This is a genomic window from Pseudomonas sp. S2_A10, from assembly GCF_054668465.1.
The window spans coordinates 2,845,343-2,958,460 of record NZ_CP162773.1; the positions used below are offsets into that span (position 1 = coordinate 2,845,343).

Below are 113,118 nucleotides of genomic sequence, written 5' to 3' on the forward strand. Positions count from 1 at the left end.
CCGGCGCCGATCGTGAACCACCCCGGCCGTCTCATAATGCTGGCCACCATCCAGCTCAATCGCCAATCTCAACTCCACACAATAGAAATCCAGCACAAACGGCGGACATGGAAACTGTCGGCGAAATTTCAGGTTGGCTATCTGCCGGGAACGCAGGCGCTGCCAGAGCAGGTGTTCGCAATCTGTCTGGTTGGTGCGCAAGTGGCGGGCGAATTGGGCGAGGGTAGGGCGGCTTGGCATGGCTTCACGGTCCTTGTGAAGTTGAGTGGAGATTTAACAGTAGCCCATTTCCCTCATCGGAACGCCGCCCGCCCAGCCCTCTCCCAGAGGGAGAGGGAGCCGACCGAGGTGATTATGGCTATGGATTCAGTGAAGAACGCTCAGGTCGGCGTCGATCTCGAGCATCCCCCAATCGGTCCCCTCTCCCATTGGGAGAGGGCTAGGGTGAGGGGCTTTTCGCAGGCGTTAGTAAACATCCCGGCGATAGCGGCCCTGTTCGATCAGGCGTTCGACTTCGGCGCTGCCGAGGATATCGTTGAGCGCCTGGTCTACGCCTGAGGCCATCCCTTGAAGGCTGCCGCAGATATAAATGACGGCACCATCAGCCAACCACTTCTTCAGTTCATCCGCCGACTCACGCAAGCGATCCTGCACATAAACCTTCTCAGCCTGATCCCGCGAAAACGCCAGATCCAGCCGCGCCAGATCACCATTGACCAACCACTCCTCGAGCTCGGCGCGGCAGAGGAAGTCGTGCTCGCGGTTGCGCTCGCCGAACAGCAGCCACTGCCGTTGCTGACCATCGGCAATGCGTGCCTTGAGCAAACTGCGCAGGCCGGCGAGGCCTGTGCCGTTGCCCAGCAGGATCATCGGCACGGGCTCGTTCGGCAGGTGGAAACCGCTGTTGCGCCGCACGCGCAGGCTGATGCTGCCGCCCACAGGCGCATGCTCGGTGAGCCAGCCGGAGCCGATGCCGAGGCTGCCGTCGTTGTGCTGTTCCTGACGCACGATCAGCTCCAGCACGCCGTCAGCGGCAATCGAGGCGATGGAGTATTCGCGCATGGCCAGCGGCACCATCGCGTCGACCAGCGACTGCGCATGCAGGCCGACCAGATGCGCGCGGTGTTCGGGCAGTTGGCGTGAGGCGAGGGCCACTTCCAGCGGCTCGTCGATGCCGTTGACCTTCACCGGTGTTTCGCCACGGATGCCGAGGCCGTCGAGGAAATGTTCGATCGCCCACGGGCAATTGCGTGCCAGCACTTCGACCAGGTCACCGGCCAGCCAGCTGCGGGTGTCCGGGGCTTTGAGGCCGAGCAGATAGACCGGCGCGCCGCTGCTGTCGGGGTTCATCAGTTCGCGCCGCACCAGCGTCCAGTTGTCGTAGCTGGGTGCTTGCCAGGTTTCGCTCGGCGCCTGTCCGGTGAGCTGGCCGAGTTGCGTTTGCCAGTGACGCAGCGCGTAGGGATCGGCGCTATCGACCTCCACCGGGGCGAACAGCGTCTTGCCGCCGTGCTCGCCGAGCCATTGATGCAAGCGTTTGGCGAAGCCACAGAAGTGCGCGTACTGCCGATCGCCGAGGCCGAGCACGGCGTAGTTGAGGCTGTCGAGTGTCGAGGCTTTGGCCAGCACTTTGCGCTCGAAACCACGGGCGCTGTCCGGCGCTTCGCCGTCGCCGAAGGTGCTGACCACGAACAACGCGTTATTGGAATCCCGCAGATCCTGTTCGCTGAGATTGGCCAGCGGCTGCACGTTGACCGGCAGCCCGGCGGCCTGCAATTGCCCGGCGGTCTGCCACGCCAATTGTTCGGCGAAACCGCTCTGGCTGGCGAAACCGATCAGCCAGGCCGAAGCCTCGGCGGACGGTTGCGCGAGGCCTTGGCGGGCATCCTTGATCTGCTTTTTCTTGCGCCGACGGTCCAGATACAGCAGCCAGCCAGTGATGAAAAACAGCGGCATGCACACCGCCGCGATCGTGACGATGATGCGCCCGACAAGGCCGAAATAGCTGCCGACGTGCAGCGCATAAATGCTGGTCAGCAGTTGAGCCTTGAAGCTTTTGTCGGCATAGCGGTCGACGCGTTTGACTACGCCGGTGGCCGGATCGAGGGTGATCTGGTTCAGCGCGCGGTCATGGGGCGAGCTGTCGAGCAGGTAGAACACCGTCGCCGGCTGGCCGGCCACCGCCGGCATGCGAATGTTGTACGCGGCCAGACCCGGGCCGGCAGCGCTGTAGATGCTGCTCCACATCGCTGCGTAGTCGGCGGTCGGTGCCGGGCCTTCCGGCGCCGGGCCGCGACCGCCGCGCACGCGTTCGTTTTGCGGCGCGTCGGAAAGCAGGCGGGTCAGGCCTTTGTTGTACCACTCGTACGACCATGACAAGCCGGTCAACGCCAGCAGCAGATAGACCAAAAGGCACCAGGTGCCGGCCACCGAGTGCAGATCCCAATTGAACGCGCGGCCCTTCTTTTTCCAGTCCAGGGTCAACCACACGCGCCAGCTGTTCCACTGGCGTGGCCAGCGCAGATAAAGGCCGGAGAGGCAGAAGAACAGCAGCATCAAGGTACAGGCGCCGGTAATGTTGCGCCCGGTGTCGCCCATGGCGAGGAAGCGGTGCAGTTGCAGCATCAGGCCGAAGAAGTCCTGACCGGTGGCGTCGCCCTTGAACTCGGCGGTGTACGGGTCGAAGTAGCGCATTTCGCCACGTCGTTCGCCCTTGGGCGGGGTGAAGAACACCCGTGCGGCGTGACCGCTGTCGGTCTCGACCCAGAGCATCGCGACTTTCTTGCCGGACGCAGCTTCGATGCGCTCCACCAGTTCCACTGGCGGCAGCACGCCGGCGACCTGTTTTTCCACCTGCAGAACGGACGGATTCAGCGCGCGCAGGATCTCGTCCTGAAACGAATAGGCCGCGCCGGTGATGCCCATCAGGGCCAGCACCAGCCCTGCGGTGATGCCAAAAAACCAGTGCAACTGGAACAGGGTTTTCTTCAACACGTCACTCGCCGTCCGTTCGGAAATTGTCATCACGGCGCGCATTATGCCGTGGGTTATCAAGAAGCGTTTTGCGTAACACACGAAAGCCCCGTTCAACTGAATGAACGGGGCCGAGCCTCGCGGCGCATTCCCTGTGGGAGCGAGCCTGCTCGCGAAAGCGGTGTGTCAGTCAGCATCGATGTTGCTGAAAGATTGCCTTCGCGAGCAGGCTCGCTCCCACAGGTTTTCACATCGGTCAGAAGTGGAAATTGGTGCTCAACAGCGCCGTACGTCCCGCCGCCTGGTTGGCGAAGTGGGTCGAGAAGGCTTTGTCGTAATAGGTTTCGTCGGTCAGGTTCTGCACGTTGAGTTGCAGGTCGACGTTCTTGGTCAGCTTGTAGGCCGCCATCGCGTCGTAACGCACGTACGAATCGACCATCGTCGTGTTGGCGACACTGCCGTAGACGTCGTCGACGTAGAACGCGCCACCACCGATCGTCAGCTTTGGCGTGACCTGATACGTGGTCCACAGGCTGGCGCTGTTTTTCGGTGTGTTCGGCAGATCGTTGCCGTCGTTGGCCCGACCCAACGGACCACCGTCAACCTGTTCGCTGTCCATGAAGGCGTAACCGGCGAACACCTGCCACTTGTCGGTGATCTTGCCGCTGGCCGACAGTTCGAAGCCTTGCACGCGAGTCTTGCCGGCGTTTTCGTAGGAACTGGTATCGACTTGCACGCGAGCGTTTTCCTTCTCGGTGCGGAAGATGTCGGCGGTCAGCGACAGGCGATCATTGAGCAGATCCCACTTGGTGCCGATCTCGTAGTTCTTGGTGGTTTCCGGCTCCATGTCGCTGCTCAGCAGGTTGCCGCTGCGATCCGGTGTGCCGCCCAGCGGGTTGCCTTCCTGACCTTCGCCCAAGGTGTTGCCCGGCGGTGTCGCCGAGGTCGCATAAGATGCGTAGATGCTGCCGTTTTCCGCCGGCTTGTAGACCACGCCGAACTGACCGGTGACGAATTCGCTGGTGTCATCGCCCTTGGAGGTGGTGGTCCCTGCGGCGTTGTAGGTTTTGTAATCGGTGTCGAAGTGGTCGTAGCGCAGGCCCATGTTCACCAGCCATTGCTCGGACAATTCCAGCGTGTCGAACACGTAGAGCGCGTAGGTGTCGGCCTGGGTGTCGGTACCGGCGTAGTTACGCGAGATCGCGCCGTTCCACGGATCGTTCGGGTTCGGGTTCGACAGCGAGGTGCAGTTGTAACCGCTGGCGGCGCCGATCAGGCCCGGGTTGCAATTGGTGGTGACGGTGCTGGTGCGCGGCGTGGTGTCGGTGTTGACGTTGTACGAGGATTTCTCGCTCTGCTCACGGGTGTATTCGACACCGGTGGAGAAGCTGTTCTTGAAACCGCCCACGTAGAAGGTGCCGAACAGATCGGTCTGGTTGGTGGTGGTTTCGGTGTTGCTCACCCGCGTGTTGGCCCGACGCCAGACGCTGCCGTTGTTGACGTTGCCCTTGCTGTCGTCCGGCTGGGTGAGGATGTAATCCTGCATGCTGCTGCCGTGGCGCAGGGTGTTCTTGATGGTCAGCGCATCATTGAGGTCGTGCTCGATGGCGAAGGTCGCGGTGTCGGTGCGGCCCTTGCGGAAGTCACGATCCAGACCATAGAAGTTGTCGTGATCGCCACCGGCGTACGGCTTGTCCGGATTGGACTTGGTGCGTGCGGCCGAACCACCGGTGGGAATGGTGTACGGGATGCCCGAGTCCGGGGTGTCGTTGCTTTCCAGGTGATAGTAATCAAGGTTGACGCGGGTATCGGTGCCCAGGCCGAACGCCAGGGAGGGCGCGATGCCCCAACGATCGTAATCGACCTTGTCGCGACCGGCGACGTTGCTCTCGTGGCTCATCAGGTTGAGACGGCCGGCAGCGCTGTCGCTGAACTGGTAGTTGCCGTCGAGGGTGTAGCGCTGGGTCTGGTCGGAGCCGTAGGTGAAGCCACCGTCGAAGGAGTTGCCCAGATGGGCTTTCTTGCTCACCAGATTAATGCTGCCGCCGGCTGCGCCGCGACCGCCGATCGCCGAGTTCGGGCCTTTGCTGACTTCGATGTTTTCCACAGCGAAGATTTCACGGCTCTGCGAACCGGTGTCGCGCACGCCGTCCAGATAGGTGTCGCCTTGGGCGTCGAAGCCGCGAATGAACGGACGATCGCCCTGCGGGTTGCCGCCTTCACCGGCGCCGAAGGTGATGCCCGGCACGGTGCGCAGCGCGTCCTGCATGTTCAGCGCGCCGGTGTCCTTGAGCACTTGTTGCGGGATGACGGTGACCGAGCGCGGCGTGTCGACCAGTGGCGCGGTGTACTTGGGCGAGGAGGCTTTTTCGACCTGGTAGGACGTCGAGTCCTGGGCTTCGCCGGTGATGGCGGTGGCGTCCAGGGCGATGGCGTTGCCGGACGCTTTGCTGTCGGTTTTTTCCGCCGCGAAGACCATCTGCCCAGCGGAGCCGGCGGTGATTGCGACACCGATTGCCGAGGCGAGCAGACGTGGTGAACTGACCGGTAATTGTGCGTGTTGACGTGCCATTTTTATTCCCCTCCCCAAGGATTTGAGGCGGCGGAATATAGGGTAAACAGGTATTCGTATCAATTGCGAAACATTGTTATTCGCATTGAATTTACATTCTTTACAATTTGCCCTTACGGTTTCTGCCGGTTCATTCGTCTTGCGGGTTTTACACGGTCAATAAGAATCAATACCATTGCCGCCTTCTTGCCATCAGGTGACATCGCCATGCTGCTGCACATTCCCGGGCTGTTCGCAAAAGATGAAGTGCAGCGCATCCGCCTGGCCCTGGAGCAAGCGGATTGGGCCGACGGCAAGATCACCGCCGGCTTCCAGTCGGCCAAGGCCAAGCACAATCTGCAACTGCCCGAAGGCCACCCGCTGGCCAAGGAAATCGGCGCGGCGATGCTGGAGCGGCTGTGGAAGAATCCGCTGTTCATGTCTGCCGCACTGCCGCACAAGGTCTTCCCGCCGTTGGTGAATTGCTACACGGCCGGCGGCAGTTTTGATTTCCACATCGACAATGCCGTGCGCCAGCCCAAGGGCAGCATCGAGCGGGTGCGCACCGATTTGTCGGCGACGCTGTTTTTCAGCGAGCCGGAAGATTACGACGGCGGCGAACTGGAGATTCAGGACACCTACGGCACCCAGCGCGTGAAGCTGCCGGCCGGTGACATGGTGTTGTATCCGGGCACCAGTTTGCACAAGGTCAATGCGGTCACACGTGGTGCGCGCTATGCGTCGTTTTTCTGGACGCAGAGCCTGGTGCGCGAAGACAGCCAGCGCGCGTTGCTGTTCGAAATGGACGGGGCGATTCAGCAGCTGACCCAGGACGTTCCCGATCACCCTTCGCTGATCCGTCTCACTGGCACATATCACAACTTGCTGCGGCGCTGGGTCGAGGTATGAGTTTCCAGTTGCGCCGCGAGGAAGTTCTCGACGCCGCCGGGTTGACGGCAATGCTTGAAGAAAGCCCGGCCCGCGCTGCGCAGGCGATTTTGCTGGCGGCGGGCGAGGGCGAGGTTGAAGCGCAGGCGCTGCTTGGGCAGATCCTGCTGGACGGTCAGGGCATCGCGCAGGATCAACCGCTTGCATTGCGCTGGTTCGGCATCGCCGCCGGTCGCGGGCATCTGATGGCGCGCAACATGCTCGGGCGTTGTCATGAGCATGGTTGGGGTTGTGCGGCGGATGCCTCGGTCGCGGCGCAGCATTATCGAATCGCTGCCGAGGCGGGGCTGGACTGGGCGATGTACAACCTGGCCAATCTACTGGCCACCGGGCGCGGGGTGACGGTTGATCATCAGCATGCGCTGGCGTTGTATCGGCGCGCGGCTGAGTTGGGGCACGCGAAATCGATGAACCTGCTGGGGCGCTATCTGGAGGAAGGGCAGGTGTGTCCGGCGGATCCGCTGGCGGCGCGTGACTGGTATCGGCGTTCGGCTGAGGGAGGGGATTTTCGTGGGCAGTTCAGTTATGCGGCGGTGTTGGCGGCTGAGGGGCGGGTTGATGAAGCGGTTGTTTGGCTTGAGAAAGCCTTGGCCGGGGGCAATCTGAATTTCCTGCGGGTGGCGAGTGAAACGCTGTTAAGTGCTACAGATCCAAAAATCCAGGGGATGGCTGCTCGGTTCTCGCTTCGCTATGCAGAATTGCAGCGCGTCTGAATTCGCAAGCCCTCACCCTAACCCTCTCCCGGAGGGGAGAGGGGACTGATTGGGGGATGTTTAAGAGGTACGCCGACCTGAAAGTGCTTTGCCGAATCCATAATCGACTCGATCCTTCTGGTCGGTGCATGATGCGCTACACCTCGGTTGGCTCCCTCTCCCTTGGGAGAGGGCTGGGGTGAGGGGCCTCGGTTTCAAGTACCCCGCAAAACTTCAAGTCGAACGCACAGACACAAAAAAGCCCATGACACGTCATGGGCTTTTCACTTGCAGCTAGCAGCTAGAAACTTGCCGCTGCCTCTTAAACGTAAAACGACTTCAGCGGCGGGAAGCCATTGAACTCGACCGCGCTGTAGCTGGTGGTATACGCACCGGTCGACAACCAGTACAGACGATCACCAATCGCCAGGTTCAGCGGCAGGCCATACTTGTAGTTCTCGTACATGATGTCGGCGCTGTCGCAGGTCGGGCCGGCGATGACGACTTCTTCCATCTCGCCTTTCTTCTCGGTCCAGATCGGGAACTTGATCGCTTCGTCCATGGTTTCGATCAGGCCGGAGAACTTGCCCACATCCGTGTAAACCCAACGCTCGACAGCAGTGCGCGACTTGCGCGCAACCAACACCACTTCGCTGACCAGAATACCGGCGTTGGCAATCAGCGAACGGCCCGGCTCGAGGATGATTTCCGGCAGGTCGTCACCGAAATCTTCCTTGAGGAAGCGAATAATCTCTTCGGCGTAGGTTTCCAGGCTGTTGGTGCGGGTGATGTAGTTGGCCGGGAAGCCGCCGCCCATGTTGATCAGCTTCAGGTGAATGCCGTCTTCTTCTTTCAGACGCTCGAAAATTACTTTGACCTTGGCGATCGCCGCGTCCCAGACGCTGATGTCGCGCTGTTGCGAGCCGACGTGGAACGAGATGCCGTACGGCACCAGACCGAGGTCGCGAGCGAGGATCAGCAAGTCCATGGCCATGTCGGTCTGGCAGCCGAACTTGCGCGACAGCGGCCAGTCAGCAGTGGTCGAGCCTTCAGTGAGGATGCGCACATAGACTTTCGAACCCGGTGCAGCCTTGGCGATGTTGCGCAGGTCGGCTTCGGAGTCGGTGGAGAACAGACGCACGCCCTTCTCATAGAAGTAGCGGATGTCCTTGGATTTCTTGATGGTGTTGCCGTAGCTGATACGGTCCGGGCTGACGCCGCGATCCATGACTTTGTCCAGCTCGTAGATCGAGGCGATGTCGAAGCTCGAACCCTTGTCTTTGAGCAGGTCGATGATCTCGACGGCGGGGTTGGCCTTGACCGCGTAGTAGACCTTGGCGAATTCGAAACCGGCGCGCAGGTCATCGTAGGCCTGGGCGATCATCGCGGTGTCGATCACCACGAACGGGGTTTCCTGTTTGTCGGCGAACGCCTTCATTTTGTCGAATGTAGCGCGCGCGAAATAGTCTTCGACCTGGATCGACATGCTGGGTGCTCCTATGGGCAAACTCGTAAAAACAATGGGTGCATGAACGCCCTCCGTATCCCCACTTTGGTTCGCCTACTTCCCAAGGCATTGCCGCCGAAAGCAAAAAGGCCCAGAGATGTGCAGCTATCCCTTGGCCTTGCTGTCTCGTCGTCAGTACTTGAGCCGGATGGATCGTTTCCAGCATGGACGTTCGGCGCGAACTTTAGGGCGTGAGGGGCGCGAGATCAACTAAAAATGTCGCGTTTTTGCACGCTTCTGACGTGCGTCGCGTTCATCACTCCTTCTACCCGACCGAGATGACGGGCAGATGTTCCCGGCGAATTTTCGAGTGTTAAAAATACCTGCACGTTCGTGGCTTTTGTCGGCTAGATCGTTGGTAAGTGTGATGGCGGCAACATCGGCGACGTTGGCAGCGAGAGAGTCTTTTGAAGGGGGATTTGAACCTTGAAGAAGCTGAATTGACGACGCTCTTGCAGGAGAGGCTGTTGAGATTCTTTGTCACCCAGTGAAGATCAACAAAATTACGTAGATCCTGTGGGAGCGAGCCTGCTCGCGAAGGCATTTTCACAGCCGCCATCAGCGTCGACTGATATTGCGCTTTCGCGAGCAGGCTCGCTCCCACAGGGATCGGGTTTCAACCGCGTAGATGGTTTACGCGACCACGGTCTCAGCCGGCGAGACGATACTGGTCTTCATCCCCCGTGAACGTCCCGAACTCAGGTATGCCGCAATCGACTCCTGCGTCACTTCACCGAGGAATACCCGTTCGGCATCCATCACCGGCAGCCAGGCGCGGTTGAACTCGTACATGCGCGACAACAGGATGCGCAGGTGCTCGTCGTACGCTGCGGTGGCGTTGAACTCACGCAGGAACTGCGCGCAGGTGCCGGTCTGACGATGCAGGTCGCGACGGCGCACGTACCCCAGCGCCTTGTTCTCGGCGCAGGTGACCACCACGTAGCGACGGTCGTGCTCGTCCATCAATTCCAGCGCATCGGCCACTGGCGTTTCCGGGCTGACCGACGGCGCGTTGTCCGCCGCGTCTTCGGCTTTCACCAACAGCAGGCGTTTGAGCGTGCTGTCCTGACCGACGAAATTGCTGACGAAATCATCCGCCGGATGCGCGAGCAGGGTGTCCGGGTGGTCGATCTGCAGCAGTTTGCCGGCGCGGAAAATGGCGATCTTGTCGCCCAGCTTGATCGCTTCGTCGATGTCGTGGCTGACCATGATCACGGTCTTGTTCAGCGCGCGCTGCATTTCGAAGAATTCGTTCTGGATCATCTCGCGGTTGATCGGGTCGACCGCGCCGAACGGCTCGTCCATCAACAGCAGCGGCGCATCAGCGGCCAAGGCGCGGATCACGCCGATACGCTGTTGCTGACCACCGGACAATTCACGCGGGTAGCGATGCAGATACTGCTTGGGCTCAAGCTTGATCATGCTCATCAGTTCGCGGGCGCGGTCGTGGCATTTCTGTTTGTCCCAGCCGAGCAGTTTCGGCACCACGACGATGTTCTCTTCAATGGTCATGTTCGGGAACAGACCGATCTGCTGGATCACATAGCCGATGTTGCGGCGCAGGGTCACCTCGTCGAGATCGGTGGTGTCTTCACCGTTGATGAGGATCTTGCCCGAGGTCGGTTTGATCAGGCGGTTGATCATTTTCAGCGTGGTGCTTTTGCCGCAACCCGATGGCCCGAGGAACACGCAGATCTCGCCTTCATTGACGGTCAGGCTTACCGAGTCCACGGCTTTGACATCTTTGCCGTTGCTTTGGAAAGTTTTGCTGAGGTTTTGAAGTTCGATCATTTCAGGAGTCCTTTTGGAGTCAGCGAGCGTTGCAGCCACTGCAAAACGAGATCGGCGAAAATCGCCAGAAGACTGACCAGCAGCGCGCCGACGATAAGCATCGACATGTCACTGCGGCTGATGGAGGCGAGGATCAACACACCGAGGCCGCCGGCGCCGATGGTCGCGGCGATGGTCATCACGCCGATGTTCATCACCACGGCGGTGCGCACGCCAGCGAGGATCACTGGCACCGCAATCGGCAGTTCGACCATGCGCAGGCGCTGGCCGAAGGTCATGCCGATGCCGCGCGCGGCTTCGCGGATGCCCGGTTCAACGCCGGTCAGGGCGAGGTAGGTGTTGCGCATGATCGGCAGCAGCGAATAAAGGAACACGGCGGTGATCGCCGGCAGCGGCCCCAGGCCCTGGCCGAACTTGGAATAGAACGGCAGCAGCAGACCGAACAGGGCGATCGACGGCACGGTCAGCAGCACCGTGGCACTGGCTTGCAGCGGGCCGGCGAGGGTGGGAAAGCGTGTCATCAGGATGCCCAGCGGCACGCCGATGACGATCGCCAGGGTCACGGCGATGCCGACCAGAGTGATGTGCTGCCAGGTCAGGTGCATCACCTGCTGCCAGTCGAGATGGGAAAAGGCGTTCAGAAATTCCATGACTTCTCCTCTCTTAATTCAGTGGATGCTGGCGCAGGAAATCGGCGGCAATGGACGATGGGCTTTCATGATCGACATCGACCCGCGCGTTGAGTTGGCGCATGGTTTCGTCGTCGAACAGTTCGGCCAGCGGCTTGAGTTGTTCGGCCAGTTTCGGGTTGGCGTCCAGCGTGGCCTGACGCACCACGGGAGCGGCGGTGTAGTCGGGGAAGTAATGCTTGTCGTCCTCCAGCAATTTCAGGCCGAAGGCGTTGAGGCGGCCATCGGTGGTGTAGACCAGACCGGCAAACACCTGACCGTTACGCAGCGCGGTGTAGACCAGGCCGGCGTCCATCTGCCGGATGTTCTTGCGGGTCAGGTTCATGTCGTAGAGCTTGACCATGCCGTCGAGACCGTCGGAGCGGTTGGCGAACTCGGTGTCCAGCGCCACCAAGTGGTTGGTCTTGGCCTCGGCGCGCAGCACTTCGTTGAGCTGGCTGATGTTGCCGATCTGCGGATATTGCTCGGCGATTTTTTTCGGCAGAGCGAGGGCGTAGGTGTTGCTGAATTTCGACGGCGTCAGCCAGATCAGGCCTTTCTTCGCGTCGAGCTCTCTGACCCGGGCGTAGGACTGCGCGCTGTCGAGTTTTTCAGTGACGTGGTTATAGGCCACCAGCGACACGCCGGTGTATTCCCAGAGCAGGTCCAATTGGCCACTTTCGTGGGCGCTGCGCGCGAGGTTGCTGCCCAGACCGCCGGTGATTTGCGCGTCGTAGCCTTTGCTGCGCAGGTATTGCGCGGTGATTTCGGCGAGCAGGGTCTGCTCGGTGAAGACCCGGGCGCCGAGGCGGATGACCGGTTTTTCAGCGGCTTGCGCGATTCCTGCGAACAGCAGGACACAGCCTAAGATCAAGCTAAGTCGTTTCATAAATATTCCTTCGCAAAGCCTTAAGACGGGCGCAGACCGCGTTCCAGCCATAGGCGGCTGGCGAGGGTGACCACGCCATCGAGCAACAGCGCCAACAGCGCGGTGCACGCGGCGCCGAGCAGCAGTTGTGGCTGATTGTTCAGGGCGATGCCGGGGAAGATCAGGCTGCCGAGGCTGTTGGCGCCGATCAGGAACGCCAGCGGCGCGGTACCGACGTTGATCGCCAGTGCGACCCGCACGCCACCGACGATGATCGGCACGGCGTTGGGCAATTCGACTTTCCACAGCACTTGGCGCGGGGTCATGCCGATGCCGACAGCGGCTTCCTTCAGCGAGCCCTGAACATTTTTCAGGCCTTCATAGGTGTTGCGCACGATCGGCAACAGCGAGGCGAGGAACAGGGCGAAGATTGCCGGACCACTGCCGATGCCGAGGATGCCCAGCGCAATCGCGAGCACGGCCAGCGGTGGCACGGTATTGCCGATATTGAAGATTTGCATGAAGCGTTCGGCGCGGCCGACCATGCTCGGGCGGCTGAGGAAGATACCGGCGGGAATGCCCACAACAAGGGCGGCCAGCATGGAAGCGAGGACGAGAATCAGATGAGCTTGCAGGTAAAACAACAAATCGTCGCGGTAGTGTTCGATCGTGTTGATGCCGATCCAGTGGACCAGCAGGGCCAGGAGCGCGATCACCACCGCACCTCCCATCAGCCCTTTGCCATAGCGGATAGCCACAGGCGGACTCCTTTTTTGTAGTCGGCGAGCGCAGTCCCGTGTGGCATGCCAAGCCTTGGCTGCCGGGAGCGTCGTTCGCGAAAAGTAGCCGTTTTTCAGAGCCGGCAAAGCGGTCTGAAAGCGAGCCATGAGCGCAGCCTCGTCAGGCTAACTTGCTGATTTTTCAGCCCCTGACGAAAGTTCGTAACAGGGGATGGACGTCTCCGTGCTTTAAAAGGTTCCCACGTTAGACACTATTTGGCCACCCTGTTGGAGCTGCCGAAGGCTGCGATCTTTTGACTTTGCTGCTGAAAACAAGATCAAAAGATCGCAGCCTTCGGCAGCTCCTACGGGGTTTTGCGCGGCCGAGGGACGGTGGTTCGGCGATCACTTTTTAAGCTATACTCGCCGCCCTTTTTTGAATCACCGCCAGGCGATTTCCCATGACCCAACAGGCCGCCGAAGTCGCGAAACGCCGCACTTTCGCCATTATTTCCCACCCCGATGCCGGTAAAACCACGATCACCGAGAAGCTCCTGTTGATGGGCAAGGCGATTGCAGTGGCCGGTACGGTGAAATCCCGTAAATCCGATCGCCATGCGACATCCGACTGGATGGAGATGGAGAAGCAGCGGGGTATTTCCATTACCACGTCGGTCATGCAGTTCCCCTATCGCGAACACATGATCAACCTGCTCGACACCCCGGGCCACGAAGACTTCTCCGAAGACACCTACCGCACCCTGACAGCGGTGGACTCGGCCTTGATGGTGCTCGACGGCGGTAAGGGTGTAGAGCCACGGACCATTGCGCTGATGGACGTCTGCCGTCTGCGTGACACGCCGATCGTCAGCTTCATCAACAAACTCGACCGTGACATTCGCGACCCGATCGAACTGCTCGACGAGATCGAAGCCGTTCTGAAGATCAAGGCTGCGCCGATCACCTGGCCGATCGGTTGCTACCGCGATTTCAAGGGCGTGTATCACCTGGCCGACGACTACATCATCGTCTACACCGCCGGTCACGGTCACGAGCGCACCGAAACCAAGATCATCGAGAAGCTCGACTCCGACGAGGCGCGCGCGCACCTGGGCGATGAGTACGAGCGCTTCATCGAACAGCTGGAACTGGTGCAGGGCGCCTGCCACGAATTCAACCAGCAGGAATTCCTCGACGGCCAACTGACCCCGGTGTTCTTCGGTACCGCGCTGGGTAACTTCGGTGTCGACCACGTGCTCGATGCTGTCGTCGATTGGGCGCCGCGTCCGCTGGCCCGTGTGGCCAATGAGCGTACTGTCGAGCCGGTGGAAGAGAAGTTCTCGGGCTTCATCTTCAAGATCCAGGCGAACATGGACCCGAAACACCGCGACCGCATCGCCTTCATGCGTATCTGCTCCGGCAAGTACGAAAAAGGCATGAAGATGCGCCACGTGCGTACCGGCAAGGACGTGCGCATCGGCGACGCCCTGACGTTCTTCTCTTCCGAGCGTGAACAGCTCGAAGAAGCCTACGCTGGAGACATCATCGGTCTGCACAACCACGGTACGATCCAGATCGGCGACACCTTCAGCGAAGGCGAAGTCCTCGGTTTCACCGGTATTCCGCACTTCGCCCCGGAACTGTTCCGTCGCGTGCGTCTGCGTGATCCGCTGAAATCCAAGCAGTTACGTCAGGGCCTGCAGCAGTTGGCGGAAGAGGGCGCGACGCAGGTGTTCTTCCCCGAGCGCAGCAACGACATCATTCTCGGCGCCGTCGGTGTGCTGCAGTTCGATGTGGTCGCCAGCCGTTTGAAAGAGGAATACAAGGTCGAGTGCTCGTATGAGCCGATCACTGTGTATTCGGCGCGCTGGATCGAGTGCGACGACAAGAAGAAGCTTGAGGAGTTTTCCAACAAGGCGGTGGAGAACCTCGCGCTCGATGGCGGTGGTCACCTGACTTACCTGGCGCCGACGCGGGTGAATCTGGCGTTGATGGAAGAGCGCTGGCCGGATGTGAAATTCCGCGCGACGCGGGAGCATCATTAAGGTTTGAGGTGTTTTTCTGAAAGCCCCTGAGGTGTAGGCCTTGGGGGCTTTTTTATGGGCTGCCGGTTTTGGTCTTGGCTTTTGGGCCGAGCATGGTCTGTCTTCATAACGTGCGCTGGGTTGGAGAACAATACGTCGCTTGAAATCCATTTTGAAGACACGACATGCGCACATGTCGTCGTCAGCGACATGAGATCATGACGTGTCGTCAAAATCTCAAAAAAGCGACACGTAGAGCGCACATGTTTACACTGACGCCATAAGGGGGCGCATACAGGTGTCCTTACCTTAATGTTTATCCCAAGGATCAGGCCCTTCATCCATGACCATACACGCACTTCCTTGGACGGCGGACAAGCCGTATAACCAGCTTCCGACCTTACCACCCAAAGCAGAGCTGGAGACTCGAGCAGTGCTCAAGCGCTGCATCGAGGCCCGCACAGCGCTTGCGGAGTTGAAGCAGGCAGCCGAGCTCATTCCGAACCAAACGGTGTTAATCAACACCATCCCATTGCTGGAAGCGAAGGACAGCTCCGAAATCGAAAGCATAGTCACCACCACGGATTTGCTCTTTCAGCACGCCCATGATGGCGAAAATCACGCCGACCCCGCTACTAAAGAAGCTCTGCGCTATCGCAAGGCTCTCCATCATGGCTTCCAGTCTTTGGCCGAACGCCCACTTTCCACTGGTACGGCAGTCGAGATTTGTCGCACTCTCAAAGGTGTGGATATGGACATACGCCGTGTGCCCGGTACTCAGTTAGCCAACGACCGTACAGGTGAGATCATCTACACACCTCCCGAAGGTGAGGATCACCTGCGTGATCTGCTCGCTAATTGGGAACGCTTTCTGCACAACGAGACGGATCTGGATCCACTGGTGCGTATGGCCGTTGGGCATTACCAGTTCGAGGCGATTCACCCGTTTACCGATGGCAACGGCCGTACCGGACGAGTGCTCAATACTCTGTACCTCATTCAAGAAGGTTTGCTGAACCTGCCGATCCTTTACCTCAGCCGTTACATCATCGCGCACCGCGCCGAGTACTATCGATTGCTGCTCGATGTCACTCGCGAGCAAGCATGGGAACCCTGGCTGCTTTACATGCTCAGCGCTGTGGAGGAAACCGCCCGCTGGACCAGCGCCAAAATCGCCGCCATCCGCAGCCTGTCCGAGCACACCACCCAGTTTGTTCGAGAGCAACTACCAAAAACATATTCCCGCGAGCTGGTGGACGTCATTTTCGAGCAACCCTACTGCCGCATCAGCAACGTCGTTGATAAACAGATTGCCCAGCGTCAAGCCGCCTCCCGCTACCTCAAAGAGCTGGTCGCCATTGGCGTTCTGCAAGAAGTGCAGGTCGGTAAGGAAAAGCTGTTCATCCATCCCAGGCTGATGCAATTACTGATTCGCGACAGCAACGACTTCAGGGCCTATGCCTTATAACATCGTTGCGTCTCCAGGCAGTTGCGTCAGGGTCTGCAGCAGTTGGCGGAAGACGGCGCGACGCAGGGGTTCTTCCCGGAGCGCAGCAACGACATCATGCTCAGCGTCGCGTCTGTGCTGCAGTTCAATGTGGTCGCCAGCCGTTTGAAAGAGGAATACAAGGTCGAGTGCTCATATGAGCCGATCACTTTATTCCGCGCGACGCGTGAGCATCATTGAAAGCCCCTGAGGTGTAGGCCTTGGGGGCTTTTTTATGGGCTGCCGGTTTTGGTCTTGGCGGCCTTTGGGCCGACCAGGCTGTTGGGGTTTTGGGTGAATATCCGTTGCTGCGGGGGCTGCGGCTGGCGGTTTCGCCCTTACGGCGAGTCACCTTTTCCAAACGCCGAAAAGGTAACCGAAAAGGCTTGCTCCTGCGTTCGGCCCTCGCAGGCTCGGGTTCCTTCGCTCCGGGACTGATCCGGGCGCAGCGGCTACGGTTTGCTTCGCTGCACCTCCTTCCGCTGTGTTCGACTTCGTCGAACGGTCGCTGCGCTCCCTCGCCCGGATCAATCCCTCCACTCAGCCTTCCGACGTCGCCCGTGGATCAAAAGCAAGATCAAAGGCACTCGAGCTTGCGCTCATTGTTTTGAGTGGGGCGGCTTTGCCGCGTGCAGCTGCGCTGCTTTGCTTTTTTGTGGGAGCGAGCGTGCTTGCGAAAGCGGCCTGACAGCCGGCCTGTTTCTTGAGGTCGTCCCCAATCCAATTGTGGGAGCGAGCCTGCTCGCGAAAGCGGCCTGACAGCCGGCCTGTTTCTGAGGAGGTACGCGGTCAAATTGTAGGAGTGAGCCTGCTCGCGATGGCGGCCTGACAGCCGGCCTGTTTCTTGAGGTCGTCCCCACTCCAATTGTGGGAGTGAGCCTGCTCGCGAAGGCGATCTGCGAGCCGACGATTTTCTGTTTGATGCAATCAATCCAGCTCGGCTGTTGGAGAGTGCGAGCTTGAAAAGCAAGGTCAAAAGTTCTCAGCCTGCGGCATGTCCTACAGCAGGTTGTAGGGCGAATCCTTTTTTTCCTGGTTTTGGTGTGCAGGTGTGCGACAACCGCCGTGTTGATCGTTAGTGTTTCAATCCCTGCAAGTCGTTCGAAGAGGTCAATGGAGTGACAAGTCGGCTGAATCCCCTGTTGCTTCTTAAAGGCTATTTCACCCCCATGGCCTGGGTCCTCGCGGCTCTGTTGTTCATCAACCGCCTCAGCGCCATGGTCAAGTTGTTCATGGCGCTGTACCTGCGTCAGGAACTGGGGCTGGCGATTGAAACCGTCGGCTGGTTGCTGTCGGCCTATGGCGCTGGGTTGTTGGTCGGTTCGATGCTCGGTGGCTGGCTCAGTGATCACGTGCGCACGGCGCGGCTGACGGCGGCGCTGTTTTTCGTTTCGGTGTGGGTGCTGATGCTGTTGGGGCTGGTGACGCAGGTGCCTTGGCTCGCCGGTTTGCTATTGCTTAGCGGTGTCATCGACGGCGCGATTCGGACGTTGCATCAGCGGCTGATCATGGAGTATTGCGAAGTCGCGCAACGCTCGCGTGCGCAGGCCCTGAGTCGGGTCGCGCGTAATCTCGGCATGGCCGCTGCCGGGGTGGCGGGTGGGGTGTTGGCGCAAGCGGATTTTCGTTGGGTGTTTTTTGCCAGTGCGGCGATGACGATGCTGGCGTTGCTGTGGTTCGCGCGCACAACGTGGCGGCGGCCGGTGCTGGTGGTTGGAGACGAATCCGCCGATGGCTCGAGCGTGCCGCTTCGCGACAAGCCGTTCCTCTGGTTGCTGGCGGCGACGGCCGTGCTCGGCATCGCGTTCGACACGGTCTACAGCACGCTGGGCAATTATCTGCGTGATTACTACCACCTGAGCACAGAGGCGATCGGCTGGCAGTTCGGGCTCAATGCGCTGTTGGTGATCGCTTTACAAATCCCGCTATCGCACGCGGTCGAGCGTTGGGGCTCGCGTTGGCAGATGCTCGTTGGCAGTGTCCTGTTGGCCTGTGGGCTGGGCATGTTGCCGTTCGGTTCCGGCTTGGCTTTTGTCTGTCTGTCGACGCTGATCTGGACGCTGGGCGAGGCGCTGTTCATGCCTCCACTGAATGTGCTGGCGATGCACTTTGCGCAGAGCGGCAAGAGCGGTCAGTACTTCGGGCTGTTCTTCATGAGCTGGAGTGCCAGCGCGTTGTTGTCGCCGGTGCTCAGCGGTCAGCTGTATGGCCAGTTTGGCGGGCACAGCGTCTGGCTGATGAGTGCGCTGCTGGTGCTGATGTCCATTCCACTGACCTGGCAGGCCACACGCGGCGCTTAGCAGTATCGGTTATCGGGGTTATTCGAAAGCAATCTGTGCATCGAGGGCATTTCTCCCCGCACCGCCGCGTCCTAAGTGGTGAGCCGGTCGGATCGCGACTAGATTTCACACGGAGCCAGTCCGGCAAGCATGTCTTAGCGCAACAGGATGGAGTCGGCCATGAAAAGCAGATTGCTACGGGTTTTGATGTTGTTGAAAGTGATGGTGATGCTGTCCCTCGGCACGGCAACGGCCTGGGCCGAGTGCGAGGATCACGAATCTCAGGCGTTCAATGGGCAGGTCGGGCATAGCGGGCTGATGCTGGCCAAATCCGAGTCGGAGCCGGGGGATATGAATCAGGGTGGCAGCGCCGAAGATGATGACTCGACGACCGACGAGCCGGACACCGATGATCCGGGTGACGAAGGCGATAGCCAGACATAGATCGCCGGCCAAAGAAAAACCCCTTCTGCCTCGACTGATGCGCAATCGAGGTGGAGGGGGTTTTGTTATCGCGTGAACTCTTGAATCAACACGAATTCCCTGTGGGAGCGAGCCTGCTCGCGAAAGCGGTTAATCAGTCACCGATGATGTTGACCGAAATGACGCCTTCGCGAGCAGGCTCGCTCCCACATGAGATATTTCGTGGGCCTACGCCGCGCCGTCGAGAAACTGCTCGGCGTAGTGGCAAGCCACCTGCCGATTATCCAGCTCACGCAACAGTGGTTCTTCCGTGCTGCAGCGCTCGGTCGCATACGGGCAGCGCTTGTGGAAAGCACAGCCCGGTGGCGGGTTCAGCGGGTTGGGCAGTTCGCCGACGATCTTGATTTTCGGCTTGTTCGGGTCCGGGTGGATGGTCGGGGTCGCCGACAGCAGCGCCTGGGTGTAAGGGTGCAGCGGGCGTTCGTAGATGTCGTTCTTCGGACCCAATTCCACCGGGCGGCCGAGGTACATCACCATCACGTCATCGGCCACGTGCTGGACCACCGCGAGGTTGTGCGAGATGAACACGTAGGCGGTGTTGAACTCCTGCTGCAAATCCATGAACAGGTTCAGCACTTGGGCCTGAATCGATACGTCCAGTGCCGAAGTCGGTTCGTCCGCGACCAGCACTTTCGGTTGCAGCATCATTGCCCGCGCCAGAGCGATACGCTGGCGCTGACCGCCGGAGAACATGTGCGGATAGCGCTGGTAATGCTCGGGCCGCAAGCCGACCTGCTTCATCATCGCCTGGACTTTCTCGCGACGTTCGCTGGCCGACAGCTTGGTGTTGATCAGCAACGGCTCGGCCAATTGATCACCGATTTTCTGCCGTGGGTTCAACGACGCATACGGGCTCTGAAACACCATCTGCACGTCTTTGCGCAGTTGCTTGCGCTCGGCCTTGTCGGCGCCGGCGACTTCCTGGCCGGCGATCTGCAGCGAACCCGACGACGGCTCTTCGATCAGCGTCAGGGCGCGGGCGAGGGTGGATTTGCCGCAGCCCGACTCACCCACTACGGCGAGGGTCTTGCCGGCTTCCAGTTCGAACGACACGCCGTTGAGCGCGCGCACGGTGGCGTGGCCCTTGAACAGGCCACGGGAGACTTCGTAGTGACGGGTCAGGTCGCGGGCGGTAAGTACGACGGCCATTACGCCACCTCCTGGTTCAGCGGGTAGAAGCAGCGGGCGAGGCTGTTGGCTTTCGGATCAAGGCCCGGACGCTGGGTGCGGCAGTTGTCCTGCACATACGGGCAGCGCGGCGACAGCAGGCAACCCTGCGGTCGGTCGTAACGGCCCGGAACGATGCCCGGCAGGGTCGACAGGCGTGAGGCGCCGAGGCTGTGCTCGGGAATCGCCTTGAGCAGCGCTTCGCTGTACGGGTGCGCCGGGATGTCGAACAGTTGCGGCACCTGACCGACTTCCACGGCTTGACCGGCGTACATCACGCAGACGCGCTGGGCAGTTTCCGCCACGACCGCGAGGTCGTGAGTGATCAGCACCAGGCCCATGTTCTGTTCTTTCTGCAACGCCAGCAGCAGATCCATGATCTGCGCCTGAATCGTTACGTCCAGCGCGGTGGTCGGTTCGTCGGCGATCAACAGTTTCGGCTCGCCGGCAATCGCCATGGCGATCGCGACACGCTGGCTCATACCGCCAGACAGTTGATGCGGGTAGGCGTCCATACGGCTGGCGGCGCCCGGGATCTCGACCTTTTCCAGCAGTTCGATGGCACGCTTGCGCGCTTGCTTGCCGGACATTTTCAGGTGCAGGCGCAGCACTTCTTCGATCTGAAAACCGACGGTGTAGCTCGGGTTCAGCGCGGTCATCGGGTCCTGGAAGACCATCGACAGGTCTTTGCCGACGATCTGCCGACGCTGACGGTTGCTCAGTTTGAGCATGTCCTTGCCGTCGAAGCTGAGCGAGTCAGCGGTGACGATGCCGGGGTGCTCGATCAGGCCCATCAGCGCCATCATGGTCACGGATTTACCCGAACCCGACTCGCCAACGATGGCCAGCACTTCGCCTTTGTCGACTTTCAGGTCGAGGCCGTCGACCACCGGGGTCGCGGTCTTGTCGCCGAAGCGGACGTTGAGATTCTTGATTTCTAGCAGTGACATTTGAATCTCCTCAGGCGGCGTTCTTGAGTTTCGGGTCCAGCGCATCGCGCAGGCCGTCGCCCATCAAGTTGATTGCCAGCACGCTGAGCAAAATGGTCAGACCAGGCAGGCTCACCACCCACCAGGCGCGTTCGATGTAGTCGCGGGCCGAGGCCAGCATGGTGCCCCACTCAGGGGTTGGCGGTTGTACGCCGAGGCCGAGGAAGCCCAGTGCGGCGGCATCGAGAATCGCCGAGGAGAAGCTCAGGGTTGCCTGCACGATCAGCGGCGCCATGCAGTTGGGCAGCACGGTGATGAACATCAGACGCGGCAGACCGGCACCGGCCAGACGCGCGGCGGTGACGTAGTCGCGGTTCAGTTCGCCCATGACGGCGGCACGGGTCAGACGCACGTAGGACGGCAGGGAAACCACGGCAATCGCGATCACGGTGTTGATCAGGCCAGGGCCGAGGATGGCGACGATTGCCACGGCCAGCAGCAGCGACGGCAGGGCCAGCATGATGTCCATCAGACGCATGATGGTCGGGCCGACCACTTTCGGGAAGAAACCGGCAAACAGACCCAGCAGGATCCCCGGAATCAGCGACATCACCACCGACGACAAGCCGATCAGCAGCGACAGGCGCGAGCCCTGGATCAGACGCGACAGCAGGTCACGGCCGAGTTCGTCGGTGCCGAGCAGGAACTGCATCTGCCCGCCTTCGAGCCACGCCGGCGGCGTCAGCAGGAAGTCACGGTATTGCTCGCTCGGGTTATGCGGCGCGACCCACGGCGCGAAGATCGCGCAGAAGATGATCAGCAGCATGAACAGCAGGCCGGCAACGGCGCCCTTGTTCTTCGAGAACGCTTGCCAGAATTCTTTGTACGGCGACGGGTACAGCAGGCTTTGATCCACGGCGGACGTGGCGGTGGCTACTGAGGATGTTGGAGTGCTCATGGGTATTGACCTCAGCGCTGATGACGGATGCGTGGGTTGGCAAAGCCGTAGAGGATGTCCACCACGAAGTTGACCAGAATCACCAGGCAGGCGATTAACAGGATGCCGTTTTGCACCACCGGGTAGTCTCGGGCGCCGATGGCTTCGATCAGCCATTTACCGATGCCGGGCCAGGAGAAGATGGTTTCGGTCAGGACCGCACCGGCCAGCAGCGTGCCGACCTGCAGGCCGACCACGGTCAGCACCGGAATCAGCGCATTGCGCAGACCGTGCACGAACACCACGCGCGACGGCGACAGGCCTTTGGCCTTGGCGGTGCGGATGTAGTCTTCGCGCAGCACTTCGAGCATCGACGAACGGGTCATCCGCGCGATTACCGCCAGCGGAATGGTACCGAGCACGATGGCCGGCAGGATCAGGTGGTGCAGGGCGTCGAAGAACGCGCCGACGTCATCGGCCAGCAGCGTGTCGATCAGCATGAAGCCGGTTTTCGGCTCGATGTCATACAGCAGGTCGATGCGCCCGGACACCGGGGTCCAGCCCAGGCTCACCGAGAAGAACATGATCAGGATCAGGCCCCACCAGAAGATCGGCATCGAATAGCCCGCGAGGGAGATGCCCATCACCCCGTGGTCGAACAGCGATCCTCGTTTGAGTGCCGCGATCACCCCGGCCAGAAGCCCGAGGATGCCAGCGAACAGCAGGGCGGCCATGGACAGTTCCAGGGTCGCCGGGAAAAGAGAGGTGAACTCGGTCCACACGCTTTCACGGGTACGCAACGACTCACCGAGATCGCCCTGGGCCAGTTTGCCGATGTAGTCCAGATACTGGGCATACAGCGGCTTGTTCAGCCCCAGGCGTTCCATTGCCTGAGCGTGCATTTCGGGGTCGACCCGACGTTCGCCCATCATCACTTCCACGGGGTCGCCCGGAATCATGCGAATCAACGCGAAAGTCAGCAAGGTGATGCCGAAAAACGTGGGGATCAACAACCCCAGTCGGCGGGCAATAAAACTAAACATCTTGTGTGGTACCTCATCAGCCGGTTAGGCGTGTCCGGCGTCCCTCAGGTAAGGGACGCCGGGCGTTTCTTATCTACTTCACCTGGGTGGTGGCGAAGTTATTAGTGGTGAGAGGGCTGATGTGGTAGCCCTCTACATTGTTGCGCATTGCAGTGAACATCCGAGTATGGGCCATGCTGATCCATGGCTGGTCCTGATTAAACAGCACTTGAGCCTGTTCGTAGAGCGCGGCGCGTTCGGCCGGATCTACTTTAGCCCGCGCTTCATCCAGCAGTGCCTGGAATTTCTCGTTGCACCAGCGTGCGTAGTTTTCGCCGTTCTTGGCGGCCTCGCAACTGAGCATAGGCGTCAGGAAGTTATCCGGGTCGCCGTTGTCGCCCGCCCATCCGGCCGAGACCATGTCGTGCTCGCCGGCCTTGGCGCGCTTGAGCATTTCGCCCCATTCCATCACGCGGATGTCGATCTTGATCCCGACTTTCGCCAGGTCAGCCTGCATCATCTGCGCACCGAGCATCGGGTTGGGGTTGGTCGGACCGCCGCCGTTGCGGGTGAACAGGGTGAAGGTGGTGCCTTCCGGAACCCCGGCTTCCTTGAGCAGCGCGCGCGCCTTGTCGAGGTCGCGTGGCGGGTTTTTCAGATCATGGTTGTAGCCGAGCAGGGTCGGCGGGTAAGGGTTGACCGCCACCGACGCGTTACCCTTGCCGAACAGCGCGTTGACGTAGGCTTCCTTGTCGAACGCGATGTCGATGGCTTTGCGCACGCGTACGTCGCTCATGTACTTGTGCTGGGTGTTCATGGCGATGTACGAAACGGTCATCGCGTCCAGCTCGTCGACTTTCAGGTTGCTGTCTTTCTTGATGCTCGGGATGTCATCCGGTTTCGGATACAGCGCGACCTGGCACTCGTTGGCCTTGAGCTTTTGCAGGCGCACGTTGTTGTCGGTGGCGATCGCCAGGATCAACGCGTCGGCCGGTGGCTTGCCACGGAAATAATCCGGGTTGGCCTTGAAGCGCACCTGCGCATCCTTGGCGTAGCGCTGGAAGATGAACGGGCCGGTGCCGATCGGCTTGTTGTTCAGATCGCCGGTCTTGTTGGCCTTGAGCAACTGGTCGGCGTATTCGGCCGGGTAGATCGACGAGAACGCCATGGCGATGTCGGCCAGGAACGGCGCTTCGCGACGGGTCAGGGTGAACTTGACCGTATTGTCGTCGATTTTTTCTACGCTTTTCAGCAGTTCCTTGAAGCCCATGCTTTCAAAGTACGGGAAGCCTACGCTCGACAGTTTGTGCCACGGGTGATTCGGGTCCAGCTGACGCTGGAAGCTCCAGACCACGTCGTCGGCATTCATGTCGCGGGTCGGCTTGAAATATTCGGTGGTGTGAAACTTGACGCCTTTGCGCAGGTGGAACGTGTAGGTCAGGCCGTCTTCGCTGATGTCCCAAGACTCGGCGAGCGCCGGGATCACCTCGGTGGTGCCGGGTTTGAAATCGGCCAGGCGGTTGAAGATGGTTTCGGCCACAGCGTCCGCCGTGACTGCAGTTGTGTACTGGACCATATCGAAGCCTTCCGGGCTGGCTTCGGTGCAGACCACCAAGGGTTTGGCCGAGGCGCCGACAGCGACACTCAGCAACGCAGCCGCGATGGCCGCACGTAGGGGAAGCATTTTCATCGATAACCCTCTGCAATCGGTTGAAGACAGAAAACCGAACGGCCGACTCATCATGAGTCAGCCGTCGGTTGGCGTTTTTACAGAATGTTGAACGGGATGGTGGTTACGAGACGGAACTCGTTGATGCTGCCGTCCGATTGGAACTCGCTCGCACGGTGGGCTGTGTAGGTGCCGCGAATCGTGGTGGCTTTCAGAGGACCGCTTTGTACCGCATAGGTCGCACCGATGCCGTATTCATAGTGGTGCTCGCCATCCTGTTCCTGGATGCCGTCGTAGCCTTTGCCTTCAACGCCTTTGTTGCCGTTGTAGTGCGTGCCATCGATTCCCCAGCCGCGAGCTTGATAGATGTTGAATTTCAGGCCCGGCACACCGTACTCGGCCATATTGATGGCGTATGAAACCTGGAAGGATTTCTCGTTCGGGCCGTTGAAGTCCGACAGCAGGGAGTTGGCTAGGTAGATACCGTTAGTCTCGTGCAGGTAATCGAAGTACTCGTTACCGTTTACTTGCTGGTAGGAGAAGGTCAGGTTATGCGCTTGGTGGGTCAGTCCGAACGACAGCGAGTAGGTGTCGTTGTCGATGTCGCCCAGCAGCTTCTTACCTTCGTCGACGGTTTTGTAGTAGTTGAAACCGGTAGTCAGGGCGAGGACGCTGCTGTCACCCAGTTCATGGGTGGCGCCGAAGTAGTACTGGTTCCACAGATCTTCAACTTGCGTGCCCCATAGACTGGTTTTCAGACTTTCGAGCGGCTGATAGCTGATACCGGCGGTGTTGACCTTGTCGGATTCGACACGGCCGTTGGCATACTCGGCGCGGAATTTCTGCAGGCTTTGTTCCGATCGTGGCGAGACGCGATCAAAAGTGGCCAAGTCGAAGGACAGATTGTTCAACTCTTCACTGTGCAGGGAGACACCCTCGAAGCTCGAAGGCAGTGCACGGTTGCCGATCACGTCGACCTGCGGGCTGCTGAAGCTCATACGACCGGCAGTCAGAGTGGTGTTGGAAACGCGCGCCTTGATGTTGGCAAGGCCTACCTTGCTCCACTGATCTACGGCTTCACCGTTATTCTTGTGCGTCAGGGTGCGGTTGTTACCCGATCCCACGCCCGTCTTTGGGGCGCCGCCATTTCCGGAAGCCAGATTTTCACGATCACGTTCAAGCGCAATTGCATTATATGCCGCAACTTCGGTGCTGATACCTACAGTGCCCTCGGTGAAACCCGAGTTGTACTTGACGATGGTCCCTTGCACCCAGTTGATCCGACGGTCAGTTTCGGCCGGAGAACCATTTTTTTTATAGGAGAATTTGCCGCCGCGCTTCAGTTGCTCGTTGGCGTACCAGTTACGTGTCGTACCGGTGATCGACTGTCCTTCGACGAACCCAGTGGCCTCAGCCTGGGCGCTTTTGGTGTTGACGGTCACCGGGGTGAACGCCTGGCTCTGGGTTTCCGCATAAGCCGTGGCGGTGATGCTGCTGATGGCCAGAGCCAGTATCGCGGTGCTGCTCAGTTTCATGGGTGAAGCTCCTTTACTTTCTTTTTATCCCGGCTTTTTTTGGTATGCCGGTTATTGGTTTAGAACTCGTTCACACATCGCAAACGTTTGCAAAAAGCCGGATTGGCGAATTTAGGCAAAGCGCTTGCGTGAGGGGAGTAGACGGCTCCCCTCAGCATTGCGGCTAATCGGTTGGGTTAATCGATACTGACACCCGAGAACACGTTGCGGCCGAACGGGCTGACTTTGAATCCTTCGACCCGGGTGCTTAACGGCTGGTTGACCGTCGAGTGGGCGACAGGCGTGATCGGCACTTGCTGTTTAAGCAATTGCTGGGCCTGTTTATAAAGCACGGTGCGCTGGTCGCGGTCGGTGACGACCTTGGCCTGTTTGATCAGCTTGTCGTAAGCCGGATCGCACCACATGGAGTAGTTGTTGCCGCCGATGGCGTCACAGCTGTACAGCGTGCCCAGCCAGTTGTCCGGATCCCCGTTGTCACCGGTCCAGCCAATCAGGCTGACGTCGTGCTCGCCGTTCTTGGTGCGCTTGATGTACTCGCCCCATTCGTAACTGACGATCTTCACTTTCAGACCGATCTTGGCCCAGTCGGACTGGAGCATTTCGGCCATCAGTTTGGCGTTCGGGTTGTACGGACGCTGCACCGGCATTGCCCACAGGGTGATCTCGGTGCCTTCTTTCACGCCGGCAGCCTTGAGCAGTTCCTTGGCTTTTTCCGGGTTGTAGGCGGCGTCCTTGATCGTGTCATCGTAGGACCACTGGGTCGGCGGCATGGCGTTGACGGCCAGTTGGCCGGCGCCTTGATAAACAGCGTTGAGAATTCCCTGTTTATTCACCGCCATGTCCAGTGCCTGACGCACTTCGAGTTGATCGAACGGCTTGTGGCGCACGTTGTAGGCGATGTAGCCGAGGTTGAAGCCCGGCTTGGAAATCAGTTGCAATTTCGGGTCGGCCTTCAGCGCTTCAACATCGGCGGGGCGCGGGTGCAGGGTGATCTGGCACTCGTTGGCCTTGAGCTTCTGCACACGTACCGAGGCGTCGGTGTTGATCGCGAAAATCAGGTTCTTCAGCTTGACCCGGCTCGGATCCCAGTACTGCGGGTTACCGGTGTAACGGATGTTCGAGTCTTTCTGGTAGCTCTTGAACACGAACGGCCCGGTGCCGATCGGCTTCTGGTTGATGTCGCTCGGCTTGCCGTCGGCCAGCAGTTTGTCGGCGTATTCGGCAGACAGAATGGCGGCGAAGCTCATGGCGATGTTCTGGATGAACGCGGCGTCAACACTGTTGAGCGTGAACTCCACGGTCAGCGGCCCGGTCTTCTCGACCTTGGCGATGTTCTTGTTCAGGCTCATCCCGTTGAAGTACGGAAACTCGGTGGGATAGGCCTTGCGGAACGGCTGTTGCGCATCGAGCATGCGATTGAACGTGAACAGCACGTCGTCGGCGTTGAAATCGCGGCTCGGCTTGAAGTAAGGGGTTGTGTGAAATTTCACGCCTTCACGCAGGTGAAAGGTGTATTTCAGGCCATCTTCGGAAATGTCCCACTTGGTTGCCAGACCGGGTACGACATTGGTCGCGCCTTTTTCGAACTCCACCAGGCGGTTGTACAGCGGCTCGGCGGCGTCGTTGTCGGTGGCCGTCGTGTATTGCGCGGTATCGAAACCCGCCGGGCTGCCTTCCGAGCAAAACACCAGGCTGTCGCTGGCGGCGTAGCTTGCAGACGTGGCGGCCAACAGGCCGGCGCCCAACAGTGCGGAAAAAATCAAGGTATGGCGCATGACGCTCCCTCTTTTTAGTGTTGTGCAATGCGTCAGGGTCCCTATCCCGGGACTTTCTGGTCGCATTGAGCTCAATCCAATACGTACGGCAAAACCGGTGGCCCACGCAGACACTGGTCAGTACGCGACGGTAGGCACCGTGCCTCTGGCAGTAAATACGTAATTGCCTTAATGCTCGTAGGAAAAGTCGACGCGCCTATACCGAAGCAATCATCTGCGGCGGATTTGGGTGTAGGCCTTTTCCTTTTTTCCCGGTAGATAAAGCAACGGCGACGTCAGAAACGCCGCCGTTGCAATGTCTTACTTGCTGACGCTGACGCCGTAGAAGGAATTCAGGCCAAATGGGCTGATCTTGAAATCCTGCACGTTGGCGCGCATGGGTTGATACACCGTCGAGTGAGCGATAGGTGTCATTGGAACTGCATCTTTGAGGACGTGTTGCGCCTGTTTGTACAGCTCGGTGCGCTTGCCCTGGTCGGTAGTGCGTTTGGCTTCTTTCACCAGGCCGTCGAACTTCTTGTCGCACCACTTGGAGAAGTTGTTGCCGCTCAGCGAGTCGCAGCCGAACAGAACGTTGAGCCAGTTGTCCGGATCACCATTGTCACCGCTCCAGCCAATGATCATGGCCTGGTTCTCGCCACCTTTGGAACGCTTGATGTACTCGCCCCACTCGTAGCTGGTGATCTTCACTTTCAAGCCGATCTTGGCCCAGTCGGACTGGAGCATTTCAGCCATCAGTTTGGCGTTCGGGTTGTACGGACGCTGCACCGGCATCGCCCACAGGACGATCTCGGTACCTTCCTTGACGCCGGCTTCCTTGAGCAGCTGTTTGGCTTTCTCAGGGTCGTACTTGGCATCCTTGATCGTGGTGTCGTAGGACCACTGGGTCGGTGGCATGGCGTTGACCGCCAGTTGGCCGGCGCCCTGGTAAACCGAATCGATGATCTGCGGCTTGTTCACGGCCATGTCCAGCGCCTGGCGCACACGCAGGTCAGCCAGTGGGTTGGCCTCGTTGCTGCCCTTGACCTTGTCCATCACGTTGTAAGCGATGTAGCCCAGGTTGAAGCCAGCCTGATCCGGCATCTTCAGGGACTTGTCTTCTTTCAGCGCTTTCAGATCGGCCGGACGCGGGAACAGGGTGACCTGGCACTCGTTCTTTTTCAGCTTCTGGATACGCACCGACGGGTCGGTGGTGATGGCGAAGATCAGGTTGTCGATCTTCACGTCTTCAGGTTTCCAGTAATCCTTGTTGCCGGTGTAACGGATGTTCGAGTCTTTCTGGTAGCTCTTGAACACGAACGGGCCGGTGCCGATCGGCTTCTGGTTGATGTCGGCGGCTTTGCCATCCTTGAGCAGTTGGGCCGCGTATTCGGCGGACTGCACGGACGCGAAGCTCATGGCCATGTTCTGGATGAACGCGGCGTCGACTTCTTTCAGGGTGAACTTGACGGTGTGGTCGTCGACTTTATCGATCTTGGTGATGTTGGTATCCATCCCCATGTCGGTGAAGTACGGGAATTCGGTCGGGTACGCCTTACGGAACGGGTCATCCTTGTTAATCATGCGATTGAAGGTGAACAGCACGTCGTCGGCGTTGAACTCACGAGTCGGCTTGAAATACGGGGTGGTGTGGAACTTGACGCCTTCACGCAGGTGGAAGGTGTAGGTCAGGCCATCGTCGGAAATGTCCCACTTGGTCGCCAGGCCAGGAATCACGGCGGTGCCGCCGCGCTCGAACTGGGTCAGGCGGTTGAACATGGTTTCGGCTGAGGCGTCGAAGTCGGTTCCGGTGGTGTACTGGCCTGGATCAAAACCGGCCGGGCTCCCTTCGGAGCAGAACACCAGGTTAGTCGCAGCGGTGGCGAAAGGTGCGGAGGCTAACAAGCCTGCGCCGACTAGAAACGGAATGACCGCGTGTTTAAGCATGTTGGCCTCATGATTTGTTGTCATTTTTTAGTTGTGAGGTACGACCTCGTGAGTCGTGCCTGCGGATACTTATGCAGGCCCCATACCCAATGCAAGATCCAGAGCAGTCGGCGGCGTTAAACGGTGGCACGAACGTACCTTAATGTCGCATCCGTATAACTTTTGACGCATTTGACCGTTTGCGGGTGGTTTTTGCGGTGCATTCGGGGCACTGAAATGGTGCGCTGAAGGTGTCGGGTGCGCTTGGGTGGGGCTTGGTGTTACTTATTTATACCCTTTGGGATGGGCGGGGTTGAGGGATTTTCGCGGTGGGCTTTGGTGGGGTGGATTGGGGCAGGGATTGGGGAGTTTTACTTGGTGCAACTGGGTGTTTCGATTGGTGGCACCTTGGCGGCCTTTGGGCCGACCAGGCTCTTGGGTTTTGGGTGTATATCCGTTTCTGCGGGTGTTGCGGATTGCGGTTCCGCCCTTACGGCGGGTCACCTTTTTCAAACGCCAAAAAGGTAACCGAAAAGGCTTGCTCCTGCGTTCGGCCCTCGCAGGCTCGGGTTCCTTCGCTGCGGGACTGATCCGGGCGCAGCGGCTCCGGTTTGCTTCGCTGCACCTCCTTCCGCTGTGTTCGACTTCGTCGAACGGTCGCTGCGCTCCCACACCCGGATCAATCCCTCCACTCAGCCTTCCGACGTCGCCGGTGGATCAAGATCAAGAGCAGGCGAGCTGACACTCGGCCTATTGAGTGGTGAAGAGCGGGTGTTCGGCGTTATTTTTGTTGTGGATTTGCCCCTCACCTCAGCCCTCTCCCCGAGGAGAAGGGGCTGATTTGTGTGCTTTTCAAATCCTGAGTTCAACTCGGAGTTTCACGTTGGCGTACCTCCCCCAAACACCTCGGTCAGTCCCCTCTCCCTCTGGGAGAGGGTTAGGGTGAGGGTTTGCTTTTTTGCTGTTTAAATCCGCTGCGAAACAGCCAGAACCTTCCCACAAGGTTTTCAGGTTGTCCGTCGGACGTGCGCTCTCTAGGCTTGGGTCGTCGCTGGTTGTTCAGCGATCGGGTGTGAGAACCCGACATTCATAGTCATTCAGTGCCCAGATCCGCATAATTGCCGCCAGCAAGTTTGCTGCCTGCAAGTGCGTTATGGCGGCTCTGTGCGGGCGGGCTTATGTCCGGCCGGGTGCCTATGACCGGTTTTCTCACCCCGCACAAAGCTGCCACCTCTTCGTCGTGTGAGAAACGGCATCGAGATGGCTCAACCTCATAGGTGAAGCGCATGAGCAAACCAGTCCCCGACCCACCCGAAGAAACCTCAACCCCCCTCGAAGCCGCGCTGCGTGCCGACGATCTCGCGAAGAACCGCGAAGCCATCAAGCGTGCCCTCGATTTCTATCTCTGCCCGCCACCCGGCAAACCCCATCAGGCCAGCACGATGTTTCTGGTCCGGCCCGACATCGACACCGAAAGCCTGCTGGCTCACGCCTGTGAGTCCCTTGCTTCAGCCAATACGCTGGCCAGCGATTTTGCCGATCAGCTTGGTAGGCCGCAGCGCAATACGGCGCTGGCGATTCAGCAGATCATCATGCTGGCGGAGCTGGCGGTGAATCGGGCGCTGGATCGGGTTGATCCGCACGCTTGAGATCGCGTCATCGTTCTTCGCGAGCAGGCTCGCTCCCACATGGAAATGCGTTCAACCTGTGGGAGCGAGCCTGCTCGCGATAGCGGTGGATCCTTCACTACAAAACCCGGACACAAAAAAACCGGCAACCATTTGCTGATTGCCGGTCCTTCATTCAGCCAAGCTCAAATCACTGCATCAACACTTCAATCGAGCCATCAGCGGTCATGCTGACCTGACTGGTGCCGGCTTCAACTTCCGGGGTCACCGGGGCGGAATCCATGGCCGCGGCTTTCATCATCATCGGCGCGCGCAGGTACGGTTGTGGGTAACCGTTGCTGTTGAGGTTCAGGTTGACGATTTTGTAGCCCTTGCCGCCCAGGGCGTCGGTGGCCAGTTGGGCGCGGGTCTTGAAGGCGGTGACGGCTTCTTTGAGCAACTGGTCTTCGCTGGCCTTGCGGGTCGGGTCGGCGATGGCGAAGTCCATGCCGCCCATTTTCAGGTCGGTCAGCAGCTCGCCGGTGAGTTTTGACAGGGCGGCGAAGTCGGTGCTTTCCAGGCGCAGTTCGGCGCGTTCGCGCCAGCCGGTGATCTTCTGGCCTTTGGTGTCGTAGATCGGATAGCTGTTGCGGCTGCCCGTGCGCAGGGTGATGTCTTTGACTTGTTTGGCCTGGGCGGTGGCCTTGTTCATGGTGGTGCTGATGGCGGCGGCGAGTTTGGCCGGGTCGGTGTTCTGCTCTTCGGTGTAGAGCGTCACGATCATCTGGTCGCGGGCCACTTCCTGGCTGACTTCGGCGCGCAGGGAAATCTGGTTGTAGTGCAGCTCATCGGCGGCCAGCGCCGGAAGGCTGGCGACGCTGCCGACGGTCAGGGCGAGGAGGGCGGCGCTGCGGCGAAATGTGTGCATGAAGGCTCCTTGAATGAGGCGCAGGTGATGGGTCGCGGCCTGCGTGAACCATCAGACTCTAACTTCTATGATCCGGTTCGCCCAGTTACAACTTCTATACAGATACCTGCGCGCAGTGGGGAGTGCTTCTGTGGCGAGGGGATTTATCCCCGATCGGCTGCGCAGCAGGCGCAAATCCGGCTGATACGGTATTTCTGGTTAAATGAGGTCGCATGATTTGGGGGCGGCTCCGCCACCCAGCGGGGATAAATCCCCTCGCCACAATTGATCTCCAATAGCCCTCGGAATCTTCTTCAACTCAGATGAATTCTCCATCGTCGCCATGTGGTCGTTTGCCGCACTTTCGCCTCTGAACCCCGCGCCTTGGTTATACTCCGTGCGATCCGCCTGGAGCGCTCATCAGGAGAGCTCATGCTCGCCCCCGTACAACTGACTTCCGCCACTCGCCAGAACCTCTGGCGGCTGACTTTCATCCGCACACTTGTGCTCGCCGCGCAGGCCGGGTCCGTGGGTCTGGCCTACTGGCTGCAATTGCTGCCGTTGCCGTGGGTGCAATTGGCGATGACCCTGGGCTGTTCGATTCTGCTCTGCGTGTTCACTGCCGTGCGCCTGCGCACATCGTGGCCGGTGACCGAGCTCGAATACGCGCTGCAACTGGCCTGCGATCTGGTGATTCACAGTGCGCTGCTGTATTTCTCCGGCGGTTCGACCAACCCCTTCGTTTCCTATTATCTGGTGCCGCTGACCATCGCGGCGGTGACCTTGCCGTGGCGTTATTCGGTGATTCTGTCCGGTATCGCGCTGGCGCTGTACACGCTGATGCTGACGCGTTTCTATCCGCTGGAAACCCTGCCGGTCGCCCGTGAGAATCTGCAGATCTACGGCATGTGGCTGAGCTTTGCCCTGGCTGCTGCGGTCATCACGTTCTTCGCCGCGCGTATGGCTGAAGAGCTGCGCCGGCAGGAAGAATTGCGCGCGATCCGCCGGGAGGAAGGGCTGCGTGATCAGCAGCTGCTCGCCGTTGCGACCCAGGCCGCCGGTGCGGCGCATGAATTGGGCACACCGCTGGCGACCATGAGCGTGTTGCTCAAGGAAATGCAGCAGGATCACCCCGATGCACTGCTGCAGGACGATCTGAAAGTGCTGCAGGATCAGGTCAAGCTGTGCAAGGAAACCTTGCAGCAACTGGTCCGTGCCGCCGAGGCCAATCGGCGTCTGGCGGTGGAGATGCAGGACGTTACCGACTGGCTCGACGAAGCGCTGAACCGCTGGCACCTGATGCGCCCGGAAGCCAGTTATCGCTTCCAGCGTCTCGGTCAGGGGGCGGTGCCGCGCATGGCGCCGCCGCCGGATCTGACCCAGGCATTGCTGAATCTGCTCAACAATGCAGCCGACGCCTGCCCGGAAAATCTCCAGGTGACCCTCGACTGGGACGCAGAGACTTTGACGATCAGCATTCGCGACCACGGCGCCGGTGTGCCGCTGGCCATCGCCGAGCAGATCGGCAAGCCGTTTTTTACCACCAAGGGCAAAGGTTTCGGCCTGGGCCTGTTTTTGAGCAAGGCCAGCGTGACACGCGCCGGCGGCTCAGTGAAACTCTATAGTCATGAGGAAGGCGGCACGCTCACCGAGCTGCGCCTGCCCCACGGCGCCCGAGGAGACCAACATGAGTGACGAAATCCAAGTCGAAGGCGAAGAACTGCCGCATCTGCTGCTGGTCGACGACGACGCGACCTTCACCCGCGTCATGGCCCGCGCCATGGCCCGTCGTGGCTTTCGCGTCAGCACTGCCGGTTCCGCTGAAGAAGGCCTGACCATCGCCCAGGCCGATCTGCCTGATTACGCTGCGCTGGACCTGAAAATGGACGGCGACTCCGGTCTGGTCCTGCTGCCCAAGCTGCTGGAACTCGATCCGGAAATGCGCGTGGTGATCCTCACCGGTTATTCGAGCATTGCCACGGCAGTCGAGGCGATCAAGCGTGGCGCCTGCAACTACCTGTGCAAACCCGCCGATGCCGACGACGTGCTGGCCGCGCTGCTGTCTGAGCACGCCGATCTCGACAGTCTGGTGCCGGAAAACCCGATGTCGGTCGATCGTCTGCAATGGGAGCACATCCAGCGCGTGCTCACCGAGCACGAAGGCAATATTTCCGCCACGGCCCGCGCGCTGGGCATGCACCGCCGCACCTTGCAGCGCAAACTGCAGAAGCGCCCGGTGCGTCGCTGAACCTGCGCTGAACGACTATCGCCAGCCCTCGCGATGAATCGCGCCGATCATCTATGATCGGCGCGTGTCCGTTCTTTTTACTATCGAGCCTTATCCATGAATCAGAACGCTGAATATTCCGCGGTCAACGATGCTGTGCGCGGGCAGTTTTTTCGCAAAGTCTGGGCGATGACCACGCCTTACTGGCGCAGCGAAGAGAAGGGCAAGGCCTGGACGTTGCTGATTGCCGTAATTGCGCTGACGCTGTTCAGCGTGGCGATTTCGGTGTGGATCAACAGTTGGTACAAGGATTTCTACAACGCTTTGCAGAGAAAGGATGAAGCCGCGTTCTGGCAGTTGATCCTGTATTTCTGCGGGATCGCGACCGTGGCGATTCTCGGCGCGGTGTATCGGTTGTATCTGACGCAGATGCTGACGATCCGCTGGCGGGCGTGGCTGACCGAAAAGCACTTCAAGCGCTGGCTGGACCACAAGAATTACTACCAGCTGGAGCAGGGCGGTTATACCGATAACCCCGACCAGCGGATTTCCGAAGACCTCAACACTTACACCGCCAACACCCTGAGCCTGGGCCTCGGGCTGCTGCGCACGATTGTCAGTCTGGTGTCGTTCTCGATCATTTTGTGGGGCGTGTCGGGCAGTATTGAAGTGTTCGGCATCGAGATTCCCGGCTACATGTTCTGGTGCGCGCTGCTGTACGCAGCGGTCGGCAGTTGGTTGACGCATTTGATCGGTCGCCGTCTGATCGGTCTGAACAACAAGCAACAACGCTTCGAAGCAGACCTGCGTTTTTCCATGGTGCGCGTGCGTGAGAATGCGGAAAGCATCGCCTTGTACAACGGCGAACCCAATGAAAACCGCCGCTTGAGTAATCGCTTCGGACTGGTCTGGCACAATTTCTGGGACATCATGCGCGTGTCCAAGCGCCTGACGTTCTTCACCTCCGGCTACGGGCAGATCGCAATCATTTTCCCGTTTGTCGTCGCCGCACCGCGCTATCTGTCCGGCAAGATCGAACTGGGCGAGCTGATGCAAATCAACTCGGCGTTCGGCAACGTGCAGGAGAATTTCAGCTGGTTCATCACCGCCTACTCGGATCTCGCCGCGTGGCGCGCCACCTGTGATCGTTTGCTGAGTTTCCGTCAGGCCATGAGCGACAACGAACAACGCACCCCGGCCATCGACGTGCAGAACCAGGGCAGTGAGTTGCAGGTGCACAACCTCGGCCTCGATCTGGCCGATGGTCGTCACCTGCTGACCGACGCCGACATGACCGTTGAACCGGGTGAGCGCGTGATGCTCAGCGGGCGGTCCGGCAGCGGCAAGTCGACACTGCTGCGAGCGATGGGGCATTTGTGGCCGGCGGGGCACGGCAATATTCGTTTGCCGGCGGCGCGTTATCTGTTCCTGCCGCAGAAGCCTTATCTGCCGATCGGCACATTGCGTGAAGCGTTGAGTTATCCACAACCGGGCGACACCTACGCGCCGGAACGTTATGCACAGGTGCTGGAAACTTGCCGTCTGCCACACCTGGTCGGGCGGCTGGATGAAGCCAATCACTGGCAACGCATGCTCTCGCCGGGTGAGCAGCAACGCCTGGCCTTCGCCCGCGCGCTTCTCTACGCACCGCAATGGCTGTACATGGACGAGGCTACATCGGCGATGGATGAAGAGGACGAGGCGACCTTGTATCAGGCGTTGATCGATGAGATTCCGGGGCTGAGCATTGTCAGCGTCGGTCACCGAAGCAGTTTGAAACGATTCCATCCACGGCACGTCCGGATCGACAGCGGTCGTCTGGTCGAACAGGCCATAACTGTCTGAACACCCACCTGTGGGAGCGAGCCTGCTCGCGAAGGGGTCATATCGGTCGACGAATCTGTCGTCTGAACCACCGCTTTCGCGAGCAGGCTCGCTCCCACAGTGGGGCAATGTGATCTGCCCGGTGATCGTACAACCCGCTTGAGCTATGATGGCGCCAAGCCGAACTTTCGAGACAAGATGCAGACCATGGAAAAGCTGATCGACACCCCGCGCCTCCCCCGCAAGCGCCGCAGCCTCGCCCAGGAATTGGTGACGGTGTTGAGCGAGCAGATCCGCGATGGCCTGCTCAAGCGTGGCGACAAGTTGCCCACCGAGTCGGCGATCATGGAAGCCCATGGCGTCAGCCGCACCGTGGTCCGCGAGGCAATTTCCCGTCTGCAGGCCGCCGGCCAGGTAGAAACCCGCCATGGCATCGGCACCTTTGTTCTCGATACGCCGAGCCCGAGCGGTTTCCGCATTGATCCGGCCACCGTTGTCACCCTGCGTGACGTGCTGGCGATTCTCGAATTGCGCATCAGCCTCGAAGTCGAGTCCGCCGGCCTAGCCGCGCAACGCCGCAGTCCCGAGCAACTGGCAACCATGCGCGCCGCCCTCGACGCCTTGAACGAAAGCGCCTCCCATGCCAGCGATGCGGTGTCGTCGGACTTCGCTTTCCACCTGGAAATTGCCCTGTCCACCGGCAACCGCTACTTCACCGACATCATGACGCACCTGGGCACCAGCATCATTCCACGTACGCGGCTGAACTCGGCGCGGCTGGCCCACGATGATCAACAGCACTACATGAGCCGCCTGAGCCGCGAGCACGAGGAAATCTACGACGCGATTGCCCGTCAGGACTCCGATGCCGCGCGTGCGGCGATGCGTCTGCACCTGACCAATAGCCGTGAAAGACTGCGCCAGGCCCATGAAGAGGCGCAGGCGCAGCGAAGCTGAGTCTTACGCCTCTATGCGCAATCGCAGCGGCAGCGAATACGGCTCCATGCTCGACTCATCGCGAAACTTGTAACGCAGCTCCACCTCGCGGTTCAGGTACGGTTGCAATGCCTCTTTCGGCAGCTGCACCTCGATGTCGAGCAACTTTTCCATTTCATCCTCGGCGTCGTCCCAGGCGCCAGTGTCCACCTCATCACCTTCCCATTCAGGTTCCTCGGCATCGCTGCCGAGGACCGCGTAGACGCTCCAGTTTGCTGCGAAATCGCTGGAATCCGGGACCTGCACGGTGAGGATGTCCGGCAATTGCGAGAGCTGAAGCGTCACGCAATCGTCTTGCGCAGGGGCGACGTGGGTGAGGGTGGGGGCGGCAAAATGCATCGACATAGCGGCTTCCTTTGTGTGGTCCGCCACGATCCTTCGTGGCAGTCGACGTACTTTACGAGCCGCAGGTCGCCTCAGAATTAAACGAATCCAGACCAGATATTTCAGCCCTCGAACGCGTCAAGCGCGAGCCTTGTAGCCATTTCATAAAGCGCAAAAGCCAATCTTGTCCGACAAAAAAGCCCTGCCAACGATGAAATGCAGTTGACGGTTATTTTTTAAGTTGTACGATGACCTACAACTTCGGCGAAGGCTGAACGGTCCACTCACAATAAAACGTTGCTACCAGGGTGTTCGAATAATGAATCCACAAGAACTGAAGTCCATCCTCTCTGCCGGCCTGCTGTCTTTCCCGGTGACCGATTTCAACGCGCAGGGCGATTTCAACCGCGCGGGCTACATCAAACGCCTGGAATGGCTGGCTCCGTATGGCGCTTCGGCTCTGTTCGCCGCCGGTGGCACCGGTGAGTTCTTCTCCCTGGCCGCCAGCGAATACTCGGAAATCATCAAGACTGCCGTCGATACCTGCGCGACCAGCGTGCCAATCCTCGCCGGCGTCGGTGGTTCGACCCGCCAGGCCATCGAATACGCTCAGGAGGCCGAGCGTCTGGGCGCCAAAGGTCTGCTGCTGCTGCCGCACTACCTGACCGAAGCGAGCCAGGACGGTGTTGCCGCCCACGTTGAAGCCGTGTGCAAATCGGTGAAGATCGGCGTGGTCGTCTACAACCGCAACGTTTGCCGTCTCACCGCGCCGCTGCTGGAACGTCTGGCCGAGCGCTGCCCGAACCTGATCGGCTACAAGGATGGCCTGGGCGATATCGAGTTGATGGTGTCGATCCGTCGCCGCCTCGGTGATCGCTTCAGCTACCTGGGTGGTCTGCCGACCGCCGAAGTCTACGCCGCTGCCTACAAGGCGTTGGGCGTGCCGGTGTACTCCTCGGCGGTGTTCAACTTCATCCCGAAAACCGCGATGGACTTCTACCACGCGATCGCTCGCGAAGATCACGCCACCGTCGGCAAGATCATCGACGACTTCTTCCTGCCGTACCTGGACATCCGCAACCGCAAGGCCGGTTACGCGGTGAGTATCGTCAAGGCAGGTGCAAAAATCGCCGGCTATGACGCAGGTCCGGTGCGTGCGCCGCTGACCGACCTGACCGGCGAAGAGTACGAAATGCTCGCCGCGCTGATCGACAAGCAAGGCGCGCAATAAGCGAGAGAAGCGAGGCCGCTGAGCAATCAGCGGCTTTTTGCGTGAAGGCTTTTAGAGTTGAGGGCTGCCCTGTGACAACTGCAAAACGCTACGACAACTACATCAATGGCGAATGGGTCGCCGGTGCCGATTACTCGGCCAACATCAACCCGTCCGAACTCAGCGACACCATCGGCGACTACGCCAAGGCTGACCTGACCCAGGTCAACGCCGCAATCGACGCTGCCCGCGCTGCGTTCCCGGCGTACTCCACGTCGGGCATCCAGGCTCGTCACGATTCGCTGGATAAAGTCGGCACGGAAATTCTCGCCCGTCGCGAAGAGCTTGGCACCCTGCTGGCCCGTGAAGAAGGCAAGACCCTGCCGGAGGCGATCGGTGAAGTGACCCGCGCCGGCAACATTTTCAAGTTCTTCGCCGGTGAATGCCTGCGTCTGTCCGGTGACTACGTGCCGTCGGTACGCCCGGGCGTCAACGTCGAAGTCACTCGCGAAGCCCTGGGCGTGGTCGGTCTGATCACGCCGTGGAACTTCCCGATCGCCATCCCGGCGTGGAAAATTGCTCCGGCCCTGGCCTACGGCAACTGCGTCGTGCTCAAGCCTGCCGATCTGGTGCCGGGCTGCGCCTGGGCGCTGGCCGAAATCATCTCCCGCGCGGGCTTCCCGGCCGGTGTGTTCAACCTGGTAATGGGCAGCGGTCGCGTGGTTGGCGAGGCGTTGGTCAACAGCCCGAAAGTCGACGGCATCAGCTTCACCGGTTCGGTGGGCGTTGGCCGCCAGATCGCCGTCAACTGCGTTTCGCGCCAGGCCAAGGTGCAGCTGGAAATGGGCGGCAAGAACCCGCAGATCATTCTCGACGACGCCGACCTCAAGCAAGCGGTCGAGCTGTCGGTGCAGAGCGCGTTCTACTCCACCGGCCAGCGCTGCACAGCATCGAGCCGTCTGATCGTCACCGCCGGCATTCACGACAAGTTCGTTGAAGCGATGGCCGAGCGCATGAAGTCGATCAAGGTCGGCCACGCGCTGAAGGCCGGCACCGACATCGGTCCGGTGGTCTCCCAGGCGCAGCTGGAACAGGACATGAAGTACATCGACATCGGCCAGTCCGAAGGTGCACGTCTGGTCAGCGGCGGCGGTGTGGTGACTTGCGACACCGAGGGCTACTTCCTCGCGCCAACGCTGTTCGCCGACAGCGAAGCGTCGATGCGCATCAGCCGCGAAGAGATCTTCGGCCCGGTGGCCAATATTGTTCGTGTGGCCGATTACGAAGCTGCGCTGGCAATGGCCAACGACACCGAATTCGGCTTGTCGGCCGGCATCGCCACCACCTCGCTGAAGTACGCCAACCACTTCAAGCGCCACTCCCAGGCCGGGATGGTGATGGTCAACCTGCCGACCGCCGGTGTGGATTACCACGTACCGTTCGGCGGGCGTAAAGGTTCGTCCTACGGCTCCCGTGAGCAGGGCCGCTATGCACAAGAGTTCTACACCGTGGTGAAAACCGCCTATGTAGGCTCCTGATACACGCAATACCCCTGTAGGAGCTGCCGAAGGCTGCGATCTTTTGATCTTTTTTTTCAAGATCAAGATCAAAAGATCGCAGCCTTCGGCAGCTCCTACAGGCAATAAATGCAAGACCAAAGAAGCTTCACCCCGCATAAAAATAATCAGTGGGAGTACATCTGCATGCAATCCTCCAAGCCGACTCACGTCCGCTATTTGATCCTGCTCATGCTGTTTCTGGTGACCACGATCAACTACGCCGACCGTGCCACGATCGCCATTGCCGGCTCCAGCCTGCAAAAGGACCTTGGCATTGACGCCGTCACCCTCGGCTACATCTTCTCCGCATTCGGTTGGGCTTACGTGGCCGGGCAAATTCCCGGTGGCTGGCTGCTCGATCGCTTCGGCTCGAAAAAAGTCTATGCCCTGAGCATTTTCACCTGGTCGCTGTTCACCGTGCTGCAAGGCTTCGTCGGTGAATTCGGCATGTCCACGGCAGTGGTTGCGCTGTTCATGCTGCGTTTCCTCGTGGGCCTGGCCGAAGCGCCATCGTTCCCTGGCAACGCGCGCATCGTGGCGGCGTGGTTCCCGACCGCTGAACGCGGCACCGCTTCGGCGATCTTCAACTCGGCGCAATACTTTGCCACCGTGCTGTTCGCGCCGTTGATGGGCTGGATCGTCTACAGCTTCGGCTGGGAGCACGTGTTCATCGTCATGGGTATCCTCGGTATCGTGTTCTCGCTGGTGTGGCTGAAAGTCATCTACAGCCCGCGCGAACACCCACGCGTCAACGAGGCCGAGTTCAAGCACATCGCTGACAACGGCGGCATGGTCGACATGGATCAGAAGGGCAAGAAGTCCGACGGTCCGAAGTGGGATTACATCCGTCAGCTGCTGACCAACCGCATGATGCTGGGAGTGTATCTGGGCCAGTACTGCATCAACGGCATCACCTATTTCTTCCTGACCTGGTTCCCGGTGTATCTGGTGCAAGAGCGTGGCATGACCATTCTCAAGGCCGGTTTCATCGCTTCGTTGCCGGCCATTTGCGGCTTTATCGGCGGCGTGCTCGGCGGGGTGATTTCCGACTACCTGCTGCGCAAGGGCCATTCGCTGACCTTCGCCCGCAAGGCGCCGATCATCGCCGGCCTGCTGGTGTCGAGCAGCATCGTCGCGTGCAACTATGTTGACGTGGAATGGATGGTGGTGGGCTTCATGGCTCTGGCATTCTTCGGCAAAGGCGTTGGCGCACTGGGCTGGGCGGTGGTTTCCGACACTTCGCCGAAACAGATCGCCGGTCTGAGCGGGGGCCTGTTCAACACCTTCGGCAACATCGCTTCGATCACCACGCCGATCGTCATCGGCTACATCATCAGCTCCACCGGCTCGTTCAAGTGGGCGCTGGTGTTTGTCGGTGCCAACGCACTGGTCGCGGTGTTCAGCTATCTGGTAATCGTCGGCCCGATCAAGCGTGTGGTCTTGAAAGAGCCGCCAGCCAAGGGCGGCAATGAAGCCACCGGCAATTTGTCTCAAGCGCATTCCTGAGGAGCGGCGTCATGCAGTTGATTGAACATTCCGACTCGCCGCGCTACATCCGCCTGCACGAGCGGGACAACGTTGTAGTGGTGGTCAACGATCAGGGCGTACCGGCCGGTACCGAGTTTGCCGATGGCCTGGTCACGCTGGATTTCGTACCGCAGAGCCACAAGGTCACTCTGGAGGATATTCCTGAGGGCGGGCCGGTGATTCGTTACGGGCAGATTATCGGCTATGCCTTGCAGCCGATCCGTCGCGGCAGTTGGGTCAAGGAAGATCAACTGCGCATGCCGACCGCGCCGCCGCTGGACAGCTTGCCGCTGTCCACCGATGTGCCGGACGCGCAGGCACCGCTGGAAGGCTTCACGTTCGAGGGTTATCGCAACGCCGACGGCACCGTCGGCACGCGCAACATTCTCGGCATCACCACCACCGTGCAGTGCGTCACCGGCGTGCTCGATCATGCGGTCAAGCGCATCAAGGAAGAGCTGCTGCCGAAGTACCCGCACGTCGATGACGTGGTGGCACTGACCCACAGTTATGGCTGCGGTGTGGCGATTACCGCGACCGACGCCTACATCCCGATTCGTACCGTGCGCAATCTGGCGCGCAACCCGAACCTGGGCGGCGAGGCGCTGGTGATCGGTCTGGGCTGCGAGAAATTGCAGGCCGGGCAGGTGATGCACGAGGACGATGCCTCGGTGGATCTCAGCGATCCGTGGTTGTACCGCTTGCAGGATTCGAGTCACGGCTTCACCGAAATGATTGAGCAGATCATGGAACTGGCTGAAGTGCGCTTGAAGAAACTCGACCAGCGCCGCCGCGAAACCGTGCCGGCCTCCGAGCTGATTCTCGGTATGCAGTGCGGCGGCAGCGATGCGTTTTCCGGCATCACCGCCAACCCGGCGCTGGGTTATGCCTCGGACTTGCTATTGCGTGCGGGGGCGACGGTGATGTTTTCCGAAGTCACCGAAGTGCGCGATGCGATCTACCTGCTGACCTCACGGGCGCAGACGCAGACCGTCGCCGAAGAGCTGGTACGCGAGATGGACTGGTACGACCGTTACCTGGCCAAGGGCGAGGCCGATCGCAGCGCCAACACCACGCCGGGCAACAAGAAGGGCGGGTTGTCGAACATTGTCGAGAAGTCGCTGGGCTCGATCGTCAAGTCCGGCAGCAGCGCGATCAATGGCGTGCTCGGCCCGGGCGAGCGTTTCAAGCACAAGGGCCTGATTTTCTGCGCGACGCCGGCCAGCGATTTTGTCTGCGGTACGTTGCAACTGGCAGCAGGGATGAACCTGCACGTGTTCACCACCGGTCGCGGCACGCCTTACGGGCTGGCCATGGCGCCGGTGGTCAAGGTATCGACGCGTACTGAACTGGCGCAGCGCTGGCCGGACCTGATCGACATTGATGCCGGACGCATTGCCACCGGGCGCGCGACCATCGAAGAACTCGGCTGGGAGTTGTTTCACTATTACCTGGACGTTGCCAGTGGCAAGCAACAGACCTGGGCGGAGAAGCACAAGCTGCACAACGACATCACTTTGTTCAACCCGGCGCCGATTACCTGATCGTTTCATGGAAGATCAAAAGCCCCTCACCCCAGCCCTCTCCCGGAGGGGAGAGGGGGCCGACCGAGTTGTTTGGCGCTATACATCGACCTGACAAATCGGGTCGATTATGGATTCGACGATGTCATTTCAGGTCGGTGGATTGTTTAAATATCCCCCGATCGGTTCCCTCTCCCTTTGGGAGAGGGCTAGGGTGAGGGGCTTTTGCTTTATCATTGCCCCCCTGACTAAGCTCACCCAAGGCTCCCCGGCATGCTGGCAATCTTTCTTGAAACCCTGAACATCACCGCGCCGGTGTTTGCCATGCTGTTTCTCGGTGTGCTGCTCAAGCGCATCGACTGGATCAACGACAACTTCATCCACACCACCTCGTCGCTGGTGTTCAACGTGACCATGCCGGCGCTGCTGTTTCTCGGCATTCTCCACGCTGACCTGCACGCCGCACTGCAACCTTCGCTACTCATCTACTTTTCCCTCGCCACCCTGGTGAGTTTCGCTGTGGCTTGGGGCTGGGCGATTTTCAGGTGTCCGCGCGAAGATCGCGGCATCTACACCCAGGGTGCGTTTCGCGGCAACAACGGCGTGATCGGTCTTGCACTCGCCGCGAGCATGTACGGCGATTACGGCATTTCCCTCGGGGCGATTCTGGCGGCGCTGGTGATCCTGTTCTACAACACCCTGTCGACCATTGTGCTGGCGGTGTACAGCCCGGTGATCAAGTCCGATCCGTGGAGCATCTGCAAAAGCGTGTTCAGCAACCCGCTGATCATCAGCGTGATTTCGGCAGCGCCGTTTGCCTATTTCAAGATCGGACTGCCGGGCTGGCTGGAGACCTCCGGCCAGTATCTGGCGCAGACTACGTTGCCACTGGCGCTGATCTGTATCGGTGGCACGCTGTCTCTGGCGGCGCTGCGCAAGAGCGGCAAGATGGCACTCAGTTCCAGTCTGGTGAAGATGATCGGTCTGCCGGTGCTGGCGACACTGGGGGCATGGCTGTGGGGCTTTCGCGGGGCTGAATTGGGGATTCTGTTTCTCTACTTCGGTAGCCCGACGGCGGCGGCGAGTTTCGTCATGGCCCGGGCGGCGCAGGGCAATCATGAGCTGGCAGCGGCGATCATCGTGATGACCACGTTGATGGCGGCGATTACCACCAATGTCGGGATCTTTGTGTTGCAGTGGGGTGGGTGGATCTGACCAAGGATTTGCAGTGTCTGTCAGGGCCTCTTCGCGAGCAGGCTCGCTCCCACAGGGAAGCGCATTCCAACTGTGGGAGCGAGCCTGCTCGCGAAGGCGGTCACTGCGGTTTCTGATAGCTGTCGATCACTTCCTGCGCCGCGCGAAACGCATCGATCGCCGCCGGTACGCCGGCATACACCGCGCAATGCAGCAGCGCTTCGCGAATCTCTTCCACCGTGCAGCCGTTGTTCAGCGCACCGCGCACGTGGCCCTTCAACTCTTGCGGACACTTCAACGCGGTCAGCGCGGCGAGGGTAATCAGGCTGCGGGTTTTCAGCGGCAGCCCCTCACGATTCCACACGCCGCCCCACGCATGTTCATTGACGAAATCCTGCAAAGGCTGGGTGAATTCGGTGGCATTGCCCAGCGCGCGATCAACGAACGCATCGCCCATGACCTGACGACGGATTTCAACCCCGGACTGCTTCGACTCGCTCATGGCACATCTCTCTTGTGGTGTTGGCGACGCCAGGCGCGGATCGATGTGAACAACAGAAACGTCAGCAGCGCCGGCAGGACATAAAACAGCATCAAGCGCTCGAGTTTGCCGGCCAGCGGCATGCCGGTGGTGAACGACACCACATGCAGCCCGTAGACCAGATACAAACCGAGCAGCAGCAAGCCTTCGGCTCGAGTCACGCGGTAGCCCGAGTAAAACACTGGCAGACACAGCGCAGCGACGCCGAGCATCACTGGCAAGTCAAAATCCAGCGCGTTGGGGGAGACGGAAAGCGGCGTCGGTGCGAGCAGCGCGGTCAGCCCGAGTACCCCGAGCAGGTTGAACAGATTGGCGCCGATCACGTTGCCCACGGCAATGTCACGCTGCCCGCGCAACGCAGCGATCAGCGACGTCGCCAGTTCCGGCAACGAAGTTCCGACCGCAACCACGGTCAGGCCGATGACCCGTTCCGACAGGCCCAGGTCGGTGGCCACGACCACGGCGGCGCCGAGCAGCAAACGCCCGGCGAACACCAGCATGGCCAGGCCAGCGAGAATCATCAGCACACTGATCAACCAGGATTGCTGCGTCTCGGTTGGTCGCTCTGTATGAGGGCGCGTCGAATGTCGCGACTGACGCAACAGCAAGCCGAGGTACAGCGCCAGAGCGCCGAGCAGCAGGACGCCGTCGAAACGCCCGAGGTCTTTATTCCAGGCGAGGATGAATACCAGCAGGCTGGCGCCGATCATCAACGGGATATCCAGACGCACCAGTTGCCGCGACACGCGCAGCGGGATGATCAGTGCCGACAGGCCAAGGGTTACGAGGATATTGAATATGCCGCTGCCGACCACGCTGCCGACGGCGATGTCCGGGTTGTCGGTCAACGCCGCTTGCAGGCTCACGGTCATCTGCGGCGCGCTGCTGCCGAGGGCGACGATGGTCAGGCCGATGATCAACGGACGCACATGCAGGCGCTCGGCCAGACGCACGGCGGCGCGCACCATCAGCTCGGCGCCGATGAGCAAAAGACACAGGCCGCTGAGCAGTTCGATGACGTTGATCAGCGGCAGATCGGCTAGTCCGAAAATGGTCGGCGCTCCATCAGTCCAGGGCCTGCACGCGAACCCGTGCGGTGCCGCTGCGCAGCATGCCGATTTCATCGGCGGCCTCGCGTGACAGATCGATCAGTCGGCCACGGGTGTGCGGGCCACGGTCATTGATGCGGACCACGACTGATTCATCGTTTCTCAGATTGGTGACCTTCACCCGCGTGCCGAACGGCAACTGGCGGTGGGCGGCGGTCAGGGAATGCTGGTTGAACGCTTCGCCGCTGGCGGTGCGTTTACCGTGATGTTTGGCTCCGTAATAGGAGGCGACGCCGGTCTGGTCATAACCGTGCGGGTCGATGGTGTCGGTACTGGCGCAACCGGCCAGCAGAGAGAGCAGGGCGCTGCTCAGCAACAGACGCTTCATTCAAAGGTATCCCGGATCAAATGTAGGAGTGACCTGTGGCGAGGGGATTTATCCCCGTTGGACTGCGCAGCAGTCCCAAAACTGAGAACTCGGTTTATCTGGTGCAAATCAAGCTCAGCAATTGGGGCCGCTTCGCGGCCCAACGGGGATAAATCCCCTCGCCACAGGTCCCTTCCACAGGGGATGGAGCCAGGCTTTGGATCTGGCTCCATTGGTGGTCAGCCTTCGAGCTTGCTTTTCAGCAGTTCGTTCACCTGCTGCGGGTTGGCCTTGCCTTTCGAGGCTTTCATGGCCTGGCCGACGAAGAAGCCGAACATCTTGCCGCGTTTGGCTTCGTCTGCCGCGCGGTACTGTTCGACCTGTTCGGCGTTGGCCGCGAGCATTTCGTCGAGCACGGCCGAGATCGCGCCGGTGTCGGTGACTTGCTTGAGGCCGCGCTTCTCGATGATCTCGTCAGCACTGCCTTCACCATTGGCCATCGCTTCGAACACTACCTTGGCGATCTTGCCGGAGATGGTGTTGTCCTTGATGCGCTGCAGCATGCCGCCCAGTTGCTCGGCGGAGACTGGCGAGTCTTCGATGTCCAGGCCCTGCTTGTTGAGCAGGCTGCCCAACTCGACCATCACCCAGTTCGCCGCCAGTTTCGCGTCGCCACCGATGGCTGCGACTTTCTCGAAGTAATCCGCCTGTTCACGGCTGGTGGCCAGCACGTTGGCGTCGTAGGCCGACAGACCGAACTGGCTCTGGAAGCGTTCGCGCTTTTGCGGTGGCAGTTCCGGCAGGGTCGCACGCACTTCACCGAGGAACGACTCTTCGATGACCACCGGCAGCAGGTCCGGATCGGGGAAGTAACGGTAGTCGTTGGCTTCCTCTTTCGAACGCATCGGACGGGTCTCGTCCTTGTTCGGATCGTACAGGCGGGTCTGCTGGATCACTTTGCCGCCGTCTTCGATCAGCTCGATCTGGCGCTGGATCTCGGAGTTGATCGCCTTCTCGATGAAACGGAACGAGTTGACGTTCTTGATCTCGCAGCGAGTGCCGAACTCGACCTGGCCTTTCGGCCGTACCGAGACGTTGCAGTCGCAACGCAGCGAGCCTTCGGCCATGTTGCCGTCGCAGATGCCCAGGTAACGCACCAGCGCGTGGATCGCCTTGACGTAAGCCACGGCTTCCTTGGCGCTGCGCATGTCCGGTTCGGAAACGATTTCCAGCAGCGGCGTGCCGGCACGGTTCAGGTCGATGCCGGTGGCACCGTTGAATTCTTCGTGCAGGCTCTTGCCGGCGTCTTCTTCCAGGTGCGCACGGGTGATGCCGACGCGTTTGACCGTGCCGTCTTCCAGGGCGATGTCCAGGTGGCCTTTGCCAACGATCGGCAATTCCATCTGGCTGATCTGGTAGCCCTTCGGCAGATCCGGGTAGAAATAGTTTTTCCGGGCGAACACGTTGTGCTGGCCGATCTCGGCGTCAATTGCCAGACCGAACATCACCGCCATGCGCACCGCTTCCTGGTTGAGCACCGGCAGCACGCCGGGCATGCCCAGGTCGATCAGGCTGGCCTGGGTGTTCGGCTCGGAACCGAATGTGGTGGAACTACCGGAAAAGATTTTCGACCGGGTGGTGAGCTGAGTGTGAATCTCCAGCCCGATCACGACTTCCCATTGCATGTGTGTCTCCTCAGAAGCCGGTTGGGGTGCGGGTGTGCCAGTCAGTGTTGAGCTGATACTGGTGCGCAACGTTCAACAGGCGGCCTTCCTGGAAGTACGGCGCGAGCAACTGCACGCCCACCGGCAGACCGTCGACAAAACCGGCCGGCATCGACAGGCCCGGCAGGCCGGCGAGGTTGGCGGTGATGGTGTAGACGTCTTCCAGATAGGCAGCGACCGGGTCGCTGTTCTTGGCGCCAAGCTTCCAGGCCGGGTTCGGCGTGGTCGGGCCGAGGATGATGTCGACTTCATTGAACGCAGCCATGAAATCGTTCTTCACCAGACGGCGGATCTTCTGCGCTTTCAGGTAGTAGGCGTCGTAGTAACCGGCGGACAGCGCGTAGGCACCGACCATGATCCGGCGCTGTACTTCCGCGCCGAAGCCTTCGCCACGGGAGCGCTTGTACAGGTCGATGAGGTTTTCCGGGTTTTCGCAGCGGTGGCCGAAACGCACGCCGTCGAAACGCGACAGGTTCGAGGAGGCCTCTGCCGGGGCGATCACGTAGTACGCAGGAATGGCGTGCTGCATGTTCGGCAGGCTAATTTCCTTGATCACCGCACCGAGCTTCTGCAACTGCTGGATGCTGTTCTGGATCAGCTCGGCAATGCGCGGGTCGAGACCGGCGCTGAAGTATTCCTTCGGCACGCCGATGCGCAGGCCTTGCAGCGAATCGCCCAGGCCGGCGGAGTAATCCGGCACCGGCTCATCTATGCTGGTGGAGTCGTTCGGGTCGAAGCCGGCCATGCCTTGCAGCAGGATCGCGCAGTCTTCGGCCGTGCGCGCCAACGGGCCGCCCTGATCGAGGCTGGAAGCGTAGGCAATCATGCCCCAGCGCGAAACGCGACCGTAGGTCGGCTTCAGGCCGGTGAGGTTGGTGAACGCCGCCGGCTGACGGATCGAGCCGCCGGTGTCGGTTGCGGTGGCGGCAGGCAGCAGGCGAGCGGCCACGGCGGCGGCGGAACCACCGGACGAACCGCCCGGCACGTGTTCCAGGTTCCACGGGTTTTTCACTGCGCCGTACCAGCTCGACTCGTTGGCCGAACCCATGGCGAATTCGTCCATGTTGGTCTTGCCCAGGGTCACGGCGCCGGCAGCGGCCAGTTTCGCGACGACAGTGGCGTCATACGGGGCTTTGAAGTTGTCGAGCATCTTCGAGCCGCAGCTGGTGCGGATACCCAGGGTGCAGAACAGATCCTTGTGGGCGATCGGCGCGCCGAGCAGGGCGCCGCTCTCACCATTGGCCCGGCGTGCATCGGCGGCTTTCGCCTGCTCGATGGCCAGATCCTCGGTGAGGCTGATGAAACTGTTGAGCTGCGGATCGAGCTGGGTAATACGCGCCAGCAGGACTTTGGTCAGCTCTTCGGAGGAAAACTTTTTATCGGCGAGACCGCGGGCGATCTCGGCCAGAGTCATTTGATGCATTGCAGGCTCTTTCCCTTTAGTCGATGACTTTCGGAACCAGATACAGGCCGTTTTCGACCGCTGGTGCGATGGACTGGTAGGCCTCGCGATTATTCGTCTCGGTCACCACGTCGGCGCGCAGGCGCTGACTGGCTTCCAGGGGGTGGGCCAGCGGCTCGATACCGTCGGTATCAACGGCCTGCATTTCGTCGACCAGCCCGAGAATGCTGTTGAGGGCGGAAGTAATGTGCGGAAGATCGGCATCGTTGAGGCCAAGGCAGGCCAGATGCGCGATTTTTTCCACGTCGGAGCGTTCTAGCGCCATCGGGATTCTCCAGTGGAAAACAGAACGGACGGCGTCCGTGTGTTAGATTGTCGGAACACTACCGCACTTCTACGGTCATAAGGCCGCGATTGTGGGGCTTGGTGCACAGAAAAGCGGCCAATTTAACATATTGGCGCCTTGCCCAAAATCCCTGTCGTTGTTAGAGTTTGCCGCACTTTTTTACCCACGCGTTGCCTAGGGTCCCTTTCCCATGTTCAAGAAACTGCGTGGCATGTTTTCCAGCGATCTTTCCATTGACCTGGGCACTGCCAACACCCTTATTTACGTGCGCGAGCGCGGTATCGTCCTGAATGAGCCATCGGTTGTGGCCATTCGGACACACGGTAACCAGAAAAGTGTCGTTGCTGTCGGCACCGAGGCCAAGCGCATGCTCGGCCGTACGCCGGGCAACATTGCTGCCATTCGTCCGATGAAGGACGGCGTGATCGCCGACTTCAGCGTCTGCGAAAAGATGCTGCAGTACTTTATCAACAAGGTTCACGAAAACAGTTTCCTGCAGCCCAGCCCTCGTGTGCTGATCTGCGTTCCATGCAAGTCCACCCAGGTTGAGCGTCGCGCCATCCGTGAATCGGCCCTTGGCGCCGGTGCCCGTGAAGTGTTCCTGATCGAAGAGCCGATGGCTGCTGCGATCGGTGCCGGTCTGCCGGTTGAAGAAGCGCGCGGTTCGATGGTCGTGGATATCGGTGGTGGTACCACCGAGATCGCCCTGATCTCCCTGAACGGTGTGGTTTACGCCGAATCCGTACGTGTCGGCGGCGACCGTTTCGACGAAGCGATCATCACCTACGTGCGCCGCAACTACGGCAGCCTGATCGGTGAATCCACCGCCGAGCGCATCAAGCAGGAAATCGGTACGGCCTACCCGGGCGGCGAAGTGCGCGAAGTCGATGTTCGCGGTCGCAACCTGGCCGAAGGCGTTCCACGCGCATTCACCCTGAACTCGAACGAAGTGCTCGAGGCTCTGCAAGAGTCGCTGGCCACCATCGTTCAGGCGGTGAAAAGCGCGCTGGAGCAATCGCCGCCGGAACTGGCTTCCGACATCGCCGAGCGTGGCCTGGTGCTGACCGGTGGTGGCGCGCTGCTGCGTGACCTCGACAAGTTGCTGGCCCAGGAAACCGGTCTGCCGGTGATCGTTGCCGAAGATCCGCTGACTTGCGTTGCTCGCGGCGGTGGCCGTGCGCTGGAAATGATGGATAAGCACACCATGGATCTGCTTTCGAGCGAATAAGCTTCGAATGCAATACGTGGGTGAGCGCACAGGCAGCACTTTGCAGTGCTGCCTGTTGGCGTTTATCTTCTGTCAGTCTTCATCCAGGCCGGTTTGATGCCGTATGAATAAACAGAACATTTGCCTGGGAGGAGCGGCTTATTAAACCGCTTTTCACCAAAGGCCCTTCGTTGGGCGTGCGCCTGTTGGTGCTGGCCGTGCTCGCGGTCGCACTGATGGTGGTCGATGCACGTTTCGACCTGCTCAAGCCCGCGCGCAAGCAAGCGTCGCTGGTGCTCATGGATGCCTACTGGATCACTGATCTGCCCGGCCGCTTGTGGGAAGGGGTCGCCAGTCAGTTCGGCAGCCGCACCGAGCTCGTCGCCGAAAACGAAAAACTCAAGACCGAAAACCTGCTGTTGCAGGGGCGCATGCAAAAGCTCGCGGCCCTGACCGAGCAGAACGTTCGGCTGCGCGAGTTGCTCAACTCCTCCGCGCTGGTCAATGAAAAGGTCGAAGTGGCCGAGCTGATCGGCATGGATCCCAACCCCTTCACCCATCGCATCATCATCAACAAAGGTGAGCGCGACGGCGTGGTGCTCGGCCAACCGGTGCTCGATGCACGCGGGCTGATGGGCCAGGTGGTCGAATTGATGCCGTACACCTCGCGCGTTCTGCTGCTGACCGACACCACTCATAGCATTCCGGTGCAGGTGAATCGTAACGGTCTGCGCGCGATTGCCAGTGGCACCGGCAACCCTGAGCGCCTGGAATTGCGTCATGTCGCCGACACGGCGGACATCAAGGAAGGCGATCTGCTGGTCAGCTCCGGCCTCGGCCAGCGATTCCCCGCTGGTTATCCGGTGGCCACGGTCAAGGAAGTCATCCACGATTCCGGCCAACCGTTTGCCATTGTCCGCGCCGTGCCGACTGCCGCCCTGAACCGCAGCCGCTACCTGCTGCTGGTGTTCAGCGACAGCCGCACTGCCGAAGAACGCGCCAATGACGCGGCCCAGGCGCAGGAACAGCTCGATGCCCACGGCGGCGGCCCGATGTTGCCGGCCAGCGTGCCGAAACCGTTGATCATGCCTGCCACGCCGTCGACCGCTACCGCAGCGCCGGCCGCTGAAGCAGCGGCGCCTGCCACCACGCCTGCCAAGCCTGCCGCGAGCAAACCGCCCGCTGCCGCTCCGGCCGCTGCCAAACCACCGGCAAAACCGCCAGCGACTACCGGGGGACGAGAATAATGGTCGGCGCGAAAAAATCCGGAAACAGCTGGATGATCTGGCTGACGTTCTTCGTCGGCATCCTGCTCAGCGTTTCACCGTTGCCGATCTTCATGGAAATCCTTCGCCCGCTGTGGCTGGCCTTGCTCGTGACCTTCTGGGCGCTGTATATGCCGCACACGGTCGGCATGGTCACCGCCTTCTGTCTTGGACTGGCCGAAGATGTCCTGCAGGGCGACCTGCTCGGGCAGAACGCGCTGATCCTGACCCTGATTACTTTCCTCGTGTTGTCGTTGCAGCAGCGTCTGCGCATGTTCCCGATGTGGCAGCAGTGCCTGGTGATCCTGGTGATCTTCGGCCTCGCACAATTGGCGCAACTGTGGCTCAGCGCTCTGACCGGCAACCGTCAGCCAACCCTGGCGCTGGTCTTGCCGGCGCTGGTCAGTGCCTTGCTCTGGCCGTGGGTCAGCTTCGCCCTTCGCGGGATGTGCCGACGCTACAGAATCTATTGAGCCGGTGAAGCAGGGCACTGAACAGGGAGATGTTTTGATGAAACTGCTTTACCTCGCCTCCGGCTCACCGCGTCGCCGTGAATTGCTCACGCAGATCGGCGTGCACTTCTCCGCCATCAGCGCGGACATTGACGAAACCCCGCTTCCTGAAGAATCCCCTTCGGCCTATGTCGAACGCCTTGCGCGTGGCAAGGCCGAGGCCGGTCGCCGTTCGGTCGTCTCTGATCAGCCGTTCTGCGTGCTTGGCGCCGACACCGCAGTGGTGCTCGACGGCAAAATACTTGGCAAACCGGTGGACGAAGCCGACGCATGCGCCATGCTGATGATGTTGTCCGGCAACGAACACGAAGTGCTGACCGCCATCGCCGTGCTTGAAGGCGAGCGCTGCGAGTCGCGGGTGGTGCGCAGTCGGGTGCGTTTCCGCAGCATCAGCCGCGATGAGGCCGGCGCCTACTGGGCCAGTGGCGAACCGCGCGACAAGGCCGGCGGCTATGGCATTCAGGGCTTGGGTGCGGTGTTTGTCGCCGGGCTCGAAGGCAGCTATTCGGCGGTGGTCGGCTTGCCGTTGTGCGAAACCTGCGAGGTGTTGGGCCATTTCGGCATACCCTGTTGGCAAAACCTGAACACGCCCTGAGCGTCGTACGAATCCAGATGCGGCCACTATCGTGAACATGCCTGAACGAGATCCTGCCATGAGTGAAGAGATTCTGATCAACATCACGCCGATGGAGTCGCGCGTGGCGGTGGTCGAAAACGGTGTGCTGCAAGAAGTCCACGTCGAGCGCACGCAGAAACGCGGGATCGTCGGCAACATCTATAAAGGCAAGATCGTCCGTGTACTGCCGGGCATGCAGGCGGCATTTGTTGACATCGGCCTCGATCGTGCGGCTTTCATTCACGCCGCCGAAATCTCCCTGCGCGAAGGCCCGGCGGTGGAAAGCATCAGTTCGCTGGTGCACGAAGGCCAGAGCCTGGTGGTGCAAGTCACCAAAGACCCGATCGGCTCCAAAGGCGCACGCCTGACCACACAACTGTCGATTCCTTCGCGTTATCTGGTGTACATGCCGCGTACCGCTCATGTCGGCATTTCCCTGAAGATCGAAGACGAAGCCGAGCGCGAGCGCCTCAAGCAGGTGGTCAGTGATTGCGTGGCCAAAGAAGGCATCAAGGAGGCCGGCGGTTTCATTCTGCGCACGGCTGCTGAAGGCGCGGGCGCTGATGAAATCCTCATGGACATCCGCTACCTGCGGCGCCTCTGGGACCAGATCAACGAGCAGATCAAGACCATCGCCGCGCCGAGCGTGATTTACGAAGACCTCGGCCTGGCCCTGCGCACCCTGCGTGACCTGGTCAATCCGAAAATCGAGAAGATCCGCATCGATTCCCGGGAAACCTTCCAGAAAACCACGCAGTTTGTCGCCGAACTGATGCCGGAAATCGCTGATCGTCTGGAACACTATCCGGGTGAACGACCGATCTTCGATCTGTACGGTGTCGAAGACGAAATCCAGCGCGCGCTGGAGCGCAAGGTGCCGTTGAAGTCTGGCGGCTATCTGGTGATCGATCCGGCGGAAGCCATGACCACCATCGACGTCAACACCGGGGCGTTCGTCGGTCATCGCAACCTCGAAGAAACCATTTTCAAGACCAATCTCGAAGCGGCCACGGCGATTGCCCGGCAGATGCGCCTGCGCAACCTCGGCGGGATCATCATCATCGACTTCATCGACATGGAAGATGAAGAGCACCAGCGTCAGGTCCTGCGCACTCTGGAGAAACAGCTGGAGCGCGACCACGCCAAGACCAACATCATCGGCATCACCGAGTTGGGCCTGGTGCAGATGACCCGCAAGCGCACCCGCGAAAGCCTTGAGCAGGTGCTGTGCGAACCGTGCAGCAGTTGTCAGGGACGCGGCAAGCTGAAGACCGCCGAAACCATCTGTTACGAGATCTTCCGCGAGATTCTGCGCGAGGCGCGGGCCTATCAGGCCGAGGGTTATCGGGTGCTGGCCAACCAGAAAGTGGTCGATCGTCTGCTTGATGAAGAGTCCGGTAACGTCGCCGAGCTTGAAGGCTTCATCGGTCGCACCATACGCTTCCAGGTGGAAACCATGTATTCCCAGGAACAATATGACGTGGTGCTGCTCTGAAACCCTGCATCACCCTTCATTCAACGCGGCTGGCCTCAGCTTTTCGCAGTTTTTTTGCCATGGGAGCCAACTGACATGGAGCGTCTGACACGCATTCTGGCCGCACTCACCCGCTGGGGGCTGGGCCTGTGCGCGTTGGTTCTGGTGTTGATGGCGTTGTACGTCAGCCTCGGCCGCGAGCTGACGCCACTGGTGGCCGAATACCGCGCCGACATCGAAGACAAGGCCAGCGCCGCCCTCGGCATGCCCTTGCAGATCGGTGAGCTGGAAGGCAACTGGAGCGGTTTCGCGCCGATCCTGCTGGCCCATGACGTGATGGTCGGCGACGGCGCCAACGCGCTGCGCCTCGACCGCGTACGGGTAGTGCCGGATATGTGGGGCAGCTTGCTCGCCCGCGAAGTCCGTCTCGCGCATATCGAACTCAACGGTTTGAAGATCAGCCTCAAGGAAGCCGAAGACGGTACCTGGGCGCTGGAAGGGCTGCCGGTGCAGAAGGATCAGCCGTTCGATGCGGCGCAACTGTTCCAGCGCTCGCAGATGATCAGACAATTGTCGGTGCTCGACAGCCAGGTGACCCTGCAACCGCTCGATCACCCGCCCATGACGCTCACCTATGTCGGCCTCAATCTGCGTACCGGCGCCAGCCGCCAGCGTCTCGACGCGCGTCTGACCTTGCCCGATGGCCAGCCTGTCGCGCTGAGCCTGCACAGCCAGCTGCGTCCCGATCAATGGCAGAACAGCGCCATCGAGGGTTATGCCAGCCTGCCGCAGAGCGACTGGGCGAAATGGCTTCCCGAACGCCTGACCCAGCAATGGAATTTTTCCGAGATCAAGGCCGGCGGTGAACTCTGGGTCGATTGGGCCGAAGGCGCGTTGCAAAGCGCCGCGTTGCGCTTGAATGCGCCGCAAGTGACCGGTGCCTACGCCGAGCGCAAGCCGATCCAGATCAACAATCTGGCGCTCAACGCCTATTACCGCAACACAGCCGAAGGGGTGAAAGTCACCCTCGATTCACTGGCGATGAGCTTCGGCGAAACCCGCTGGGAATCCCATGTGCAGGTGCAGCAGACTCGCGCCAGCGCCAAGGCTGAAGAGCTCTGGCATCTGCAGGCCGATCGCCTCGATCTGACCCCGATCACGCCGCTGCTCAATGCGCTGGGGCCGTTGCCACAAAGCTTCGCCACAGTGGTCGAGCGTTTGAAGGTAACCGGCGGCCTGCGTAATGTGCTGCTGGACTTCCGCCCGACCGCCACCGATGGCAGCAAATTCGGCTTTGCCGCCAACCTCGACAATGTCGGTTTCGATGCCTACCACGGCGCTCCGGCGGCGCGCAATGTCAGTGGCAGCCTGAGCGGCAACCTCGACGGCGGCGAGTTGCGCCTCGACAGCAAGGATTTCGTCCTGCACCTCGATCCGATTTTCGCCAAGCCATGGCAATACCTGCAGGCCAATGCGCGGCTGACCTGGAAGCTCGACAAGGATGGCTTCACCCTGATTGCGCCATACCTCAAGGTATTGGGCGAGGAGGGCAAGATTGCCGGCGATTTCCTCATTCGCCTGCACTTTGACCATAGCCAGGAAGACTACATGGACCTGCGCGTCGGCCTGGTTGATGGCGACGGTCGCTACACCGCGAAATACCTGCCGGCGGTGTTGAGCCCGGCGCTTGATGAGTGGCTGCGCACAGCGATCCTCAAAGGCGCAGTGGACCAGGGCTTCTTCCAGTATCAGGGCTCGCTGAGCAAGAACGCTGGCGAGGCTGATCGCAGCATCAGCCTGTTCTTCAAAGTGCACGACGCCGAGCTGGCCTTTCAGCCGGGCTGGCCGCATGTGAGCAAAGTCAGCGGCGATGTGTTCATCGAAGACAGCGGCGTGCGCATCTGGGCCAGCAAAGGCCAGTTGCTCGACACCCAAGTCAGCGATGTCTTCGTCAATATTCCTCATGTACCGGCCGGGCAGAACTCGCATTTGTTCCTGGATGGCGCATTTGCCGGTGGCCTGGGCGACGGCTTGAAGATTCTTCAGGATGCGCCGATCGGCACTGGTGAGACCTTTGCCGGTTGGGAGGGCGCGGGTGATCTGAATGGCAAGCTCAAGCTGGATATTCCGCTGGCCAAGGGCGAGCAGCCGAAAATCCTCGTCGATTTCAAAACGGCCAACGCGCGGCTGAAACTGGCCGAACCGAAGCTCGAACTGAGCCAGCTCAAGGGCGATTTCCGCTTCGACAGCAATAAAGGCCTCAGCGGCCAGAACATCTCTGCACGGGCCTTCGACAAACCGGTCACTGCGCAGATCTTCGCTGATGGCAGCCCCAACCAGATCAAGACCCGGGTTGCGGCGTCGGGGCAGGTTGAAGTGAAAAAGCTCACCGATTGGCTGGGCGTGACCCAGCCGTTGCCGGTGTCCGGGACGATTCCGTATCAGTTGCAGCTGAATCTTTCCGGGGCCGACAGCCAGTTGTTGGTCAGCTCCAGCCTCAAAGGCGTGGCGGTGGATCTGCCGGCGCCGTTCGGCATGACCGCCGATGTCGGACGCGACACGGTATTCCGCATGACCTTGCAAGGGCAGGAGCGGCGGTACTGGTTCAACTACGATCAACTGGCCAATTTCACTTTTGCCGCGCCGCCGAGCAATTTCGCCGACGGCCGTGGCGAACTGTTTCTCGGTGCTGGCGAAGCGGTGTTGCCGGGCGCCAAGGGCCTGCGCATACGCGGGGTGCTGTCGGAACTGGACGTCGCGCCGTGGCAGGATCTGGCCAGCAAGTACGCTGGCGGGGATCCGGGCGGCAGCGCCAAACAACTGCTCAGCAGTGCTGACATCAAGGTCGGCAAATTGACCGCGTTCGGCACCACGCTGGATCAGGCTTCGGTGCAGATCAATCGCAAGCCAGGCGCGTGGAACCTGGCGCTGGATAGCCAACAGGCCAAGGGCAGCGCCAGCCTGCCGGATGCCAAGGGCGTACCGATTGCGGTGAATCTGCAATACGTGAAACTGCCGGCGCCGGACCCGGCGGTGCAGGCTGACGAGAACGCGCCTGATCCATTGGCGTCGGTCGACCCGACGAAAATCCCGGCGCTGGATATCACCCTCAATCAGTTGTTCCTCGGCCCCGATCTGGTCGGTGGCTGGTCGCTGAAAGTGCGGCCGACCGCCAAGGGCATCGCGTTGAACAACCTCGACATGGGCCTCAAGGGTATCCTGCTGCAAGGCAACGGCGGCTGGGAAGGCGCGCCGGGGGCGACCAGCAGTTGGTACAAGGGCCGCATTGGCGGCAAGAATCTGGCCGACGTGCTCAAAGGCTGGGGCTTCGCGCCGAGCGTGACCAGCGAAGAATTCCATATGGATGTCGACGGCCGTTGGCCGGGCTCGCCGGCGTGGCTGGCGACCAAGCGCTTCTCCGGCACCCTCGATGCCTCGCTGAACAAAGGCCAGTTCGTTGAAGTGGAAGGCGGTGCTCAGGCGCTGCGGGTGTTCGGCCTGCTCAACTTCAACTCGATCGGCCGGCGCCTGCGTCTGGACTTCTCCGACCTGTTCGGCAAAGGCCTGAGCTACGACCGGGTCAAAGGTTTGCTGGTGGCGAACAATGGTGTCTACGTGACACGTGAGCCGATTCGCCTGACCGGGCCTTCGAGCAATCTGGAATTGGACGGCACGCTGGATCTGGTCGGTGACAAGGTCGATGCGAAATTGCTGGTGACACTGCCGGTGACCAACAACCTGCCGATCGCCGCGCTGCTCGTCGGCGCACCGGCGGTCGGCGGCGCGCTGTTCCTCATCGACAAGCTGATCGGCGACCGCGTCGCGCGCTTCGCCAGCGTCAAGTACACCGTCAAAGGCCCATGGAAAGAGCCGAAAATCACCTTCGACAAGCCTTTTTAACTAGCAGACATTACCCGTGTAGGAGCTGCCGAAGGCTCGGGCCGCGATCGGACGATCTTTTGATTTTGTTTTTCAATAGCCAGATCAAAAGATCGCAGCCTTCGGCAGCTCCTACACAGTCATATGCAAATCCCGGGGAGCGGCCATGTCTTTAGCGGTGATTCAAATGGTCAGCCAGAGCGACGTGCCGGCCAATCTGGCCCAGGCCCGGCGCCTGCTCGAACAGGCCGCCGCCGGCGGAGCGAAGCTCGCGGTGCTGCCGGAAAACTTCGCCGCCATGGGCCGTCGTGACGTCGCTGATATCGGCCGCGCCGAGGCCTTGGGCGAAGGGCCGATCCTGCCCTGGTTGAAACAGACCGCCCGCGACCTCACCTTATGGATAGTCGCCGGTACATTGCCGTTGCCACCGTTGGGTCAACCCACGGCCAAAGCCAATGCCTGCTCGTTGCTGATCAACGATAACGGTGAGATCGTCGCGCGCTATGACAAGCTGCATCTGTTCGATGTCGATGTCGCCGACAATCGCGGCCAATACCGTGAATCCGATGACTATGCTTATGGCGGTAATGTAGTGGTGGCGGATACGCCGGTGGGGCGAGTCGGTCTGAGTGTGTGTTACGACTTGCGTTTCCCGGAGCTGTACAGTGAATTGCGTGCCGCCGGTGCCGAATTGATTACCGCACCGTCGGCGTTTACGGCCGTAACCGGCGCCGCGCATTGGGATGTACTGATCCGTGCGCGGGCCATCGAAACACAGTGTTATATCCTCGCGGCCGCACAGGGCGGCAGCCATCCCGGACCGCGTGAAACCTTCGGGCATGCGGCGATTGTCGACCCGTGGGGGCGCGTACTGGCCCAACAGGATCAAGGCGAGGCGGTGTTGCTGGCCGCCCGCGACAGCGATGAACAAGCGTCCATCCGGGCGCGCATGCCGGTGACGCGTCATCGGCGGTTTTTCTCGCAGGGCGCCCAGCGGCCTGCTTCAGAACACGAATTTAAGGCGTAAACCTATGAGCGAGTTGTTGTCCTCAGTCAGTGATCACCTGTTGGCACCCGGCGGTGTCACGATCGAGAGCCTGCAAGGCGTGCTCGGCGATCTGGCCGGGCCGGGCATCGATGCCGCCGACCTGTATTTCCAGGGCCAGATTTCCGAGTCATGGGCGCTGGAAGACGGCATCGTCAAGGAAGGCAGCTTCAACCTCGATCAGGGTGTCGGCGTGCGTGCACAGTCCGGTGAGAAAACCGGTTTTGCCTACAGCAACGCGATCACCCTCGAGGCCCTCGGCGCAGCGGCCCGCGCCGCGCGTTCGATCTCCCGCGCCGGACAGAACGGCACCGTGCAGGCATTCACCAGCCAGGACGTCGCGCAACTGTACGCGCCGGATAACCCGCTGGAAGTGCTCAGCCGCGCGGAAAAAGTCGAGTTGCTCAAACGCATCGACGTCGCCACCCGCGCGCTCGACCCACGGATTCAGCAAGTCAGCGTGAGCATGGCCGGGGTTTGGGAGCGGATTCTGGTGGCCTCCACCGACGGTGGCCTGGCCGCCGACGTGCGACCGCTGGTGCGCTTCAATGTCAGCGTCATCGTTGAGCAGAACGGCCGGCGCGAACGCGGCGGGCATGGCGGCGGCGGGCGTACCGATTACCGCTACTTCCTCGCCGAAGACCGCGCCATGGGTTATGCCCGCGAAGCGCTGCGCCAGGCACTGGTCAACCTTGAAGCAATTCCAGCGCCGGCCGGTACCTTGCCGGTGGTGCTGGGTTCCGGCTGGTCCGGGGTGCTGTTGCACGAAGCGGTCGGTCACGGTCTGGAAGGCGATTTCAACCGCAAGGGCAGCTCGGCCTACAGCGGGCGCATGGGTGAAATGGTTGCCTCCAAGCTATGCACCATCGTCGATGACGGCACCTTGAGCGGCCGTCGCGGTTCGCTGAGCGTCGATGACGAAGGCACACCAACCGAGTGCACCACGCTGATCGAAAACGGCGTGCTCAAGGGCTACATGCAAGACAAGCTCAATGCGCGGCTGATGGGCGTGGCGCGCACCGGTAACGGTCGTCGCGAATCCTATGCGCATCTGCCGATGCCACGCATGACCAACACCTACATGCTCGGTGGCGAAAGTGATCCGGCGGAAATCATCGCTTCGGTGAAGAAGGGCATCTACTGCGCCAACCTCGGCGGCGGTCAGGTCGATATCACCAGCGGCAAGTTCGTGTTCTCGACGAGCGAGGCTTATCTGATCGAGGACGGCAAGATCACCGCACCGGTCAAAGGCGCGACATTGATCGGCAACGGCCCCGAGGCGATGAGCCGGGTGTCGATGGTTGGTAACGATCTGGCGCTGGATAGCGGTGTGGGTACGTGCGGTAAGGATGGGCAGTCGGTGCCGGTGGGTGTCGGCCAGCCAACGCTGAAAATCGATGCGATTACCGTGGGTGGCACGGGCGCATAAGAACGGTGGGGCTTTCGGGTGGCGCGCAGGACGGCCACCCGGTGGCGATTTTCAACGCAGGCCGCGTTGAGTCTCGTCCAGCTCCCGAATGTATTTGAAGATCTTGCGGCTCGAAGCAGGTGGTTTGTTTTGCGCAACCTCATGCTGGGCCTGACGGATCAGGGAACGCAATTGCTGGCGATCGGCGTCCGGGTACTCGATGACGAATTTCTCCAGCACGGCGTCATCGCCCGCGATCAGGCGGTCACGCCAGCGTTCCAGATTATGGAAACGCTCGTTGTACTGGCGAGTGGAGGCATCGAGTTGATCGAGCAGAGTCAGAATCGCGTCAGTGTCCTGGTCGCGCATCAGTTTGCCGATGAACTGCAAATGCCGTTTACGCGCGATGTTCGCGGTGTGCTTGGGCGCATCGGCCAATGCCCGGCGCAAAGCGTCGGTCAACGGCAGTTTGGCGACCAGATCAGGCTTGAGTGTGGTCAGGCGCTCGCCGAGGTCAACCAGCGCATGCAACTCGCGTTTGACCTGAGATTTGCTTTTTTCTCCCGTATCGAGGGAGTCGTCGTAAGAATCAACCATGGTGGCAGTCCGCAAAGAAACGCCGCCATGATAACCAGTCGGGGGCCGCTTGTCCGGCCCGGTCGCTCGATGACCCCAGCCGAAAGCAGAATTTGAGTGGAGATGAGCATGAGTGCAGTTCAAAGCGTCGGCCCGCAGGCATTGCCGGCACTGCAAGAACAGGTCGAGCAGATCATCGCCGAAGCCAAGCGCCAGGGCGCCAGCGCCTGTGAAGTCGCGGTGTCGCTGGAGCAGGGGCTGTCGACCTCGGTGCGTCAGCGCGAGGTCGAAACCGTTGAATTCAATCGTGATCAGGGTTTTGGCATCACCCTGTACGTCGGCCAGCGCAAAGGCTCGGCCAGCACCTCGGCCACCGGGCCGGAGGCGATTCGTGAAACCGTCGCTGCAGCACTCGCGATCGCCAAACACACCTCCGAGGACGAAGCCTCGGGTCTGGCCGACGCCGCACTGATGGCCAGGGATGTGCAGGACTTCGACCTGTTCCACGAATGGGACATCACCCCGGAACAGGCCATTGAGAAGGCTTTGCTCTGCGAGGCAGCGGCGTTCGATGCCGATGCGCGGATCAAGAACGCCGACGGCACCACCCTCAGCACCCATCAGGGCTGCCGGGTTTATGGCAACAGCCACGGTTTCATCGGCGGTTACGCGTCGACCCGGCACAGCCTGAGTTGCGTGATGATCGCCGAAGCTGACGGGCAGATGCAGCGCGATTACTGGTATGACGTCAATCGCCAGGGCAGTCTGCTCGCCGATCCGGTGAGCATCGGCCAGCGTGCAGCGCAACGGGCGGCGAGCCGTCTGGGCGCGCGTCCGGTGCCGACCTGTGAAGTGCCGGTGCTGTTTTCCGCTGAGCTGGCGGGCGGTCTGTTCGGCAGCTTCCTCTCGGCAGTATCCGGCGGCAGTCTGTATCGCAAATCGTCGTTTCTCGAAGGCACACTGGGGCAGAAGCTGTTCCCGGAATGGCTGACCATTGATGAGCGTCCGCATCTGATGCGTGCCATGGGCAGTGCTTCCTACGACGGTGATGGCCTGGCAACTTACGCGAAACCATTCGTCGAAAAGGGCGAGTTGGTCTCCTACATCCTCGGCACCTATTCCGGGCGCAAACTGGGCATGCCGAGCACCGCCAACGCGGGCGGGGTGCACAACCTGTTCGTCACCCACGGTGATGAGGATCAGGCAGCGCTGTTGAAGCGCATGGGCCGAGGACTGCTGGTCACCGAGTTGATGGGCCACGGCCTGAACATGGTCACCGGTGACTATTCGCGCGGTGCGGCGGGCTTCTGGGTCGAGAACGGCGAGATCCAGTTCGCCGTGCAGGAAGTGACCATCGCCGGCAACATGCGCGACATGTTCAAGCAGATTGTCGCAGTGGGTAATGATCTGGAACTGCGCAGCAACATTCGCACCGGGTCTGTGTTGATCGAGCGGATGACTGTCGCCGGCAGCTAAGCCGCGAATCCGCCAACAAAAAAAGGCGCGCCATCCGTTGTGGATGGCGCGCCTTTTTTATTCGCTTCGCACAAATCCCCTGTGGGAGCGAGCCTGCTCGCGAAAGCGGTGGATCAGTTGCAAATGTGCTGGCTGACACGGCGCATTCGCGAGCAGGCTCGCTCCCACAAATGAACAGCGCAAACTCGAACGCTTGTTTTGGTTCTCATTATCATCTAATAATAAATCTCATTACCGAACGAATCACGGATCATGAGTTCTGCCTTGTACGAGCAGCCCTATCTCGAAAGCCGGCGCTGGATGAGTCGCCAGATCCGTTGCGCGCTAAAGCCTGCAAGGAAGGCCGCGCGGTGATCGACGTCGCCCTGGAACACACCGACCTGTCGCGCAGCCAGCTGGAAGAGTTGCTCAACCCCGAGAAACTCACCGCCGGCGGCGTGTAAACCCCGCAACCGCTTTGGAGGCTCACCATGGAGCACTGGAAACGCACGATCGAACGGGCCAATCGCTGCTTCATGCTGGGCGAACTGATCGACGCCCGAGAGGCTTACCTGCAAGCCCTGGCCCTGGCGCAAGTGTTGTTCGAACGCTGGGCGGATGCCGACGAAGCGGTGGCGGCCTGCGTCGTCTCACATCACAACCTGGCTGACCTGCATCTGCGCCTGAACCAACCGGAGGAGAGCGCCGAATATCTCTGTGCCATCCATCAACGTTTGTTGCAGACCATGCAGGACGAGCGCTTGCGTCCGGCCCTGCGTGAGGCGGCGCTGCGCCAGAGCAGCAAGACCTATGTCGAACTGTTGAATTTCATCAGCGAGCACGGCGAATACCCACGCACCCAGCGCCTGCTGCATCCGGACACCGGCAATGCCCGCCGCGCCTCAACTTCTCATCAGTATGGAGTCCATTGAAATGGCTTTTACCTTGCCTGCCTTGCCTTACGCCTACGATGCCCTCGAGCCGCACATCGATGCGCAGACCATGGAAATCCATTACACCAAGCATCACCAGACCTACATCAACAACCTCAACGCCGCCGTGGAAGGCACCGAGTTCGCCGAGTGGCCGGTGGAAAAACTCGTCGCCAGCGTGCAGCAACTGCCGGAAAAACTTCGCGCGGCGGTGATCAATCAGGGCGGCGGCCACGCCAACCATTCGCTGTTCTGGGAAGTGATGGTGCCCAACGGTGGCGGCAAGCCCGACGGCGCGCTGGCCAAGGCTATCGACGAGCAACTGGGCGGACTCGACAGTTTCAAGGAAGCGTTCACCAAAGCCGCGCTGACCCGTTTTGGCAGCGGCTGGGCGTGGCTGAGCGTGACACCGGATAAAAAACTGGTCGTGGAAAGCAGCGGCAACCAGGACAGCCCGTTGATGAACGGCAACACCCCGATCCTTGGCCTCGATGTCTGGGAGCACGCTTACTACCTGCGTTACCAGAACCGTCGCCCGGAATACATCAACGCGTTCTACAACGTGATCAACTGGCCGGAAGTTGCTGCGCGCTATCAGGCCGCACTGGTTTAAGCCTTCAATAAAAACAATCAGGGCTGACTATGGGCACGGAAACACTGGCGATTGGCAGTGGGCGCATGTTTCGTTACGCGGTGGGTTCGCTGTTGCTGTTGGCGGGTATGACTTTACTGGTCGCCCACGCTTTGCAATGGCTGAATCTGGAACCGAGGCTGTTACGTGCCTTGCAGGGCGGTGCCATCTGCGCCTTGGGCACGGCGCTTGGCGCGGTGCCGGTGCTGGTGATCCGGCGCATGCCGCAGGCACTCAGCGACACCTTGCTGGGATTTGGTGCGGGAGTGATGCTGGCGGCGACGGCGTTTTCGCTGATCGTGCCGGGCATAGCTGCAGCTGAGAGCCTTGGCCTGACGCCGTGGGCCGCCAGTGGCCTGATCTGCTTCGGCATCCTGCTCGGTGCGTTCGGTCTGTATCTGGTGGATCGGCGCATTTGCGGTGCCTCGCCGGAGATGCTCGTCGGCACGTTGGAGCATCCGGTGATTCCACCGCGAATCTGGCTGTTCGTGTTCGCCATCATCGCGCACAACATTCCGGAAGGCATGGCGGTTGGCGTATCTGCCGGAGGCGGGATGGCGGACGCCGACAGTCTGGCGATGGGCATTGCGTTGCAGGATGTGCCGGAAGGACTGGTGATTGCTCTGGTGCTCGCCGGGGCGGGAATGTCGCGGGTCAGAGCGTTTCTGATCGGCGCGGCGTCGGGGCTGGTCGAACCGGTATTTGCGCTGCTGTGTGCGTGGCTCGTGAGTCTGGCTCAGGTGCTGCTGCCGCTGGGGCTGGCACTGGCGGCGGGGGCGATGTTGCTGGTGGTGACCCACGAAGTGATCCCGGAATCGCGCCGTCATGGGTATGACAAGCTGGCGAGTCTGGGCCTTCTGATCGGGTTTTGTCTGATGATGGTGATGGATACGGCGTTGGGGTGAATGGAGGCGAGGAACAGTGTCCCCGCCTCAAGGATTATTCACCTTCGTCGAAATACCTTTCGATCAGATCGACCAATGCGTCCATGGCTTCCTGAGCCTGTTCGCCTTCGGTGCTTAAATGGATCTTGGTGCCTTTACCCGCCGCGAGCATCATCATAGCCATGATGCTCTTGCCGTCGACAGTCGTTTCAGGTGTGCGTCCCACTCGGATCGTGCAGTCTGGATACTGACCCGCCACGCCGACAAATTTGGCCGATGCCCGGGCATGCAGGCCCAGCTTATTGATGATTTCGATTTCACGAGCAGGCATCGCGGTGTAAATCCTTTAGGTGAGGTCGCGGTGGCGAACCTGGACGTTCTTCAGGGTTTTCTGCAGGGCCTGACCCAGTCGTTCGGTCAGGTAGACGGAGCGGTGATGCCCGCCGGTGCAGCCAATGGCAATGGTGACGTAGGCGCGGTTGCTGGCGGCGAAGCGTGGTAGCCACTTGTTCAGGTAGGCGTAGATGTCCTGATACATTTCTTCGACATCCGGCTGCTGCGCCAGGTACTCGGCCACCGGTGCATCAAGGCCCGATTGCGCACGCAGTTCCGGTTTCCAGTACGGATTGGGCAGGCAGCGCACGTCGAACACCAGGTCGGCGTCGACCGGCATGCCGCGCTTGAAGCCGAACGACTCGACCAGAAACGCCGTACCGGGCTCCGGTTGATTCAACAGGCGCAACTTGATGGTGTCGCGCAGTTGATACAGATTCAGACTGGTGGTGTTGATCTTCAGGTCGGCCAGATCGGCGATCGGACCGAGCAGGGCGGTTTCGTCGTGAATCGCCTCGGCCAGTGAGCGATTGGCGTTGCTCAGCGGGTGACGACGACGGGTCTCGGAAAAACGCTTGAGCAGGGTTTCTTCATCGGCGTCCAGGTACAGCACATCGCACTTGATATGCTTGGCACGCACGTCTTCGAGCAACTCAGGGAAACGTGACAGATGGCTGGGCAGGTTGCGCGCATCGATCGACACGGCGACCAGCGGCTGCGCCAGTTCTGTGTGAATCAGCGCTCGCTCGGCCAGTTCCGGCAGCAAACCGGCCGGCAGATTGTCGATGCAGTAGTAGCCGTTGTCCTCAAGGACATTCAGGGCGGTACTTTTACCCGAGCCCGAACGGCCACTGACAATGATCAAACGCATGATTAGTGCCCGTTCTGCTCGTCCAGTACAACCTGGTACAAGGCTTCATTGCTCGGAGCGCTGCGCAATTTGTCGCGCACTTCCTTGCGGTCGAGCATGCTGGCGATCTGGCGCAACAACTCCAGATGCGCGTCGGTTGCGGCTTCCGGGACCAGCAGTACGAACAACAGGTCCACCGGAGCGCCGTCGATGGCGTCGAAATCGATCGGGGCTTCGAGGTGCAGCAGGGCGCTCACTGGCCCCGCGCAGCCCTTGAGGCGGCAGTGGGGAATGGCGATGCCGTTGCCAAAACCGGTGGAGCCGAGTTTTTCACGGGCGATCAGCGCCTCGAAGACATCCTGCATCGCCAGATCCGGCACTTCGCGGTGGATCAGGTTGGCAATCTGTTCGAGGGCTTTTTTCTTGCTGCCGCCCGGCGCGTTCACTTGGGAACGGCCGGGGGTCAGGATGGTTTCAAGTCGGATCATGGATAGGGGTGTTAACGACCGGTCGCGCCCTGGAGGAGGCTCTGGGTCTTTTCCTTATGCTTTTTGAGTTGGCGATCCAGCTTGTCGGTAAGTGAGTCGATCGCAGCGTACATGTCGGTATCTTCTGCGTTTGCGACCACTTCACTGCCGGGAATATGCAAGGTGGCTTCGATCTTCTGTTTCAGCTTTTCGACGCACATCGTGACCTGCACGTTGGTGATCTTGTCGAAATGTCGCTCCAGTCGCTGGAGTTTTTCCTCGATGTAGGAACGCAGAGGTTGGGTCACTTCCAGTTGGTGTCCACTGATGTTGACTTGCATACAGCTTCTCCTTCGTTGCCAGTGCATAAAGCGGCAGGCCGAAAAGCCTGCCACTGGAACGCTGTAACGTGGCTTACATCAACCGCTTGCGTTCGCTCGAAGGCGCGATTCCGAGGGATTCGCGGTACTTGGCGACGGTGCGGCGAGCCACCTGAATGCCTTGTGCCTCCAGTAAACCAGCGATCTTGCTGTCACTCAACGGCTTTTTCTGATTTTCCGCAGCGACCAGTTTCTTGATGATCGCGCGGATCGCCGTGGACGAGCATTCGCCGCCTTCGGAGGTGCTGACGTGGCTGGAGAAAAAGTATTTCAGCTCATAAATACCGCGCGGGGTATGCATGAATTTTTGTGTGGTCACCCGGGAAATCGTCGATTCGTGCATGCCGACCGCTTCGGCGATGTCATGCAATACCAACGGCTTCATTGCTTCGTCGCCGTATTCGAGGAAGCCGCGCTGATGTTCGACGATCTGCGTGGCCACTTTCATCAGGGTTTCGTTGCGGCTCTGCAGGCTCTTGATGAACCAGCGCGCTTCCTGCAACTGGTTGCGCATGAAAGTGTTGTCGGCGCTGGTGTCGGCGCGCTTCACAAAACCGGCGTACTGGGCGTTGACGCGCAGGCGAGGCACCGATTCCTGGTTCAGCTCGACCAGCCAGCGCTCGTTGTCCTTGCGCACGATCACGTCGGGAATCACGTATTCGGCTTCGGTCGACTCGATCTGTGAGCCGGGACGCGGATTGAGGCTCTGCACCAGTTCGATGACCTGGCGCAGCTCGTCTTCCTTGAGCTTCATGCGCCGCATCAACTGGCTGTAATCGCGGCTGCCGAGCAGGTCGATGTAATCGGCGACAAGCCGCTTGGCCTCGGTCAGCCACGGCGTCTTCGCGGGCAGCTGGCGCAATTGCAGCAGCAGGCATTCGCTGAGGTTGCGGGCGCCGATACCAGCGGGCTCGAATTGCTGGATGCGATGCAGGACGGCTTCGATTTCGTCGAGCTCGATGTCCAGTTCCGGATCGAACGCTTCAAGAATTTCTTCGAGTGTTTCGTCCAGATAGCCCTGATTGTTGATGCAGTCGATCAGGGTGACAGCGATCAGGCGATCGGTGTCGGACATCGGCGCCAGGTTCAGTTGCCAGAGCAGATGGCTTTGCAGGCTCTCGCCGGCGGACGTGCGGGTGGTGAAATCCCACTCATCGTCATCGCTGCTGGGCAGGCTGCTGGCGCTGGTCTGGTAAACGTCTTCCCAGACGGTATCCACTGGCAGTTCATTGGGGATGCGCTCGTTCCAATCGCCATCCTCGAGGTTATCCACCGTCGGGGCGGTTTCCTGGTAGGAGGGTTCCTGGATTTCGGCGGGCTTCTGTTCGGCGTTGTCGGCCAGCGGATCGGCGTTGTCGAAGTCGTCGCCTTCTTCCTGGCGCTCGAGCATCGGATTGGATTCCAGAGCCTCCTGGATCTCCTGTTGCAGGTCCAGGGTCGACAATTGGAGCAGGCGGATGGCCTGTTGCAGCTGCGGTGTCATCGTCAGCTGCTGGCCCATTCTCAAGACTAGCGATGGTTTCATGGCAGGGGCTTAACACCTTATTCGCCGGCGCTTTGCGCCATCCACTACAGGGCGCCGAAGCGCCAAACTTAAGCAAATTATATGCCTGAAACTGAAGTGTTTGCCTAGAGCGCTGTAACAATTAAAGCGGATAAATGCGCCTTGAATCGATACAGCGCTGTCGCGCTTACAGGCGGAACTCGTGACCCAGATACACTTCCTTGACCAGATCGTTGGCCAGGATGGTCTCGGCATCGCCTTCAGCGATCAGTTGACCGTCGTTGACGATGTAAGCGGTTTCGCAAATGTCCAGCGTCTCACGCACGTTGTGGTCGGTGATCAGCACACCGATGCCCTTGGCCTTGAGGTGATGGATGATCTGCTTGATGTCGCCGACCGAGATCGGGTCAACGCCGGCGAACGGTTCGTCGAGCAGTATGAATTTCGGTGCCGTCGCCAGGGCGCGAGCGATTTCCACCCGGCGGCGTTCACCACCGGACAGGCTCATGCCGAGGTTGTCGCGGATGTGGCTGATGTGGAATTCCTGCAGCAGGCTTTCCAGCTCCTTGCGACGACCGGCCTTGTCCAGCTCCGGGCGGGTCTCGAGGATCGCCATGATGTTGTCGGCGACCGACAGTTTACGGAAGATCGACGCTTCTTGCGGCAGATAGCCGATACCGGCCTTGGCGCGGCCGTGCATCGGCTGGTGGCTGACGTCCAGATCATCGATCAGCACACGGCCCTGATCAGCCTGCACCAAGCCGACGATCATGTAGAAGCACGTCGTCTTGCCGGCGCCGTTCGGGCCGAGCAAGCCGACGATCTGCCCGCTGTCGATCGACAGGCTGACGTCACGCACGACCTGGCGGCTTTTATAGGCCTTGGCCAGGTGCTGAGCTTTCAGAGTTGCCATTACTGGGATTTCTCTTCGGTTTTCTTCTTCGGCTGGATCACCATGTCGATGCGCGGACGCGATTCGGTGACCTTGCTGCCTGTGGCGCGACCGGCGCTGGCCAGCTTCTTCACGGTGTCGTAGACGATTTTTTCGCCCTGGGTGACGTTGTTATCCTTGTCGATAACCTTGGCCTTGTCGATCAGCACCACCCGGTTCTGCTGGGCGTGGTATTGAATCGTCACGCCGTAGCCCTTGACCGGGTTGGCGTCGCCCTGGGTCTGCAACTGCTCGAAGTAAGCCAGGTTGCCTACCGAGGTCACCACGTCGATGTCGCCATTGGGCGCGCGCGTCATGGTCACGGTGTTGCCTTTAACGATCATCGAGCCCTGGGTAATGATCACGTCACCTTTATAGGTGGCGATGCCATTCTTGTCGTCCAGTTGGGCGTCGTCGGCCTGAATGCGGATAGGCTGCTGCTGATCGTTCGGCAGGGACCAGGCGCTCGCGCTTCCCAGTGCTGCGCCCAGACTGAGCAAAATAGGGAGGGTTTTAACGAGCCTCATACTGTCCTCTTACGTTCGATTGCAGGTGTATCCTGCTGTCCTTCAGGTACGCTTTCATTCCGACGCCAGTCGATACGCCGCCAGCGCCCTCGATTCTAACGGGTTGCGCGGTCTGCGCATATTCTTGCTGCGGGAACACGGTCATGCGGGTGCTGGTGATCAGGGTGCCGCGCTGTTTCTCATCGGTGCGCTGTACGCGGACCGAATCGATCAATTCAACTTCGGTGCCGCCCGAATTCACTTCGCCGCGCTCGCTGGTCACGTGCCACGGGAAGTCGGTGCCGCGGTACATGTTCAAATCAGGCTTGGTTACCAGAGTGACATCGGTGGCCTTGACGTGCTCGGCCTTGTCGGAGGTCATCTCGTACTGCACCTTGCCGTCGGGCAGGTACTGAATGGTGTGCGTGTTGGTCGCGTACCAGTCGATCGGATTCTCGGCGGCCGAGACCGGCGGCTTGTCGAGGAAGCGCTCCGGGCTGATGTTCCAGTAGCCCACCGCAGCGAAAATCGCCGCGATGCAGCCGAACAGCAGGAAATTGCGAAACTTTTTGCTAAACATGGTCAGGCTCACAGGTACGCGGCGTTGGCCGCTTCGAGGCGGCCCTGGGCGCGCAGGATCAATTCGCAGAATTCGCGGGCGGCACCTTCGCCGCCACGGGCGCGGGTAACGCCGTGGGCGTGTTCGCGGACGAAATCGGCAGCGTTGGCCACCGCCATGCCCAGCCCTACACGGCGGATCACCGGCAAGTCTGGCAGATCGTCACCGAGATAGGCGACTTCTTCATAGCTTAGGCCCAGTTGCGCGAGCAGACCGTCGAGTACCACCAGTTTGTCCTCGCGCCCCTGAAACAGATGCGGGATGCCGAGGTTTTTCGCGCGGCGCTCGACCACCGGGGTCTTGCGACCACTGATGATCGCCGTCTGCACGCCGGCATTCATCAACATCTTGATGCCCTGGCCGTCGAGCGTGTTGAAGGTCTTGAACTCGCTGCCGTCTTCGAGGAAGTACAGGCGCCCGTCGGTGAGCACACCGTCGACGTCGAACACTGCCAGTTTGATCGCTTTGCCGCGTTGCAGCAGATCGTTGCTCATTACATGACTCCTGCGCGCAGCAGATCGGAGAGGTTGAAGGCGCCGATCGGGCGATCCTCCTCGTCGACGACTACCAGGGCGTTGATTCGATGGTCTTCCATGATTTTCAGGGCTTCGGCGGCGAGCATGTCGGGCCGGGCGGTCTTGCCGTGTGCAGTCATCACCTGGTCGATGGTGGCGCTGCGGATGTCGATGGCGCGATCCAGCGTGCGGCGCAAATCACCGTCGGTGAAGATCCCGGCGAGCTTGCCATCGGTCTCAATAATAGCGGTCATGCCCAGACCCTTGCGGGTCATTTCCATTAGCGCGTCCTTGAGCAGGGTACCGCGTTGTACCTGCGGCAGCTCCTGTCCTGCGTGCATGACGTTTTCGACTTTCAGCAGCAGGCGACGGCCAAGGGCACCGCCCGGATGCGAGAACGCGAAATCTTCAGCGGTGAAACCACGAGCTTCCAGCAGCGCCACGGCCAGGGCATCGCCCATGACCAGTGCGGCCGTGGTCGAAGAGGTCGGTGCCAGATTCAGCGGGCAGGCTTCGTGCTCGACATGCACATTGAGATTGACCTCGGCAGCCTTCGCCAATGACGACTGTGGATTGCCGGTGACGCTGATCAGCTGGATACCCAGGCGTTTGATCAATGGCAGCAGCGTTACGATTTCGTTGGTCGAGCCGGAGTTCGACAGGGCCAGAATCACATCGTCGCGGGTGATCATGCCCATGTCGCCGTGGCTGGCTTCGGCCGGATGCACAAAAAACGCCGGAGTGCCGGTGCTGGCCAGGGTGGCGGCGATCTTGTTGCCGATGTGCCCGGATTTGCCCATGCCGACTACGACCACACGGCCCTTGCTGGCCAGAATCATCTCGCAAGCGCGTACGAAATCGGCGTCGATATGGGCCATCAAGCCTTGGACGGCTTCCACTTCGAGGCGGATGGTGCGTTGTGCCGATTGAATCAGGTCGCAGGTTTTGCTCATGTCAGAATCGTATGGGCCGATGAAAAGGCGGCGATTATAGCGGGTATGTGGCAAAGCCTCACGCAAGTTCGACGTGCTTTGTCATTACTGGTTACCAAAACCCTCTGAAAGTCGCTCAGGCCCTCTTCAGTCGGCGATCTTGGCCGGGTTCTCGCTTGGGCGCTCAGCCTTTGCAGTGATATAGTTCGCCGCCAGTTCGGCCTGCCCGGGATGCAGGTGTTTCCGAGGAAAGTCTGGCATCCCAGTGAGAGGCTGCATCGCAAGGAGTTTAGATGAGTGCCGATAACGCCTACGCGGTCGAGCTGAAGGGAGTCTCCTTCAAGCGCGGTGCGCGGAGCATTTTCAATAACGTCGATATCCGCATTCCGCGCGGCAAGGTCACCGGCATCATGGGGCCTTCCGGCTGCGGCAAGACCACGCTGCTGCGCCTGATGGGCGCGCAGTTGCGGCCGTCCGGCGGCGAAGTCTGGGTCAACGGGCAGAACCTGCCGACGCTGTCGCGCAGTGATCTGTTCGATGCGCGCAAGCACATGGGCGTGCTGTTTCAGAGCGGTGCGCTGTTCACCGACCTCGATGTGTTCGAGAACGTGGCCTTTCCGCTGCGGGTGCACACGCAACTGCCGGAAGACATGATTCGCGACATCGTCCTGCTGAAATTGCAGGCCGTGGGGCTGCGTGGCGCCATCGAGCTGATGCCGGACGAACTGTCCGGCGGCATGAAGCGCCGCGTGGCGCTGGCCCGGGCGATTGCCCTCGATCCGCAGATTCTCATGTACGACGAGCCCTTCGTGGGCCAGGACCCGATCGCCATGGGCGTGCTGGTGCGCCTGATCCGCCTGCTCAACGATGCACTGGGAATCACCAGCATCGTCGTCTCGCACGACCTGGCGGAAACCGCGAGCATTGCCGACTACATCTATGTCGTGGGCGATGGTCAGGTGCTGGGGCAGGGCACGCCGGATGAGCTGATGAATTCGGATGATCCGCGTATCCGTCAGTTCATGACCGGTGATCCCGATGGCCCGGTGCCGTATCACTTTCCAGCGACGGATTACCGCGCAGATCTTCTGGGGAAGCGTTGATGCGCAGAATTTCATTGATGGAACGCGTGCGTCGGTTCGGCGAATCGGCGATCGACGCGGTCGCGGTGTTTGGTCGGGCGACCCTGTTCCTGTTTCACGCCCTGCTGGGCCGTGGCGGTATCAGCGGTGGTTTTGGCCTGTTGGTCAAGCAGCTGCATTCGGTCGGCGTCATGTCGCTGGTGATCATCGTGGTCTCCGGCATTTTCATCGGCATGGTCCTGGCGCTGCAGGGCTTCAGCATTCTTTCCAGCTATGGTTCAGAGCAGGCTGTAGGGCAGATGGTCGCCCTGACGCTGCTGCGTGAACTGGGGCCGGTGGTAACGGCGTTGCTGTTTGCCGGGCGGGCCGGTTCGGCGTTGACCGCCGAAATCGGCAACATGAAATCCACCGAGCAGCTGTCCAGCCTGGAAATGATCGGTGTCGATCCGCTCAAGTACATCATTGCCCCGCGCCTGTGGGCCGGCTTCATTTCCCTGCCGGTGCTGGCGATGATTTTCAGCGTCGTCGGCATCTGGGGCGGTTCGTGGGTGGCGGTCGACTGGCTGGGCGTCTACGAAGGCTCGTACTGGGCGAACATGCAGAACAGCGTGAACTTCACCAGTGATGTGCTAAATGGCGTGATCAAGAGTGTCGTTTTCGCCTTTGTCGTGACCTGGATCGCCGTATTCCAAGGCTATGACTGTGAACCCACTTCCGAGGGAATCAGTCGTGCCACCACCAAGACCGTGGTGTTTGCCTCGCTGGCAGTGCTCGGTCTGGACTTTATTCTGACCGCTTTGATGTTTGGAGATTTCTGATGCAAAACCGCACCCTGGAAATCGGTGTCGGCCTGTTCCTGCTGGCAGGGATCCTGGCTTTGCTGCTGCTCGCCTTGCGCGTCAGCGGCCTGTCTCCGACTTCGTCCACCGACACTTACAAGTTGTATGCGTATTTCGACAATATCGCCGGTCTGACGGTCAGAGCCAAAGTGACCATGGCCGGTGTGACCATCGGCAAGGTCACCGCAATCGATCTGGATCGCGACAGCTTCACCGGTCGGGTCACGCTGCAAGTGGATAAAAAGGTCGACAACCTGCCGGTCGATTCGACTGCATCTATCCTCACCGCGGGTCTGCTGGGCGAGAAATACATCGGTATCAGCGTCGGCGGTGAAGACACCCAGTTGAAAGACGGTGGAACCATCCACGACACGCAGTCGTCACTGGTACTGGAAGACCTGATCGGTAAATTCCTGCTCAATACCGTTAGCAAAGACGCCAAATGAGGAGCTTTTGAATGATCTCTATCTTGCGACGTGGCCTGTTGGTGTTGCTCGCGGCCCTGCCGTTGATGGCTAACGCTGCACCGGGGCAATCGGCTCATGACCTGATTCAGGACACCACGAACCGGATGCTTGCCGACTTGCAGGCAAACAAAGAGAAGTACAAGCAGGATCCGCAGGATTTTTATGCGGCGCTCAACAGCATTGTGGGGCCGGTGGTGGATGCCGAGGGCATCTCCAAAAGCATCATGACCGTGAAGTATTCGCGCAAGGCCACGCCTGAGCAGATGCAGCGCTTTCAGGAAAACTTCAAGCGCGGTCTGTTCCAGTTCTATGGCAACGCTCTGCTGGAATACAACAACCAGGGCATCACGGTTGACCCGGCCAAAGACGAATCGGGCGACCGCACCAGCGTCAACATGACCGTCAAGGGCAGCAATGGCGCGATCTATCCGGTGCAGTACACGCTTGAGAAGATCAGCGGCGAGTGGAAACTGCGCAACGTGATCATCAACGGCATCAACATCGGCAAGCTGTTCCGTGACCAGTTCGCCGACGCCATGCAACGCAATGGCAACGATCTGGACAAGACCATCGATGGCTGGGCCGGTGAAGTGGCCAAGGCCAAGCAGGAAACCGACAAAGCCGCCGCGAAGCCAGCGCAATGAGTGAGGCGGCAGTTCGTATGAGTGATGTCGACGAGCTGGTGCTCAGCGGCGTGCTGGATTACCGCACCGGGCCTGAGCTGCGCAAGGAAGGGCAGGCGCTGATCAAGTCGAGCAAGGCGTCCGCGCTGGTCATCGATTGTTCGGCGGTGCAGAAGTCCAGCAGCGTCGGCCTGTCGTTGCTGCTGTGCTTCATGCGCGATGCCCAGGCGGCCGGCAAGGCCGTCAGCATCCGTGCGATGCCTGAAGACATGCGCGAAATCGCTCAGGTCAGTGAACTGACCGAGCTGTTGGCGCAACCCTGAACCATCATCTATAAAGAAGCCCCCCGTCAGAGTCCTGCGTTGCGGGGTTCGCAGGCGCGGGGCTTTTTTGTATGATGTCCGACCCGTGCGCACAGGGCGCCGATTGAGGTTGAGCATGCAGGCCGTAGAAGTGAAGAGCTTCCTTGAAGGAAAGCTGCCAGGAACGCTGGTAGAAGTTGAGGGCGAAGGCTGCAACTTCCAGCTGAACGTGATTAGCGATGAACTGGCGGCGTTGAGCCCGGTGAAGCGTCAGCAGCAGGTCTATGCCCATTTGAACCCATGGATCACCGATGGCAGCATCCATGCGGTCACTATGAAATTTTTCAGCCGCGCGGCCTGGGCCGAGCGCACCTGAGCCCTAGGGCGTCGAGATACTAATGGATAAATTGATTATTACCGGTGGCGCTCGTCTTGATGGCGAGATCCGCATTTCCGGCGCGAAGAACTCCGCCCTGCCGATTCTGGCCGCGACCTTGCTGTGCGATGGCCCGGTCACCGTTGGCAACCTGCCGCACCTGCACGACATCACCACCATGATCGAGCTGTTCGGGCGCATGGGCATTGAGCCGGTAATCGACGAGAAGCTCAGCGTCGAAATCGACCCGCGCACCATCAAGACCCTGATCGCGCCGTACGAACTGGTGAAAACCATGCGTGCGTCGATCCTTGTGCTCGGCCCGATGGTCGCGCGTTTCGGTGAAGCCGAAGTCGCACTGCCTGGCGGTTGCGCCATCGGTTCGCGTCCGGTCGACCTGCACATCCGCGGTCTGGAAGCCATGGGCGCGGTCATCGACGTCGAAGGCGGCTACATCAAGGCCAAGGCACCTGAAGGTGGTTTGCGCGGCGCGCACTTCTTCTTCGACACCGTCAGCGTGACCGGTACCGAGAACATCATGATGGCCGCTGCACTGGCCAAAGGCCGCAGCGTGTTGCAGAACGCCGCGCGCGAGCCTGAAGTAGTCGACTTGGCGAACTTCCTCAATGCCATGGGCGCCAAGGTTTCCGGCGCTGGCACCGACACCATCACAATTGATGGCGTCGAGCGTCTGGGTTCGGCTTTCTACAAAGTCATGCCTGACCGTATCGAAACCGGCACCTATCTGGTCGCTGCTGCCGTGACCGGTGGCCGCGTCAAGGTCAAGGACACCGATCCGACCATTCTCGAAGCGGTGCTGGAAAAGCTGCGTGAAGCCGGTGCGGAAATCACCTGCGGTGAAGACTGGATCGAGCTGAACATGCACGGCAAACGCCCGAAGGCGGTCAACGTGCGCACCGCGCCGTACCCGGCGTTCCCGACCGACATGCAGGCCCAGTTCATCTCGCTCAACGCCATTGCCGAAGGTACTGGTGCGGTGATCGAGACAATCTTCGAAAACCGTTTCATGCACGTGTACGAGCTGCACCGCATGGGCGCGCATATCCAGGTTGAAGGCAACACTGCCATCGTCACCGGTATCGAGAAGCTCAAGGGCGCGCCAGTCATGGCCACCGACCTGCGCGCATCGGCCAGTCTGGTGATCTCGGCGCTGGTTGCCGAAGGCGACACGCTGATCGACCGCATCTACCACATAGACCGTGGTTACGAGTGCATCGAAGAAAAACTGCAAATGCTGGGTGCCAAGATCCGTCGCGTTCCGGGCTGATCGCCGCATCGGGACACAGGGACGTGTCCACTGAATTCGTTTCGAGTCGAGGGTGTACGCACCCTCGATGTGTGTCCGGCGCCGATTGCGACCGGGCATGAGTACCTTGATAAGGACTGACGTTTCCCATGTTGACCATCGCACTGTCCAAGGGCCGCATCCTTGACGACACTCTGCCGCTTCTCGCTGAAGCGGGCATCGTGCCGACCGAGAATCCGGACAAGAGCCGCAAGCTGATCATTCCCACGACCCAGGACGACGTGCGTCTGCTGATCGTGCGTGCCACCGACGTGCCGACCTATGTCGAGCATGGCGCGGCCGACCTCGGCGTCGCCGGTAAGGACGTGCTGATGGAATACAGCGGCCAGGGCCTCTACGAGCCGCTGGACCTGCAGATCGCCCAGTGCAAGTTGATGACCGCCGGCAAGATCGGCGCGGCCGAGCCCAAGGGCCGTCTGCGCGTGGCGACCAAGTTCGTCAACGTTGCCAAGCGTTATTACGCCGAGCAGGGCCGTCAGGTCGACATCATCAAGCTGTACGGCTCGATGGAACTGGCGCCGCTGATCGGGCTGGCCGACAAGATCATCGACGTGGTCGACACCGGTAACACCCTGCGCGCCAACGGCCTGGAGCCACAGGAACTGATCGCCACGATCAGCTCGCGTCTGGTGGTCAACAAGGCTTCAATGAAAATGCAGCACGCCCGAATCCAGGCGTTGATCGACACCCTGCGCAACGCAGTGGAATCGCGACACCGCGGCTGATCTACCAGCGCGGCCCGAGGCCGCGCCGTCTATCCGCCTCATAGCCAGAATTCTCAGGTGCCCAAGCGGATCGAATGCTAGTTTCGGGCGCCTGAGTTTTTTGCCAATTCCTATGAGGCTCTCGCTATGACCGCACCGACTGCAATTCGCCGACTCAACGCTGCTGACCCGGATTTCGCGCATCATCTGGATCATCTGCTGAGCTGGGAAAGTGTGTCTGATGACTCGGTCAATCAGCGCGTGCTGGACATCATCAAGGCTGTGCGCGAGCGCGGTGACGCGGCGCTGGTCGAGTTCACCCAGAAGTTCGACGGTCTTGAAGTCGCCTCGATGGCCGACCTGATCCTGCCGCGCGAGCGTCTCGAACTGGCCCTGACCCGCATCACTGTGCCGCAACGCGAGGCCTTGGAAAAAGCCGCCGCCCGGGTGCGCAGCTATCACGAAAAACAGAAGCAGGATTCCTGGAGCTACACCGAGGCTGACGGCACGGTGCTCGGCCAGAAAGTCACGCCACTGGATCGCGCAGGCCTTTACGTGCCGGGCGGCAAGGCCTCGTATCCGTCGTCGGTATTGATGAACGCGATTCCGGCCAAGGTCGCCGGCGTGACCGAAGTGGTCATGGTCGTGCCGACCCCGCGCGGTGAAATCAACGAGCTGGTGCTGGCCGCTGCCTGCATCGCCGGTGTCGACCGCGTGTTCACCATCGGCGGCGCGCAAGCAGTTGCCGCACTGGCGTACGGCACCGAAAGCGTGCCGCGTGTCGACAAGGTTGTCGGCCCGGGCAATATCTATGTCGCCACCGCCAAGCGCCATGTGTTCGGTCAGGTCGGCATCGACATGATTGCCGGCCCTTCGGAAATTCTTGTAGTGTGCGACGGCCAGACCGATCCGGACTGGATCGCCATGGACCTTTTCTCCCAGGCCGAGCACGACGAAGACGCGCAAGCGATTCTGGTCAGCCCCGATGCCGAGTTCCTCGACAAGGTAGCCGCGAGCATCGACAAACTGCTGCCGACCATGGACCGCGCGACCATCATCGAAACTTCGATCAATGGCCGTGGTGCGCTGATCCAGGTCACTGACATGGCCCAGGCCATCGAAGTCGCCAATCGTATCGCCCCGGAACACCTGGAGTTGTCGGTCGCCGATCCACAAGCCTGGTTGCCGCAGATTCGTCACGCCGGTGCGATCTTCATGGGCCGCCACACTTCCGAAGCGTTGGGCGATTACTGCGCCGGTCCGAACCACGTGTTGCCGACTTCCGGCACCGCGCGGTTCTCCTCGCCGCTTGGCGTCTACGACTTCCAGAAGCGCTCGTCGATCATCTTCTGCTCCGAGGCCGGCGCTTCCGAACTGGGCAAAACTGCATCGGTACTGGCCCGTGGTGAATCGCTGAGCGCCCACGCGCGCAGCGCCGAATACCGCATCAAAGACCAAGACTTTCTGAAAGGGCAGGGGAACTGAGCGATGAGTAAATTCTGGAGCCCGTTCGTCAAGGATCTGGTGCCCTACGTGCCGGGCGAACAGCCGAAGCTGACCAAACTGGTCAAGCTCAATACCAACGAAAATCCGTATGGCCCGTCGCCAAAAGCGCTGGCGGCGATGCAAGCCGAACTCAACGACAACTTGCGCCTGTATCCGGACCCGAACAGTGATCTGCTGAAAAACGCCGTGGCCGAATATTACGGCGTGCAAACCAGTCAGGTGTTCCTTGGCAACGGTTCGGACGAAGTGCTCGCGCACATCTTCCACGGTCTGCTGCAACACGATCAGCCGCTGCTGTTCCCGGACATCAGCTACAGCTTCTATCCGGTCTACTGCGGTCTGTACGGCATTGAATTCGATGCGGTGCCACTGGATGCGCAATTCCAGATCAACCCGGCCGACTACGCCAAACCGAATGGCGGGATCATTTTCCCCAACCCGAACGCCCCGACCGGCTGCCTGCTGGCGCTGGACGCCGTCGAGCAAATCCTCAAGGCCAGTCCAGATTCGGTTGTAGTCGTGGATGAGGCGTACATCGACTTCGGTGGCGAGACGGCGATCAGTCTGGTGGACCGCTATCCGAACCTGCTGGTGACGCAGACGCTGTCCAAGTCACGCTCGCTGGCCGGCCTGCGTGTCGGTCTGGCGGTAGGGCACCCGGATCTGATCGAGGCGTTGGAGCGGATCAAGAACAGCTTCAACTCCTATCCACTGGATCGTCTGGCGATTGTCGGCGCGGCGGCGGCTTTCGAAGATCGCGAGTATTTCGACAAGACCTGTCGTCAGGTGATCGAGAGCCGCGAATGGGTGGTGGCGCAGTTGCAGGCTAAAGGCTTTGAAGTGCTGCCGTCGGCGGCCAACTTCATCTTCGCTCGCCACCCGCAGCATGATGCGGCGGGCATGGCGGCCAAGCTGCGCGAGCAGGGCGTGATCGTGCGGCACTTCAAGCAGGAACGGATTGCGCAGTTCTTGCGGATATCGGTGGGTACGCCGGAGCAGAATCAGGCGTTGATCGACGGCCTTGGCGACCTCTAAAAGCAAAAGCCCCTCACCCTAGCCCTCTCCCAGAGGGGAGAGGGGACTGAATGGGGAATATTGCAGAGGTTCACCGACTTGAACGATTTGTATTGAATCCATAATCAACTCGGTCTTTCAGGTCGATGTATCCCGCAAGACAACTCGGTCGGCCCCCTCTCCCAGAGGGAGAGGGGGCTGAATGGGAATATTGCAGAGGTTCACCGACTTGAACGATTTGTATTGAATCCATAATCAACTCGGTCTTTCAGGTCGATGTATCCCGCAAGACAACTCGGTCGGCTCCCTCTCCCGCCGGGAGAGGGCTGGGGTGAGGGTGTGCTTTTATTCGTGATGCGGCTCGCCAACGAATGTCAGCGAACTGAACAACCCACGACTGTCCACATCCACACTGTCCTTCACCGGCACTTCAACCTGCGCCGCAATCACATTCAACCCTTCATTACGCACCAGCACCTGCGCACGCCCATCCTTGTCGGTCTCGGTGCTCAGGGTGTTGGGCGCGCTGCGATAGTCGCCAATCAACTTCACCCCTGCCGCCGGTTTGCCATCGAGCAGCACCCGCACCGGTAACGATTTGCCCGGCCCGACCGTCAGTGGATCGACCTCCGGCAGGATCAGCAGTTTGATCTGGTCCAGTTTCGGCAACCTCGCCCCCGGCTGATAGATCGCCAGGCTGTACTTGAAGGTCTGCGTGGCCTCGGTGGCGCCGGGCACTTTGCTGCGTCCTTCGTTGATCCACTTCTTGTCCGCCGTCTGCGACCACATGCCATTGTTCAGCGCCACGGCCATCAGCGCCGGCGGCTTCAATGGTTTCAAACGGGCATGATCGGCCAGGCGCTCGACGCTGACCGGGATCATTTTGCCGCTTGCGTCATAAGCCCAGGCACCGCTGACTTTTTGTGCCTTGAAGGCGTTGTCTTCGGCGCCGTGACCGTAGACCACCTCGATGTTGCCGCGTCGTTCCTCTGTCCACAGGCCGTGGGCCGACACTTGGCCGGTGAATAGCGCAGCGATGAGCAGAAGGGATTTGCCGTAGTGCATGGTGACGTCCTTTTACAGGTTGAGTGTCAGGCTTACGGTGAAATTGCGCGGCTCGCCGGGGTTGACCCAGTAGTTGCTGTAGGAGCGCTCGTAGTATTTCTCGTCGAAGATGTTGTTCAGGTTCAGGCCGACCGTGACGTTGTCGCTGGCCTTGTAATGTGCGAGCAAGTCGACGGTCTGGTAGGCCGGCAATTCGAAGTCGCTGCCGGATTCGCCCGAGCGATCGCCGACGTAGGTGAACGCTGCGCCGACGTCTGAACCGCGCAGACGGCCATCCTGAAATTCATAGACGCCCAGCAGACTGCCGCTGCGTTTGGCCACGCCGAGGATGCGGCTGCCGGTGGGAATGGTCGCGTCGCCCTTGGTCACCTCGGCGTCGATGTAGGCGAAGGCGCCGATGACCCGTATCGCGTCGGTCACCTGGCCGCTCACTTGCCAATCGAAACCCTGACTGCGCGCCTTGCCCATGGCGCGGCTGGTGTCGGTGCCCGGATCGAGGGCGAGGACGTTTTCCTTGTCGATGTGGAAGAAGGCGAGGGTGCTGCTCACGCGCTCATCGAAGAGTTCGTTCTTGATCCCCACTTCGTAACCGACACCTTCTTCCGGATCGAAGGATTTGCCGGAAGCATCCAGGTCGTTGTTCGGTTTGAACGAGGTCGAGGCGTTGGCGAACAGGCCGGTGTTCGGCGTGAGCTGATAGAGCAGGCCGGCGCGTTGAGTCAGCGCGTCGTGGCGTTGCTGACTTTTGGCGTTGCGGCTGTGATCGTCGATGCGCTGATCGAAGTGCTCGAAGCGCGCGCCGACCATGCCGCGCAGCTTGTCGGTGAAGATGATCTGGTCCTGCAGATTCAGCGCATGACTTTCGACGTGTTCGAAGAAGTCGGTGCCCGAGCGTGCGCCGTTGGGTTTCGGCTGGCCGTAGACCGGCTTATAGATGTCGATGGCGTAGGGGCCGCCAGCAATGGTGGTGACGCGTTCGTCCTTGCGGTAATTCTCGTACTCGGTGCCGATCAGCAATTCATGCTGCCACGGCCCGAGGTCGAACAGACCGCGCAGTTCCAGTTGGGTGATGCTGTCGTGCCAACTCGTGTCGCGTTCGCGCAAGCGGCGGTTGACCGTATGGCCGTCGGCGTTCAGCGCGCGTTGTTCCGTGGCGTCGCCCCAGAGCTTGCCTTCCTTGTAGTGGCTGGCCAGACGCAGTTTCCAGCTGTCGTTCAGATGGTGTTCAAGAGTGGCCTGGAGCAGGTTGTTATGGTTGTCGATGTTGCCGTCGTTGGGCTCGCCCAAGAACGTCGAGCGCGATACGCCGCTCCATTTGTTGTTCGGCGCCACAACGCCACGATCGAACGTCGAGTTGTGACGGACGATTTCGCTCTCCACCAGCAGCGATGTGTCCGGGCTCAACTGCCAACTGATCGAGGGCGCAACGAAGACCCGCTGGCTGTCGACGTGATCGCGAAAGCTGTTGTTGTCTTCTACGGCGAGGTTGATGCGCGAGAGCAAATCGCCCTGATCATCGAGGGGCGTGTTGACGTCCAGCGCGGTGCGGTAGCGGTCCCAACTGCCGGCGCTGGTTTGCACAGTGGTGAACGCTTCGGGCTGCGGTTTCTTGGTGACGATGTTCACCGTACCGCCGGGATCGCCCCGGCCGTACAGGCTGGCGGCCGGGCCTTTGAGCACTTCGATGCGCTCGATATTGGCCGCATCCGGCGTGCTCGGGTAACCGCGATTGGCGCTGAAACCGTCCTTGTAGAACTCGGACGTGGTGAAGCCGCGCACGCTGTATTCGTACAGGGTCAGGCCGCCGAAGTTGTTCTGCTTCGATACGCCGCCAGCAAAATCCAGCGCGCGTTCGACGCTGCTGCTGCCCAGATCCGAGAGCACACTGGCCGGGACCACGCTGATGGCTTGCGGGATATCGCGAATCGCCGTGTCGGTTTTGGTCGCACTGGCGGAGCGAGTCGCGCGATAACCGCTGACCGGGCCGGTGGGTGTTTCGTAGTCGGAGGTGACGCTGATGGCTTCCAGCTCAACGGGCTGCGGCTCATCGGCGAGGGCGGGATCGCAGAGCAAACCCAGAGTCAGGCCCAACAGTGAGGCCTTTTTGCGAGACGACATGTTATGTTGTTCCAATTGCGAGAATTGAAACAATATAACATGCCCGTTGAGAATGTCTGTTATTCGCGCCGTTGGCGCGAAAACATTTTTACTCTTCTTTTTCTTTCACCGGTGCCGGTGGTGGACGCAGGCCGATTTCAGCGGTCAGCTTCAGCTCCTTGCCGTTACGCATCACTTGAATCGTCACCTTGTCGGTCGGTTTGATCCGCGCCACCTGGTTCATCGAGCGGCGACCATCGCCGGCCGGCTCGCCATCGATGCTCAGAATCACATCGCCCAGTTGCAGGCCGGCTTTCTGCGCCGGGCCGTCACGGAAGATTCCGGCGACGACAATCCCCGGACGCCCGGACAGGCCAAACGACTCCGCCAGCTCCTGAGTCAGCGGTTGTACTTCGATGCCCAGCCAGCCACGAATCACTTGGCCGTGCTCGATGATCGACTTCATCACTTCCATCGCCAGTTTCACCGGGATGGCGAAACCGATGCCTTGCGAGCCGCCGGATTTGGAAAAGATCGCCGTGTTGATACCGGTGAGGTTGCCGTTGGCATCGACCAGCGCACCGCCGGAGTTGCCCGGGTTGATCGCCGCATCGGTCTGGATGAAGTCTTCGTAGTTATTCAGCCCCAGCTGATTGCGGCCGGTGGCGCTGATGATGCCCATGGTCACGGTCTGACCGACGCCGAACGGGTTGCCGATAGCCAGCGCGACGTCACCGATGCGAATGCTGTCGGAGCGGCCGACGGTGATTGCCGGGAGGTTTTTCAGGTCGATCTTCAGGACAGCCAGGTCAGTCTCAGGATCGCTGCCAATCACCCGTGCGAGTGTTTCGCGACCGTCCTTCAATGCCACGACAATCTGGTCGGCGCCGCTGGTGACGTGGTTGTTGGTGAGGATGTAGCCTTCCGGGCTCATGATTACCCCGGAACCGAGGCTCGATTCCATGCGCTTCTGTTTCGGCGAATTGTCACCGAAGAAGCGGCGGAACTGCGGATCCTCGAACAAGGGATGCGCCGGTTTGTTGATGACCTTGGTGGTGTACAGGTTGACCACCGACGGCGCGGCGATGCCCACCGCATCCGCATAGGACACCGGCCCCTGTTGCACGATCGTGGTCTGTGGCGCCTGTTGCAGATTGACGTCGAGGCTCGGCAGCCCGACCCACTCGGGGTAACGCTGAATAATCAACAGAGCGATAAGCACACCGGCCAACAGCGGCCAGCCAAAAAAACGCAGCGCCTTGAGCATTAAGCACGTTCCTGGAAAGGTTGCAGGCGAGGTCAGACCGCCCATAATGTCGCGCATTATACGAGGCCGCGCGCGCCTCTGAACGGGATATTTAGGAGTCTTTCATGGCCGTTGCCCTCAGCACCCTCGTCGAAGAAGCCGACCGTTACCTGGGCAGTGCGAAAATTGCCGATTATTGCCCCAACGGATTACAGGTCGAAGGCCGCCCGCAAGTGATGCGCATCGTCAGTGGCGTCACCGCCAGCCAGGCGTTGCTCGATGCCGCCGTCGAGGCCGAGGCCGACCTGATCCTGGTCCACCACGGGTATTTCTGGAAAGGCGAAAACCCCTGCGTCACGGGTATGAAACAGCGCCGCTTGAAAACCCTGCTCAAGCACGACATCAGTCTGCTCGCCTATCACCTGCCGCTGGATCTGCACCCGGACGTCGGCAACAACGTGCAACTGGCGCGTCAGCTCGACATCACTGTCGAAGGGCCGCTCGACCCGAGCAATCCGAAAGTCGTCGGGCTGGTCGGTTCGCTGAATGAGCCAATGACTGCGCGGGATTTCGCGCGCAAGGTGCAGGAAGTCATGGGCCGCGAGCCGCTGCTGATCGAAGGCAGCGGCATGATCCGCCGCGTCGGCTGGTGCACCGGCGGTGGCCAGGGTTATATCGATCAGGGCGTGGCGGCGGGGGTCGATCTGTTCATCAGTGGCGAGGCCTCCGAGCAGACTTTCCACAGTGCGCGGGAAAACGACATCAGCTTCATCGCCGCCGGCCATCACGCCACCGAACGCTATGGCGTGCAGGCGCTGGGCGAGTATCTGGCGAAGCGCTTTGCCCTTGAGCACATATTCATCGATTGCCCCAACCCGATCTGAACTCACCGCAAACCCCTGTGGGAGCGAGCCTGCTCGCGAAGGCGTCAGACCTTCAATACAAAGGTGCCTGACACTCCGCCTTCGCGAGCAGGCTCGCTCCCACGTTCGGCCCTGACGGCCGAACTGGTGGGCATATTCATATACCCTTTCGATCTAGTTGGCGTCCTGATTAGAAGAGGTCGCTGTGCTAGGATTCCTCGCTCGAACACGGCCCGCTGGCCGTTCATAAGAAAGCTTTCGTGAGTAGCCATGGTCGACAAACTGACGCATCTGAAACAGCTGGAGGCGGAAAGCATCCACATCATCCGCGAGGTGGCCGCCGAGTTCGATAACCCGGTGATGCTGTACTCCATCGGTAAAGACTCCGCCGTGATGCTGCACCTGGCACGCAAGGCGTTCTTCCCGGGCAAACTGCCGTTTCCGGTGATGCACGTCGACACCCGCTGGAAATTCCAGGAAATGTACAAGTTCCGCGACAAGATGGTCGAAGACTTGGGCCTGGACCTGATTACCCACATCAACCCCGATGGCGTAGCGCAGAACATCAACCCGTTCACCCACGGCAGCGCCAAGCACACCGACATCATGAAAACCGAAGGCCTGAAACAGGCACTCGACAAGCATGGTTTCGACGCAGCGTTCGGCGGCGCCCGTCGCGATGAAGAGAAATCCCGCGCCAAAGAGCGCGTGTACTCGTTCCGTGACAGCAAGCACCGCTGGGACCCGAAAAACCAGCGTCCGGAGCTGTGGAACGTCTACAACGGCAAGGTCAACAAGGGCGAATCCATTCGTGTGTTCCCGTTGTCGAACTGGACCGAGCTGGACATCTGGCAGTACATCTATCTCGAAGGCATTCCGATTGTGCCCCTGTACTTCGCCGCCGAACGCGAAGTGATCGAGAAGAACGGCACGCTGATCATGATCGACGACGAGCGCATCCTCGAGCACCTGTCCGATGAAGACAAAGCGCGCATCGTGAAAAAGAAAGTGCGGTTCCGCACCCTTGGCTGCTACCCGTTGACGGGCGCGGTGGAGTCCGAGGCCGAAAGCCTTACGGACATCATTCAGGAAATGCTCCTGACGCGAACTTCCGAGCGCCAGGGCCGGGTCATCGACCACGATGGCGCAGGCTCGATGGAAGACAAAAAACGTCAAGGCTATTTCTAAGGGGCTGTCATGTCGCATGTTTCTGATTTGATCAGCGAGGACATCCTCGCCTACCTGGGCCAGCACGAACGTAAAGAGCTGCTGCGCTTTTTGACCTGCGGTAACGTCGATGACGGCAAGAGCACCCTGATCGGGCGCCTGCTGCACGACTCGAAGATGATCTACGAAGATCACCTCGAAGCGATCACCCGCGATTCGAAGAAAGTCGGCACCACCGGTGACGACATCGACCTGGCATTGCTGGTCGACGGTCTGCAGGCCGAGCGTGAGCAGGGCATCACCATTGATGTCGCTTACCGCTATTTCTCCACCGCCAAGCGCAAATTCATCATTGCCGACACCCCCGGCCATGAGCAGTACACCCGCAACATGGCCACCGGTGCGTCCACCTGTGACCTGGCGATCATTCTGGTCGACGCCCGTTACGGCGTGCAGACCCAGACCCGTCGCCACAGCTTCATCGCTTCGTTGCTGGGCATCAAACACATCGTCGTTGCCATCAACAAGATGGACTTGAAGGACTTCGACGAAGGCGTGTTCGAGTCGATCAAGGCCGACTACCTGAAGTTCGCCGAAGGCTTGAAGATGAAGCCGACCAGCATGCACTTCGTGCCGATGTCTGCCCTTAAAGGCGACAACGTGGTGAACAAGTCCGAGCGCTCGCCGTGGTACACCGGCCAGTCGCTGATGGAAATTCTCGAGACAGTGGAAGTGGCGGGCGATCGCAACTTCACCGATCTGCGTTTCCCGGTGCAGTACGTCAACCGTCCGAACCTGAATTTCCGTGGTTTCGCCGGCACCCTGGCCAGCGGCATCGTGCACAAGGGCGACGAAGTCGTGGTGCTGCCGTCAGGCAAGAGCAGCCGGGTGAAATCCATCGTCACCTTCGAAGGTGAACTGGAGCACGCAGGTCCAGGTCAGGCGGTAACCCTGACCATGGAAGACGAAATCGATATCTCCCGTGGCGACCTGTTGGTGCATGCCGACAACGTGCCGCCGGTCACCGACAGCTTCGAAGCGATGCTGGTGTGGATGGCTGAAGAGCCGATGCTGCCGGGCAAGAAATACGACATCAAACGCGCCACCAGTTACGTGCCGGGCTCCATCGCCAGCATCGTCAACAAGGTCGACGTGAACACATTGGAAGAAGGCCCGGCGAGCGCGTTGCAGCTCAACGAAATCGGCAAGGTGAAGATCGCGCTCGACGCGCCGATCGCCCTCGACGGTTACGAAAGCAACCGCACTACCGGCGCGTTCATCGTCATCGATCGCCTGACCAACGGCACCGTTGGCGCCGGCATGATCGTCGCTCAGCCAGTGGCCCATGGCACCGCCACCCACCACGGCAAACTGGCCCACGTGGCGACAGAAGAACGTGCCCAGCGCTTCGGCCAGCAACCGGCCACCGTGCTGTTCAGCGGCCTGTCCGGCGCGGGTAAAAGCACCCTGGCGTATGCGGTCGAGCGCAAGCTGTTCGACATGGGCCGTGCGGTGTTTGTACTCGATGGCCAGAACCTGCGTCACGATCTGAACAAGGGTCTGCCGCAGGATCGCGCCGGGCGTACCGAGAACTGGCGTCGTGCCGCGCACGTGGCGCGTCAGTTCAACGAAGCGGGGCTGCTGACCCTGGCCGCGTTCGTCGCGCCAAGTGCCGAAGGTCGCGAGCAGGCCAAGGAACTGATCGGCAAGGATCGCTTGCTGACGGTCTACGTGCAGGCCTCGCCGACCGTGTGCGCCGAGCGTGATCCGCAAGGGCTGTACGCTGCTGGCGGCGACAATATCCCGGGCGAATCCTTCCCGTACGACGTGCCGCTCAATGCCGATTTGGTGATCGACACGCAGTCCCTGAGTCTGGAAGAAAGCGTCAAGCAAGTGCTGGAGCTGTTGCGGCAGCGTGGCGCGATTTAAGCATTGAAGCAGCGACAAGCTACTAGCTGCAAGCGGCAAGAAAAAGCCCGCCGGTGAGTGATCATCGGCGGGCTTTTTAGTGTTGGGTGATCGTTCCCACGCTCCGCGTGGGAATGCCTCATTGGACGCTCCGCGTCCGCTTCGGCAGGGACGCGGAGCGTCCCGGGCTGCATTCCCACGCGGAGCGTGGGAACGATCAACTGTGGGAGCGAGCCTGCTCGCGAAAGCTTTATCTCATTCAACATCTTTGTATGCTGATCCACCGCTTTCGCGAGCAGGCTCGCTCCCACAGGGGGTTATTGGTGACGTGGATATTCGCGGTGCATCTGCTCCAGCAACGCATCCTTGTCCAGCCACAGCTGATTGATCCAGCCCTGAAACTGCAATCGATACTCGCCGTCCTGGTCGTAGTTCTTGCCGATGAAGGCCGACGGGATTTTGATTTCTTCAAAATGCACCACCACATCGCGCACATTGCCGCAGAGCAAATCCCAGAACCCTGGACGCCCCGCTGGATAATGAATCGTCACGTTGACGATCGACTCCAGCTGTTCGCCCATCGCATCCAGCACAAAGGCGATCCCGCCGGCCTTGGGCTTGAGCAGGTATTTGAACGGTGACTGCTGCTGCGCATGCTTGCCTTCGGTGAAGCGTGTGCCTTCGACGAAGTTGAAAATCCCCACCGGGTTATGGCGGAATTTCGCGCAGGTCTTGCGCGTGGTTTCCAGGTCCTTACCTTTCTTTTCCGGGTGTTTTTCCAGATACGCCTTGGAGTAGCGCTTCATGAACGGAAAGCCCAGCGCCCACCAGGCCAGGCCAATCACCGGCACCCAGATCAGCTCCTGCTTGAGGAAAAACTTCAGCGGCTGAATCTTGCGGTTGAGCACGTATTGCAGCACCAGAATATCCACCCAGCTCTGGTGGTTGCTGGTGATCAGGTACGAGTGCTGATAGTCGAGACCTTGCAGGCCGCTGACGTGCCAGCGGGTGCGCCGAACCAGATTCATCCAGCCCTTGTTATTGCTGATCCACGCTTCGTGAGTGTGGCTCATCAGCCAACCGGCAATGCGCTGGGTAAAGGCAAACGACAGGGCCTTGACCAGCGCCACGCAGAACAGAAACGAGCACAGCAGAATCGTGTTGAGCGCCAACAGCAGCGAGGCGATCACGCCGCGCACGGGTGCGGGTAGAAAATCCAGCATTTATACATCCATAGGTCGGTTGGCGGCTTGAATCGCGGTGAGCGCGATGGTGTAGACGATGTCATCGACTTGCGCGCCGCGCGGCAGGTCGTTCACCGGTTTGCGCAGGCCTTGCAGCATCGGCCCGAGGCTGACGCAATCGGCGCTGCGCTGCACGGCTTTGTGCGTAGTGTTGCCGGTGTTCAGATCGGGGAACACAAACACCGTGGCGCGCCCGGCGACCTGACTGTTCGGCGCCAGTTGCCGCGCGACGTCGGCGTTGGCGGCGGCGTCGTATTGCAACGGGCCGTCGATCAGCAGCGAATTCTGTTGCTCATGAGCCAGCAGAGTCGCCTCGCGGACTTTCTCGACTTCTTCACCGCGAGCCGATTCGCCGCTGGAATAGCTGATCATCGCCACCCGTGGAGTGATACCGAATGCGGCCGCCGAGTCAGCGCTTTGCAGGGCGATCTCGGCCAGTTCCGCGGCGCTCGGGTGTGGATTCATCACGCAGTCGCCGTAGACCAGCACTTCTTCGGGGAACAGCATGAAGAATACCGACGACACCAGCGTGCAGCCCGGTGCGGTCTTGATCAGTTGCAGGGCGGGGCGGATGGTGTTGGCGGTGGTGTTGATCACACCCGAAACCAGGCCGTCGACCTCATCCAGCGCAAGCATCATGGTGCCGATCACCACGGTGTCTTCCAGTTGTTGCTCGGCCATCGGTGCGTTGAGGCTTTTGCTCTTGCGCAGAGCGACCATCGGCTCGACGTAACGCTCGCGGATGTGGTCCGGGTCAAGGATTTCCAGACCCGGCGGCAGCACGATACCTTGCGCGCGGGCGACCGCTTCGACGTCTTCGGGTTTGGCCAATAGCACGCAGCGGGCGATCCCGCGTTCCTGACAGATTGCCGCCGCTTGCACGGTGAACGGCTCGCTGCCTTCGGGCAAGACGATGCGCTTGTTCGCCGCTTGCGCGCGCTGGATCAATTGATAGCGGAACACTGCCGGCGACAGGCGCATCTCCCGAGGCGTACCGCAGCGCTGATGCAGCCAGTTGGCGTCGAGGTGGCTGGCGACGAAATCGGTGATGATCTCCGCGCGCTCGCGGTCATCGATCGGGATTTCCTTGTTCAGGCCATTGAGCAGATTGGCGGTGTCGTAGGAGCCGGTGCTCACCGACAACACCGGCAGACCGGCCTGCAACGCGCCCCGGCACAGATCCATGATGCGCGGGTCGGGCAGGGTGTCGCTGGTCAGCAGCAGGCCGGCCAGCGGCACGCCGTTGATCGCTGCGAGGCTGACGGCGAGGATGATGTCGTCGCGATCGCCCGGCGTCACCACCAGCACGCCGGGCTTGAGCAGCTCGACGGTGTTGCGCATGGTTCGTGCGCAAATGATGATTTTGCTCATGCGCCGGGTTTCGTAGTCGCCCGCGTTGAGCACTTGCGCGCCCATCAGGTCGGCGACGTCGCGGGTGCGTGGCGCATTGAGTTCCGGCTGAAACGGGATGCAGCCGAGCAAGCGGAAATCACCGCTGCGCAGCAACGGCGAATGCTCCTTCAGACGCGTGGCGAAGGCGTCCATGCTCTCGTCGGTCTTGACCTTGTTGAGGATCACGCCGAGGACTTTCGGATCTTTCGGGCCACCGAACAATTGAGCCTGAAGCTCGACACGGCCAGAAAGCTCGGCGAGCACTTCGTTTTCCGGCGCCGAGACCAGAATCACCTCGGCATCCAGACTCTTGGCCAGGTGCAGATTGACCCGCGCGGCGTAACTGGCGCTGCGGGTCGGCACCATGCCTTCGACCACCAGCACGTCTTTGCCGACCGCCGCTTGCTGATACAGGGCGATGATTTCTTCGAGCAGTTCGTCGAGCTGACCGTCGCCGAGCATGCGTTCAACGTGCGCCAGGCCTAACGGCTGCGGCGGTTTCAGACCGTGGGTGCGCGCCACCAGTTCGGTGGATCGCTCAGGGCCGGTGTCGCCGGGGTGCGGCTGGGCGATCGGTTTGAAGAAGCCGACTTTGAGCCCGGCGCGTTCAAGCGTGCGCACCAGCCCGAGGCTGATGGAGGTCAGACCCACGCCAAAATCGGTGGGGGCGATAAAAAAAGTTTGCATGGGAATTCTCTATGCAAGGGTGTCAGCCTATGTCTGGCCGACTACCGAAATTCAGTCGCCAAGGTTAGCGCTAACCGAGCCTTGTGCACACCAACCGCAGGCAAAGGGTTGACCTGTTTTTTCAATACGTTGCGCCGGATCCAGGACCCAGGCGCGGGTTTGCCACGGCGGCTGGTGGCGCAGGTGCTGGGTGTGGCCACAGGAAAGCTCGACCACCCAATGGCCTTCTTCGTCCTGATGGAAGCCGGTGATGGTCGAAACCCGTTTGTCCGGGTTGTGGTCGCTTTCACGCGATTGCTTCGCTAAACTTGGCCTTTCTATATTCTTATGCAAAAGGTCTCGCCCCATGCTGATCGCCGCCAATAAGGCTGTCTCCATCGACTATACCCTGACCAACGACGCTGGTGAGGTCATCGACAGCTCCGCCGGCGGCGCTCCGCTGGTTTACCTGCAAGGTGCAGGCAACATCATCCCGGGCCTGGAAAAAGCCCTGGAAGGCAAAGCTGTCGGCGACGAGCTGGAAGTGGCCGTTGAGCCGGAAGATGCTTACGGCGAATACGCCGCCGAGCTGGTCAGCACCCTGAGCCGCAGCATGTTCGAAGGCGTTGACGAGCTGGAAGTCGGCATGCAGTTCCACGCTTCGGCGCCGGACGGCCAGATGCAGATCGTCACCATTCGTGACCTGGACGGCGACGACGTCACCGTTGATGGCAACCACCCTCTGGCCGGTCAGCGCCTGAACTTCAAGGTGAAGATCGTTGATATCCGTGACGCCAGCCAGGAAGAAATCGCTCATGGTCACGTCCATGGCGAAGGTGGCCATCACCACTGATTTTCTGCGCTAAGCTTCGAGTACTGGAGAGGCGCCTGTGGGCGCCTTTTTAGTCCGCGGCTGTCCTTGGTGGCCTCGCCAAGTGGCTGTTTCGAGTAGAACACGAGAATCCTGGAGTTCGGCATGAGTGCTTTTCACGACCTTAAGTTGACCGGCCTGGATGGTCAGGAGCTACCGCTGGCGCCGTTCAAGGGCCAAGTCGTGCTGGTGGTCAACGTGGCCTCCAAATGCGGCTTGACCCCCCAGTACGCGGCACTGGAAAACCTCTACCAGCAATACAAGGCCAAAGGCTTCACTGTGCTGGGCCTGCCGTGCAACCAGTTTGCCGGTCAAGAGCCAGGCTCGGAAAAGGAAATCCAGGAATTCTGCAGCCTCAACTATGGCGTGACGTTCCCGTTGGCGAGCAAACTCGAAGTCAACGGCCACGAACGGCATCAGTTGTATCGCCTGCTGGCGGGCGAGGGCGCCGAGTTTCCCGGCGACATCACCTGGAATTTCGAGAAGTTTCTGCTCGGCAAGGACGGCCGGGTGCTGGCGCGGTTCTCGCCGCGCACGGCGCCGGATGATCCGACGATCGTGCATGCGATTGAAAAAGCGCTGGGCTGAAAAGCAGCATCAAAAGATCGCAGCCTTCGGCAGCTCCTACAGGGAGAACACCAATCTCGTGTAGGAGCTGCCGAAGGCTGCGATCTTTTGCTTTTCAATCTTTTGATCCTTAATCACCAAAATCAATAATGCTGTTCAGAGCTCTCGACTCTCAATATTATCGGCGTCATATCGATTCATGCCTGTCGCCAATGTTTTCGTGGAGCCTCTCGATGCCCGTTAAAGCCCTGTTCAAACCGTTCCATCTCGGTGCCCTCGAACTGCCGACCCGCGTCGTCATGGCGCCAATGACCCGCTCGTTCTCCCCGGGCGGCGTGCCGAATTCCAAAGTCATCGAGTACTACCGTCGTCGTGCGGCCGCTGGGGTTGGCTTGATCATCACCGAAGGCACCACGGTCGGCCACATCGCGTCCAATGGCTATCCAAACGTGCCGCAGTTTTTCGGTGACGCGCCGCTGGCCGGCTGGAAAAAAGTTGTCGACGCCGTGCACGCCGAGGGCGGCAAGATCGTCCCGCAACTGTGGCATGTCGGCAGCGTACGCCGCCTCGGCACCGAGCCGGACGCCAGCGTGCCGGGCTACGGTCCGTCGGAAAAACTCAAGGACGGTCAGGTCGTGGTTCACGGCATGACCAAGCAGGACATCCAGGACGTGATCGCTGCGTTTGCCCAGGCTGCCAAAGATGCGCAAAGCATCGGCATGGACGGTGTGGAAATCCATGGCGCTCACGGTTATCTGATCGACCAGTTCTTCTGGGAAGGCAGCAATCAGCGCAGCGATGAATACGGTGGCAGCCTGGCCAACCGTTCGCGTTTTGCCATCGAATTGATTCAAGCAGTACGCGCGGCTGTCGGTGAGGGTTTCCCGATCATCTTCCGCTTCTCGCAATGGAAGCAGCAGGATTACACCGCGCGTCTGGTACAAACTCCCGAAGCGCTGGGCGAGTTTCTCAAGCCGCTGTCTGACGCTGGCGTGGACATTTTCCACTGCTCGACCCGACGCTTCTGGGAGCCGGAGTTCGACGGCTCGGATCTGAACCTCGCTGGCTGGACCCGCAAGCTGACCGGCAAACCGACCATCACCGTGGGCAGCGTCGGCCTGGACGGCGAGTTCCTGCAGTTCATGGTCAACACCGACAAGGTCGCGCAACCGGCCAGCCTGGAAAATCTGCTGGAGCGTCTGAACAAAGAAGAGTTCGACCTGGTAGCAGTGGGCCGCGCGCTGCTGGTCGATCCGGACTGGGCGCAGAAAGTCCGTGAAGGACGTGAGCAGGATATTCTGCCGTTCAGTCGTGAGGCGTTGATGACCCTGGTTTAAGCAGCGCCAGTTCGACCTTTTCGCGAGCAGGCTCGCTCCCACCCTCTACTGCATTTCATATGAAGGAATGCGGTGCCCATGTGGGAGCGAGCCTGCTCGCGAACGCTGTTTCTATGTCGACGCAAATCTATGGTTGTGTCTGAGCCCCAGGCACCACCAACTCCCCCACACAAGCCCCCCGCAAATACCCCTCGAATTGCTCGATAATCGCCGCCCAGCCCTGGCGACTGCCATGCTGCCGCGCATTCAGCCGCACACAACGCAACCGTTCATCTTCCTCCAGCAACCACGCCGCCGCTTCGCAAAACGCCTGCTCATCGCCGGGCATTGCCGAAACGCCGTTGTAGCCATGGCGAATATGCTGCGCCGCCGCTGCCTGGTCATAAGCAATAACGCCAAGTCCCGAAGCCAGGGCTTCCAGCACCACATTGCCGAAAGTTTCGGTGAGGCTGGGAAATACAAACAGATCCCCTGAGGCATAGTGCGCCGCCAGTACTTCACCCCGCTGCGCGCCGCAGAAGATCGCTTCCGGCAATTCTTTTTCCAGCGCCGAACGCTGCGGGCCGTCACCGACCACGATCAGCTTCAGATGGCGCTGTGGATAAGTCTCACACAGGGTTTCAAAGCAGCGTTTGAGCAGGCCCAGATTTTTCTCCGGGGCGAGCCTTCCTACGTGGATGACCGCGATATCCGTGTCAGAGAGCCCCCATTGCTCACGCAACGCGCTCTGACGTTTGCTCGGATGAAACAACTGGCTGTCCACACCCCGCGACAACAACGCCAGCCGCTCGAAATGCCGCCGCTCCAACTCCAGGCGCTGACTGGCGCTCGGCACTAAAGTCATTGCCGAACGATTGTGAAACCAGCGCAGGTAGTGGGTAAGCATCCGCGTCAGCAGACCGAGGCCGTACTGGCTGGTGTATTGCTGGAAGTTGGTGTGAAAGCCGCTCACCACCGCAATCCCCAGGCGCCGTGCGGCGCGCAGTGCTGACAATCCCAGCGGGCCTTCCGTGGCGATGTACAGCACATCGGGGCGCTGGCGTTTCCAGCGGCGCAGCAGTTTATGCATCGACGACTGGCCCCATTGCAGCCCCGGATAGCCCGGCAGCGGCCATCCGCGACACAGCAACAGTGCATCGTCTTCGCTGCGTTGTGGATCACCGGCCTGGCGCGGGCGCACCAGCTCCACCTGATGCCCTCGTGCGCGCAAACCCTCGCACAAGCGGCCAAGGGTATTGGCCACGCCGTTGATTTCCGGTGGGAAGGTTTCGCTGATGAGGGTGATATGTAGAGCTGTCGTCATGACCTCAGTGTCGGCTGAGGCCATGTCGAGCTTGTTACGATCGGATGATGGATTTGTGACGCGGTCAGTGCTGTATCACCAGGTTTTCGGCGCCACGTTCGCGCACCCAGAACAATGTCGCTCCGGCCACCGCCGCTGGCATCATCAGGATGTTGACCACCGGAATCAGCAACACCAGATAGACGATCCCGCCAAAACTCATGCTCTGCCAGCGCTTCTGCCGCAGCCAGGCGAGCATCTCGTTCCAGCCCAGTTTGTGGTTGTCCGCCGGGTAGTCGATGTACTGGATGGCCATCATCCACACGCCGAACAGCAGCCATAACGGCGCGGCGACGATATTTACCACCGGGATGAACGAAAGGATGAACAGGCCAATGGCGCGCGGCAGGAAGTAGCCGAGCTTGCGCATTTCCCGGGAGAGGGTGCGCGGGATCATCGCGACCAGTTCGCCCCAGCTGAACGCCGGGAAATCATCGGTGCCGCGCACCACCACTTCAACTTTTTCCGCGAGGAAACCGTTGAACGGTGCGGCAATGATGTTGGCGAGCATGGTGAAGGTGAAAAACACCATCAAGGCCACGAGGACCACGAACAGCGGCCAGAGGATATAGCTGAGGAAACTCAGCCATTCAGGCAACGAGGGCATCAGCGTGTCGACCCACAGGCTGAACTGGTGGCCGGCCAGATAGATCAATCCGACGAACAGCACCAGGTTGATAGCCAGCGGCAACAACACGAACAGGCGCAGGCCAGGGCTCAGGACCAGTTTGAGGCCTTCGCGCAGGTATTGCGGGCCTGACAGAACAGGGGCGGGCATAAGGTGCTCCGAAGCAAGGGAAATCGCGCCGACGTTACCGACTTTGCCCCAGCGGCGAAAGCGCGGCAGAGCAATCGACATTCACTGTAACAAAGAGGTCTATCTCGTCACCGTCTCGGCATAGAGACCACCTATGAGCTGGATTGTTAAACCGTATTTCCTTAATCTTGCCCCCCTCGATACGCTGCACCCAACTTTTTACAGGACTGTCGAGTTCAAGCCTTCCCCAAGGTGTCCACGGTCCTTTTTTATTCCGCCGGCCGTCCGGCGTCCGCGCCAGATTTTTTCATGGCCGGCCAACAGGAGCAGATTCATGTCTGAAGTCCGTCATTCGCGAGTGATCATTCTCGGTTCCGGCCCCGCCGGTTACAGCGCTGCGGTCTACGCGGCCCGCGCCAACCTCAAGCCACTGCTGATTACCGGCATGCAGGCCGGCGGTCAACTGACCACCACCACCGAAGTCGACAACTGGCCGGGTGATGTTCATGGCTTGACCGGTCCGGTGTTGATGGAGCGCATGCGCGAGCACGCCGAGCGTTTCGAGACCGAGATCGTCTTCGATCACATCAACGCCGTGGACTTCGCTGCCAAGCCGTACACCCTGACCGGCGACAGCGCCGTCTATACCTGCGATGCGCTGATCATCGCCACTGGCGCCAGTGCGCGTTACCTGGGCCTGCCGTCGGAAGAAGCGTTCATGGGCAAAGGCGTGTCGGCCTGCGCAACCTGCGACGGTTTCTTCTACCGCAACAAGCCGGTCGCCGTGGTTGGCGGTGGCAACACCGCTGTCGAAGAAGCGCTGTACCTGGCCAACATCGCCAGCACCGTGACCCTGATCCACCGTCGCGAAACCTTCCGCGCCGAGAAGATCCTGATCGACAAGCTCAACGCTCGTGTGGCTGAAGGCAAGATCATTCTCAAGTTGAACGCCAACCTGGACGAAGTCCTCGGCGACAACATGGGCGTGACCGGTGCGCGCCTGCGCAACAATGATGGCAGCTTCGACGAGATCAAAGTCGACGGCGTGTTCATCGCCATCGGCCACACCCCGAACACTTCGCTGTTCGAAGGCCAGTTGACGCTGAAAGACGGTTACCTGGTTGTGCAGGGCGGCCGTGAAGGTAATGCGACTGCCACTAGCGTCGAAGGCATCTTCGCTGCCGGTGACGTGGCTGACCACGTTTACCGTCAGGCCATCACCTCGGCCGGCGCCGGTTGCATGGCGGCACTGGACACCGAGCGCTACCTGGACGGCTTGCAGAACGCCACGTTCTAAGACCGCAGGGCATAAAAAAAACCGGCCAGATTGGCCGGTTTTTTTGTGCCCGAGATTCGCAGTCGCCACGCATCCAGTGTGGGAGCGAGCCTGCTCGCGAAAGCGGTGTATCAGTCGACATCAACGTTGAATGTCAGTCCGTCTTCGCGAGCAGGCTCGCTCCCACAGGTGTTATGTGTGGCCGTTGGGGATCAGCGGCGGGTCAAGGGTTGGGCGCTGAATTCAACCCCGGCCAGGCCGTGCTTGATCAACGCGCGGATATTGCCGTGATCGCTGCCCTCGGGCGTCGCCAGGACCGAACGGTAATGCTCGCCGAAAGCCAGCAGCGCTTCTTCATCGCTCAAGCCTTCCAGCAGTGCCAGACCCAGGGTCTTGCACGAGCCTTCGTTCTGCCCGGCAGCGTTTTCCACGCCGCCGTTGTTGAATGCTTGCGGCTGGTAGTCATAACCGGCGGCGATGAACGCCAGGGTGTCGGCGAAAGCATGCTCGCCACTCTTGAGGCTGGCGCGCAGGGTGTTCAGATCAGTCATTGGGTTTTCCTTTGGCAAACGCTGCTTGCTGCTCGGCGCTGGCTTCTTGCTGGTATTGGGCTTTCCACTCGGCGTAGGGCATGCCGTACACCACTTCGCGGGCGTCATCGAGGCTGACCTCGATCTGACGTTGGTCGGCTTCGGCCTTGTACCATTTCGACAGGCAGTTGCGGCAGAACCCGGCGAGGTTCATCAGGTCGATGTTCTGCACGTCCTTGCGGCTGTCGAGGTGAGCGACCAGTCGGCGAAAGGCGGCGGCTTCGAGTTCCAGGCGTTGTTGCTCGGTCATAAGGGTCTCTTCGAGACAGCTTCAAGCGGCAAGCTACAAGCTGCAAGATTGAATTGTGGGGGGCGTTAGATTAACGCTTACGGCTTGAAGCTTGAAGCTAGCGGCTCGCTGCGAGCGTAATCGATACCGATTCGGCGAAGCGCAGCGCGTGGGGCTTGTCGACTTCGACTTCGGCATACAGCACCGATGCATTGGTCATCACCAGATCGAGCAATTCCTGGGTCAGGCGTTCGAGCAGCGCGAAGCGGTTGCCTTCGACGTGGGCGATGATTGCCTTGGTGATGGTGCGGTAATTCAGCGCGTGGTCGATGTCGTTGTCACGCACCGCTTCCTGAGCCGCGTACAGAATGGTCAGGTTGATCAGCACATCCTGCTTGTTGAGGATTTCGTCCTCGTTGATGCCGATAAAGGTGCGCAGGCGCAGATCCTTGACCCGGATGCGCGCCATCCCCGGTTGAAGTTGTGGCATTGATTTGCTCCGTCCAGTCTATTGCAGGCGTTCAGGTGGATCTTACTCGACTCGCGGCCGAAGCGGGACGGCCTATTTGACGTGCCGGCCGCCGTTGACGGTCAGGGTCGTGCCGGTGACATAGGGATTGTCGAGCAGATAGCGCAGGCTCTGATAGATCACCTCGCTGCCCGGCTCGATACCCAGCGCGGACTTGGCCAACGCCTTGGTGCGGTACGCCGTGTCATCTTCGGGGTTGAACAATAACAGCGCCGGGGCGATGCCGTTAACCTTGATGGCCGGCGCAAAGCGCGCGGCAAACGACAGGGTCAGACTGTCGAGCCCGGCCTTGCTGGCGCAATAACCGATGTGCTTGCTGCTGCCTTTGCGGGTGACATCGTCGCTGATGTGGATGATGTCGGCAGGCGTCGAGCGCTGCAGCAACTCGGCGCAGTGCAGGTTGATCAGGTAAGGCGCGAGCATGTGAATGTTGAACATGCGATTGAAGGCCTGTGCTTCGCTGCCCTGGGTTTCTGCCAGCCATTCGGAGGCGTTATGCACGACGGCGCGCAAGCTGTCGGTGTGGGCTTTCAGCGCATCGATGAAGGCAAGAATCCCGGCCTCGCTGGAAAAGTCCGCGAACAGCGCTGTCGCACCAAGATCGCGAAGGGCCTGTACGCCCGGTCGCTCGGTGCGGTAAGTGAAAATCAGCGGGTGGCCATCCTCGATCAAGCGCTGCGCGCAGTGCAAACCGACACGCTGGCCGGCGCCGGTGATGAGGATCGGGGCTGCGGAATCTGGCATGGGCGGCTCGCATCGCGGTTGAAGCGAAAACTATAACAGGCTCGCCGCCCGCTGCAGATCAGCGATTCTGCGCCGACGGTGCGCCAGCCAATGGCCTCGTCGGCGTGCTGTTCAACCAGTTCGCCAGCAGACGCGTCGACAACGGGATGAAGAAATATACCATCAGCGGCGTCAGGCACGCCGTGCCGATCAAGATGCGCGGCAACAGGCTCAGCTCAGCGAGCAGCGGGCCGAGGGCAAAGTTGAATATCAGCGACACCGGAAAAAACGCCAGCCAGATCGCCACGGCCTGTTTCCAGCGCGGCGGGCGTTGGCCGGCAGCACCAAACCAGCCTTCAATGCCGCTGACCCGGTGCTCTTTGGGATGTTCGAAAAGATCGCTGCCACGATTCAGCCAGGCGGTACGCGACGCCGAGTATTCCCACGCATGCAGGGTCTGCTCATCGACAAAGCGAAAGATAATCTGGAATTCGTTGTCACCGGGCGGTGGCGCAAGGACGCCGGAGCCCAGGTAGCCGGGGAAGTCGGTGGCCAGTTGCTCGCCTTCGCGCAACCAGGCGATAAGATCGTGATAACGGCCATCGGCGACGCGACGCGCTACCATTAGCGTGACGGGGGAAGTAGACATTTTGTATCTCCGTATTTCGAGTGCGTCGCTCCGGGTAAGAGCTTCGCCTGACGCAAGCCGGGGTAGAGGCTTGCGCTTTACAACAAGCAAGGATTATTCCTGATTTTGTCGATTAAACCAGCCACTTTCGTCGCAGATCACTACTTGAAGGTTTCCAGTCCATCATGTTTAAAATGGGATCCAATGAACCGACATGGAAGTTGACCGCCAGATGCCTGTAAACACGGACACTCGCCCGGCTTCAACAGTACTCGGCACGATCGAGCGCGAAGAGCTGTTTCCCATCCGCGAAGTGGCGCGCCTGACCGGCGTCAACCCGGTGACCCTGCGTGCCTGGGAGCGCCGTTATGGACTCATCCAGCCGACGCGCACCGAAAGCGGGCATCGTTTGTATTCAATGAACGATATCGAGCGCGTGCGCAGCATTGTCGACTGGATCGATCGCGGCGTGGCCGTGAGCAAAGTCGGCAAGATCCTGGCGAAGACAGAGCCTCTGAAGGTGCTGGCAAACTTTATCCCCGATGACCATGTGCAGGCTGATTACAAGCAATGGCAGGAGCAGGTTCAGCAGGCGGTCAGTGCGTTCGACGATCAGCAGCTGGATCGCGTCTACGGGCAGATTTTCTCGTCGTACGCGCTGCCGGTGGTGTTCGAAGCCATTCTGATGCCGTTGTGGCGTCAACTGCTGCAGCGCCAGGACGCTTTCGGGCAAACCAGCGAATGGTTGTTTCTCGACGGATTTCTCAGGGTGCGTGTACTGCAGCGCATTGTCATGTTGCGGGGTGCGCAACCGCGCCGGGTGATTGTCAGCGCGCTCGCGGGGCAGTGCAGAGAGCTTGAGTTGCTGGTCGCGGCGCTGTTTCTCAGCGGCAACGATTCTGGCGTGCGGGTGCTGACCACGGGCCAGCCGTTCGATGAATTGACGCTGGTCTGCGAAAAGGTCAAGCCTGACGCACTTGTACTGTTTTCCAATCATGCCCCCGGTCCAGAGCTGCCCCGGCGCCTGAATCGTCTGGCACTGAGCCTCGATTGCCAATTGATGTTGGCCGGCGATGCCTCGGAACTGGCCGAAGACAGTCTGGCCGGTTCATCCGTTGCATGTCTAGGGAATGAGGGCGCAACAATGCGTCAACGCATGAAGCAATTCATGGCAGGCAAACTGGATACCTGAAACTCAGGCGTGCAGGGCGGGGTGGGTGAGGCGATGCTGCTGCAGGATGAACTGGCGCAGGCGCTCGGTTTCGTCGGCATCGGTCTGGCTCAGTTCGTAGGCGAAGAAACCTTGCTCGGTTTCACGCTCGAAATGGCCGCGCAACGAGATGCGCTCATAACCGGAAGGGCTGAACCACAGGGCGAAATGTTTCGGTGGTTTGGTCTTGTTGCGCACTTCCAGCAACACACCTTTGTGCGACACCTCGTGCACCCACAGCGTGCCGGGCTGCCCTTTGGCGTTTTCCAATGCCACCGGCTCTTCCAATACCAGGCGCCACGGCCGCACCATCGGGCCGTCTTCATAGATGCTCGGCACGCCGAGACGCAGATGCAGCGCGTGGAACTCGTCTTCCACCAGATGCAGCGGGAAGGTCATCTGCTGATTTTCGAAGTTGGCCTGGATCGTCACTTGCTCGTGAGCAGCCAGACGTGTCAGCAGGTCACGGATCTGCGAACCACCATTAACCAGCAGACTCGACGTCGCATCCCGCACGTTCAGTTGCGGGTTGTGCTGCATTGTCTGGATGAAATCCAGCTCGTCCTGGGTGAGGAGGGCGTCGCGCTGCATGGCTAACTCGAAGTGAATAGTTACAAAGTCATTGGTGATTGTAGTTAATGACCGTCAGTTCGCGGTTTTGTTTGCGCCGTTCGTCGCTTTGAGTGCCGCCAGCTCGCTTTGCAGCGCCGCCACTTGAGCTTCCAGCTGTGCAACGCGCTGCTGCGCCTTGACCTGAAGCGTTACATCCTTCTGCACGCCGATGAAATAAGTCTGCCCGTCCTCGGCATTCTTTACCGTCGACAATGACAATTCGTTCCAGAACGGCGTGCCATCCTTGCGATAGTTGCGCAGGATTTCCCGGCAGGAACCGCCTTCACGCAATGTCTCGCGAATCAGTTGCAGACTTGGTTGATCACGGTCTCCAGCCTGCAAAAAACGACAGTCCTGGTAGAGGATTTCCTCACTGCTATAACCGGTCATGCGCTCGAAGGCAGGGTTGACGTAAATAAGGATGTTGTCCTGCTCGCCTTCCTTTTCAGCGACCACGATTCCGTCATTCGACGCATTGATCACCATTTGCAGCAGGCTGGCGTTGATCATCCGAGAATCCCTTCCGTTATGTCAGTGGCAGGCATTCTAGAAGAAAGCCGCGGACTGTCTATAGGCCATCCGCTTGCATTGAGAGCCAATCGCAACTTCGCGGCATGGGCTGTTACTATCGCGGCTCTTTTTTTCAGTTCCAGGATCAGATTGATGAAAGTCGCCATCCTCTCAGGTTCAGTCTACGGCACCGCCGAAGAAGTCGCCCGCCACGCCCAGAACCTGCTGAAAGCCGCCGGCTTTGAAACCTTCTACAACTCGCGGGCCGCGCTGGCCGATATTCAGGCGTTCGCTCCTGAGGCTCTTTTGGCCGTCACTTCGACCACTGGCATGGGCGAGCTGCCGGACAACCTGCAACCGTTGTATTCGATGCTGCGCGATCAGTTGCCTGCTTCGTTGCGGGGCCTGCCCGGCGCGGTGATCGCCCTCGGTGATGCCAGCTATGGCGACACCTTCTGCGGCGGTGGCGAGCAGATGCGCGAACTGTTTGCCGAACTGGGCGTAAACGAGGTTCAGGAAATGCTGCGCATCGACGCCAGCGAAAGCGTCACGCCGGAAACCGATGCCGAGCCGTGGCTGGCGCAGTTGATTGAAGCGCTCAAAGGCTGATTGCGGGCAATAATCGCTGCACCTTATAAGCGTTGTTGCATTGCAACGGATCCAGGCTGTTTGCCCGGCTGACTCGTTCAGTCATCAAGCTGGCTGCCAATGCAACTACGCGATGCCCTGCGCCTGACTAGACTGCTGACACGAGCAGAACAAGAAGAACGCAGAGGTGCATACAGTGAGCGTAGCCCCCGTCCAATCGTCGCCGAACGTCAAAGATCAGGTCAGCGCTGCCGAGTGGCAGACCCGCGTTGATCTTGCCGCCTGTTACCGTCTGGTCGCGCTGCACGGCTGGGACGATCTGATCTTCACGCATATCTCGGCCAAGGTGCCCGGCACTGAAGATTTCCTGATCAATCCGTTTGGCCTGATGTTCCACGAGATTACCGCCTCAAGCCTGGTGAAAGTCGATCAGGCCGGCAACAAACTCATGGACAGCCCCTACGAAATCAACCCCGCCGGCTATACCATTCACAGCGCCGTCCACGAGGTGCGCCACGATGTGGTTTGTGTGCTGCATACGCACACCGCGTCAGGCGTTGCGGTGTCGGCGCAAAGGCAGGGGGTGTTGCCGATCAGTCAACAGTCGTTGTTCGTGTTGTCGAGCCTGGCCTATCACGCCTACGAGGGCGTGGCCCTGAATCATGAAGAAAAGGCGCGCCTGCAAGCCGATCTCGGCGACAACAGTTTCCTCATGCTGCACAACCACGGTCTGCTCACCTGCGGCGGGACTATCGCCGACACTTTTCTGATGATGTTCACTTTCCAGCGGGCCTGCGACATTCAGGTCATGGCGCAGACTGGAGGGACCGAACTGATCGCCATCGAACCGCAGATTCTCGCCGGCGCCAAAGCGATGATTGCCGGCGTCACCAAGAGCGCGCAGGGCATGGGCGGCGCGCTGGCGTGGCCGGCGCTGCTGCGCAAACTCGACCTGCAGGATTCGGGGTATAAATTCTAATGCCACTTGCCGAGATTCCTTTGTGTGTCTGGCGCAAGCGCAGCCGGACTTTTGTCTTTCGTGGCCAGTCGATCCGCTACTGGACAGTCGGGCAGGGTGAACCGTTGCTGTTGATTCACGGTTTCCCCACCGCCAGTTGGGATTGGCATTACTTGTGGCAGCCACTGGCCCAGCGTTATCAGGTGATCGCCTGCGATATGCTCGGTTTCGGCGATTCTGCGAAACCGCGCAATCACACCTATAGCCTGCTGGAACAGGCCGATCTGCAACAGGCGCTGCTCGCCCATCTGCAGGTTGAACAAGCGGTGCATATTCTTGCCCACGACTATGGCGACAGCGTCGCTCAGGAACTGCTCGCGCGGCACTACGAAAAGCGCATCGAAGTCGCCAGTTGCGTGTTCCTCAACGGCGGGCTGTTTCCGGAAACCCATCGTCCGCTGCTGATGCAGAAACTGCTGCTCAGTCCGATTGGCTGGCTGCTTGGTCGCGCATTCAGTCGTGAGGCGTTGGTCAAAGGTTTCCGGCAGATCTTCGGCCCGCAGACCCAGCCGACTGAAAGCGAACTGGATGATTACTGGAGTCTGGTCGACAGCAACCATGGCCCGCGCATCCTGCACAAATTGATCACTTACATTCCCGAGCGCCGGGTGCAACGTGAGCGCTGGGTGACGGCCATGCAGCAGGGTGACATTCCCTTGCGGGTGATCGACGGCGCATTTGACCCGATCTCCGGCGTGCACATGGTCGAGCGATATCGCGAACTGATCCCTGATGCAGACACCGTGCTCTTACCCGGCATCGGCCACTATCCGCAAACCGAGGCGCCGGTGCTGGTACTCAAGCACTATCTGGCGTTCCGCGATCGTCTGGTATTGCCTCCGCGCAAAGTGGCGTACTCCTGATTCTCGCCGAGAGCACGGGCTCTCGGCGTCCTGACACTCGATCATCCCTCAGCCTTATCGCCCACCATTCAGCCGCAGCCGTGTTCGTTGTGACCCAAAGCGCCGTGCCTGACACTCGGGGCAATATCCCTTGGCCTGCTGGAGTTGCCGCGATGAATGAACCTGTGCGTTTCGAAGATAAAGTCGTGATAGTGACCGGCGCCGGTGGCGGCCTCGGTCGTGCGCATGCGCTGCTGTTCGCCAGGCAGGGCGCCAAAGTGCTGGTCAACGATCTCGGTGGCTCGACGCAGGGCGAGGGCGCCAACGCTTCGGCTGCCGACCGCGTAGTGGCGCAAATCCGCGAGGCCGGCGGTATTGCCGAAGCCAACCACGACTCGGTGACTGACGGCGACAAACTGGTACAGAACGCCCTTGATGCCTTCGGCCGCGTCGACGTCGTAGTCAACAACGCCGGGATCCTGCGCGACAAGTCGTTTCACAAGATGGACGACGCCGACTGGGATCTGGTCTATCGCGTCCACGTCGAAGGCGCCTACAAGGTTACCCGTGCCGCTTGGCCGCATCTGCGCGAGCAAAACTACGGTCGCGTGATTTTCACTGCATCGACTTCAGGCATCTATGGCAATTTCGGCCAGTCCAACTACGGCATGGCCAAGCTCGGGCTGTACGGGTTGACCCGAACGCTGGCGATCGAAGGGCGCAAGAACAACATTCTGGTCAACGCCATCGCCCCGACCGGCGGCACGCGCATGACCGAGGGCCTGATCCCGCCGCAAGTATTCGAGCAACTGAAGCCGGAACTGGTCAGCCCGCTGGTGGTGTATCTGGCCAGCGAGCAATGTCAGGAAACGTCCGGCCTGTTCGAAGTCGGCGGCGGCTGGATGGGCAAGGTGCGCTGGGAACGCAGCCTCGGTGCCGGCTTCGATCCGCGCGAGGGGTTCTCGCCAGAGGATGTGGCGGCGCACTGGCAGCAGATTTGTGATTTCGAAGGCGCGGCGCATCCGAAGGACAATATTGAAGCATTGAAGGAAATGATGGCGAATTTGCAGAAGTATTCGATTTGAAGGTAACGAAGCCACCAGCCTTCGCGGCTGGTGGCTCCAGTTTTCAAATGTATCTTTGTTCTGTCATGAACTTGGGCGGCTGCCAGTTAGGTCCTTTGATAGCTAGGCCCTTTTTACCCCTCCAGCAAAATCCCGGCAGCGGAGAGCCGAGCGTACGATGCTTCCAAGGTCCCATACTCGTTGATCAGGTCTCGATTGTGGCGTCTGATCATCATGTCCAGATGTGGCGTTGCCTGAAGTAACGCGAACACAGTGACTATGTCATTTCATCTCCAGTCTCGTCTGGGTTGAAACCACGCCCGCTGTGCTTTCCCTTTTCGGTTGCCCCCTCATAAGGACTACTGAACACCACATAAAGCGGCTCTATCCCCGAATCAGCCGGAAACACGATGATGAATCGATCCCAGCCTTCGACCAGGATCGGGTTCAGATCCAGCAGCCCTTCAACCGGAACAACGGAAGCGCCGGAATAGGCGGGCGAATCGGTATCCGCTATTGGCAAGGCGGTCGATTGGTCTCCCGGCGAGATAGCCGGAGTCCAGGTCAGCAAGTCGGTGGGCGAGTTCGATAGCGCGACCTGGTATACGTCGTTGAGCAAATCGTATGCGGCATTGAGAACCATCACACTTGAGCGAATATGGAAGTCATCACTCGTAGCGACGAACACTTGCGTGCCAGCCCCGAGTCGCCTGACCCCTAGCCCGACCTGCATCTCCAAAGTGCCCTGCCGGTCTGCGATTTCACGCAGCGTCTCGGCCGGCTCGGACGACAACTCGGCCAGTGGAACGCTCATCGCAAAGCGTTCGCCGTTGCCCAGAGGTGACGGCATCAACAGCGCTGCGAATCCCATCAGTACCGGACTGCCGAGCAGCGCCGTGCCCGTCGCTGTCAGGGTCGCTTTTGCCGTACGTAACGCATTGAGTATTCCCGCCGAGGTGGCCGGGCTGAGCGGGACGGCTGTCGAAGCGAAAGAAACGGCCGGGCCGTTGCGGGCCACTGCTCCATAAGCCGGAAAGACATGCTTGCGTTCCTCCTGTAACCGAGCCTGTTCTGCCGCATTGGCCAGCGCCGCTGCTTCAGCTTTGGCTCGTGCCTCGGCCTGGGCGATTTTCAACGCAGCCAGCCGCTCTTTCTCCCGAGCTTCAGCCTCAGCATTCAGGCGCGCGGTCTCAGCCGCCAGTCGAGCCTGTTCGGCATCCCGACGCTGTTTCTCCGCCAACGCGGCCAGACGCGCCTGTTCGCGTACGCGGATTTCTTCCTGCTCCCGGCGCACCGCTTCGGCAATGTCACGCTGGCGCGGATCCCGTTCTAACGGTGGAGGCTTTGGCATATTCATATCCTTTTGAATGTGCGTTTTCACTCGCTCGAAATTGCGCACGGGTGGCGATGCCATCCGTGTCACCAGCGAATGGTTGAGGTGTTTCAAGTTACATCAGAGTGGCGGTAATCAAATCCGAGAAGCCCGTCAGTAACAGGGCGTTATGTCGAAAGGGTTTTCGCGGGTTTTCATCGATGCAGAGGGAATTCGTCCGAGCTTCGAAGAAATGTCTGACGCGCTGATCGGAAGCTTGCCGAACCGCTAACCAGCCTTTTTAAACGCCCATAAAAAAGGCCGCTGCAAACGCAGCGGCCAAGGTAAGACGTTGGATCAAGGAGCTACAAATCAACGTCAGTGAACACCGGGGCGGTAAACCGAAAACATCGATTTATCCAGAATCTGTAGCCAGTCGCTCGCGATTCAGCGTGGCGAGCTTGGCGCTTTGCGGCGTGTGCCGAGGAAAGCGCGCTCAGAATAAGGTCTCAAGCCTGTAGGAAAAATACCGATTCCAGACATGCACTGTTACGGGGCGCGCAACAGTGGGGTGCCCATGGATGGCGCTGATGATGCGCCATCCAGCCAGCCCATGAACCGCTCAAGGCCCCGCCGTGCAAGGCCATTCATCCTTTCGAGCGACAACGCAAATACCTCCTTGGTGCGCTTATCGACCGCAGCGCCCGGCAGTAGGGTGGGGCCTTCTGTCACTCACCGGGGAAGACGCATGACAAAAACAACAATGCGCGCCATCTTCACACCGCAGGCGCTGGCCGCTGCGGTGGCTTTGGGTTGCTGCGCCCAGGCGCACGCGGTCGCCTTCAATATCGGCGAAATCGAAGGCACCTTCGACTCGTCACTTTCGGTCGGCGCGAGCTGGGGGCTGCGCGATGCAGACAGTTCGCTGGTTGGCACGGTCAATGGCGGCAGCGGACAATCGTCCACCGGTGATGACGGGCGCCTGAATTTCAAGAAGGGCGAAACCTTCTCGAAGATCTTCAAGGGTATCCACGACCTCGAACTGAAGTACGGCGATACCGGCGTGTTCGTGCGGGGCAAATACTGGTACGACTTCGAACTCAAGGACGAAGACCGCGAGTTCAAACAGATCAGCGACAGCGGCCGCAAGGAAGGCGCCAAGTCTTCCGGCGCGCAGATCCTCGATGCTTTCGTCTATCACAACTACGCCATCGCCGATTTGCCCGGCACCGTGCGGGCCGGCAAGCAGGTGGTGAGCTGGGGCGAAAGTACCTTCATCGGCAACTCGATCAACAGCATCAACCCGGTCGACGTCTCGGCATTCCGCCGTCCCGGTGCCGAGATCAAGGAAGGCCTGATTCCGGTGAACATGCTGTTCGGTTCGCAGAGCCTGACCGACAAACTTTCGGTCGAAGGCTTCTACCAATTGGAGTGGGACCAAACCGTTCTCGACAACTGCGGCACGTTCTTTGGCGTCGACGTGGCGGCTGACGGTTGCAACAACGGCTACACCGTCGGCAGCCCAGCGGTGGCGCCACTGGTGCCGCTGACCACTGCGTTCGGCCAAGGCATCCAAGTCACCCGCGAGGGCGTGGTGATCCCCCGTGGCGGTGATCGCGATGCGCGCGATTCCGGGCAGTGGGGCACGGCGCTGCGCTGGCTCGGCGAAGACACCGAGTACGGCCTCTACTTCATGAACTACCACAGCCGTACGCCGACGGTCGGCACCACCACGGCGGGGCTGTCGACACTGGCGGCGTTGCCAGGCATGGTCGGCATTGCCAACGGCCTCGCGCCTGGCAGCGGTGCGGGGCTGGCGCAAAGCGTGATGCTCGGGCGCGGTCAGTATTACCTCGAATATCCGGAAGACATTCGTCTGTACGGCGCCAGTTTCTCCACCACGCTGCCCACCGGCACCGCGTGGACCGGCGAGATCAGCTACCGGCCGAACGCGCCGGTGCAGGTCAACACCAACGACCTGACCCTGGCGCTGGTCAATCCGATTGCCGGCGGCACCGCATCGCCACTCGCCACTTCGCCGGGTGCCGACAACAAAGGCTACCGGCGCAAGGAAGTCACGCAAATCCAGAGCACCCTCACACACTTCTTCGATCAGGTGCTCGGCGCCGAACGCTTGACTGTGGTCGGCGAAGCAGCGGTGGTGCATGTCGGTGGTCTGGAGTCACGCAGTGAGCTGCGTTATGGCCGTGATTCGGTCTACGGCCAGTATGGTTTCGGCGGCGATACCGACGGCTTCGTCACCTCGACTTCGTGGGGCTATCGCGCCCGGGCGATTCTCGATTACGCCAACGTCATCGGCGGGATCAACCTCAAGCCCAACCTGTCGTGGTCCCATGACGTCGCCGGTTACGGCCCCAACGGTCTGTTCAACGAAGGTGCGAAAGCCATCAGCTTCGGCGTCGATGCCGACTACCGCAACACCTACACCGCAAGCCTGAGTTACACCGACTTTTTCGGTGGCGACTACAACGTCCTCGAAGACCGTGACTTCGTGGCCCTGAGCTTCGGCGTGAACTTCTGATCTGCCCGAGAAGGATGACTGCAATGCGCAAAACGATTCTGCAATGTGGCGTGCTGGCCTTGAGTCTGCTGGCCGCCAACGTAATGGCGGCGGTGTCGCCGGATGAGGCGAACAAACTTGGCACCAGCCTGACCCCGCTCGGCGCTGAGAAGGCCGGCAATGCGGACGGTTCGATCCCGGCCTGGACCGGCGGCATCCCGAAAAACGCCGGTGCGGTGGACAGCAAGGGCTTCCTCGCCGACCCGTTTGCCAACGAAAAACCGCTGTTCACCATCACCGCCGCGAACGTCGAGCAGTACAAAAGCAAGCTCTCCGATGGCCAGGTGGCGATGTTCAAACGCTACCCGGAAACCTACAAGATCCCGGTTTACCCGACCCACCGCACCGTGGGGGCGCCGGCGGAAATCTATGAGTCGGCCAAGCGCAGCGCGCTGAACGTCAACGCGATCAACGACGGCAACGGCCTGGCCAATTTCACCGGCAACCGCTACTACGCCTTCCCGATTCCGAAGAACGGCGTCGAGGTGCTGTGGAACCACATCACCCGCTACCACGGTGGCAATCTGCGGCGGATCATCACCCAGGTCACACCGCAGACCAACGGCAGTTACACGCCGATCCGCTTCGAAGAAGAGATCGCCGTGCCGCAACTGATGAAAGACATCGACCCGGATAAAGCCGCCAACGTACTGACCTTCTTCAAGCAATCGGTGACCGCCCCGGCGCGGCTGGCCGGTAACGTGCTGCTGGTGCACGAAACTCTCGATCAGGTGAAGGAACCGCGTCTGGCGTGGATCTACAACGCCGGTCAGCGCCGGGTACGTCGCGCGCCGCAAGTGGCCTATGACGGCCCGGGTACAGCGGCCGATGGCCTGAGGACTTCCGACAACTTCGACATGTTCTCCGGTGCTCCGGATCGCTATGACTGGAAACTGGTCGGCAAGAAGGAAATGTACATTCCCTACAACAGCTACAAGCTCGACTCGCCGAAGCTCAAGTACGACGACATCGTCAAGGCCGGGCACATCAATCAGGACCTGACCCGTTACGAACTGCACCGCGTCTGGGAAGTGATCGGCACGGTGAAACCGAACGAGCGGCACATCTACGCCAAGCGCCACATGTACATCGACGAGGACAGCTGGCAAGTGGCACTGGCCGATCACTACGACGGTCGCGGGCAACTGTGGCGCGTTGCCGAAGGTCACGCGCAGTACTACTACGATCATCAGGCTCAGGCTTACACGCTGGAAGCGCTCTACGACATCATTGCCGGCCGCTACATTGCGTTGGGCATGAAGAACGAAGAGAAGCACAGCTTCGAATTCGGTTTTGAAGCCAAGGCTGCCGATTACACACCTTCGGCCCTGCGCGCCGAGGGCGTGCGCTAACGGCTCTGCTGTACCGCTGGACAAAAGGCGACCGCACGGTCGCCTTTTTTATGGCCATCGATCAGCGTGCTGAATACTCGTCAACAAGGGCGCGGGAGAGGGCTAGGGTGAGCGCA

General features: G+C 60.3%; 104 protein-coding genes and 2 pseudogenes (1 of these 106 running past the window's edge). 55 read left to right on the forward strand and 51 right to left on the reverse strand.

Going from position 1 to position 113,118, the window contains the following annotated elements; translation table 11 throughout:
- The 3 genes from AB4N41_RS12775 to AB4N41_RS12785 form a co-directional block, all read right to left on the reverse strand.
- Positions 1–240: the 5' portion of an endonuclease domain-containing protein gene (locus AB4N41_RS12775; protein ID WP_252877439.1), read on the reverse strand. Its footprint begins 129 nt before the window's first position; only the first 240 of its 369 coding nucleotides appear in the window; its start codon is at positions 238–240; its stop codon lies beyond the left edge, outside the window.
- A gap of 225 nt (positions 241–465) precedes the next feature.
- Complete coding sequence (locus AB4N41_RS12780) at positions 466–2,994, reverse strand: PepSY domain-containing protein (RefSeq protein ID WP_460138415.1); 2,529 nt, start codon at positions 2,992–2,994, stop codon at positions 466–468.
- 235 nt (positions 2,995–3,229) lie between these two features.
- On the reverse strand, positions 3,230–5,545 hold the full coding sequence (locus tag AB4N41_RS12785) for a TonB-dependent receptor (protein ID WP_252877440.1): 2,316 nt from the start codon (positions 5,543–5,545) through the stop codon (positions 3,230–3,232).
- Between the two features lie 207 nt (positions 5,546–5,752).
- On the opposite strand from AB4N41_RS12785, the gene AB4N41_RS12790 reads away from it, so the two are divergent.
- Together AB4N41_RS12790 and AB4N41_RS12795 are read left to right on the forward strand one after the other, a co-directional pair.
- Entirely contained in the window at positions 5,753–6,433 is a 681-nt protein-coding gene (locus AB4N41_RS12790; protein ID WP_122601831.1) for a Fe2+-dependent dioxygenase, read from the forward strand.
- The gene (locus AB4N41_RS12795) at positions 6,430–7,185 is read left to right on the forward strand and encodes a tetratricopeptide repeat protein (RefSeq protein ID WP_252877441.1); all 756 of its coding nucleotides are present in this window, start codon (positions 6,430–6,432) and stop codon (positions 7,183–7,185) included. The genes AB4N41_RS12790 and AB4N41_RS12795 overlap by 4 nt, the downstream gene beginning before the upstream one ends.
- Positions 7,186–7,486: 301 nt before the next feature.
- Here AB4N41_RS12795 and AB4N41_RS12800 read toward each other — a convergent pair whose 3' ends face one another.
- From AB4N41_RS12800 to AB4N41_RS12820, 5 genes are all read right to left on the reverse strand, one after another.
- Positions 7,487–8,650: a type III PLP-dependent enzyme gene (locus AB4N41_RS12800; RefSeq protein ID WP_016771733.1), complete on the reverse strand. Its 1,164-nt coding sequence runs from the start codon at positions 8,648–8,650 to the stop codon at positions 7,487–7,489.
- A gap of 654 nt (positions 8,651–9,304) precedes the next feature.
- Positions 9,305–10,462, reverse strand: a complete 1,158-nt coding sequence (locus tag AB4N41_RS12805) for an osmoprotectant ABC transporter ATP-binding protein OsmV (protein ID WP_016771732.1) — start codon at positions 10,460–10,462, stop codon at positions 9,305–9,307.
- A complete protein-coding gene (locus AB4N41_RS12810) occupies positions 10,459–11,112 on the reverse strand; it encodes an ABC transporter permease (RefSeq protein WP_024011588.1) in 654 nt (217 codons plus the stop codon). Before AB4N41_RS12810 ends, AB4N41_RS12805 begins: the two co-directional genes overlap by 4 nt.
- Positions 11,113–11,125: 13 nt before the next feature.
- Entirely contained in the window at positions 11,126–12,019 is an 894-nt protein-coding gene (locus AB4N41_RS12815) for a glycine betaine ABC transporter substrate-binding protein (protein ID WP_252877442.1), read from the reverse strand.
- Positions 12,020–12,039: 20 nt separating this feature from the next.
- On the reverse strand, positions 12,040–12,729 hold the full coding sequence (locus tag AB4N41_RS12820; protein WP_166554532.1) for an ABC transporter permease: 690 nt from the start codon (positions 12,727–12,729) through the stop codon (positions 12,040–12,042).
- Between the two features lie 449 nt (positions 12,730–13,178).
- Between AB4N41_RS12820 and AB4N41_RS12825 the strand changes: the two genes are divergently transcribed.
- The 5 genes and pseudogenes from AB4N41_RS12825 (at position 13,179) to AB4N41_RS12845 (ending at position 18,950) form a co-directional block, all read left to right on the forward strand.
- On the forward strand, positions 13,179–14,762 hold the full coding sequence (locus AB4N41_RS12825; RefSeq protein WP_016771727.1) for a peptide chain release factor 3: 1,584 nt from the start codon (positions 13,179–13,181) through the stop codon (positions 14,760–14,762).
- A 322-nt stretch (positions 14,763–15,084) separates the two neighbouring features.
- On the forward strand, positions 15,085–16,209 hold the full coding sequence (gene fic, locus AB4N41_RS12830; protein ID WP_252868795.1) for a protein adenylyltransferase Fic: 1,125 nt from the start codon (positions 15,085–15,087) through the stop codon (positions 16,207–16,209).
- Positions 16,210–16,221: 12 nt separating this feature from the next.
- Positions 16,222–16,410: pseudogene (gene prfC / locus AB4N41_RS12835) on the forward strand (peptide chain release factor 3); the annotation flags it as partial.
- Between the two features lie 986 nt (positions 16,411–17,396).
- Entirely contained in the window at positions 17,397–18,527 is a 1,131-nt protein-coding gene (locus AB4N41_RS12840; protein ID WP_252877443.1) for an MFS transporter, read from the forward strand.
- A 159-nt stretch (positions 18,528–18,686) separates the two neighbouring features.
- Positions 18,687–18,950 (forward strand): hypothetical protein, encoded by a 264-nt coding sequence (locus tag AB4N41_RS12845; protein ID WP_056782908.1) that lies wholly within the window; start codon positions 18,687–18,689, stop codon positions 18,948–18,950.
- Between the two features lie 207 nt (positions 18,951–19,157).
- On the opposite strand, the gene AB4N41_RS12850 is transcribed toward AB4N41_RS12845, so the two are convergent.
- The 8 genes from AB4N41_RS12850 to AB4N41_RS12885 form a co-directional block, all read right to left on the reverse strand.
- Positions 19,158–20,138: a peptide ABC transporter ATP-binding protein gene (locus tag AB4N41_RS12850; RefSeq protein WP_041477953.1), complete on the reverse strand. Its 981-nt coding sequence runs from the start codon at positions 20,136–20,138 to the stop codon at positions 19,158–19,160.
- Positions 20,138–21,106 (reverse strand): ABC transporter ATP-binding protein, encoded by a 969-nt coding sequence (locus AB4N41_RS12855; RefSeq protein WP_016771722.1) that lies wholly within the window; start codon positions 21,104–21,106, stop codon positions 20,138–20,140. The genes AB4N41_RS12850 and AB4N41_RS12855 overlap by 1 nt, the downstream gene beginning before the upstream one ends.
- Positions 21,107–21,116: 10 nt before the next feature.
- Entirely contained in the window at positions 21,117–22,043 is a 927-nt protein-coding gene (locus tag AB4N41_RS12860; RefSeq protein WP_016771721.1) for an ABC transporter permease subunit, read from the reverse strand.
- Between the two features lie 11 nt (positions 22,044–22,054).
- Positions 22,055–23,065, reverse strand: coding sequence for an ABC transporter permease subunit (locus tag AB4N41_RS12865; protein ID WP_016771720.1), 1,011 nt, complete (start codon positions 23,063–23,065; stop codon positions 22,055–22,057).
- A 73-nt stretch (positions 23,066–23,138) separates the two neighbouring features.
- Positions 23,139–24,734: an ABC transporter substrate-binding protein gene (locus tag AB4N41_RS12870; RefSeq protein WP_252877444.1), complete on the reverse strand. Its 1,596-nt coding sequence runs from the start codon at positions 24,732–24,734 to the stop codon at positions 23,139–23,141.
- A gap of 77 nt (positions 24,735–24,811) precedes the next feature.
- Positions 24,812–26,248 carry an OprD family porin gene (locus AB4N41_RS12875; protein ID WP_056782911.1) on the reverse strand — a complete coding sequence of 479 codons (1,437 nt, stop codon included), beginning with the start codon at positions 26,246–26,248 and terminating at the stop codon, positions 24,812–24,814.
- A 176-nt stretch (positions 26,249–26,424) separates the two neighbouring features.
- On the reverse strand, positions 26,425–28,023 hold the full coding sequence (locus AB4N41_RS12880; RefSeq protein WP_122707559.1) for an ABC transporter substrate-binding protein: 1,599 nt from the start codon (positions 28,021–28,023) through the stop codon (positions 26,425–26,427).
- A gap of 300 nt (positions 28,024–28,323) precedes the next feature.
- Complete coding sequence (locus tag AB4N41_RS12885) at positions 28,324–29,949, reverse strand: ABC transporter substrate-binding protein (protein ID WP_016771716.1); 1,626 nt, start codon at positions 29,947–29,949, stop codon at positions 28,324–28,326.
- A 1,265-nt stretch (positions 29,950–31,214) separates the two neighbouring features.
- Here AB4N41_RS12885 and AB4N41_RS12890 point away from each other — a divergent pair.
- Entirely contained in the window at positions 31,215–31,577 is a 363-nt protein-coding gene (locus AB4N41_RS12890; RefSeq protein ID WP_252877445.1) for a DUF6124 family protein, read from the forward strand.
- A gap of 169 nt (positions 31,578–31,746) precedes the next feature.
- Here the strand turns inward: AB4N41_RS12890 and AB4N41_RS12895 are convergent, their stop codons facing one another.
- The gene (locus tag AB4N41_RS12895; protein WP_016771714.1) at positions 31,747–32,463 is read right to left on the reverse strand and encodes an SIMPL domain-containing protein; all 717 of its coding nucleotides are present in this window, start codon (positions 32,461–32,463) and stop codon (positions 31,747–31,749) included.
- Between the two features lie 411 nt (positions 32,464–32,874).
- On the opposite strand from AB4N41_RS12895, the gene AB4N41_RS12900 reads away from it, so the two are divergent.
- The 4 genes from AB4N41_RS12900 to AB4N41_RS12915 all read left to right on the forward strand — a co-directional run bounded on the left by AB4N41_RS12900 (position 32,875) and on the right by AB4N41_RS12915 (position 37,450).
- Complete coding sequence (locus AB4N41_RS12900) at positions 32,875–34,137, forward strand: ATP-binding protein (RefSeq protein WP_016771713.1); 1,263 nt, start codon at positions 32,875–32,877, stop codon at positions 34,135–34,137.
- Positions 34,130–34,690: a response regulator transcription factor gene (locus AB4N41_RS12905; RefSeq protein WP_003221630.1), complete on the forward strand. Its 561-nt coding sequence runs from the start codon at positions 34,130–34,132 to the stop codon at positions 34,688–34,690. Before AB4N41_RS12900 ends, AB4N41_RS12905 begins: the two co-directional genes overlap by 8 nt.
- A gap of 96 nt (positions 34,691–34,786) precedes the next feature.
- Positions 34,787–36,514 (forward strand): ABC transporter ATP-binding protein/permease, encoded by a 1,728-nt coding sequence (locus tag AB4N41_RS12910; RefSeq protein ID WP_056782917.1) that lies wholly within the window; start codon positions 34,787–34,789, stop codon positions 36,512–36,514.
- A gap of 186 nt (positions 36,515–36,700) precedes the next feature.
- On the forward strand, positions 36,701–37,450 hold the full coding sequence (locus tag AB4N41_RS12915; protein ID WP_177327011.1) for a FadR/GntR family transcriptional regulator: 750 nt from the start codon (positions 36,701–36,703) through the stop codon (positions 37,448–37,450).
- A 3-nt stretch (positions 37,451–37,453) separates the two neighbouring features.
- On the opposite strand, the gene AB4N41_RS12920 is transcribed toward AB4N41_RS12915, so the two are convergent.
- A complete protein-coding gene (locus AB4N41_RS12920; protein WP_150636096.1) occupies positions 37,454–37,834 on the reverse strand; it encodes a hypothetical protein in 381 nt (126 codons plus the stop codon).
- Positions 37,835–38,132: 298 nt separating this feature from the next.
- Between AB4N41_RS12920 and kdgD the strand changes: the two genes are divergently transcribed.
- From kdgD to AB4N41_RS12945, 5 genes are all read left to right on the forward strand, one after another.
- On the forward strand, positions 38,133–39,044 hold the full coding sequence (kdgD, locus tag AB4N41_RS12925) for a 5-dehydro-4-deoxyglucarate dehydratase (RefSeq protein WP_039759443.1): 912 nt from the start codon (positions 38,133–38,135) through the stop codon (positions 39,042–39,044).
- A gap of 71 nt (positions 39,045–39,115) precedes the next feature.
- A complete protein-coding gene (locus tag AB4N41_RS12930) occupies positions 39,116–40,561 on the forward strand; it encodes an aldehyde dehydrogenase family protein (RefSeq protein WP_041477963.1) in 1,446 nt (481 codons plus the stop codon).
- A 165-nt stretch (positions 40,562–40,726) separates the two neighbouring features.
- Positions 40,727–42,088: an MFS transporter gene (locus AB4N41_RS12935; protein ID WP_041477964.1), complete on the forward strand. Its 1,362-nt coding sequence runs from the start codon at positions 40,727–40,729 to the stop codon at positions 42,086–42,088.
- An 11-nt stretch (positions 42,089–42,099) separates the two neighbouring features.
- Positions 42,100–43,653 (forward strand): galactarate dehydratase, encoded by a 1,554-nt coding sequence (gene garD, locus AB4N41_RS12940; RefSeq protein ID WP_016771706.1) that lies wholly within the window; start codon positions 42,100–42,102, stop codon positions 43,651–43,653.
- A gap of 252 nt (positions 43,654–43,905) precedes the next feature.
- On the forward strand, positions 43,906–44,847 hold the full coding sequence (locus AB4N41_RS12945) for an AEC family transporter (RefSeq protein ID WP_252877446.1): 942 nt from the start codon (positions 43,906–43,908) through the stop codon (positions 44,845–44,847).
- A 100-nt stretch (positions 44,848–44,947) separates the two neighbouring features.
- Here AB4N41_RS12945 and AB4N41_RS12950 read toward each other — a convergent pair whose 3' ends face one another.
- From AB4N41_RS12950 to gatC, 6 genes are all read right to left on the reverse strand, one after another.
- Positions 44,948–45,328 carry a carboxymuconolactone decarboxylase family protein gene (locus tag AB4N41_RS12950; protein ID WP_024011602.1) on the reverse strand — a complete coding sequence of 127 codons (381 nt, stop codon included), beginning with the start codon at positions 45,326–45,328 and terminating at the stop codon, positions 44,948–44,950.
- Positions 45,325–46,335: a calcium/sodium antiporter gene (locus tag AB4N41_RS12955; protein ID WP_052392150.1), complete on the reverse strand. Its 1,011-nt coding sequence runs from the start codon at positions 46,333–46,335 to the stop codon at positions 45,325–45,327. Before AB4N41_RS12955 ends, AB4N41_RS12950 begins: the two co-directional genes overlap by 4 nt.
- Before the next feature lie 97 nt (positions 46,336–46,432).
- Complete coding sequence (locus tag AB4N41_RS12960) at positions 46,433–46,804, reverse strand: septal ring lytic transglycosylase RlpA family protein (RefSeq protein WP_252877447.1); 372 nt, start codon at positions 46,802–46,804, stop codon at positions 46,433–46,435.
- Positions 46,805–47,022: 218 nt separating this feature from the next.
- Positions 47,023–48,468 carry an Asp-tRNA(Asn)/Glu-tRNA(Gln) amidotransferase subunit GatB gene (gene gatB, locus AB4N41_RS12965; RefSeq protein ID WP_016771702.1) on the reverse strand — a complete coding sequence of 482 codons (1,446 nt, stop codon included), beginning with the start codon at positions 48,466–48,468 and terminating at the stop codon, positions 47,023–47,025.
- A gap of 10 nt (positions 48,469–48,478) precedes the next feature.
- Positions 48,479–49,930 (reverse strand): Asp-tRNA(Asn)/Glu-tRNA(Gln) amidotransferase subunit GatA, encoded by a 1,452-nt coding sequence (gatA, locus tag AB4N41_RS12970; RefSeq protein ID WP_076565843.1) that lies wholly within the window; start codon positions 49,928–49,930, stop codon positions 48,479–48,481.
- A 16-nt stretch (positions 49,931–49,946) separates the two neighbouring features.
- Positions 49,947–50,234, reverse strand: a complete 288-nt coding sequence (gene gatC / locus AB4N41_RS12975) for an Asp-tRNA(Asn)/Glu-tRNA(Gln) amidotransferase subunit GatC (protein ID WP_024011606.1) — start codon at positions 50,232–50,234, stop codon at positions 49,947–49,949.
- Between the two features lie 211 nt (positions 50,235–50,445).
- On the opposite strand from gatC, the gene mreB reads away from it, so the two are divergent.
- The 8 genes from mreB to tldD all read left to right on the forward strand — a co-directional run bounded on the left by mreB (position 50,446) and on the right by tldD (position 61,682).
- Entirely contained in the window at positions 50,446–51,483 is a 1,038-nt protein-coding gene (gene mreB / locus AB4N41_RS12980; RefSeq protein ID WP_002555108.1) for a rod shape-determining protein MreB, read from the forward strand.
- Between the two features lie 170 nt (positions 51,484–51,653).
- Entirely contained in the window at positions 51,654–52,709 is a 1,056-nt protein-coding gene (gene mreC / locus AB4N41_RS12985) for a rod shape-determining protein MreC (RefSeq protein ID WP_460138410.1), read from the forward strand.
- Positions 52,709–53,200 (forward strand): rod shape-determining protein MreD, encoded by a 492-nt coding sequence (mreD, locus tag AB4N41_RS12990; protein ID WP_056782930.1) that lies wholly within the window; start codon positions 52,709–52,711, stop codon positions 53,198–53,200. Before mreC ends, mreD begins: the two co-directional genes overlap by 1 nt.
- Positions 53,201–53,237: 37 nt before the next feature.
- Positions 53,238–53,834 carry a Maf family protein gene (locus AB4N41_RS12995; protein WP_252877449.1) on the forward strand — a complete coding sequence of 199 codons (597 nt, stop codon included), beginning with the start codon at positions 53,238–53,240 and terminating at the stop codon, positions 53,832–53,834.
- Between the two features lie 58 nt (positions 53,835–53,892).
- Positions 53,893–55,350, forward strand: a complete 1,458-nt coding sequence (gene rng, locus AB4N41_RS13000; protein WP_016771696.1) for a ribonuclease G — start codon at positions 53,893–53,895, stop codon at positions 55,348–55,350.
- A gap of 75 nt (positions 55,351–55,425) precedes the next feature.
- On the forward strand, positions 55,426–59,229 hold the full coding sequence (locus tag AB4N41_RS13005; RefSeq protein WP_252877450.1) for a YhdP family protein: 3,804 nt from the start codon (positions 55,426–55,428) through the stop codon (positions 59,227–59,229).
- Positions 59,230–59,374: 145 nt separating this feature from the next.
- Entirely contained in the window at positions 59,375–60,235 is an 861-nt protein-coding gene (locus tag AB4N41_RS13010; protein WP_236169664.1) for a carbon-nitrogen hydrolase family protein, read from the forward strand.
- Positions 60,236–60,239: 4 nt separating this feature from the next.
- Positions 60,240–61,682: a metalloprotease TldD gene (gene tldD, locus AB4N41_RS13015; protein ID WP_016771693.1), complete on the forward strand. Its 1,443-nt coding sequence runs from the start codon at positions 60,240–60,242 to the stop codon at positions 61,680–61,682.
- Between the two features lie 51 nt (positions 61,683–61,733).
- Here tldD and yjgA read toward each other — a convergent pair whose 3' ends face one another.
- The gene (gene yjgA, locus AB4N41_RS13020) at positions 61,734–62,258 is read right to left on the reverse strand and encodes a ribosome biogenesis factor YjgA (protein ID WP_016771692.1); all 525 of its coding nucleotides are present in this window, start codon (positions 62,256–62,258) and stop codon (positions 61,734–61,736) included.
- Between the two features lie 108 nt (positions 62,259–62,366).
- Here yjgA and pmbA point away from each other — a divergent pair, with 108 nt between their 5' ends.
- The 6 genes and pseudogenes from pmbA to AB4N41_RS13050 all read left to right on the forward strand — a co-directional run bounded on the left by pmbA (position 62,367) and on the right by AB4N41_RS13050 (position 66,160).
- Complete coding sequence (gene pmbA / locus AB4N41_RS13025) at positions 62,367–63,713, forward strand: metalloprotease PmbA (RefSeq protein ID WP_024011613.1); 1,347 nt, start codon at positions 62,367–62,369, stop codon at positions 63,711–63,713.
- Between the two features lie 252 nt (positions 63,714–63,965).
- A pseudogene (locus AB4N41_RS13030) lies at positions 63,966–64,046 on the forward strand (FagA protein); the annotation flags it as partial.
- Entirely contained in the window at positions 64,031–64,156 is a 126-nt protein-coding gene (locus AB4N41_RS13035) for a hypothetical protein (RefSeq protein WP_269085003.1), read from the forward strand. The pseudogene AB4N41_RS13030 and the gene AB4N41_RS13035, both read left to right, overlap by 16 nt.
- Positions 64,157–64,183: 27 nt before the next feature.
- Positions 64,184–64,624, forward strand: a complete 441-nt coding sequence (locus tag AB4N41_RS13040) for a hypothetical protein (protein ID WP_042608764.1) — start codon at positions 64,184–64,186, stop codon at positions 64,622–64,624.
- A 1-nt stretch (position 64,625) separates the two neighbouring features.
- On the forward strand, positions 64,626–65,237 hold the full coding sequence (locus AB4N41_RS13045; RefSeq protein WP_252877451.1) for a superoxide dismutase: 612 nt from the start codon (positions 64,626–64,628) through the stop codon (positions 65,235–65,237).
- A 29-nt stretch (positions 65,238–65,266) separates the two neighbouring features.
- Positions 65,267–66,160, forward strand: a complete 894-nt coding sequence (locus AB4N41_RS13050) for a ZIP family metal transporter (protein WP_252877452.1) — start codon at positions 65,267–65,269, stop codon at positions 66,158–66,160.
- Positions 66,161–66,194: 34 nt separating this feature from the next.
- On the opposite strand, the gene AB4N41_RS13055 is transcribed toward AB4N41_RS13050, so the two are convergent.
- From AB4N41_RS13055 to AB4N41_RS13100, 10 genes are all read right to left on the reverse strand, one after another.
- A complete protein-coding gene (locus AB4N41_RS13055; protein WP_016771685.1) occupies positions 66,195–66,470 on the reverse strand; it encodes an HPr family phosphocarrier protein in 276 nt (91 codons plus the stop codon).
- A gap of 15 nt (positions 66,471–66,485) precedes the next feature.
- Complete coding sequence (gene rapZ / locus AB4N41_RS13060) at positions 66,486–67,343, reverse strand: RNase adapter RapZ (RefSeq protein ID WP_041477977.1); 858 nt, start codon at positions 67,341–67,343, stop codon at positions 66,486–66,488.
- A 2-nt stretch (positions 67,344–67,345) separates the two neighbouring features.
- Positions 67,346–67,810: a PTS IIA-like nitrogen regulatory protein PtsN gene (ptsN, locus tag AB4N41_RS13065; protein WP_041477978.1), complete on the reverse strand. Its 465-nt coding sequence runs from the start codon at positions 67,808–67,810 to the stop codon at positions 67,346–67,348.
- Between the two features lie 11 nt (positions 67,811–67,821).
- A complete protein-coding gene (gene hpf, locus AB4N41_RS13070; protein WP_007912419.1) occupies positions 67,822–68,130 on the reverse strand; it encodes a ribosome hibernation-promoting factor, HPF/YfiA family in 309 nt (102 codons plus the stop codon).
- A gap of 73 nt (positions 68,131–68,203) precedes the next feature.
- Complete coding sequence (locus tag AB4N41_RS13075; RefSeq protein WP_252877453.1) at positions 68,204–69,694, reverse strand: RNA polymerase factor sigma-54; 1,491 nt, start codon at positions 69,692–69,694, stop codon at positions 68,204–68,206.
- A gap of 166 nt (positions 69,695–69,860) precedes the next feature.
- Positions 69,861–70,586 (reverse strand): LPS export ABC transporter ATP-binding protein, encoded by a 726-nt coding sequence (gene lptB / locus AB4N41_RS13080; protein ID WP_024011621.1) that lies wholly within the window; start codon positions 70,584–70,586, stop codon positions 69,861–69,863.
- Positions 70,586–71,131, reverse strand: a complete 546-nt coding sequence (gene lptA / locus AB4N41_RS13085; RefSeq protein ID WP_016771679.1) for a lipopolysaccharide transport periplasmic protein LptA — start codon at positions 71,129–71,131, stop codon at positions 70,586–70,588. The genes lptB and lptA overlap by 1 nt, the downstream gene beginning before the upstream one ends.
- Positions 71,118–71,690, reverse strand: a complete 573-nt coding sequence (lptC, locus tag AB4N41_RS13090) for an LPS export ABC transporter periplasmic protein LptC (protein ID WP_024011622.1) — start codon at positions 71,688–71,690, stop codon at positions 71,118–71,120. The genes lptA and lptC overlap by 14 nt, the downstream gene beginning before the upstream one ends.
- A gap of 8 nt (positions 71,691–71,698) precedes the next feature.
- Positions 71,699–72,223: a KdsC family phosphatase gene (locus AB4N41_RS13095; protein ID WP_016771677.1), complete on the reverse strand. Its 525-nt coding sequence runs from the start codon at positions 72,221–72,223 to the stop codon at positions 71,699–71,701.
- Complete coding sequence (locus AB4N41_RS13100) at positions 72,223–73,197, reverse strand: KpsF/GutQ family sugar-phosphate isomerase (protein WP_252877454.1); 975 nt, start codon at positions 73,195–73,197, stop codon at positions 72,223–72,225. The genes AB4N41_RS13095 and AB4N41_RS13100 overlap by 1 nt, the downstream gene beginning before the upstream one ends.
- 272 nt (positions 73,198–73,469) lie before the next feature.
- Between AB4N41_RS13100 and AB4N41_RS13105 the strand changes: the two genes are divergently transcribed.
- From AB4N41_RS13105 to hisC, 10 genes are all read left to right on the forward strand, one after another.
- Positions 73,470–74,279, forward strand: a complete 810-nt coding sequence (locus tag AB4N41_RS13105) for an ATP-binding cassette domain-containing protein (protein WP_076565862.1) — start codon at positions 73,470–73,472, stop codon at positions 74,277–74,279.
- The gene (mlaE, locus tag AB4N41_RS13110; RefSeq protein ID WP_016771674.1) at positions 74,279–75,076 is read left to right on the forward strand and encodes a lipid asymmetry maintenance ABC transporter permease subunit MlaE; all 798 of its coding nucleotides are present in this window, start codon (positions 74,279–74,281) and stop codon (positions 75,074–75,076) included. Before AB4N41_RS13105 ends, mlaE begins: the two co-directional genes overlap by 1 nt.
- Positions 75,076–75,543 carry an outer membrane lipid asymmetry maintenance protein MlaD gene (gene mlaD, locus AB4N41_RS13115; protein ID WP_016771673.1) on the forward strand — a complete coding sequence of 156 codons (468 nt, stop codon included), beginning with the start codon at positions 75,076–75,078 and terminating at the stop codon, positions 75,541–75,543. The genes mlaE and mlaD overlap by 1 nt, the downstream gene beginning before the upstream one ends.
- Before the next feature lie 11 nt (positions 75,544–75,554).
- Positions 75,555–76,208: an MlaC/ttg2D family ABC transporter substrate-binding protein gene (locus AB4N41_RS13120; protein ID WP_076565863.1), complete on the forward strand. Its 654-nt coding sequence runs from the start codon at positions 75,555–75,557 to the stop codon at positions 76,206–76,208.
- Positions 76,205–76,510, forward strand: a complete 306-nt coding sequence (locus tag AB4N41_RS13125; RefSeq protein ID WP_056782947.1) for an STAS domain-containing protein — start codon at positions 76,205–76,207, stop codon at positions 76,508–76,510. The genes AB4N41_RS13120 and AB4N41_RS13125 overlap by 4 nt, the downstream gene beginning before the upstream one ends.
- Positions 76,511–76,625: 115 nt before the next feature.
- The gene (locus AB4N41_RS13130; RefSeq protein ID WP_016771670.1) at positions 76,626–76,865 is read left to right on the forward strand and encodes a BolA family protein; all 240 of its coding nucleotides are present in this window, start codon (positions 76,626–76,628) and stop codon (positions 76,863–76,865) included.
- A gap of 22 nt (positions 76,866–76,887) precedes the next feature.
- Positions 76,888–78,153 carry a UDP-N-acetylglucosamine 1-carboxyvinyltransferase gene (murA, locus tag AB4N41_RS13135; protein WP_016771669.1) on the forward strand — a complete coding sequence of 422 codons (1,266 nt, stop codon included), beginning with the start codon at positions 76,888–76,890 and terminating at the stop codon, positions 78,151–78,153.
- Between the two features lie 128 nt (positions 78,154–78,281).
- A complete protein-coding gene (gene hisG, locus AB4N41_RS13140) occupies positions 78,282–78,917 on the forward strand; it encodes an ATP phosphoribosyltransferase (protein WP_016771668.1) in 636 nt (211 codons plus the stop codon).
- Between the two features lie 126 nt (positions 78,918–79,043).
- Positions 79,044–80,381, forward strand: a complete 1,338-nt coding sequence (hisD, locus tag AB4N41_RS13145; RefSeq protein ID WP_041477986.1) for a histidinol dehydrogenase — start codon at positions 79,044–79,046, stop codon at positions 80,379–80,381.
- Between the two features lie 3 nt (positions 80,382–80,384).
- Positions 80,385–81,437, forward strand: a complete 1,053-nt coding sequence (gene hisC / locus AB4N41_RS13150) for a histidinol-phosphate transaminase (RefSeq protein ID WP_252877455.1) — start codon at positions 80,385–80,387, stop codon at positions 81,435–81,437.
- A gap of 324 nt (positions 81,438–81,761) precedes the next feature.
- Here the strand turns inward: hisC and AB4N41_RS13155 are convergent, their stop codons facing one another.
- The 3 genes from AB4N41_RS13155 to algW form a co-directional block, all read right to left on the reverse strand.
- The gene (locus tag AB4N41_RS13155; RefSeq protein ID WP_252877456.1) at positions 81,762–82,481 is read right to left on the reverse strand and encodes a DUF4198 domain-containing protein; all 720 of its coding nucleotides are present in this window, start codon (positions 82,479–82,481) and stop codon (positions 81,762–81,764) included.
- A 12-nt stretch (positions 82,482–82,493) separates the two neighbouring features.
- Positions 82,494–84,599 carry a TonB-dependent siderophore receptor gene (locus AB4N41_RS13160; RefSeq protein ID WP_406228271.1) on the reverse strand — a complete coding sequence of 702 codons (2,106 nt, stop codon included), beginning with the start codon at positions 84,597–84,599 and terminating at the stop codon, positions 82,494–82,496.
- An 88-nt stretch (positions 84,600–84,687) separates the two neighbouring features.
- Entirely contained in the window at positions 84,688–85,845 is a 1,158-nt protein-coding gene (gene algW / locus AB4N41_RS13165; protein WP_016770590.1) for a Do family serine endopeptidase AlgW, read from the reverse strand.
- 104 nt (positions 85,846–85,949) lie between these two features.
- Between algW and AB4N41_RS13170 the strand changes: the two genes are divergently transcribed.
- From AB4N41_RS13170 to cysN, 3 genes are all read left to right on the forward strand, one after another.
- The gene (locus AB4N41_RS13170) at positions 85,950–86,708 is read left to right on the forward strand and encodes a Nif3-like dinuclear metal center hexameric protein (RefSeq protein WP_024011629.1); all 759 of its coding nucleotides are present in this window, start codon (positions 85,950–85,952) and stop codon (positions 86,706–86,708) included.
- A 249-nt stretch (positions 86,709–86,957) separates the two neighbouring features.
- On the forward strand, positions 86,958–87,875 hold the full coding sequence (cysD, locus tag AB4N41_RS13175) for a sulfate adenylyltransferase subunit CysD (RefSeq protein ID WP_016771664.1): 918 nt from the start codon (positions 86,958–86,960) through the stop codon (positions 87,873–87,875).
- Between the two features lie 9 nt (positions 87,876–87,884).
- Entirely contained in the window at positions 87,885–89,783 is a 1,899-nt protein-coding gene (cysN, locus tag AB4N41_RS13180) for a sulfate adenylyltransferase subunit CysN (RefSeq protein ID WP_073473760.1), read from the forward strand.
- A 296-nt stretch (positions 89,784–90,079) separates the two neighbouring features.
- Here cysN and AB4N41_RS13185 read toward each other — a convergent pair whose 3' ends face one another.
- Genes AB4N41_RS13185 through AB4N41_RS13195 form a run of 3 tightly spaced genes read right to left on the reverse strand, consistent with a single transcriptional unit; the run spans position 90,080 to position 93,463 of the window.
- A complete protein-coding gene (locus AB4N41_RS13185) occupies positions 90,080–90,985 on the reverse strand; it encodes an acyltransferase (RefSeq protein WP_252877458.1) in 906 nt (301 codons plus the stop codon).
- Entirely contained in the window at positions 90,986–93,085 is a 2,100-nt protein-coding gene (pta, locus tag AB4N41_RS13190; protein WP_024011632.1) for a phosphate acetyltransferase, read from the reverse strand.
- Positions 93,086–93,136: 51 nt separating this feature from the next.
- Positions 93,137–93,463, reverse strand: a complete 327-nt coding sequence (locus AB4N41_RS13195) for a DUF3565 domain-containing protein (RefSeq protein ID WP_076565878.1) — start codon at positions 93,461–93,463, stop codon at positions 93,137–93,139.
- Between AB4N41_RS13195 and AB4N41_RS13200 the strand changes: the two genes are divergently transcribed.
- From AB4N41_RS13200 to AB4N41_RS13210, 3 genes are all read left to right on the forward strand, one after another.
- Positions 93,432–93,917, forward strand: a complete 486-nt coding sequence (locus tag AB4N41_RS13200) for an FKBP-type peptidyl-prolyl cis-trans isomerase (protein WP_056782966.1) — start codon at positions 93,432–93,434, stop codon at positions 93,915–93,917. The two genes, AB4N41_RS13195 and AB4N41_RS13200, sit on opposite strands and share 32 nt — an antisense overlap.
- Before the next feature lie 123 nt (positions 93,918–94,040).
- Entirely contained in the window at positions 94,041–94,523 is a 483-nt protein-coding gene (locus tag AB4N41_RS13205) for a glutathione peroxidase (protein ID WP_150742794.1), read from the forward strand.
- Between the two features lie 212 nt (positions 94,524–94,735).
- Positions 94,736–95,839, forward strand: coding sequence for an NADH:flavin oxidoreductase (locus tag AB4N41_RS13210; RefSeq protein WP_252877459.1), 1,104 nt, complete (start codon positions 94,736–94,738; stop codon positions 95,837–95,839).
- 127 nt (positions 95,840–95,966) lie between these two features.
- Here AB4N41_RS13210 and AB4N41_RS13215 read toward each other — a convergent pair whose 3' ends face one another.
- Together AB4N41_RS13215 and cysZ are read right to left on the reverse strand one after the other, a co-directional pair.
- Positions 95,967–97,166 carry a glycosyltransferase family 4 protein gene (locus AB4N41_RS13215; RefSeq protein ID WP_252868813.1) on the reverse strand — a complete coding sequence of 400 codons (1,200 nt, stop codon included), beginning with the start codon at positions 97,164–97,166 and terminating at the stop codon, positions 95,967–95,969.
- 40 nt (positions 97,167–97,206) lie between these two features.
- A complete protein-coding gene (gene cysZ / locus AB4N41_RS13220) occupies positions 97,207–97,959 on the reverse strand; it encodes a sulfate transporter CysZ (protein WP_252877460.1) in 753 nt (250 codons plus the stop codon).
- 313 nt (positions 97,960–98,272) lie between these two features.
- Between cysZ and trxB the strand changes: the two genes are divergently transcribed.
- Complete coding sequence (trxB, locus tag AB4N41_RS13225; protein ID WP_016771656.1) at positions 98,273–99,235, forward strand: thioredoxin-disulfide reductase; 963 nt, start codon at positions 98,273–98,275, stop codon at positions 99,233–99,235.
- A gap of 191 nt (positions 99,236–99,426) precedes the next feature.
- Here trxB and AB4N41_RS13230 read toward each other — a convergent pair whose 3' ends face one another.
- From AB4N41_RS13230 to AB4N41_RS13250, 5 genes are all read right to left on the reverse strand, one after another.
- Positions 99,427–99,765, reverse strand: a complete 339-nt coding sequence (locus AB4N41_RS13230; protein ID WP_252877461.1) for a HopJ type III effector protein — start codon at positions 99,763–99,765, stop codon at positions 99,427–99,429.
- The gene (locus tag AB4N41_RS13235; protein ID WP_039759325.1) at positions 99,758–100,054 is read right to left on the reverse strand and encodes a DUF1244 domain-containing protein; all 297 of its coding nucleotides are present in this window, start codon (positions 100,052–100,054) and stop codon (positions 99,758–99,760) included. The genes AB4N41_RS13230 and AB4N41_RS13235 overlap by 8 nt, the downstream gene beginning before the upstream one ends.
- 97 nt (positions 100,055–100,151) lie before the next feature.
- A complete protein-coding gene (folX, locus tag AB4N41_RS13240) occupies positions 100,152–100,523 on the reverse strand; it encodes a dihydroneopterin triphosphate 2'-epimerase (protein WP_016771653.1) in 372 nt (123 codons plus the stop codon).
- A gap of 72 nt (positions 100,524–100,595) precedes the next feature.
- A complete protein-coding gene (gene folM / locus AB4N41_RS13245; protein ID WP_252877462.1) occupies positions 100,596–101,306 on the reverse strand; it encodes a dihydromonapterin reductase in 711 nt (236 codons plus the stop codon).
- A gap of 58 nt (positions 101,307–101,364) precedes the next feature.
- Positions 101,365–101,934: an antibiotic biosynthesis monooxygenase gene (locus AB4N41_RS13250; protein WP_041477999.1), complete on the reverse strand. Its 570-nt coding sequence runs from the start codon at positions 101,932–101,934 to the stop codon at positions 101,365–101,367.
- Between the two features lie 211 nt (positions 101,935–102,145).
- Here AB4N41_RS13250 and AB4N41_RS13255 point away from each other — a divergent pair, with 211 nt between their 5' ends.
- Positions 102,146–103,105 (forward strand): MerR family transcriptional regulator, encoded by a 960-nt coding sequence (locus AB4N41_RS13255; protein WP_252878154.1) that lies wholly within the window; start codon positions 102,146–102,148, stop codon positions 103,103–103,105.
- Positions 103,106–103,108: 3 nt separating this feature from the next.
- Here the strand turns inward: AB4N41_RS13255 and AB4N41_RS13260 are convergent, their stop codons facing one another.
- Positions 103,109–103,714: a hypothetical protein gene (locus AB4N41_RS13260; RefSeq protein WP_024011639.1), complete on the reverse strand. Its 606-nt coding sequence runs from the start codon at positions 103,712–103,714 to the stop codon at positions 103,109–103,111.
- A gap of 54 nt (positions 103,715–103,768) precedes the next feature.
- A complete protein-coding gene (locus tag AB4N41_RS13265) occupies positions 103,769–104,245 on the reverse strand; it encodes a PAS domain-containing protein (RefSeq protein WP_252877463.1) in 477 nt (158 codons plus the stop codon).
- Between the two features lie 153 nt (positions 104,246–104,398).
- Between AB4N41_RS13265 and AB4N41_RS13270 the strand changes: the two genes are divergently transcribed.
- From AB4N41_RS13270 to AB4N41_RS13285, 4 genes are all read left to right on the forward strand, one after another.
- Entirely contained in the window at positions 104,399–104,854 is a 456-nt protein-coding gene (locus AB4N41_RS13270) for a flavodoxin (RefSeq protein ID WP_041478001.1), read from the forward strand.
- Between the two features lie 175 nt (positions 104,855–105,029).
- On the forward strand, positions 105,030–105,812 hold the full coding sequence (locus tag AB4N41_RS13275) for a class II aldolase/adducin family protein (RefSeq protein ID WP_150636128.1): 783 nt from the start codon (positions 105,030–105,032) through the stop codon (positions 105,810–105,812).
- Positions 105,812–106,714, forward strand: a complete 903-nt coding sequence (locus AB4N41_RS13280) for an alpha/beta fold hydrolase (RefSeq protein ID WP_150636130.1) — start codon at positions 105,812–105,814, stop codon at positions 106,712–106,714. Before AB4N41_RS13275 ends, AB4N41_RS13280 begins: the two co-directional genes overlap by 1 nt.
- 152 nt (positions 106,715–106,866) lie before the next feature.
- The gene (locus AB4N41_RS13285; protein ID WP_041478004.1) at positions 106,867–107,778 is read left to right on the forward strand and encodes an SDR family oxidoreductase; all 912 of its coding nucleotides are present in this window, start codon (positions 106,867–106,869) and stop codon (positions 107,776–107,778) included.
- 256 nt (positions 107,779–108,034) lie between these two features.
- Here AB4N41_RS13285 and AB4N41_RS13290 read toward each other — a convergent pair whose 3' ends face one another.
- Entirely contained in the window at positions 108,035–109,171 is a 1,137-nt protein-coding gene (locus AB4N41_RS13290) for an S-type pyocin domain-containing protein (RefSeq protein WP_252877464.1), read from the reverse strand.
- 646 nt (positions 109,172–109,817) lie between these two features.
- On the opposite strand from AB4N41_RS13290, the gene AB4N41_RS13295 reads away from it, so the two are divergent.
- Both AB4N41_RS13295 and AB4N41_RS13300 read left to right on the forward strand, forming a co-directional pair.
- Positions 109,818–111,611 (forward strand): DUF1302 domain-containing protein, encoded by a 1,794-nt coding sequence (locus AB4N41_RS13295; protein WP_122692867.1) that lies wholly within the window; start codon positions 109,818–109,820, stop codon positions 111,609–111,611.
- A 23-nt stretch (positions 111,612–111,634) separates the two neighbouring features.
- Positions 111,635–113,002 (forward strand): DUF1329 domain-containing protein, encoded by a 1,368-nt coding sequence (locus AB4N41_RS13300; protein WP_016771641.1) that lies wholly within the window; start codon positions 111,635–111,637, stop codon positions 113,000–113,002.
- Positions 113,003–113,118 lie beyond the last annotated feature (116 nt).

What these genes read in the sequence shown, in the direction of transcription:
- AB4N41_RS13170 (WP_024011629.1), top strand. Translation starts at nt 85,950, where the DNA reads ATGGCCGTTGCCCTCAGCACCCTCGTCGAAGAAGCCGACCGTTACCTG.
- AB4N41_RS12800 (WP_016771733.1), bottom strand. Translation starts at nt 8,650, where the DNA reads ATGTCGATCCAGGTCGAAGACTATTTCGCGCGCGCTACATTCGACAAA.
- AB4N41_RS13285 (WP_041478004.1), top strand. Translation starts at nt 106,867, where the DNA reads ATGAATGAACCTGTGCGTTTCGAAGATAAAGTCGTGATAGTGACCGGC.
- garD (WP_016771706.1), top strand. Translation starts at nt 42,100, where the DNA reads ATGCAGTTGATTGAACATTCCGACTCGCCGCGCTACATCCGCCTGCAC.
- pmbA (WP_024011613.1), top strand. Translation starts at nt 62,367, where the DNA reads ATGAGTGCAGTTCAAAGCGTCGGCCCGCAGGCATTGCCGGCACTGCAA.
- AB4N41_RS12850 (WP_041477953.1), bottom strand. Translation starts at nt 20,138, where the DNA reads ATGGCCGTCGTACTTACCGCCCGCGACCTGACCCGTCACTACGAAGTC.
- AB4N41_RS12875 (WP_056782911.1), bottom strand. Translation starts at nt 26,248, where the DNA reads ATGAAACTGAGCAGCACCGCGATACTGGCTCTGGCCATCAGCAGCATC.
- hisG (WP_016771668.1), top strand. Translation starts at nt 78,282, where the DNA reads ATGTTGACCATCGCACTGTCCAAGGGCCGCATCCTTGACGACACTCTG.
- AB4N41_RS13265 (WP_252877463.1), bottom strand. Translation starts at nt 104,245, where the DNA reads ATGATCAACGCCAGCCTGCTGCAAATGGTGATCAATGCGTCGAATGAC.
- AB4N41_RS13050 (WP_252877452.1), top strand. Translation starts at nt 65,267, where the DNA reads ATGGGCACGGAAACACTGGCGATTGGCAGTGGGCGCATGTTTCGTTAC.
- AB4N41_RS13280 (WP_150636130.1), top strand. Translation starts at nt 105,812, where the DNA reads ATGCCACTTGCCGAGATTCCTTTGTGTGTCTGGCGCAAGCGCAGCCGG.
- AB4N41_RS13105 (WP_076565862.1), top strand. Translation starts at nt 73,470, where the DNA reads ATGAGTGCCGATAACGCCTACGCGGTCGAGCTGAAGGGAGTCTCCTTC.
- pta (WP_024011632.1), bottom strand. Translation starts at nt 93,085, where the DNA reads ATGCAAACTTTTTTTATCGCCCCCACCGATTTTGGCGTGGGTCTGACC.
- lptA (WP_016771679.1), bottom strand. Translation starts at nt 71,131, where the DNA reads ATGAGGCTCGTTAAAACCCTCCCTATTTTGCTCAGTCTGGGCGCAGCA.
- cysN (WP_073473760.1), top strand. Translation starts at nt 87,885, where the DNA reads ATGTCGCATGTTTCTGATTTGATCAGCGAGGACATCCTCGCCTACCTG.
- yjgA (WP_016771692.1), bottom strand. Translation starts at nt 62,258, where the DNA reads ATGGTTGATTCTTACGACGACTCCCTCGATACGGGAGAAAAAAGCAAA.
- AB4N41_RS12785 (WP_252877440.1), bottom strand. Translation starts at nt 5,545, where the DNA reads ATGGCACGTCAACACGCACAATTACCGGTCAGTTCACCACGTCTGCTC.
- lptC (WP_024011622.1), bottom strand. Translation starts at nt 71,690, where the DNA reads ATGTTTAGCAAAAAGTTTCGCAATTTCCTGCTGTTCGGCTGCATCGCG.
- AB4N41_RS13010 (WP_236169664.1), top strand. Translation starts at nt 59,375, where the DNA reads ATGTCTTTAGCGGTGATTCAAATGGTCAGCCAGAGCGACGTGCCGGCC.
- lptB (WP_024011621.1), bottom strand. Translation starts at nt 70,586, where the DNA reads ATGGCAACTCTGAAAGCTCAGCACCTGGCCAAGGCCTATAAAAGCCGC.
- cysZ (WP_252877460.1), bottom strand. Translation starts at nt 97,959, where the DNA reads ATGCCCGCCCCTGTTCTGTCAGGCCCGCAATACCTGCGCGAAGGCCTC.
- trxB (WP_016771656.1), top strand. Translation starts at nt 98,273, where the DNA reads ATGTCTGAAGTCCGTCATTCGCGAGTGATCATTCTCGGTTCCGGCCCC.
- AB4N41_RS13045 (WP_252877451.1), top strand. Translation starts at nt 64,626, where the DNA reads ATGGCTTTTACCTTGCCTGCCTTGCCTTACGCCTACGATGCCCTCGAG.
- mreD (WP_056782930.1), top strand. Translation starts at nt 52,709, where the DNA reads ATGGTCGGCGCGAAAAAATCCGGAAACAGCTGGATGATCTGGCTGACG.
- AB4N41_RS13185 (WP_252877458.1), bottom strand. Translation starts at nt 90,985, where the DNA reads ATGCTGGATTTTCTACCCGCACCCGTGCGCGGCGTGATCGCCTCGCTG.
- AB4N41_RS13250 (WP_041477999.1), bottom strand. Translation starts at nt 101,934, where the DNA reads ATGTCTACTTCCCCCGTCACGCTAATGGTAGCGCGTCGCGTCGCCGAT.
- folM (WP_252877462.1), bottom strand. Translation starts at nt 101,306, where the DNA reads ATGCCAGATTCCGCAGCCCCGATCCTCATCACCGGCGCCGGCCAGCGT.
- AB4N41_RS13125 (WP_056782947.1), top strand. Translation starts at nt 76,205, where the DNA reads ATGAGTGAGGCGGCAGTTCGTATGAGTGATGTCGACGAGCTGGTGCTC.
- AB4N41_RS13160 (WP_406228271.1), bottom strand. Translation starts at nt 84,599, where the DNA reads ATGTCGTCTCGCAAAAAGGCCTCACTGTTGGGCCTGACTCTGGGTTTG.
- AB4N41_RS12890 (WP_252877445.1), top strand. Translation starts at nt 31,215, where the DNA reads ATGAGCAAACCAGTCCCCGACCCACCCGAAGAAACCTCAACCCCCCTC.
- AB4N41_RS12955 (WP_052392150.1), bottom strand. Translation starts at nt 46,335, where the DNA reads ATGGTGCGCGCCGCCGTGCGTCTGGCCGAGCGCCTGCATGTGCGTCCG.
- AB4N41_RS13255 (WP_252878154.1), top strand. Translation starts at nt 102,146, where the DNA reads ATGCCTGTAAACACGGACACTCGCCCGGCTTCAACAGTACTCGGCACG.
- AB4N41_RS12950 (WP_024011602.1), bottom strand. Translation starts at nt 45,328, where the DNA reads ATGAGCGAGTCGAAGCAGTCCGGGGTTGAAATCCGTCGTCAGGTCATG.
- AB4N41_RS12855 (WP_016771722.1), bottom strand. Translation starts at nt 21,106, where the DNA reads ATGTCACTGCTAGAAATCAAGAATCTCAACGTCCGCTTCGGCGACAAG.
- AB4N41_RS12885 (WP_016771716.1), bottom strand. Translation starts at nt 29,949, where the DNA reads ATGCTTAAACACGCGGTCATTCCGTTTCTAGTCGGCGCAGGCTTGTTA.
- AB4N41_RS13100 (WP_252877454.1), bottom strand. Translation starts at nt 73,197, where the DNA reads ATGAGCAAAACCTGCGACCTGATTCAATCGGCACAACGCACCATCCGC.
- AB4N41_RS12805 (WP_016771732.1), bottom strand. Translation starts at nt 10,462, where the DNA reads ATGATCGAACTTCAAAACCTCAGCAAAACTTTCCAAAGCAACGGCAAA.
- AB4N41_RS13215 (WP_252868813.1), bottom strand. Translation starts at nt 97,166, where the DNA reads ATGGCCTCAGCCGACACTGAGGTCATGACGACAGCTCTACATATCACC.
- AB4N41_RS13230 (WP_252877461.1), bottom strand. Translation starts at nt 99,765, where the DNA reads ATGACTGATCTGAACACCCTGCGCGCCAGCCTCAAGAGTGGCGAGCAT.
- AB4N41_RS13130 (WP_016771670.1), top strand. Translation starts at nt 76,626, where the DNA reads ATGCAGGCCGTAGAAGTGAAGAGCTTCCTTGAAGGAAAGCTGCCAGGA.
- fic (WP_252868795.1), top strand. Translation starts at nt 15,085, where the DNA reads ATGACCATACACGCACTTCCTTGGACGGCGGACAAGCCGTATAACCAG.
- AB4N41_RS13195 (WP_076565878.1), bottom strand. Translation starts at nt 93,463, where the DNA reads ATGGAGACAGCCTTATTGGCGGCGATCAGCATGGGGCGAGACCTTTTG.
- AB4N41_RS13290 (WP_252877464.1), bottom strand. Translation starts at nt 109,171, where the DNA reads ATGGCATCGCCACCCGTGCGCAATTTCGAGCGAGTGAAAACGCACATT.
- cysD (WP_016771664.1), top strand. Translation starts at nt 86,958, where the DNA reads ATGGTCGACAAACTGACGCATCTGAAACAGCTGGAGGCGGAAAGCATC.
- AB4N41_RS12790 (WP_122601831.1), top strand. Translation starts at nt 5,753, where the DNA reads ATGCTGCTGCACATTCCCGGGCTGTTCGCAAAAGATGAAGTGCAGCGC.
- AB4N41_RS12860 (WP_016771721.1), bottom strand. Translation starts at nt 22,043, where the DNA reads ATGAGCACTCCAACATCCTCAGTAGCCACCGCCACGTCCGCCGTGGAT.
- AB4N41_RS13235 (WP_039759325.1), bottom strand. Translation starts at nt 100,054, where the DNA reads ATGACCGAGCAACAACGCCTGGAACTCGAAGCCGCCGCCTTTCGCCGA.
- algW (WP_016770590.1), bottom strand. Translation starts at nt 85,845, where the DNA reads ATGCTCAAGGCGCTGCGTTTTTTTGGCTGGCCGCTGTTGGCCGGTGTG.
- hisC (WP_252877455.1), top strand. Translation starts at nt 80,385, where the DNA reads ATGAGTAAATTCTGGAGCCCGTTCGTCAAGGATCTGGTGCCCTACGTG.
- AB4N41_RS13205 (WP_150742794.1), top strand. Translation starts at nt 94,041, where the DNA reads ATGAGTGCTTTTCACGACCTTAAGTTGACCGGCCTGGATGGTCAGGAG.
- AB4N41_RS13300 (WP_016771641.1), top strand. Translation starts at nt 111,635, where the DNA reads ATGCGCAAAACGATTCTGCAATGTGGCGTGCTGGCCTTGAGTCTGCTG.
- AB4N41_RS12900 (WP_016771713.1), top strand. Translation starts at nt 32,875, where the DNA reads ATGCTCGCCCCCGTACAACTGACTTCCGCCACTCGCCAGAACCTCTGG.
- tldD (WP_016771693.1), top strand. Translation starts at nt 60,240, where the DNA reads ATGAGCGAGTTGTTGTCCTCAGTCAGTGATCACCTGTTGGCACCCGGC.
- AB4N41_RS13075 (WP_252877453.1), bottom strand. Translation starts at nt 69,694, where the DNA reads ATGAAACCATCGCTAGTCTTGAGAATGGGCCAGCAGCTGACGATGACA.
- gatC (WP_024011606.1), bottom strand. Translation starts at nt 50,234, where the DNA reads ATGGCGCTAGAACGCTCCGACGTGGAAAAAATCGCGCATCTGGCCTGC.
- AB4N41_RS13040 (WP_042608764.1), top strand. Translation starts at nt 64,184, where the DNA reads ATGGAGCACTGGAAACGCACGATCGAACGGGCCAATCGCTGCTTCATG.
- AB4N41_RS12810 (WP_024011588.1), bottom strand. Translation starts at nt 11,112, where the DNA reads ATGGAATTTCTGAACGCCTTTTCCCATCTCGACTGGCAGCAGGTGATG.
- AB4N41_RS13095 (WP_016771677.1), bottom strand. Translation starts at nt 72,223, where the DNA reads ATGAGCAACGATCTGCTGCAACGCGGCAAAGCGATCAAACTGGCAGTG.
- AB4N41_RS13200 (WP_056782966.1), top strand. Translation starts at nt 93,432, where the DNA reads ATGCTGATCGCCGCCAATAAGGCTGTCTCCATCGACTATACCCTGACC.
- AB4N41_RS12895 (WP_016771714.1), bottom strand. Translation starts at nt 32,463, where the DNA reads ATGCACACATTTCGCCGCAGCGCCGCCCTCCTCGCCCTGACCGTCGGC.
- AB4N41_RS12820 (WP_166554532.1), bottom strand. Translation starts at nt 12,729, where the DNA reads ATGGGAGGTGCGGTGGTGATCGCGCTCCTGGCCCTGCTGGTCCACTGG.
- AB4N41_RS13260 (WP_024011639.1), bottom strand. Translation starts at nt 103,714, where the DNA reads ATGCAGCGCGACGCCCTCCTCACCCAGGACGAGCTGGATTTCATCCAG.
- AB4N41_RS12880 (WP_122707559.1), bottom strand. Translation starts at nt 28,023, where the DNA reads ATGCGCCATACCTTGATTTTTTCCGCACTGTTGGGCGCCGGCCTGTTG.
- AB4N41_RS12795 (WP_252877441.1), top strand. Translation starts at nt 6,430, where the DNA reads ATGAGTTTCCAGTTGCGCCGCGAGGAAGTTCTCGACGCCGCCGGGTTG.
- rng (WP_016771696.1), top strand. Translation starts at nt 53,893, where the DNA reads ATGAGTGAAGAGATTCTGATCAACATCACGCCGATGGAGTCGCGCGTG.
- AB4N41_RS12840 (WP_252877443.1), top strand. Translation starts at nt 17,397, where the DNA reads ATGGCCTGGGTCCTCGCGGCTCTGTTGTTCATCAACCGCCTCAGCGCC.
- AB4N41_RS13055 (WP_016771685.1), bottom strand. Translation starts at nt 66,470, where the DNA reads ATGCCTGCTCGTGAAATCGAAATCATCAATAAGCTGGGCCTGCATGCC.
- AB4N41_RS12910 (WP_056782917.1), top strand. Translation starts at nt 34,787, where the DNA reads ATGAATCAGAACGCTGAATATTCCGCGGTCAACGATGCTGTGCGCGGG.
- AB4N41_RS12815 (WP_252877442.1), bottom strand. Translation starts at nt 12,019, where the DNA reads ATGAAACGACTTAGCTTGATCTTAGGCTGTGTCCTGCTGTTCGCAGGA.
- AB4N41_RS13155 (WP_252877456.1), bottom strand. Translation starts at nt 82,481, where the DNA reads ATGCACTACGGCAAATCCCTTCTGCTCATCGCTGCGCTATTCACCGGC.
- mlaE (WP_016771674.1), top strand. Translation starts at nt 74,279, where the DNA reads ATGCGCAGAATTTCATTGATGGAACGCGTGCGTCGGTTCGGCGAATCG.
- AB4N41_RS12920 (WP_150636096.1), bottom strand. Translation starts at nt 37,834, where the DNA reads ATGTCGATGCATTTTGCCGCCCCCACCCTCACCCACGTCGCCCCTGCG.
- mreB (WP_002555108.1), top strand. Translation starts at nt 50,446, where the DNA reads ATGTTCAAGAAACTGCGTGGCATGTTTTCCAGCGATCTTTCCATTGAC.
- AB4N41_RS12865 (WP_016771720.1), bottom strand. Translation starts at nt 23,065, where the DNA reads ATGTTTAGTTTTATTGCCCGCCGACTGGGGTTGTTGATCCCCACGTTT.
- AB4N41_RS12935 (WP_041477964.1), top strand. Translation starts at nt 40,727, where the DNA reads ATGCAATCCTCCAAGCCGACTCACGTCCGCTATTTGATCCTGCTCATG.
- rapZ (WP_041477977.1), bottom strand. Translation starts at nt 67,343, where the DNA reads ATGCGTTTGATCATTGTCAGTGGCCGTTCGGGCTCGGGTAAAAGTACC.
- murA (WP_016771669.1), top strand. Translation starts at nt 76,888, where the DNA reads ATGGATAAATTGATTATTACCGGTGGCGCTCGTCTTGATGGCGAGATC.
- AB4N41_RS12960 (WP_252877447.1), bottom strand. Translation starts at nt 46,804, where the DNA reads ATGAAGCGTCTGTTGCTGAGCAGCGCCCTGCTCTCTCTGCTGGCCGGT.
- hpf (WP_007912419.1), bottom strand. Translation starts at nt 68,130, where the DNA reads ATGCAAGTCAACATCAGTGGACACCAACTGGAAGTGACCCAACCTCTG.
- AB4N41_RS12945 (WP_252877446.1), top strand. Translation starts at nt 43,906, where the DNA reads ATGCTGGCAATCTTTCTTGAAACCCTGAACATCACCGCGCCGGTGTTT.
- folX (WP_016771653.1), bottom strand. Translation starts at nt 100,523, where the DNA reads ATGCCACAACTTCAACCGGGGATGGCGCGCATCCGGGTCAAGGATCTG.
- AB4N41_RS13005 (WP_252877450.1), top strand. Translation starts at nt 55,426, where the DNA reads ATGGAGCGTCTGACACGCATTCTGGCCGCACTCACCCGCTGGGGGCTG.
- AB4N41_RS12870 (WP_252877444.1), bottom strand. Translation starts at nt 24,734, where the DNA reads ATGAAAATGCTTCCCCTACGTGCGGCCATCGCGGCTGCGTTGCTGAGT.
- kdgD (WP_039759443.1), top strand. Translation starts at nt 38,133, where the DNA reads ATGAATCCACAAGAACTGAAGTCCATCCTCTCTGCCGGCCTGCTGTCT.
- mlaD (WP_016771673.1), top strand. Translation starts at nt 75,076, where the DNA reads ATGCAAAACCGCACCCTGGAAATCGGTGTCGGCCTGTTCCTGCTGGCA.
- AB4N41_RS12995 (WP_252877449.1), top strand. Translation starts at nt 53,238, where the DNA reads ATGAAACTGCTTTACCTCGCCTCCGGCTCACCGCGTCGCCGTGAATTG.
- ptsN (WP_041477978.1), bottom strand. Translation starts at nt 67,810, where the DNA reads ATGATCCGACTTGAAACCATCCTGACCCCCGGCCGTTCCCAAGTGAAC.
- AB4N41_RS13295 (WP_122692867.1), top strand. Translation starts at nt 109,818, where the DNA reads ATGACAAAAACAACAATGCGCGCCATCTTCACACCGCAGGCGCTGGCC.
- hisD (WP_041477986.1), top strand. Translation starts at nt 79,044, where the DNA reads ATGACCGCACCGACTGCAATTCGCCGACTCAACGCTGCTGACCCGGAT.
- AB4N41_RS12825 (WP_016771727.1), top strand. Translation starts at nt 13,179, where the DNA reads ATGACCCAACAGGCCGCCGAAGTCGCGAAACGCCGCACTTTCGCCATT.
- gatB (WP_016771702.1), bottom strand. Translation starts at nt 48,468, where the DNA reads ATGCAATGGGAAGTCGTGATCGGGCTGGAGATTCACACTCAGCTCACC.
- gatA (WP_076565843.1), bottom strand. Translation starts at nt 49,930, where the DNA reads ATGCATCAAATGACTCTGGCCGAGATCGCCCGCGGTCTCGCCGATAAA.
- AB4N41_RS12845 (WP_056782908.1), top strand. Translation starts at nt 18,687, where the DNA reads ATGAAAAGCAGATTGCTACGGGTTTTGATGTTGTTGAAAGTGATGGTG.
- AB4N41_RS12905 (WP_003221630.1), top strand. Translation starts at nt 34,130, where the DNA reads ATGAGTGACGAAATCCAAGTCGAAGGCGAAGAACTGCCGCATCTGCTG.
- AB4N41_RS13210 (WP_252877459.1), top strand. Translation starts at nt 94,736, where the DNA reads ATGCCCGTTAAAGCCCTGTTCAAACCGTTCCATCTCGGTGCCCTCGAA.
- AB4N41_RS12915 (WP_177327011.1), top strand. Translation starts at nt 36,701, where the DNA reads ATGGAAAAGCTGATCGACACCCCGCGCCTCCCCCGCAAGCGCCGCAGC.
- AB4N41_RS13120 (WP_076565863.1), top strand. Translation starts at nt 75,555, where the DNA reads ATGATCTCTATCTTGCGACGTGGCCTGTTGGTGTTGCTCGCGGCCCTG.
- AB4N41_RS13270 (WP_041478001.1), top strand. Translation starts at nt 104,399, where the DNA reads ATGAAAGTCGCCATCCTCTCAGGTTCAGTCTACGGCACCGCCGAAGAA.